The sequence below is a fragment of the Metasolibacillus sp. FSL H7-0170 genome (assembly GCF_038593115.1).
Classification (GTDB): Bacteria; Bacillota; Bacilli; order Bacillales_A; family Planococcaceae; genus Metasolibacillus; species Metasolibacillus fluoroglycofenilyticus.
Window position 1 is genome coordinate 1,787,817 of the sequence record NZ_CP151964.1, and the last position, 115,343, is coordinate 1,903,159.

90 protein-coding genes and 1 pseudogene (1 of these 91 only partly in view) are annotated in these 115,343 nt (G+C 37.8%); 6 read left to right on the plus strand and 85 right to left on the minus strand.

What is annotated here, in order from left to right:
* The 11 genes from MHH70_RS08415 to MHH70_RS08465 form a co-directional block, all read right to left on the minus strand.
* Positions 1–875, minus strand: partial view of an N-acetylmuramoyl-L-alanine amidase gene (locus MHH70_RS08415; protein WP_342473054.1) — the start only. Its footprint begins 1,144 nt before the window's first position; only the first 875 of its 2,019 coding nucleotides appear in the window; the start codon lies at positions 873–875; the stop codon falls past the left edge of the window.
* Positions 876–1,266: 391 nt separating this feature from the next.
* Positions 1,267–2,184, minus strand: a complete 918-nt coding sequence (locus MHH70_RS08420; protein ID WP_066168403.1) for a C40 family peptidase — start codon at positions 2,182–2,184, stop codon at positions 1,267–1,269.
* Between the two features lie 255 nt (positions 2,185–2,439).
* Complete coding sequence (locus MHH70_RS08425) at positions 2,440–3,489, minus strand: S-layer homology domain-containing protein (RefSeq protein WP_342473055.1); 1,050 nt, start codon at positions 3,487–3,489, stop codon at positions 2,440–2,442.
* A 382-nt stretch (positions 3,490–3,871) separates the two neighbouring features.
* Positions 3,872–7,915 (minus strand): hypothetical protein, encoded by a 4,044-nt coding sequence (locus MHH70_RS08430; protein WP_342473056.1) that lies wholly within the window; start codon positions 7,913–7,915, stop codon positions 3,872–3,874.
* A gap of 303 nt (positions 7,916–8,218) precedes the next feature.
* The gene (locus MHH70_RS08435; RefSeq protein ID WP_342473057.1) at positions 8,219–10,633 is read right to left on the minus strand and encodes an S-layer homology domain-containing protein; all 2,415 of its coding nucleotides are present in this window, start codon (positions 10,631–10,633) and stop codon (positions 8,219–8,221) included.
* 266 nt (positions 10,634–10,899) lie between these two features.
* On the minus strand, positions 10,900–13,701 hold the full coding sequence (locus tag MHH70_RS08440) for an S-layer homology domain-containing protein (protein ID WP_342473058.1): 2,802 nt from the start codon (positions 13,699–13,701) through the stop codon (positions 10,900–10,902).
* Positions 13,702–14,064: 363 nt separating this feature from the next.
* A complete protein-coding gene (locus tag MHH70_RS08445; RefSeq protein WP_342473060.1) occupies positions 14,065–14,973 on the minus strand; it encodes a nuclease-related domain-containing protein in 909 nt (302 codons plus the stop codon).
* A 128-nt stretch (positions 14,974–15,101) separates the two neighbouring features.
* Complete coding sequence (locus tag MHH70_RS08450) at positions 15,102–19,436, minus strand: S8 family serine peptidase (protein WP_342473061.1); 4,335 nt, start codon at positions 19,434–19,436, stop codon at positions 15,102–15,104.
* Positions 19,437–20,007: 571 nt separating this feature from the next.
* On the minus strand, positions 20,008–21,909 hold the full coding sequence (locus MHH70_RS08455; RefSeq protein WP_342473062.1) for a S8 family peptidase: 1,902 nt from the start codon (positions 21,907–21,909) through the stop codon (positions 20,008–20,010).
* Positions 21,910–22,152: 243 nt separating this feature from the next.
* Entirely contained in the window at positions 22,153–26,259 is a 4,107-nt protein-coding gene (locus tag MHH70_RS08460; protein WP_342473063.1) for a S8 family serine peptidase, read from the minus strand.
* Between the two features lie 255 nt (positions 26,260–26,514).
* Entirely contained in the window at positions 26,515–26,811 is a 297-nt protein-coding gene (locus MHH70_RS08465) for an HTH domain-containing protein (RefSeq protein WP_342473064.1), read from the minus strand.
* Between the two features lie 161 nt (positions 26,812–26,972).
* On the opposite strand from MHH70_RS08465, the gene MHH70_RS08470 reads away from it, so the two are divergent.
* Positions 26,973–27,437 carry a transposase family protein gene (locus MHH70_RS08470; RefSeq protein WP_342471477.1) on the plus strand — a complete coding sequence of 155 codons (465 nt, stop codon included), beginning with the start codon at positions 26,973–26,975 and terminating at the stop codon, positions 27,435–27,437.
* A 40-nt stretch (positions 27,438–27,477) separates the two neighbouring features.
* Positions 27,478–28,500 carry a transposase gene (locus MHH70_RS08475; RefSeq protein WP_342473145.1) on the plus strand — a complete coding sequence of 341 codons (1,023 nt, stop codon included), beginning with the start codon at positions 27,478–27,480 and terminating at the stop codon, positions 28,498–28,500.
* A 931-nt stretch (positions 28,501–29,431) separates the two neighbouring features.
* Here MHH70_RS08475 and MHH70_RS08480 read toward each other — a convergent pair.
* Positions 29,432–30,976: an LTA synthase family protein gene (locus MHH70_RS08480; RefSeq protein WP_342473066.1), complete on the minus strand. Its 1,545-nt coding sequence runs from the start codon at positions 30,974–30,976 to the stop codon at positions 29,432–29,434.
* A gap of 737 nt (positions 30,977–31,713) precedes the next feature.
* On the opposite strand from MHH70_RS08480, the gene MHH70_RS08485 reads away from it, so the two are divergent.
* Positions 31,714–32,913, plus strand: coding sequence for an ISL3 family transposase (locus MHH70_RS08485; RefSeq protein WP_342473067.1), 1,200 nt, complete (start codon positions 31,714–31,716; stop codon positions 32,911–32,913).
* Between the two features lie 632 nt (positions 32,914–33,545).
* Here MHH70_RS08485 and MHH70_RS08490 read toward each other — a convergent pair.
* The 32 genes and pseudogenes from MHH70_RS08490 to MHH70_RS08645 all read right to left on the minus strand — a co-directional run bounded on the left by MHH70_RS08490 (position 33,546) and on the right by MHH70_RS08645 (position 72,950).
* Positions 33,546–34,660, minus strand: a protein-coding gene (locus MHH70_RS08490; protein WP_342473068.1) for an IS3 family transposase whose coding sequence is annotated in 2 segments (ribosomal slippage) — positions 33,546–34,435 and positions 34,435–34,660 — 1,116 coding nt in all. Because the reading frame shifts where the segments join, the coding sequence is not laid out codon by codon here.
* 243 nt (positions 34,661–34,903) lie between these two features.
* Positions 34,904–36,598: a phospho-sugar mutase gene (locus MHH70_RS08495; protein ID WP_342473069.1), complete on the minus strand. Its 1,695-nt coding sequence runs from the start codon at positions 36,596–36,598 to the stop codon at positions 34,904–34,906.
* A 4-nt stretch (positions 36,599–36,602) separates the two neighbouring features.
* The gene (locus MHH70_RS08500) at positions 36,603–37,880 is read right to left on the minus strand and encodes a glucose-6-phosphate isomerase (RefSeq protein WP_342473070.1); all 1,278 of its coding nucleotides are present in this window, start codon (positions 37,878–37,880) and stop codon (positions 36,603–36,605) included.
* Between the two features lie 561 nt (positions 37,881–38,441).
* Positions 38,442–39,482 carry an Rpn family recombination-promoting nuclease/putative transposase gene (locus tag MHH70_RS08505; protein ID WP_342473071.1) on the minus strand — a complete coding sequence of 347 codons (1,041 nt, stop codon included), beginning with the start codon at positions 39,480–39,482 and terminating at the stop codon, positions 38,442–38,444.
* A 601-nt stretch (positions 39,483–40,083) separates the two neighbouring features.
* Positions 40,084–41,220, minus strand: a complete 1,137-nt coding sequence (locus MHH70_RS08510; RefSeq protein WP_342473072.1) for an aminotransferase class I/II-fold pyridoxal phosphate-dependent enzyme — start codon at positions 41,218–41,220, stop codon at positions 40,084–40,086.
* Positions 41,221–41,243: 23 nt separating this feature from the next.
* Entirely contained in the window at positions 41,244–41,888 is a 645-nt protein-coding gene (locus MHH70_RS08515; RefSeq protein ID WP_342473073.1) for an acetyltransferase, read from the minus strand.
* Positions 41,889–41,890: 2 nt separating this feature from the next.
* On the minus strand, positions 41,891–42,481 hold the full coding sequence (locus MHH70_RS08520; protein ID WP_342473177.1) for a sugar transferase: 591 nt from the start codon (positions 42,479–42,481) through the stop codon (positions 41,891–41,893).
* 272 nt (positions 42,482–42,753) lie between these two features.
* Positions 42,754–44,300 (minus strand): annotated as a pseudogene (locus MHH70_RS08525) (IS3 family transposase).
* A gap of 232 nt (positions 44,301–44,532) precedes the next feature.
* Positions 44,533–46,038 (minus strand): hypothetical protein, encoded by a 1,506-nt coding sequence (locus MHH70_RS08530; RefSeq protein ID WP_342473074.1) that lies wholly within the window; start codon positions 46,036–46,038, stop codon positions 44,533–44,535.
* Between the two features lie 6 nt (positions 46,039–46,044).
* Positions 46,045–47,307, minus strand: a complete 1,263-nt coding sequence (locus tag MHH70_RS08535) for a glycosyltransferase (protein ID WP_342473075.1) — start codon at positions 47,305–47,307, stop codon at positions 46,045–46,047.
* A gap of 441 nt (positions 47,308–47,748) precedes the next feature.
* Entirely contained in the window at positions 47,749–48,615 is an 867-nt protein-coding gene (locus MHH70_RS08540; protein ID WP_342473076.1) for a glycosyltransferase family 2 protein, read from the minus strand.
* A gap of 30 nt (positions 48,616–48,645) precedes the next feature.
* Positions 48,646–49,719, minus strand: coding sequence for an EpsG family protein (locus tag MHH70_RS08545; RefSeq protein ID WP_342473077.1), 1,074 nt, complete (start codon positions 49,717–49,719; stop codon positions 48,646–48,648).
* A gap of 55 nt (positions 49,720–49,774) precedes the next feature.
* Positions 49,775–50,743, minus strand: coding sequence for a dTDP-glucose 4,6-dehydratase (gene rfbB / locus MHH70_RS08550; RefSeq protein WP_342473079.1), 969 nt, complete (start codon positions 50,741–50,743; stop codon positions 49,775–49,777).
* A gap of 1 nt (position 50,744) precedes the next feature.
* A complete protein-coding gene (gene rfbD, locus MHH70_RS08555) occupies positions 50,745–51,584 on the minus strand; it encodes a dTDP-4-dehydrorhamnose reductase (RefSeq protein ID WP_342473080.1) in 840 nt (279 codons plus the stop codon).
* On the minus strand, positions 51,581–52,147 hold the full coding sequence (gene rfbC / locus MHH70_RS08560; RefSeq protein WP_342473082.1) for a dTDP-4-dehydrorhamnose 3,5-epimerase: 567 nt from the start codon (positions 52,145–52,147) through the stop codon (positions 51,581–51,583). The genes rfbD and rfbC overlap by 4 nt, the downstream gene beginning before the upstream one ends.
* An 11-nt stretch (positions 52,148–52,158) precedes the next feature.
* Positions 52,159–53,049, minus strand: a complete 891-nt coding sequence (gene rfbA / locus MHH70_RS08565; protein ID WP_342473178.1) for a glucose-1-phosphate thymidylyltransferase RfbA — start codon at positions 53,047–53,049, stop codon at positions 52,159–52,161.
* 16 nt (positions 53,050–53,065) lie between these two features.
* Positions 53,066–54,037, minus strand: coding sequence for a hypothetical protein (locus tag MHH70_RS08570; RefSeq protein WP_342473083.1), 972 nt, complete (start codon positions 54,035–54,037; stop codon positions 53,066–53,068).
* Positions 54,038–54,161: 124 nt separating this feature from the next.
* Positions 54,162–54,986 (minus strand): hypothetical protein, encoded by an 825-nt coding sequence (locus MHH70_RS08575; RefSeq protein ID WP_342473084.1) that lies wholly within the window; start codon positions 54,984–54,986, stop codon positions 54,162–54,164.
* Positions 54,979–56,109 (minus strand): UDP-N-acetylglucosamine 2-epimerase (non-hydrolyzing), encoded by a 1,131-nt coding sequence (gene wecB / locus MHH70_RS08580; protein ID WP_342473085.1) that lies wholly within the window; start codon positions 56,107–56,109, stop codon positions 54,979–54,981. Before wecB (MHH70_RS08580) ends, MHH70_RS08575 begins: the two co-directional genes overlap by 8 nt.
* A 1-nt stretch (position 56,110) precedes the next feature.
* The gene (locus MHH70_RS08585) at positions 56,111–57,220 is read right to left on the minus strand and encodes a capsular polysaccharide biosynthesis protein CapF (protein WP_342473086.1); all 1,110 of its coding nucleotides are present in this window, start codon (positions 57,218–57,220) and stop codon (positions 56,111–56,113) included.
* The gene (locus MHH70_RS08590) at positions 57,217–58,239 is read right to left on the minus strand and encodes a nucleoside-diphosphate sugar epimerase/dehydratase (RefSeq protein WP_342473087.1); all 1,023 of its coding nucleotides are present in this window, start codon (positions 58,237–58,239) and stop codon (positions 57,217–57,219) included. The genes MHH70_RS08585 and MHH70_RS08590 overlap by 4 nt, the downstream gene beginning before the upstream one ends.
* Positions 58,240–58,257: 18 nt before the next feature.
* A complete protein-coding gene (locus MHH70_RS08595) occupies positions 58,258–59,460 on the minus strand; it encodes a glycosyltransferase family 4 protein (RefSeq protein ID WP_342473088.1) in 1,203 nt (400 codons plus the stop codon).
* Between the two features lie 185 nt (positions 59,461–59,645).
* Complete coding sequence (locus MHH70_RS08600) at positions 59,646–61,472, minus strand: nucleoside-diphosphate sugar epimerase/dehydratase (RefSeq protein WP_342473089.1); 1,827 nt, start codon at positions 61,470–61,472, stop codon at positions 59,646–59,648.
* Between the two features lie 20 nt (positions 61,473–61,492).
* Positions 61,493–62,407: a Wzz/FepE/Etk N-terminal domain-containing protein gene (locus MHH70_RS08605; RefSeq protein WP_342473090.1), complete on the minus strand. Its 915-nt coding sequence runs from the start codon at positions 62,405–62,407 to the stop codon at positions 61,493–61,495.
* The gene (locus MHH70_RS08610; protein ID WP_342473091.1) at positions 62,391–63,962 is read right to left on the minus strand and encodes an O-antigen ligase family protein; all 1,572 of its coding nucleotides are present in this window, start codon (positions 63,960–63,962) and stop codon (positions 62,391–62,393) included. Before MHH70_RS08610 ends, MHH70_RS08605 begins: the two co-directional genes overlap by 17 nt.
* Positions 63,963–63,977: 15 nt before the next feature.
* Positions 63,978–64,475, minus strand: a complete 498-nt coding sequence (locus MHH70_RS08615) for a tetratricopeptide repeat protein (RefSeq protein WP_342473092.1) — start codon at positions 64,473–64,475, stop codon at positions 63,978–63,980.
* Positions 64,476–64,670: 195 nt separating this feature from the next.
* A complete protein-coding gene (locus MHH70_RS08620; protein ID WP_342473093.1) occupies positions 64,671–67,199 on the minus strand; it encodes an S-layer homology domain-containing protein in 2,529 nt (842 codons plus the stop codon).
* A 762-nt stretch (positions 67,200–67,961) separates the two neighbouring features.
* Positions 67,962–68,681, minus strand: coding sequence for a WecB/TagA/CpsF family glycosyltransferase (locus tag MHH70_RS08625; RefSeq protein ID WP_342473094.1), 720 nt, complete (start codon positions 68,679–68,681; stop codon positions 67,962–67,964).
* A gap of 66 nt (positions 68,682–68,747) precedes the next feature.
* A complete protein-coding gene (locus MHH70_RS08630) occupies positions 68,748–70,016 on the minus strand; it encodes a nucleotide sugar dehydrogenase (RefSeq protein WP_342473096.1) in 1,269 nt (422 codons plus the stop codon).
* A 170-nt stretch (positions 70,017–70,186) separates the two neighbouring features.
* Complete coding sequence (locus MHH70_RS08635) at positions 70,187–71,020, minus strand: flagellin (RefSeq protein ID WP_342473097.1); 834 nt, start codon at positions 71,018–71,020, stop codon at positions 70,187–70,189.
* A gap of 381 nt (positions 71,021–71,401) precedes the next feature.
* The gene (locus MHH70_RS08640) at positions 71,402–71,863 is read right to left on the minus strand and encodes a transcriptional regulator (protein ID WP_066168331.1); all 462 of its coding nucleotides are present in this window, start codon (positions 71,861–71,863) and stop codon (positions 71,402–71,404) included.
* Positions 71,864–71,966: 103 nt separating this feature from the next.
* The gene (locus tag MHH70_RS08645; protein WP_342473098.1) at positions 71,967–72,950 is read right to left on the minus strand and encodes an Rpn family recombination-promoting nuclease/putative transposase; all 984 of its coding nucleotides are present in this window, start codon (positions 72,948–72,950) and stop codon (positions 71,967–71,969) included.
* 111 nt (positions 72,951–73,061) lie between these two features.
* Here MHH70_RS08645 and MHH70_RS08650 point away from each other — a divergent pair, with 111 nt between their 5' ends.
* Entirely contained in the window at positions 73,062–74,627 is a 1,566-nt protein-coding gene (locus MHH70_RS08650) for a hypothetical protein (protein WP_342473099.1), read from the plus strand.
* 11 nt (positions 74,628–74,638) lie between these two features.
* The gene (locus MHH70_RS08655) at positions 74,639–77,380 is read left to right on the plus strand and encodes a DEAD/DEAH box helicase (RefSeq protein WP_342473100.1); all 2,742 of its coding nucleotides are present in this window, start codon (positions 74,639–74,641) and stop codon (positions 77,378–77,380) included.
* Positions 77,381–77,563: 183 nt separating this feature from the next.
* Here MHH70_RS08655 and ssb read toward each other — a convergent pair whose 3' ends face one another.
* Positions 77,564–77,983, minus strand: a complete 420-nt coding sequence (gene ssb, locus MHH70_RS08660; protein ID WP_107942049.1) for a single-stranded DNA-binding protein — start codon at positions 77,981–77,983, stop codon at positions 77,564–77,566.
* Positions 77,984–78,290: 307 nt separating this feature from the next.
* Here ssb and MHH70_RS08665 point away from each other — a divergent pair, with 307 nt between their 5' ends.
* A complete protein-coding gene (locus MHH70_RS08665) occupies positions 78,291–78,719 on the plus strand; it encodes a YwpF family protein (protein ID WP_066168323.1) in 429 nt (142 codons plus the stop codon).
* A gap of 436 nt (positions 78,720–79,155) precedes the next feature.
* Here the strand turns inward: MHH70_RS08665 and MHH70_RS08670 are convergent, their stop codons facing one another.
* The 40 genes from MHH70_RS08670 to MHH70_RS08865 all read right to left on the minus strand — a co-directional run bounded on the left by MHH70_RS08670 (position 79,156) and on the right by MHH70_RS08865 (position 115,231).
* Positions 79,156–79,515: a hypothetical protein gene (locus tag MHH70_RS08670; protein WP_066168321.1), complete on the minus strand. Its 360-nt coding sequence runs from the start codon at positions 79,513–79,515 to the stop codon at positions 79,156–79,158.
* A gap of 97 nt (positions 79,516–79,612) precedes the next feature.
* Positions 79,613–79,996: a hypothetical protein gene (locus tag MHH70_RS08675; RefSeq protein ID WP_066168318.1), complete on the minus strand. Its 384-nt coding sequence runs from the start codon at positions 79,994–79,996 to the stop codon at positions 79,613–79,615.
* A 337-nt stretch (positions 79,997–80,333) separates the two neighbouring features.
* Entirely contained in the window at positions 80,334–80,771 is a 438-nt protein-coding gene (fabZ, locus tag MHH70_RS08680) for a 3-hydroxyacyl-ACP dehydratase FabZ (protein WP_066168316.1), read from the minus strand.
* 257 nt (positions 80,772–81,028) lie between these two features.
* On the minus strand, positions 81,029–81,307 hold the full coding sequence (locus tag MHH70_RS08685; protein WP_342473101.1) for a DNA-directed RNA polymerase subunit beta: 279 nt from the start codon (positions 81,305–81,307) through the stop codon (positions 81,029–81,031).
* 19 nt (positions 81,308–81,326) lie between these two features.
* Positions 81,327–82,163 (minus strand): flagellar hook-basal body protein, encoded by an 837-nt coding sequence (locus MHH70_RS08690; protein WP_107942047.1) that lies wholly within the window; start codon positions 82,161–82,163, stop codon positions 81,327–81,329.
* 15 nt (positions 82,164–82,178) lie between these two features.
* Positions 82,179–83,018, minus strand: a complete 840-nt coding sequence (locus MHH70_RS08695) for a flagellar hook-basal body protein (RefSeq protein ID WP_342473104.1) — start codon at positions 83,016–83,018, stop codon at positions 82,179–82,181.
* 146 nt (positions 83,019–83,164) lie between these two features.
* Complete coding sequence (locus MHH70_RS08700; RefSeq protein ID WP_066168307.1) at positions 83,165–84,166, minus strand: rod shape-determining protein; 1,002 nt, start codon at positions 84,164–84,166, stop codon at positions 83,165–83,167.
* A 496-nt stretch (positions 84,167–84,662) separates the two neighbouring features.
* On the minus strand, positions 84,663–84,929 hold the full coding sequence (locus MHH70_RS08705) for a sporulation transcriptional regulator SpoIIID (protein WP_066168305.1): 267 nt from the start codon (positions 84,927–84,929) through the stop codon (positions 84,663–84,665).
* A gap of 91 nt (positions 84,930–85,020) precedes the next feature.
* Entirely contained in the window at positions 85,021–85,686 is a 666-nt protein-coding gene (locus MHH70_RS08710; protein ID WP_066168303.1) for a M23 family metallopeptidase, read from the minus strand.
* Between the two features lie 56 nt (positions 85,687–85,742).
* On the minus strand, positions 85,743–86,630 hold the full coding sequence (gene spoIID, locus MHH70_RS08715) for a stage II sporulation protein D (RefSeq protein WP_107942045.1): 888 nt from the start codon (positions 86,628–86,630) through the stop codon (positions 85,743–85,745).
* Positions 86,631–86,729: 99 nt separating this feature from the next.
* Entirely contained in the window at positions 86,730–88,040 is a 1,311-nt protein-coding gene (murA, locus tag MHH70_RS08720; protein ID WP_107942044.1) for a UDP-N-acetylglucosamine 1-carboxyvinyltransferase, read from the minus strand.
* Between the two features lie 497 nt (positions 88,041–88,537).
* Positions 88,538–88,780 carry a DUF1146 family protein gene (locus MHH70_RS08725; RefSeq protein ID WP_066168297.1) on the minus strand — a complete coding sequence of 81 codons (243 nt, stop codon included), beginning with the start codon at positions 88,778–88,780 and terminating at the stop codon, positions 88,538–88,540.
* A gap of 301 nt (positions 88,781–89,081) precedes the next feature.
* On the minus strand, positions 89,082–89,489 hold the full coding sequence (locus tag MHH70_RS08730; protein ID WP_066168295.1) for a F0F1 ATP synthase subunit epsilon: 408 nt from the start codon (positions 89,487–89,489) through the stop codon (positions 89,082–89,084).
* Positions 89,490–89,514: 25 nt separating this feature from the next.
* Entirely contained in the window at positions 89,515–90,930 is a 1,416-nt protein-coding gene (gene atpD / locus MHH70_RS08735; RefSeq protein WP_066168293.1) for a F0F1 ATP synthase subunit beta, read from the minus strand.
* Positions 90,931–90,981: 51 nt separating this feature from the next.
* Complete coding sequence (gene atpG, locus MHH70_RS08740) at positions 90,982–91,839, minus strand: ATP synthase F1 subunit gamma (protein ID WP_066168291.1); 858 nt, start codon at positions 91,837–91,839, stop codon at positions 90,982–90,984.
* A 100-nt stretch (positions 91,840–91,939) separates the two neighbouring features.
* Entirely contained in the window at positions 91,940–93,448 is a 1,509-nt protein-coding gene (gene atpA / locus MHH70_RS08745; RefSeq protein ID WP_066168288.1) for a F0F1 ATP synthase subunit alpha, read from the minus strand.
* A gap of 28 nt (positions 93,449–93,476) precedes the next feature.
* Entirely contained in the window at positions 93,477–94,007 is a 531-nt protein-coding gene (locus MHH70_RS08750; RefSeq protein ID WP_066168284.1) for a F0F1 ATP synthase subunit delta, read from the minus strand.
* A complete protein-coding gene (gene atpF, locus MHH70_RS08755; protein WP_066168282.1) occupies positions 94,004–94,522 on the minus strand; it encodes a F0F1 ATP synthase subunit B in 519 nt (172 codons plus the stop codon). Before atpF ends, MHH70_RS08750 begins: the two co-directional genes overlap by 4 nt.
* Positions 94,523–94,883: 361 nt before the next feature.
* The gene (gene atpE, locus MHH70_RS08760; RefSeq protein WP_042470896.1) at positions 94,884–95,108 is read right to left on the minus strand and encodes a F0F1 ATP synthase subunit C; all 225 of its coding nucleotides are present in this window, start codon (positions 95,106–95,108) and stop codon (positions 94,884–94,886) included.
* A gap of 74 nt (positions 95,109–95,182) precedes the next feature.
* The gene (gene atpB / locus MHH70_RS08765) at positions 95,183–95,911 is read right to left on the minus strand and encodes a F0F1 ATP synthase subunit A (RefSeq protein WP_066168280.1); all 729 of its coding nucleotides are present in this window, start codon (positions 95,909–95,911) and stop codon (positions 95,183–95,185) included.
* Positions 95,912–95,944: 33 nt separating this feature from the next.
* Complete coding sequence (locus MHH70_RS08770) at positions 95,945–96,316, minus strand: ATP synthase subunit I (RefSeq protein ID WP_066168278.1); 372 nt, start codon at positions 96,314–96,316, stop codon at positions 95,945–95,947.
* Positions 96,317–97,065: 749 nt separating this feature from the next.
* On the minus strand, positions 97,066–98,181 hold the full coding sequence (gene wecB, locus MHH70_RS08775; protein WP_066168276.1) for a UDP-N-acetylglucosamine 2-epimerase (non-hydrolyzing): 1,116 nt from the start codon (positions 98,179–98,181) through the stop codon (positions 97,066–97,068).
* A 107-nt stretch (positions 98,182–98,288) separates the two neighbouring features.
* Positions 98,289–98,918: a uracil phosphoribosyltransferase gene (gene upp, locus MHH70_RS08780; protein ID WP_066168274.1), complete on the minus strand. Its 630-nt coding sequence runs from the start codon at positions 98,916–98,918 to the stop codon at positions 98,289–98,291.
* Positions 98,919–99,299: 381 nt separating this feature from the next.
* Positions 99,300–100,541, minus strand: coding sequence for a serine hydroxymethyltransferase (glyA, locus tag MHH70_RS08785; RefSeq protein ID WP_066168272.1), 1,242 nt, complete (start codon positions 100,539–100,541; stop codon positions 99,300–99,302).
* Positions 100,542–100,564: 23 nt separating this feature from the next.
* Entirely contained in the window at positions 100,565–101,110 is a 546-nt protein-coding gene (locus MHH70_RS08790; RefSeq protein ID WP_066168271.1) for a TIGR01440 family protein, read from the minus strand.
* A gap of 3 nt (positions 101,111–101,113) precedes the next feature.
* Positions 101,114–101,551, minus strand: a complete 438-nt coding sequence (gene rpiB / locus MHH70_RS08795; protein WP_066168270.1) for a ribose 5-phosphate isomerase B — start codon at positions 101,549–101,551, stop codon at positions 101,114–101,116.
* 290 nt (positions 101,552–101,841) lie between these two features.
* A complete protein-coding gene (locus tag MHH70_RS08800; RefSeq protein ID WP_107942039.1) occupies positions 101,842–103,134 on the minus strand; it encodes a HAMP domain-containing methyl-accepting chemotaxis protein in 1,293 nt (430 codons plus the stop codon).
* Positions 103,127–103,576, minus strand: a complete 450-nt coding sequence (locus MHH70_RS08805) for a low molecular weight protein arginine phosphatase (protein WP_342473106.1) — start codon at positions 103,574–103,576, stop codon at positions 103,127–103,129. Before MHH70_RS08805 ends, MHH70_RS08800 begins: the two co-directional genes overlap by 8 nt.
* Positions 103,577–103,603: 27 nt before the next feature.
* The gene (locus tag MHH70_RS08810) at positions 103,604–104,104 is read right to left on the minus strand and encodes a manganese efflux pump (RefSeq protein WP_235615994.1); all 501 of its coding nucleotides are present in this window, start codon (positions 104,102–104,104) and stop codon (positions 103,604–103,606) included.
* A gap of 156 nt (positions 104,105–104,260) precedes the next feature.
* Entirely contained in the window at positions 104,261–105,295 is a 1,035-nt protein-coding gene (locus tag MHH70_RS08815) for an L-threonylcarbamoyladenylate synthase (RefSeq protein WP_342473107.1), read from the minus strand.
* Between the two features lie 101 nt (positions 105,296–105,396).
* Positions 105,397–105,945 carry a stage II sporulation protein R gene (locus MHH70_RS08820; protein WP_342473108.1) on the minus strand — a complete coding sequence of 183 codons (549 nt, stop codon included), beginning with the start codon at positions 105,943–105,945 and terminating at the stop codon, positions 105,397–105,399.
* A gap of 44 nt (positions 105,946–105,989) precedes the next feature.
* Positions 105,990–106,853, minus strand: a complete 864-nt coding sequence (gene prmC, locus MHH70_RS08825) for a peptide chain release factor N(5)-glutamine methyltransferase (RefSeq protein WP_342473109.1) — start codon at positions 106,851–106,853, stop codon at positions 105,990–105,992.
* Entirely contained in the window at positions 106,840–107,916 is a 1,077-nt protein-coding gene (gene prfA / locus MHH70_RS08830; RefSeq protein WP_066168255.1) for a peptide chain release factor 1, read from the minus strand. The genes prmC and prfA overlap by 14 nt, the downstream gene beginning before the upstream one ends.
* A 387-nt stretch (positions 107,917–108,303) precedes the next feature.
* Entirely contained in the window at positions 108,304–108,876 is a 573-nt protein-coding gene (locus MHH70_RS08835; RefSeq protein ID WP_066168253.1) for a thymidine kinase, read from the minus strand.
* 66 nt (positions 108,877–108,942) lie between these two features.
* Positions 108,943–109,146, minus strand: a complete 204-nt coding sequence (gene rpmE, locus MHH70_RS08840; protein WP_066168250.1) for a 50S ribosomal protein L31 — start codon at positions 109,144–109,146, stop codon at positions 108,943–108,945.
* A 148-nt stretch (positions 109,147–109,294) separates the two neighbouring features.
* Positions 109,295–110,341 carry an NAD(P)/FAD-dependent oxidoreductase gene (locus MHH70_RS08845; RefSeq protein ID WP_066168248.1) on the minus strand — a complete coding sequence of 349 codons (1,047 nt, stop codon included), beginning with the start codon at positions 110,339–110,341 and terminating at the stop codon, positions 109,295–109,297.
* Between the two features lie 53 nt (positions 110,342–110,394).
* Positions 110,395–111,429: an iron ABC transporter permease gene (locus tag MHH70_RS08850; RefSeq protein ID WP_342473111.1), complete on the minus strand. Its 1,035-nt coding sequence runs from the start codon at positions 111,427–111,429 to the stop codon at positions 110,395–110,397.
* On the minus strand, positions 111,426–112,481 hold the full coding sequence (locus MHH70_RS08855) for an iron ABC transporter permease (RefSeq protein WP_342473113.1): 1,056 nt from the start codon (positions 112,479–112,481) through the stop codon (positions 111,426–111,428). The genes MHH70_RS08850 and MHH70_RS08855 overlap by 4 nt, the downstream gene beginning before the upstream one ends.
* A gap of 167 nt (positions 112,482–112,648) precedes the next feature.
* Positions 112,649–113,443, minus strand: coding sequence for an ABC transporter ATP-binding protein (locus tag MHH70_RS08860; RefSeq protein WP_107942032.1), 795 nt, complete (start codon positions 113,441–113,443; stop codon positions 112,649–112,651).
* Between the two features lie 63 nt (positions 113,444–113,506).
* Positions 113,507–115,231, minus strand: a complete 1,725-nt coding sequence (locus MHH70_RS08865; RefSeq protein WP_066168239.1) for an ABC transporter ATP-binding protein — start codon at positions 115,229–115,231, stop codon at positions 113,507–113,509.
* Positions 115,232–115,343 lie beyond the last annotated feature (112 nt).

Sequence of the window (115,343 nt, forward strand, 5' to 3'; positions counted from 1 at the left end):
ACAAGCTGTGCGTAATCTTTCGAAATATAAGCATAGCGCCCTTCATAAGCAATTTTTAACCACCCATCTGCGCCAATTTCATATAAATGGAATGTCGCTCCTGTGTTTACTTTGCCTAATATATTTGATGCGTTCGCTGAGTTGGCTGAAGAACGTATATTTAAATTATCAGTAGTCGCACGCACTTGCCCAATTGCATCGGTAACATTTGGTATCGTTACACCCTTAACAGGTAAATCCAAACGATATTTTTCATTTTTAGCACGAGCAATAAATGAGGCAAACTGTGAACGCTTCACAACCTCTGTCGCATTATACTTCGTACCTGTTGTATCACCTTTTGTAATTCCACTATAATAAATAGCTGCAATATATTTATAATAAGCATCTGTTGGCTTAATATCTGTAAATGGTACTGTCAGCTTACCATATTCCTCCGCATCCAAGTTGAAGGCACTTACAAGCACTCTACTCATTTCATCGCGCGTTAGTGGCACATTGGGACCAAATTTCCCTTGAGAGTAAGCTGAGAAATAACCTAATTCTACGGCACGCTCAACATAGCCTGATAATTCTGTTCCAACTTGAACATCAGAAAAAGATGATTTTTGAACAACTAACGGTTTGCTCCCCGTAGCTTCCACAACCATTTTTGCAACTTGTCCACGTGTAACAGGCGCATTCGGTTTAAATATTGTTTTTCCATTCTCCGTGTATCCTTTAATTACTCCTAAATCTACTAAGTAATTAACCTCTCCATACGCTCCATGTGAAGTAGGAACATCGGCGAATCGCGCATTTGCATATACATTATGTATATTAAACATTGACATTATGACGACAATTAACATCAGGCTGACTTTTTTGAAAGACAATGCCTCTTTTCCTCCCTTCTACTTTACCAATTTAATTGTAACAAAAATTTTCCTTCTGCGAAATCCAGATTTCGACTTTATTCCACCTTTTTTGTGAAAATCTTATTTCGACATACGATTTGACGGTAGTCTATCGCAAAAAGTTACAATTTAAGCAAAAAAAGCCTACCCTTCTAAAGCTTTTCATTGTAAATTCAAAGGAAAGCGACTAGATTTAGTGTTTATAACCTTTTTAAACAAATTTCTTCCTTATAATGAAACGCCCTAATAGGTAGACATTTTTCAAGCAGCCATAGCATCTTTATTAAATATCTGCTAAAAACATGTGCTCCTGCGGTTTCTCGTTGCAAAGGGTGCGTCTTAAATGACTTTTCAGACGCACCCTTTCCTCTTATTGTTGCATTGCTCGGTTAATAAACGCCTCAAGATGTGTCAATGTGACATTGTCATTTGCCGCAAATGTGCCGTCGCCTTTACCAACAGTAATGCCTGTAGATGCTAGAATAGCAACATAGTCACTTGACCAATGTGATGCAGGTACATCCGAAAATGTTGGTGCCTCACCTTGCTGCTGTAAATCAAATGCGACAACTAAAATTTTTGCTAGTTGCGCGCGTGTTACAGGAGACGCAGGATTGAATTTGCCATTTTCATCGCCTGAAAAAACACCAATTTTACTTAAAGCTGTTGCAGCACCTGCATATTTTGCTGATGGCTTTATATCTGAAAATGGAGAATTTGTATCTGATGTATCAAGATTTAATGCCTCCGCTAATTGAATTGCCACTTCCCCACGTGAAGCATAGACGGAGAAATCAATTTGTGCATTTTTAACTTCTGCTTTTGCTACTTCATTTGTTGAAAAATTTGTTACGCGCTTAGCGCCAATATAACGCTTCGCCCAATAGGATTCATTAATATTTGTTACACTTACACCTTTACCTGTTTGTGAGTGGATAAATTTTTGATCACCTATGTATATTCCTACATGTGAGATGCCTGCTCCTGATGTATTAAAAAATATTAAATCGCCTGCTTGCAAATTACTTTTGGCAACTGCTTGCCCCTGCCCATACTGAGAACCTGATGTGCGTGACAATGAAATACCTAAATCGTTAAAAACTTGACGGGTAAATCCTGAGCAATCAAAACCACTCGATGTCGTTCCCCCATATACGTATGGTGTTCCAATATATTTATAAGCCGATGACGTTAACTGGTCTACTGATGCTGCTTCTGCCTCATATGAATTTGCACCTGCAAAAATCATAAATGCTGCAAAAACAGGTAATAAAACTCGCTTTTTCAAAATAAAATATTACTCCTTTCAAATTCCCATTGGCTTTATGCCCACTTAAAAGACTATCATAGAAAACTGCGCTATAACTTTTCACTTGTGTGACAGATGACAAAATGGAAAAAAGCGCGAAATAACAGCATTTTAGCTGCCATTTCACGCTTTTTGTATTTTTCGCTCGTAATATAGATGTCGACTCCGTAAACACATTGTAATATTACACGCTATTTTTTTACATACCCGCTATTTTCAAGGGCTAAACATTTTTTATTTACTTGAAAAGAGCTGTACCCAATAATATTGACCATTAGTAGCCTGCTTAATGCCGATGCCAATATGTGTATAGCTTGATTTTAAAATATTTTCACGATGTGTAGGTGACACCATCCAAGCATCCGTAACGGCTTGCGCGCTATTATAATTGCGCGCAATATTTTCCCCAAAGCTCGTATAAGAATAATCAAATAACTCCGCCATATCCCAAGGTGCACCATAATGAGGCGATTTGTGTTCAAAATAATTACGCTCTACCATATCCTGCGCCTTAATTACCGCTAATTGTGATAAAAGCAAGTCATGCTTCACAGGGTCGAGACCATGCTCCTGCCTCAGCTTATTGACAATGGCAACGACCTCCTGAGCATCTTTCTTTTTTTCAGCTATTGTCGGTATATAGTCCCTCACAAGATAATCATAGGCAACCTCATAATTTTTAACCTTGTCTTGAAATTCCATTCCCCTTGCTGTAAAAGCAGCTAAATGAGCACGAGTTACAGGAGCTGTTGGCTCAAATTTATCCGCTGTTTTTCCCGTAATAATTTCAATATCCGCCAATGATTCAATATAATCTTTAGCCCAATAATTTTCCGGCAAATCTTTGAAAGCTGCTTTATTATAGGCATCTGTTGTAATATGAAAGGCCAGTGCAATTATTTTGGCTAGATGTGCACGCTGTAGCGGCTCATCTGGTTGGAAATATTCATTGTTTTGAATAATTTCTAGCTCAGCTAATAGACAAATTTCCATGTAATATGGGTTTGCCGATGTTACATCAACAGCTTGCAAAGAAAAATTTGTTGAAGTGTCACCACCTATTGCCCGCGCAATAATCGCTGCCGCCTCCGCCCTCGTCACTACTTCATTCGGTCTAAATGTGCCGTCTGGAAAGCCTTCCATATAGCCTAAGTTCACGAGCTTCGTAATAGCCGGTGTCGCCCAATATGTACTTGATAAATCTTTATAATAAACCTCCGCCTTCACAGGGGATTGCAAGATAATAAACAATGCCAGTAGCATAATCAGAAGCTTTTTCCTCATCCTCCCACCCCTTGAATGTAAAATTTAGGGCTATCCAAAAAGGCAGCCCTGTTTCGCAAGTTCAATGAAAATTTGAAAAGGAAAAAGTCAATTGGTATCACCATTTTTGTGACAAATCAACTCTTTCATTGCCTTCCTCCTGTGTTACCCATGTTAAGAGCCACCCATAAAAGACAAGGCTCGTCTCAATGTAGTGAAGGCAATCTTATTTTGGCAGCACATTAAAAGAAAATTTGCATTCCTTCTATCTTGTACTTAGAAAATGCCGCTAAATTCTATGTTTTTCTCGTTTTCAAAAAAGCTCGCGCCATTTTATTAAGCTAAAACACCATCACTAGCGACCAAAAAGCCGGCAACTGCACGGCTTCTTGGTCGCCCTTAGTTATAATCCTAATTCTAATTCATAACGAGTTAAGAATGTATAGTTTATTACTAATATTTTTTCTTCTGCTGTTAATCTATCATATGCCTTACGTGCCGCCTTTACTTTTGATTCAAAAGTACGCACTGTCGGGTCAATTTGGTCAATTGTTGTAATGACTTTTTGCGCATTTTTAATGCTCTTTTCAGCATTTTTCAAAATATCGTAGTTATGCACTTGTTTTTTCAATGCAGATGGCAATGCTTTGTATAAATCGCTTGCTTTTGCCACATCATCAAAATATGTGCTAGAGCTTGATGATAGGCTAGCAATCGTGCTAATGACGTTTTCTACGCCCTCAACATTTGTAATCGCCTCTTGTAGCTTATAGTAATTCGTTACGCGCATCTTTTCCTCTGGCGATAACTTCTCATATGCCGTTCGGGCTGCTTGTAAATTACCAATATAATATTTATCTGATGGCTTTAATTTTTCAATTAAATCATAAACATGCACAACACTCGCTAAATCTGTGTAATCTGCCATATTCGTCACGAACGACTGCTGCTCATTGTTTAATTTTGCTAAAGCTTTTTGAATTTTTGTTACTTGCTTAGCCATATCATTGCGCGGATTAAATAAGCCATCAATTAAATCAATCACTGTTTCAACAGGCTTAATATAGCTTTCCTCCGCTTTTAATTCATTCAGCAATGTCACACCTTTTTTATTGGCAGAGCTTAGTGAATTGTATGCCGCACGCGCCGCCTTCACATTTGCCACATAATCTTTCGGATTACTGCTCTTAATGGAGCGAATCATCTCGTCAACACGAGCGCCCCCTTGTACATTCAACTCTTGCTCTAATAAACGAGCATAGTTAGAAATTTGCGCTTTGTCGCCTGCAGATAATGCATTATAAGCCGAACGTGCCTTCGTCACATCTTCAACAAATGTTTTGCTCGATTCTTTAATAAGAGAAATTTGCTCCATCACTTTGAATATTGGCGCTAGCTCCGTTATTAAACGCTGCTCATTCGCCACAAGCGCCCGATCAGCAAAGCTTAATTTTTCGTGTGCCTTTATCGCTGATTTATACTGCGAAATAAATTTCGTGGCATTCGACGGATCCAGTGCCGCAATATTTTCTGTCAATGTCAAGACAGGCTTCACCGCTTTTTCACGCGTTGTCAAATCCTTGTAATTGCTTACAAGGCGCTGCTCATTTTTCGCTAGAGAATCATACCCCTGACGCGCTTCAATCAACTTATTAATATAATCGCTTGCGGATGGAATCGCTGCCGCAATGAGCGCCTCTACACTTTCTACAGTGCCTCTCATCGCATCGCCTTCATCTAATAAATGGGCATTAACAACCTTGCTCTGATCCCCAGTAGATAGCGCCGCATAAGCTTCCTTCGCCGCCGCTAAATCCGTCAAATAATCCTTGCTCGTCACCTTTAAATCCGCAATCATGCCGATTACTTTTGCTGATTGGACTACAGATGATAAATCCAGATAATTGAAAACATAAACGTTTTGGGCAGTTGTCAATTTATCATACGCTTTTTTAGCAGCCTCTACCTTTTTTGCGTAATCTTTAGCTGTCGCTCTCGAAGCTATCGGCAAATCAGCAATCAATTTTATGACTTTATTGGCAGCCTTATAGTTTTTCTCAATCGCTTGGAATTCAGCATAGTTTGTCACAAGATTTTTTTGCTTTACTTTTTTATATTCTGCTTTAATATCCGCGATGTCATCGCCAACTGTCTGACCCGTTTTGCCTTGTAAAGCAGTGATTTTCCCTATCACTGCTGCGGCAGTATCGATATTTCCAATCGCTGTCTCTAATTTCGATACGTATTTGTCCTCTAGCATGTCAGTCAAATCTTTATCTGCTGCAAAATTCGCTTTTAGCGCTGGATAATCTGTATTTAATAATCGCTTCACGTTCGCTTCGTAATTAGCATCTTTCGGCTTTAACGCATTGACATCTTGCATAAACGCTGCAACAGGTGCCAGCGCATCTAAGTCCGCTTTATTATGAACAAAACCTTGCATAGTAGCACCTAGACCGTCATATGCCTTTTGCGCAGATTGAATACGGCTAAGCAACGATGTTTTTGCATAATAGCTCGGCAATGCCGCAATGCTATTTGTTACTTTCAAAACAGTCGTATATTGCTTTTCCAAAGCGCTTAGCTCGCTGTAATTATAAACAAGCTTTTTCGCATTGCTGGATGTACCTGTAAATGTTGTTTCTGTCGTAGCATATTTTTCGTCGTAAAGTGAACGCGCAATGCTTATTTTATTTAGTAACTCATTTGAAGTACTCGTTTTCAAATCCTCAATCGCCGTCCCAATGCTTTTAGCTCGTGCAATATCGTACTCAGCTATTGTCAGCCTCTCGTTAGCTGCTTTTAATAAAGCTTCAAGTGCTTCTTTGTGTATGTCATCCGCCGCAATCGGAATCGCTAAAGCTGTCTCATATGCTGTCCGAGCCTCTTGCACGTTAGTTTCGTATGCTTCAACTTCCGCTTGCACCGACTTAGGTAGCTTCAAGCTGACGACTTTATCGATAACAGGCTCAAATTGCAATAAATTTACCAATACTGGATAATTCAATACATGCTGTATCGCTTCGTTCGGCTCAGCTGAATCGCCTTGTAACTTCTTATAAGAAACATCCGCCGCGCGTAGCCTCGATAAATAGCTTGTACTAAGTGTCGGCTTCAGCTCGTCAATCATTTTCACAACAGCTGCTGCGCTTTTATTATCTTGCTGGAATGCTTGCAACACTTCTAATTTTTCCACAAGCTTTTTCTGTGTTGTCGTTAGTTTATTATAGGCCTGCGTTGCTGCCTGCAATGTTGCTGGCTCCTCAATAAGGAGTGCATCGATTAACGCATCGACAGCATCCGCTGCTTCAACATCCGCTATTGCCGTTTGCAACTTATCCCCATTAAACACGCGGTATTGATGCTGCGGGTCGATTTCATTGAAGGCTGCCACAACTTTCTCTAATGCCGTCTCATCATTCCCTTCTTCTGTCGAACGATATTGCTCCACTTTTAAGCCATCAATCGCCTCAACAACAGTTAATACTTTACGTAGCTCTGCTAAATGGGGCAGTTCCAAATAGAGATCATAATCCTCACCAACTGCTACAATAGCAGCCTCTAGGTCTTTCATTTTTGATTTTAATGTGCCGACAGACGTATAATTTGTCGTCAAAATCGTTTTATAAAGCTGATCCGCCTCATCCACTGCCTTTAAAAAATTTTCGGCATTTTTCAGCAACTGATAAGCTGTTACACCATCTTCAACAAGATAGGCCGCAATGATTTTTTTCTCATTCGCATTTAAGGCGTCATAAGCGTCCTTCGCCTTCGCGATAACTTCTTTATAAGTAGCCTTATCAAGGTTTTGTAAATCGGCAACATAACCAACAATAAACGCTTGTGGCTTAACAATCTCCTTCTCGCGGTCTTCTAGCAATTTAGCATTCGTCACTGTTTTTTGCAGCAACACAATATTATCAGATGCTAAATTCCCCGCATAAACTAAGGAGCTTTTTAGCACGCTAGCTGGCGCTGTATTAAAAGCATTATTAACAGCTAACTGTGCTGCAGCTAAATCCGCTAATGCTTCATCGTAATCCTCTCTAGCTTGAGACACATCAGCTATTAATGTCGGCGATGTCAAAACAAGCTTATCAATATCCGCTTTGAGCTTTTTTAAATCCTCAATAATAGCAACATGCTTCTCGATATATTCTAGCTTCGCTTCAAGTAAATCATATTCGTCCGCTTCTAAAAGAGCTTCCTGTTCAGGAGTTAGGTTATTAAATGCAGTTCTCGCATACACAATATTCTGAGAAGTGGAATTTTCTTGTAATGTTATAAATTGCTGGAGCAATATTTCTCTTTCCGATAAATTCGCTAGTACATTAAACGGTTGCTGCTCACTTTGCTGAACGATTGGTGCTTGTTCATTTGCACTCGCTAATGTTGCAGGGGCTACTAGCAAGCTAGCAAGTACTCCAACGCGTACTTTGTTGTTCATGTCTTTATTCATCCTCTCATGCGTAAGTCGACTTAGGTTATTTATCGGTAAAAAGCATATTTTTTCAAGTGGATGATAGGAATTTGTATGCAGTTTTGCGAAACGCATGGGGATTATTCTACGTTTTTTAATGTTTATTCCACGTTTTCAGAGGTTTATTCCACATCCCTAGGTTTACCTAAGCTCTGCAAGATTTTCGTTTCTTCCCTTTGATCGCCAAGCGCTCTCTAACTTCATCAGCCTCAAACATCAACGAAAGCGTCCAAAATGTCGGCAACTGCACGGCATTTTGGACGCTCTTTTTTATAATGCGTCTGTATATAGTGGGCCTTCTGGTAAATAGTGAAGCATGTCGATTGCTTCGAGGCCGTTTTTAATTTTCATTGTGTAGCCGAATTGATTTGTTGATAAATAGCCTGCTTTTGAGGCAATCATTTCCTCTAATACGTATAAATAGGTTGGGTCAATATCCTTCCATAAACGATAGGATTGAATTAAATCCTCTAATGTTAGATGTTGGTAGTCTGTACCTGCGAATTGACCTTCCTTGTTCACACGATACCAGATATCTCCATTTGAACGAATCCATTTATCCTTTTCAATTGATAGTGCTGTTACAATGGCTGTTGCTGTTTCGAGATATTTTGCATCACCAAATTCATTATAAGCCATTAATAATATGTTCATGCCACCAAGTAAATGATTCATTGAAGTGTGAGTTGTGACATTTTGCTTAATTGGGAAATAATCTGGAATATAATAGCTATCTCTGCTAACACGGATAACATTGTTATTTGTTCTCTGAGAAACAATTAAATCTGCATAATTTCGTAGTGGCTCCTTGTAATTCGGAATTTCAAATTCAGCCCCAGAATTATAGTAGAATAATGCGATTTGCTCATTAAAACGCGTGTCAATAAATGGTGCGTGAATGTCGTACAAGCCTTGTAAATATGTGCTTGTCACTTCTGTTTCCCAATATGTTTTATCACCCTTAAATTTCTGAAGGCTAATAAAGGAATTTTTCACTAAGTTTGCAAAGTAACGATCCCCTTGCTCCTTATATAAAACAAGTGCACGATCCTCTTTTACTAACAATAAATTACGTCCGAAGCCTTGATAAGATTTTGGCATCGGCTCCGTCGTTGTAGCCATTTTATTGTAAGGTCCTTCAGCGGTATACCAATTATTGCGCTTTTTATAATTCGCTGCGGTTTCAATCATCCATTTATTCATCGCATCGTCCGTTTTAAAAAGTCGCTCATTTGAATCCATATACCACGTATCTACAATGTCCTGCCCTTGTGAATTTAGCGTATAATACGAAATTAAGTCTGTTCCTAGCCAAATGTATGACAAGGCCTCATACTCCGCTTGTAAATCACGCATATAGCTAGCGCCACCATTATCATATGTTTTCACAAGTTGCTTTGAACGATAAGCCTGTCCAACCATGCGGTCACCAGCAAGCTGGTCGTTCGTCATAAAGCGCATCATTCCTGTTGGGTAACTAGATGAATCATAGCCGAACACATCATTTGAGTTTTTAGAAATCGGGAAACGGTCATAGCGATAAAGACGGAAATTCGTTACGCCCAATTGCTTTTGAAATAAATCAACACTCACCTTAGCATTGTCAGTATTCGTTAATGTTGAAAAAACAAATTCATCCCCGTTTGTCAGCTTGCGCACCGTCACTTTTAATGTAGCATGTGAGCCAATTTTATATGAGTAAATCGTATCTGTTGCAACACCAAAATTTTCAGTTTTCGTATTTGTTAATTTAATTGGTTGCTCTGCACGCACGTATAACGGGCTTTCTCCCTTCGTCACTTGGACAAAGTTTGCTTCTTTACGGAACAATGTAAAATTCGACTGTTGTGTCGTTTCAATTGTATAGTCCTTTGCGACAATATCATTGTTCATAACGAGTGCACGATGAATCATAACAGCAAATGTCACACGATTAACGACAGCTTTCGGGTCATATGTTCCATCTTCACGCCCTGTTGTAATGCCGTGCTGCGCTAGAATTTTGACATTTTCACGATGCGCCTCGCTAATTTTATCCCAATCCTTGAATGTAATAGCCTCGCCTGTATCCTTTAAATGAAAGGCATTCACTAGTGCCGATGCCATCATTTCACGTGTTAATGGTTCGGCTACACCGAAAGTTCCATCTTTCTTGCCTTTAAAAATTCCTGCTTTATATGTAGAAAATACCCCTGCTGCAAAGCTTGATTTTTCACTTACATCTTTGAAAATCGGCTGATATGGCGCCTCTGGTAACTGTAAAGCACCCTTTAACAGATTCGTTGACTGTCCTACTGAAATCGTTAATGCCGGGCGGAACTCTCCATCTGGATAACCATTAATTGCGCCTATTTCAACAAGCTGCATCACTTCATTTTTAGCCCAAAAGCTATTTGGAATATCTGCTAGCTTTTGAGGAACAGTTACATATTGTGCCTCAACTGTAGACTGTTCTTCTAGACTTGGCGTCGTTTCTTCAGTTAGCTGCTCTTCCTCGGCGAGCTTGCCCTCTGCCTCTACTTTCTCCTCTTGCCCCTCGACTTGTTCAGGTGCCGCTGTTTCCTCTTCCACTGTGCCAATAAGTGGTTCATTATCGTTCTGCTCCTCCGCTGCATAAATAGCTGCTGGCGTCATTGCAGAGCTAACAAGCAAGAGCACAAGTAATGTAGATAGTAATTTCTTCATCTCGCTATAACTCCTTCTTTCATATGCTTCAACTTATTTTTTGCTTTAACTTTTTTATTATACATGACGAACATCCATCACGCCTCGACTAGCTTTATTCTAGATTTCCCCATCAAACCACGCATCGATAAAGCCTCCACCTCACCGCCTATAAAGGCAGAAGAAATTTAAAAGATGGTGTAGCAAGCTACACCATCTTACATTTTATATTAAAATGCATCGAACTTTTATTACAGTTTCGTTACTTTATAGTAATAATAGCTTTTTTATTGTTGTCCGTACGTATATCGCTGCGTGTTTCCATCAAATGAGAAGACAGTTTTTCTAAAATCAAGTACGTTATCTGCTGCATCTGTAATTGTTACATTTGGATTTAATTCAACTGTTACTACTTCACCTTGTTGAATCGTACGTGATAGAACAATATTTAATACTCTATTATCACTACTATAATTAACACCTGTTGCTATGTCTGTATTACCAATTTTCACAGAGAATGGGAGAGTAGATGTAGTACGCACAGGCTCTGAGAATGTGAGGCTGATTCTTTCCCCAACTTTTTGTGGATTGATGGATACATTAATTCCATCTGTTACATATGGTTTAATATTTTCACGCAACACTAATGGCACATTATAATAAGGATCTACTAATACATTACGACCAGTTGCATAAACATTATTAATTGTTACATTTGTTAAGAATTGATCTAATTGTGCTGTATCGTTTACTGTGACACGTAAATCAATTTGACGGTTAGCCAGTCCACCTTGTGTCGGTAAAGCACTCACTACCTGTGCCCCTTCTACAAAATAATTTGTAAAATCTGCTGCTGAAGCGAAATCAACAGCATGTGAGTATGTTACACGAATGTTTTGGTATCTGCTACCTTCAGTTGTAGGAACCGATTCTACTCTTTCAACAATTACTCTACCTGTAACACTACCTAAATCACCTAAACGGTCAAAATTAATTTGCTGTGGTGCAGTTGCGACAGCGTACCCATATTCGCTAATTACACCTGTTAAATGCAATTGCCCAACATATTTTGCACCTGCAAAGTCTGTACCAACGCCTAATAAGTCACGTAGCTTAACACGTAGCGCTTTATCGTTCGCTGCTACTTTTTGTGGGATTGCTGAAACATTCAGTTGTCCTTGTTGACCATTTGATTGTGAGTACCACCCTGTAAAGGCTATATTTGGGTTAGGCGCCAAGTTAATATTGCGGTCAAATAAAACTTCTAAATATTCTTCATTATTTTCTTTGACAACCTTTGTTGATACATAGTTCGGCACCGTTGTATCTCTGACGAAATTAAAGTACATATAAAATGTATTTACTTCACCTGATAGGTCTGTGATGTAGCGACCTGATGCGTTCGCTACTGTTGCATACCCATTTAATTCCTGTGCTGTTTCAATGACATACGCCTTCGGTTCATTTTTATCTTTTTCTACATTAATAACACCTAAAGTTTGTGAGTTTTGTGTTACCGTAATGTCTGAACGCGTCAAATCACGAATTTCCTCTGAGAAAATCAGCTTAAATTTACGTGCTCCAACTTGCTCAATATTTAATAATGTTGGGGCAACACCATCACGGACACCGATTGTAGCTGACGTTTTAATGGTATTTGCAGGTGCAACATTATTTGAAATATCCACTAATGCACCGAACGTAATATTGACAGTAGTTCCTGGCGATAAAGCTACTCCATTCACTGATGCATTTGTAAAGTCATATGTTACCTCTGTTGCATTTCTTTCTAATACCCCCGTTACATTCGAAATAATCGAACCGTTCGGTAATGTAAATTGCGTTGTTCCAGAAGTGTTTACTACAGGCTCTGTAAACTTTACCTTTATTCGTGTGGCACTTGCATTTTCAACAGAAGCAATATCCGGCGCTGCTTTGTCTGCGACGAATGTTGGCACTTCATCATATTTAATCAACGTTAAGCCTTTTTCCGTTTTTACACCTTCTACAACAACATTATAGCGCCCTTCTGCTAAAGGCTTTAATCCTTTAATCGTTACTGTTAAAGATTTTTTATCAGCGCTTAGCTCACCTTTTAGTAAATCTACTTTACCTGGTGTTGCGATTCCCGCTACTTTAACAATTTTATTTACATCTGCTTCATTTAATACGTTAGCAAGTGCCACTGGTTGGTTAAAGTCAATTTTAATTTGCGCACTATTCGGATTTGAAACCGCAGTTACCTTTAAGTCTGGCACTTCATATTTTACTTTTGCAGAATACTCTACTTCATCAATTGTGAATGTTACATCTGTTTCCACATTTTCAACTAACGGCTTTGACAGCGTTACTGTATATGCTTTGTCATCTGACAACGTCACTGAAAGCTTGTCCGCTGCTTGCACTTCTATTTTTTTAACTGTTAAAACAGGCTTCGTTTCAACATTTAACATATGGTATAGGAAATAAGCAAACTGCCCACGCTTCGTCATATCTTTCGGGTTAAATGAAGCACCTTTTACCATGTCATAATAATCGAGTACCGCAATATTTGTTTGGTGTTCAACTGTTGTTCGATTTAAGTCAGAAATTGTGCTTGTAAAGCCCTGTTCCTTCACATGCGCTACATAATCAAAGTCATTGATAACATTAAATGCGCGCACAAGCACCGTTGCCATTTGGTCACGACGCATTTCATCGCGGTGCATTAACTGACCAGCGCTACCTTGGAACACCCCTACATCTTTAACAAGTGCCGCATATTGTAAGAGCTCGTCCTGAGATTGAGCTGTTAAATCTGTAAAACGCATTTTCGTTTTGTAATCACTTGGAACCTCATGCCCTAATGACACTAAATATTTTCCTAATAGCTTTACAACATCTGAACGCGTTAATGAATTGTTTGGAAGAAACGTTCCATCTGGATAGCCATTAATAATCCCCGCATCTACTAATGCTAAAATTTCATTCTCATACATATGACCATTCAAATCTTTAAAAGATGCCGCACTTGCAACTGGCGCTACCGCCGAAGCTACTAACGCTATTGCTGCCGTAGAAGCTAGCATTTTTTTATATGATTTTTTCATTTATTCTTCCTCCTTTAATAGAAATGCTAAAATTACAACCTATTTGTTATTTTAACATTTTTTTTGCTCTTTTGGTGTCTAGCATAATTTTTTACATAAAATTAGACGCATATTTTTGGAGGAAGTTACATTAGAAATGATTTATTTGAATATTTGCGATTTGCCACGAGTTATTTGCGGCTTCTCTAATATATTTGCGACTTGCCCCGGGTTATTTGCGGCTTCTCGAATATATTTGCGACTTGCCCCGGGTTATTTGCGGCTCCTCAAATATATTTGCGACTTCCCCCCGATTTATTTGCGACTTGCCCCGGGTTATTTGCGGCTCCTCGAATATATTTGCCCCTTGCCTCGGTTCTCGCTCTATTTTTTTACAGAAATCAAGTATTTTCTTCCTTTTTTATCTCCTTCGTGTGGAAAGTTTAGCTTTTTTAATAGACGGCTTGCAGCATAGACTGAAGTGACTCCAGTAAAATTACGAAATTCCCTATTTGTAATCCAATTATCAATTAGCAACTTGTAATCTTCCATTGCTTGCAGTAATAGCGCACCTCCATCCTTTGTTTTACATTTAAGGCAGATGAATTGCCCGTATTGAAATAACATTTTGTAATTATTATTACAATTTTCACATAGAACGCCTGAGTGTATTTTTGTTTTATCAATATTTAATTTTGGTGTGGAAATCGTATGCATTTGAAGTAACTCATATTTAAGTTGTTGGAGTTGTTCTTTTGATAATTGTGGTTTGTACATCGTTAGAAGCTTTCGAACATAGAATTCCAAACCGCTACAATGAAGGATTGGTTCATTTGGGGGTATTTGACCAATAATTGTTTTCGGGTGGGCTAGCACAATTACATAGATGACAGGCAAAATGGGGAATAGCTGTCGTAGGAAGCGTTGATGACGGCGTACTTGATCAAGTGGATTTCTAAAGCCCTGGAGAGTTCCGTTTTCAAGAGTTCGAGTAAACTGATGGCACTTTTCATCAAAATCAATACGCCCCGCAATATTTTTAATTTCAACGATAAGAATAAATTTTTCGCAAAGAAATAGCGTATCCATTTGATGCGAAGCTGTGCTGAAATTATGAAGTAAAAAAAATTTCTCATCTAATTGCATATCATGCCAGCTACGGTCGACATAGCGCTCTCCGGCTAGCCCTTGTTGCACTCGAATTAATTCATCTTTTAATTCCGGGAACCCTCGACGAATGGCAGCTTGCAACAAATATGCTTTTCCGGATTCCTCTCGAGGTAAAATAACCATTTAAACCCTCCCTTTTACAGTCATTTTACTGTATCGTCCCGCTTGTCGGCAATCATTAAAAGTCAAAGTTTCATAATATTAACTAAAACAAAAGACTGCTCGAAAATCTGAGCAGCCTCTTTGTTTTACTATAAACCGTCAATCACTTCCAAGAAATTAATAACCATTTTTGCCGTGTGCGCACGTGTTGCTGGTGCTGTTGGCTTGAACTTCCCTTGGTCACCTGATGCAATACCTAGTTCTTCAAGCATTGCAATCGCTGTAATTGTTTCTTCATTGTACTTGCCTAAGTCAGTAAATGATGGCTGACCTTTTGGCACATACTTCTCACCAGTTACATATTCATAAGCACGATATAGCATTAATGCAAGCTGTGCACGCGTCACGTCACCTGATGGATTGTATTTACCATCTGTTCCTTTTGCAATACCTGCTTCAAAAATTGCGGCAATTTCAGCCTGTGTTGCCTCTGCATATTTGCCAATATCGCTGAATGGTGCATTCCCACTCGCCTTTAAATCTAATGCTCGTGCTAAAATGGATGCGAATTGTGCTCGTGTTACGTTGGCATCTGGCTTCACTTCACCGTTTTCATTTCCTTTTAAAAGACCTTTGTTAATCATTTGTTGGATATAGCTTGCTGCCCAGTGGTTTGCTGGTAAGTCTGTTGGCACAAACGATGGAGCTGGTTTTTCTTGCTCCTCTGGCTGTGTTATTTCAGGCTTTTCAGCTTCTGGTTTCGCTTCTGGTGTTGTTGAACCGCCACCACCAGTGCTACCTCCTCCACCAGAGCCTCCACCACCAGTCCCACCACCTGGATTTGGATTTGGCTCAGGGTTTGTTTTACCTGGATTTACCGTGACAGGAATCACCACTGTATTTGTGCCGTAATTCACTGTAATTGTTGTTGTGCCGGATTTCTTCGCTGTTACTAAGCCTTCCGTTACTTCCACAATACTATTATCAGCAACCATATATGTCGCCAACTTCGTTACATCTACAACTGTGTTTGACTCAAATGTTGTTGGTCTAGGTGGACCATCAGCTTTTGCAGTTGCATTTATTGGTGCAGATGACTGTTTAACAGGCACAGATGAAACAAATGCTAGCTTATTTGAGGCTGCCTTTGTGAAATCTTCTTCATCCACATTATTTGAAATATCCAATCCATCCGATAATGTCGCAGCATCAAGTTTATTGATTATATTTTGTGATGTAATAATTGAAACTTCTTCTCCGAAAATCGTGTGCTCGCTTATATTGCCAGCAGCATCTAAAATAATAATCGTTATAGAATCTGTTGCTTCATTTAATTGCTCTCCTACATTAAATGCAAATGTTCCATCCTGCTGTAAAGTAATGAAGTCGTCTTCAATAATTTCATCATCACGTGTGACAGCATACAATACAATTAATTTACTATTAATATCGTAGCTTAAACCGTAAGATGCTAATAATGCTTTATAATCAACATATTTGTCATCTACTTGGGCATCTACTGCAATATTTACAGTATCACTTGATGTAACCGTCGCCGTATCACCCGATGTTACTGAATCAGATGTAATATTTATACTCTTCAATGCAGCGGCTGTCGATTTGACAAAGACAGGTCCCACATAATCTCCGATTACCCCCGTTGGCGTTAGAGCAGTGAAATCAATTGTATAAACTCCATCTGGAATAAGCTCAGCGCCTGTGCTACTCCACGGTGTATAGTAACCATCTATCTCTAAGCGCCATGAGCCTGCTCCAAGTGAGGTACTTGCATGTAAATAGCCGATATACCCGTCATCATGCTCACCACCCTCAGGATCCTCTAAATCCCAAAGCTCAATATAGTTTGTGGCAACATCGCCTGTTAATGTAAAGGTCAACTCAGCGCTGTCATTAATACCATCATCATTAAACGATAAATCTGTTTCCGTAATCGCCATATTTTCAATAGTTGTTGGTGCTTCTCCACCAAAATCTGCAGCGAAAGGTAACGAAATCGTTGTATGCGTCACAGGCGTTGTTGTCGTTTTCTCAACAACATTTAACTGAATCGCCTCTTTCTCCGTCATGTTTAATTCAGCTCTATCTACGAAAATTTGAGTTTCTGTAGTTACCGTTTGAGATGGTGTGAGATGGATATAGCCAAAAATTTCATCCCCTAATTTTGCTGCCGTGTTGCGTGAGGCTGTTAATGTGACAGTCAAAAGCTCCTCACCGTTTAAAGTAAAGGAGGATTTATCAACCGTTACCGTAGCATCACCAAAGCCTTGTAGCATATCAACAGAAACGCTATAATTACCACCTATACCGCCAATGTCTTGCACGGTTATTTCTTTTGTTATTGAAATATTTTGTTCTTTAATCGGCTGCAGTCCAAATGTCACAGAACCTTTTTCATGCGCTACGATTGCACCACTTGCATCACGTTTCGCTGTGTCTTGCACGTAGGCAAGAGCACTTGGAAATGCTGCCTCGTAGGCATTAACGCGCCCCGCTCCTTGGTCAAATACATCATATTTCGATGTATCTAAAATAGCAGCAGTATTTGCTAACGCTACTTTGACATCAAATGGTGTCCAGCTCGGATTTGCCTGCTTTATTAATGCTGCAATTCCTGCAATATGCGGAGTAGCCATTGATGTACCTGTTTTACGGTCGTATGCTTGCGCTGGATTGATTGCCTCTCCAGCAGCAGTATTTGTTTTATAAGTAGGCACTGTTGACATAATATTTGTCCCAGGTGCTACTACATCCGGCTTAATATCAAAGTTTGGCGTAGACGGTCCGCGAGAGCTTGAATCGTTTATTTCATCTCCAATAGATGACATAGAGCCGTATTCATTAAAGCTAATTGTTCCTACTGTCGCAGAAGCTAACGCACTTCGTAAAGCTTCCCCATCCGTTACAGACATATCAAATGTTGGAATAAAATCAAAAGAATCTCCTAAAAATGTTTCAGAAGGTCCTGGCGCATTCGTACCACCTGCAAAGTTATGAATAATCGCCCCAACTGCTCCAGCATTTTTTGCATGCTCTATCTTCTCCACAAAGGGTATATCTCCTCGTGAAATAAGTGCAATTTTTCCATTCACATCAATACCCGTATAATTAGCAGCCGTCCCTATACCCGGTACAGCGACTAATTCAAACTCGCCGCTTAACTGCTGCGCTAAATCTTCCCCAAATGTTGTTGCCATTAAATTAAGCTGTTGCGACCATTCAAAACTTCCTGCTGATACAGTCACTACTGCATGATAGGCTGTTTCAGGATTCGTTGAGTTTCCGACAGCAATCCCTAGTGGTGATGTTGCTGGTGTTCCCATAGTACCTCGCCCAGGTCCATCATTCCCCGTTGCGATTACCGCAATTACTCCAGCCAATGCCGCGTTATTAATAGCAAATGAGCTTGCATCATTTTCTGAATTCGAGCCACCGCCTAAAGATAGATTAATAACATCTATCTCCTGTTCAACAGCATATTCAATCGCTGCCACTATGCCTGATGTTGCCCCGCTTCCATAGGCTCCTAGCACACGATAAGAATATAAATCGACTTTGGGAGCAATCCCTTTAATCCCATATTGATTGGCACCTATTGCCGCGATTGTTCCCGCTACATGCGTACCATGTGACGTCGCATATGAGCTTCCGCGCGCATTGACAAGCGGTTGATGGTCAGGTCGTTCAAATGGTTTCGTTTCAGAGCCATCATTGTCATCACGTGGTAGTTTATACATATTCGGGTCATGCAGGATAAAGTTTTTACCACCTTTATAAATGCCCGCAAACTCTGGGTGTGTTGTATCAATGCCTGTATCTAAAACAGCCACTTTAACACCTTGTCCCTCTATACCTCTTGCCCAAAGTTGCTCAATGCCTAAAAACGAATTACTCGTATTCATATATGCCTCTACTTGACCAGCAGCCGAAGCTTCTTCATAAGCATATACTTCAGCATCTGGTTCAATCAGCGTAACTCCTTCGATTTCTAGCAATTTTTCTAAATCACTAGCTTTTATTTGTGCTGCAAAGCCATTTAATACTGTATTAAATGTATAGCCTTGCTCAAAGGAAACGTTTTCCTTCTTCATTTCTTGAAGCACTTCTGCTTGTTGCATTTGTACAGTTTGTTCCACTTTTTGTGCTTCTGCTGCACTAAAGCTTCTTCCTTCTAAATCTCGAATTCCTTTTTCTAGTGCGACAGGTTTCTCAGATAAATGCACAATGACTGCAACTGGACTATTCCCAGATAAATCCTGCAAATCAGGATGCAGTACTGCTGGTCCATTAGAAATATTTAGTTGTTCGACTATTGCTGCTTTTGTTAGTAATGTGGCTTCATCATTTGACGATTTTAGTTTGCTAAAATCATCATTCGCCGATACTTGCATTGGCGAAAGCATACTGAGGATCATGATAAATGCTACGAAAATAGCAAATAATTTTTTGGTCCCTTTGTTCCTCAACAACAATTCCTCCCTCAAATAATTTAATTTGAACCCCATACTACAAAAAGCGAGTTAATAAAGTGAATGCCCAATCTGCATAGACTCCTACCTTTACAGATTATGAATCTTCACTAATCGTGCAAAGCTTGCTACCTATGAATGCGCAAATCAATTATTAACTCTAATCCCGCCAACAAACAGCCACTCTGTCACAATGATGCTTGTCTATTCAAACAGGATACTATGACAATATATGCTCAAAAATATTATTCTATGTGAAAAATATTTCAAAATACTTCATAGATTCCTACCATAATTCCGGAAAATTAGTTAGAGGAAATAAATGTTGTAAGAGGTTACCCAAAAAATATGAAAGGATAAGAAGCATCATAATTATTCGCAATTTATCTAAAGAATGTTCCCCCAAATAAAAACGCATGAAATCAAATCATTTTTTCGATTTCATGCGCCTTATTTAATTTAAAACGAACTCGTTTGTTACTCATACTGTCGGCATTGATTGTTCTTCTTCAACTAATTCTCAAGGAAAACTATGGTTTCTAACGAAATATTTAGCCGCTGCCTCAAACTATTTCAACCTGCGTAATAAGGCATTTTTAGTTTCATTATTTGGCAACTCCTGTACTATTTTCATTGCTAAATCTCGATTGCTCTTTGTCTTTTTCTTTTCGTAATTGGTTACACGGATTTTAGCCTTTTCTAGCTGATTATTTAAAATAACTTGTAGGCGTTTAGATAATTGTACGCTTCGCGTCTCATCATATACCTCTCCAATAGCCTTCAATGCAGCATTGTAATTTTTCAGTGTTGATGTCTTTGCATATGCCGAGACATTTGTTTCAGCTAATTGATTAAGCGTTTGCACTTTACTATTTAGCTTATTAAGCAAGTCAGTTTTGACAGTTGATACAGGTACCATATTAATAGCAGCTTGCGCATCCTTAAAATTTTGTTTTGTAGGGTTTTTCAAAAAACGTTCTAATTGTGCAACAGCAGGTGTCGCAAACTGTTGCAATGCCTTCTCTAGACGCTCCTCCAGCTGCTCGCTACCAGCAATTCCCTGTATATTTTTTAAAGCTTTGCTCGCCCTACTATAGGTATGCGCTGTTTGATTATAAATAAATTTATCTACTTCTTTTGTTGCATTTTCTAGATGTTGAGCTAAAGCCTCATCAAATTTCTTTTGCAGAAAAGCTTTTTTATCTCCCGACTTCATTTCACCGACGAGCTTGTTCAACTGAACGTAAGTACCCTCTGTTGGCTTAATGATGAAATCAGCTAATAATGGCTCAATCTGCTCAATAAGTAATCGCTCAGTTTTATTCTGCTCATTTTGTAGTGCAAGAGCTTCCAAGCTTCGATACTTTGGGAAGCCATGACCATACCATTCATCATGACCCGGTGAACCCAAATCCTCTGCCATTAGATGTAGTCCTTCACGCAGTTCTTTTGCCGTTAATTCTGGATACTGCTCAATTAATAAAGCTAACAAACCCGTAATATGCGGTGCTGCCAATGAGGTTCCTTCATATGTGGCGTATTGATTATTCAAAAAGGTGCTATAAATATCCTCTCCCGGTGCTGCAAAATCATTCTCAATGCCTGTCCCGCTATATGGGGAACGAATTAATTGGCGATTTACTGACGCAACAGCTATTACTTCATCATGACGCGCAGGGTAATTGATTGTGGCGCCAGTGCCATTAGCAGTCCCCTCATTCCCACTAGCAGCTACAATAAGCACCCCACTCTCTGCCGCACTTTTCACAGCCTCATACAGCACCTCACTGTACTCCAAGCCTCCAAAGCTCAAATTAATGATATGGATGTTGTTGTCAATCGCCCAGTCTATTCCCTTTATAACGGTTAGTGCACGACCCATCCCATCGTTTTCAATCACCTTCACGGCATATAACTCTACATTGGGCGCAATCCCAGCAATCCCGAATCCATTATGCTGTGCTGCAATAATACCAGCTACATGTGTACCATGTCCGTGCACATCATCATATGTATCTCCAATAAAAGAAATAGCACCTGCGATTTTTAAATCAGGGTGGCTTGCAATTCCCGAATCGAGTACAGCCACCTTAACGCCTTTACCTGTATAGCCATTTATCCATGCATCATGAACATTCATTGCATCTAAATTCCAATGCTCAACCTCAGCTAATGAAGCTCCTGTCATAAGCTGCGCTTGTTCGTTCAGCTGTATAGACTGATTATCTTCAAATAAACGAATTTGCGAATGGCTTGCAAGTTTAGCATAAGTTTCTGCTTCTAATCGAACGACAATAAAAGGTAAGTTTTTAAACTCCTCTATAACTTCACTTGCATGCTGTATAGCAATTTTCCTACCTTCCTCCGATTTATATTGCACAATTACCTCTTTTTGCAAATTCGCAAAAGCATGTGGCTGCATGATTATGCACAAAACAAATACAAAACTTAAAGACAACAGCCTTCTCATAAAGCTTTCCACCTTTACATTATTTTTCATAACAGAGTTTTGTCCTTGTTGATATAATTAATAAGCATATTGCCAATGATTCTATCAACTTCTCACTGCTAATTTCTTAGTGTTTTATAGTGAAATTATACTATAAAATTAATGCAGGTCAAATTTACTATCTTTAAACAAATTTATGATAAAAATAAGACGCATGAAATCAAAGCAATCGCCTCGATTTCACGCGTCTTAATTAATTTTAAACTAACGATTTTCAACAATTTCTAAGAAATGAATAACCATTTTTGCTGCATGTGCACGTGTTGCTGGTGCTGTCGGCATGAATTTCCCTTTGTCACCTGCCGCAATGTTTAGCTCTTGTAGCATCGCAATCGCCGCCATTGTTTCTTCATTATATTTACCTAAATCCGCAAATGTTGCTTGACCTTTAGGTACATATTTTTCGCCTGTCGCATGCTCATAGGCACGATAAAGCATTAGTGCTAGCTGCGCACGTGTTATTTCACCTGAAGGCATATATTTACCATCTGTGCCCCTTGCAATACCTGCCTCAAATATCGCGGTGATTTCCTCCTGCGTTTCGGCTGCATAGTTACCTATATCGCTAAATGGCGCTTTCCCATCTGCAGTTAAACCTAGCGCACGCGCTATAATTGATGCAAATTGGGCACGTGTTACATTGGCATTCGGCTTCACTTCGCCGCTTTCATTACCTCTTAGTAAACCGCGCTCAATCATTTGCTGGATATAGCCTGCAGCCCAATGATTCGCTGATAAATCTACTGGGATGAACGGTGATTTGTTTTCTTGCTCCTCTGGCTGTGGTATTTCTATTTGAGGCTTTTCGGATTCAGACTTTCCTTCCTCAGGTTGAGCTTCTGGTGCTCCACCTCCGCCTCCTGGATACCAACCACCTGCGCTATTATTAGGTATTACTGTTACAGGAATCTCGACAGTTTGCCCATTATAGCTGACAGTAATTGTTGTTGTTCCTAGCGATTTGCCATATACTAGACCATTTTTCACCTCTACCATATTGCTATTTGCTACAGAGTAAGTAGCTTCTTTCGTTACATCAGTAACGCGGTCATTTGTAGAAGCTTTTGCAATATATGGTGTCAAGCTTGCTTGAATATACTTTGCATGAGCTCGCGACACAATCTGTTCTGCAGCATTTAATTCAGGCTCTCTTGCAGAGATTTCGAACGTATTCACCTTCTGAGCTACAACCTCACCTTTATTATTCACAGCATCTGTTACAATTACTTTTACCGTATCGGCTGTTGTGCTTACACCTTGGATTCCTAAAGAAAATGAACCATCTTCATTCAATATAAATGCAACAGGTGTATTATCGTTCACTGCATATTCCGCTTTTAATTTACTATTTAATTTATAGTCAAGACCATAATCTTTCAACGTCTTATTATAATCAATATATTTATCAGTAACCTGACCACTTAACACAACACCACCTGTATCACTACTCGTAACTGTAGCATTTACGGTTGGAGCTGTCCGTTTGACAATAACAGCATCGCCTGTCCACGAGCGAATTTCACCACCAGATGCTGGCCATCCAATAAAGTCGACAGAATATACCCCTTCCGGCACAATACCTATATTGTTTTCCCAATCAGCATATTCTGGTCCGATATTTCTCGAATGTCGTCCGGCTTGTAAGTTTTCTAAATACGCTACATAACCAATTGCCCCTGTTGCAATCGGAGCAGATACATTCAACTTTTCAAGATTACGTAAATAAACCAATGCCTCGTCTACAGGTCGTGTAATTTCAAAGGACACTGTAGCCGTATCGTCCGATGTCGCAAATGATAAATCATTAGCAGAAATACTAAAATCCTTAATATCTGTTATAACGCTAAAGTCCGCAGCAAATGGCAAAGAAATTTCTGTATAATAGCCATGTGTTTGCGTTGTTTTTTCAAAGACATTTAGCTGTGCCTGTTCCCCTTGTCTCACAGTAAGTGTAGCTTGATTCACTAATAACGATGAAGTCGTTAGCGCAGGCTCTGTTGGTGTAATATAAATATAGCCGAACATTTCATCACCAAACTGGGCATTATCGTTTTTAGAAGCCTGTAATGTCACCGTTATTGTTTCTTGACCATTCGGTGCTAATACAATCGACGGCTTATCCACAGACACAACAGCATCGCCAAAGCCCTTTAAAGTATTAATCGTCACTTGATAACGGCCGCCTAACCCCTTCATATCCTTTACAACAATTTGCCTTTGCACTAAAATATTTTGCTCTTTAATAGGCTGTGGACCAAATGTAACTGTTCCTTTAATATTCGGAACGATTTCATTTGTTTGGTCACGTAAAGCCTCATCCTGCACGTATGCTAGCGCACTTGGGAAAGCCGCATCGTAGGCATTGACGCGTCCAGCCCCTTGCTCAAACACATCATAGCCATCTAAAACCTTTGCTGTATTTGAAAGTGCGACTTTAATATCAAATGGCGACCAAGTTGGATTGGCCTGTTTCATTAATGCAGCAATTCCAGCAATATGAGGTGTTGCCATGGACGTACCCGTTTTCTGTCCGAATATTTGATTGGCAGCTAACGGCTCACCTGTTAGTAAATCATAGGTTGGAACTGTCGATAAAATATTAGTACCCGGCGCTACTACATCTGGCTTAATATCAAAGTTAGGTACAGATGGACCACGCGAGCTAGAATCATTAATTTGGTCATAAGAAATATACGTGTGAATATTAAAACTCACTTTTCCAGCTCCGGTTACTAACGCTTGCTTAATTGCCTGCCCTTTCTCTAATGACATCCCAAATGCTGGGATAAAAATTGGTGATTCCCCTTGAAAGGCATTTGTTAAAGGCCCCGTTGCATTATTATAAATAATTGCCCCAATTGCCCCTTCCGCCTTAGCATTTGCTACTTTGTCAATAAAGCTAATCTCACCTCGTGAAATAAGTGCTATCTTTCCTTCAACATCAATGCCTGCGAAGTTTTCAGGCTTCCCTAGTCCAGGAATATTAACTAAATCATATTCACCGCTCAACAGCTCAGCTACATTAGCCCCTTGCGGCAATGTAATTAATGTTAAATCCTCTGAAAATGTTTGATTCCCTACAGTAACAATTGTAGATACCTCTGTTTGTAATTCTGGCTTTGTTGAGTTCCCTACCGCAATGCCAAGTGGTGCTGTCGCTGGCGTTCCCATTGTGCCGCGCTCTGGACCATCATTCCCAGTCGCAATGACTGATATAACACCTGCTAACATGGCATTATTAATAGCAAATGACCCTGCATCAATTTCTGTATTGGAGCCGCCACCTAATGAAAGGTTAATAACATCCATTCTTTCATTAACTGCGTACTCAATTGCCGCAATAATACCAGACGTTGCGCCACTCCCGTATGCCCCTAACACACGGTAAGAGTAAAGGTCGACTTGCGGAGCGATACCCTTAACACCTAGCTCATTCACACCGATTGCAGCAATTGTACCCGCTACATGCGTGCCATGTGATGTAGCAAATGTACTCCCTCTATCATTTACCTCTCGCGCACTTGGATGACGCTCACTAGGCTTTGTTTCAGAGCCATCATTTTGATTCCTTGGTACTTTGTAAAGAGTTGGATTATCTTGAATAAAGTTTTTACCACCCTTATAAATCGGCTTCAAATCGGGATGGTCAACATCAATTCCTGTATCTAGTACCGCAACTTTAATTCCTTGCCCTTCATAGCCCTTCTCCCATAAACGACCAATACCTAAGAAATCATTTGTGACATTCATCTGCGCATCAATTTGCCCATCTGCCTGAGTCGTTTGCACCTCAGCCGTATATACTTCGACATCCGGCTCAACTAATGTAATCCCTTCTATGCTTAACAGCTTCGACAAATCGCTTGCTCGCACCTCTGCTGCAAAGCCGTTCAACACCGTATCATACGTAGAACCTTGCGTGAAAGAAATATTTTCGCCTACCATTTCCTGCACAACAGCTTCTTGCTGTGTCAAAACGATCTCCTTTGCTACAGACGCATCGGAATTCGAGAAAGTCTTCCCTTGCAACTCTGCAATCCCTTGCTCTAGCGCCACCGGATTTTCTGATAAATGAACGATAACCCCTACCTTTTGACTACCACTCAATCCCTTTAACTCATCATGTAATCTTGGTTTCCCCTGTCGTAGCAGCAATTGCTCTAAAATTGCCTGATTCGCTAATAAAGCACTTTCATCCGAGTTGCTCGAGTCCAACTCATCCGCCGCCACATTCATTGGCGAAAGTAAACTTAAAAACAAAATAAATACAACAAAAATAGCAAAAAAACGATAAACCCCTTTGTTCCCCAAAATCATTCCTCCCATACAAATGAATAGTGCTTCATATTGTAAACAACAAATTAATAGGTTCCCTTCCACCAAAAGGAACCTCATAAACTAGATTTCATCTTATAATTATCTATCAAATTAAGATGAAACGTTTTTTACAATATATTCATAAAGATATAATTCTATGTAATAATCGTCAATCATTTTTCTGATAAAACGAACAATTTGGTTAATTCAAACTATTCCCATTTGTATACTTTATACCTAAATACCTATTTATAAGGAATGAGAGGATGGGAAAACGCTTCCATTTTGAATGATTAAACCTTTTAAGGTAATCGTATTAGTTAAGACAACCTTTTTACCATTTCGTTTTTTATATGCCGGAGGCGTTATATAATTGTCCGTTACCGGTAAATTCCTTGTATCTTGTTGTCTTGCTTCTAAATCCTGCTCAATATATTTTCTTACTGTATTGCGTGACATGTTAAGCTTAGCCGCAATTTGACGTTGGCTTGTATTGTGCTGGTGGTACTCAATCAGCACTAATTGCTTTTTCTCCAAACTGATCACCTCTATATCCTCCTAACTTTTAACAGTTAGGATTATTTTGATAGAAAGTGGCTCTCATTTCAATTGCGTTGATGGCTCAGTTTTAGGGTTCTTACGCAAAATTGGTGATGGATTGCTCAAAGTGCTATTCGGGTATAGTAACTTAAAAGGACGTGGCTTTCATGTATGAAATGATTACTCCATTTGGAGCGAATTTTGAGTTAGTACACCAAGAAGCATCGGATATTGAAATGCGATTTTTTCTAATTAGTCGTACAAAATCGGCTATTTGTCCAAAGTGCCAACAAGTAAGCACACGTAGACATAGTCGCACAAAACGCCAAATTAAAGATTTACCCATTGTTCAAAAAGAGGTCATTTATCATATTCAATTAACAAAATGGTTTTGCGAAACAAGTTCATGCACTTCCAAAATTTTCACTGAACAGTTAACAGAATGTCCAGCGTATCAACGTTTTACGATACGAGCAATGGACTTTTTGCGACAGTTGGCATTTAAAATGAATTGTGTACAGGCTTCGAATTTAAGTCGTAATTTGAAATTGCCTGTCAGTCACGATACACTTCTTCGTCTCATCTATAAAACACCAACACCTCAAATGACATCTCCCTTTCCTTGCGATTGATGATTTTGCCTTTCGTAAAGGAATTCATTATGGGACGATTATTTGTGATTTACGCACAAATAAACCTATTTGTCTACTGAAGGGGCGAGATATGAATACGGTGACCAATTGGTTACAAGCACAGCCACCTATTCATCTTGTGGCAAGAGATGGCTCACGTAGTTATCAAGCCGCCATTAGCAATACTTCATCTTCTATCTTGCAAATCAGTGACCGTTTTCATCTTGTTCAAAATCTCTATAAAGTTATGAAAGAAATGATACAGCGATTATTACCATCCCATTGGGAAAAGCCAGACTCCTCCAATAATCGATTATCTATCCCTATCACTAGTTTAAATGAAAAAGAAGAAGCAAAATGGCAATTAATCCAGGTGATTCAAAAAGAAAAGCAATTAGGTTTATCCATGAGGGGTCTTGCAAAAAAATATAAGATAAGTCGTAATACCGTTAAAAAATACTTAGAAACAAATCAGCCACTCACTTATAGCCCAAGAATAAAGCGGTCAATTAATACTACAGAATTTCAAACATCCATTGTAGAAGGACTTGAAAAGAAACAATCGATTACAGCGATTTTTCAACAACTTCAACAACAAGGATTTACTGGCAGCTACACCGCTGTTCGAAATGCCATAAACCAAATGAAACGTACGCCTGTTCAAACACAACTGTTCAGTAGACGACGGATTATCTCATTATTTTGGCGTAATCACGCTCACTTAACAGTGAAGGAACAACAACAGCTTCATCAAACATTGACGATTTATCCAGTAACGCAAGAAATATATGCGTTTGTTCAATTATTTCGCGAAGCGTATCAAACCTTAGATTTTCCTTATTTTCTTCGTCTTAAAGCGAAGTTTCAATCAAGCAAATTAAAAGAAATAACACGATATCTTTCCATGATACGTGAAGATTTAGAAGCCATTAAAGCTGCTTTTTTCTATACGTATAATACAAGCATTGTGGAAGGCCAAATTAATCGATTGAAAATGATCAAACGGCTCATGTATGGAAGAGCCAGTTTAGAGTTGTTAGAAAAGAGAGTGCTACTAAGTTGATATTGTTATTTTAAGATAATTTTAGGGATTGCAAATACATGGTTAATGCTTTTTTCACTAACTATGCGTAAGAACCAGTTTTAGCTTAACAAATATAATCATCTATCAAATCTTTAATTTCGTCTTTAAAAATAGCTAAATTACTCAATGTATTGCCCCCATTTTAAAAGAAATTTTGCGTATTAATTACATTATGTTCATACATGTACTCTATATATGAATCTCTAATACTACGCTACCATCTACCTATTATTCTGTATAAAATGTCCACAATACTTGACACTAAATCCAAAGCAAATATAACGGCATAGGGCCTTCTGAAAAAGACATTTTTAAAGGTTTCTTTGCGATAAATTTATTATGAATTACTGCATATTAGGTAAGTGAAGGCTATAAAATATGTTAGCTTTTAGTGACTTCAAAGAAAATGCCCCTTTTCTCATTATTAATTTTCTCTACATGGAAGTGTAGCCTCTCTAAAAGCTCAATACATTACTTTTGTTTATTTTTCATATTGAAATATCCTAAATACTCTATAATTTTTTCTAACTCATGAGTAGAATGGTCTTTATTTGTACATGCACAAATAACCTCATAGAAAAATTTTCTCATGGTCTGGTAATACATATCATTCTGTAAAGGTTCGTATCATTGAATATATTGTCAGTTTCTATAACTACAGGCGTATTCATTCATTTACAAATTATATGTCACCCATTGCATACGAAAAGCAATATTTCAAAATTTCACATAAAACGAAGGTCATATAATCAAGCCCGTTTAACCTCACAAATAATTTAAGGGTTACGCCCCGTAAATTATTTGTGAGGCGAGTAAGCGATAGCGCGCTTAGATTTAGAGCAAAATCTCAATTTTCTCTGTCCATTTTCTTGACATAGTATCAGACACTATCATATCGACTTCTTTTTGATTACTCAATACTCAAACTTTTTTGCAATATAATAAAGTCATCTCCCAAAAATTCTCTATTATAAAATAAAGAGTTTTTTTGAAGTTCCAAATTAGTATATTCAACTCCATATTGCTCAAAAAGAGTGGGAGAATTAGAGAATAAGTCCACTCCTAGTCCCAATTTATTCCCTATAATATCTACCCCTATACTACTTAAAATAGTTGGATACATATCAATAGTGGAAAACAGACGATTTTTCTCATTTATTGGTTCTTTTACTGCATTTATAAATGTATTAAACGTTACTCTTGTAAAGTCGTCAGAAATCCTTTCAGTATAATAGGTTTCTTCCTGCATACTGTTATGGTCTCCTAACAATACTATAGTTGTATCTTTATAAAATTCCTGTTCCTCTAACCATTCTAAAAATAATGCTACTTCACTAGAAGATTGCGCAAATACATTTTCATATTGGGTTGGAAAAGATTTAGGTGTGTCTTTTTCTAAATATCCATCTGGAAAATGAGTGTCTACAGTTAATAAATTAAAATTAAAGGGCTTACCATCCCTGGATAATCTTACAATTTCTTCTTTTGCCCATTCAAATAACTTTTTATCTTCAAATCCCCAAAATACAGTCTCTGACTCATCCATTTTTCCACTATTTATTGCTGAATGTAAATCAAAAATATCGTAATCCCCATGAACTTTAAAATAAGCCTCCCTTCCACCGAATTTTGCATCTGACCCAAACATAATTTTTGTTTTATAACCTTCTTCTTTTAATATATCCCCTAAAGTGATTGCACCATTTAAAAAGGAATTTTCCGTAGTATATGAATTTGCGAGTGCAGGTGGGATTTTCAAAGGAATTCCTGCAGTTGATGCAACCAATCCCGCTATTGTCCATTTGGTCCCATTTGTAGGTATAGCTCCTCCCAATATGCTTGTATTAGAAAAGTTTAGATTTTCAATACCTAATTGTTCTAATTCTGGAGTTACGGACACTTTCCAAGCCCCTCCATTCTCTTGACTCATCATAGTAGTCTCAAAAGACTCTAAATAGATTATTATTAAATTTCTCTTTTCTTCTGGAAATCGTATCTCTATATTAGATGGATTCACATAATTTTCTTCAATAAATAATGAATACTCTTGTTGCGCTAGTATGTACTCATTTATTTTAAAGGCTTTTATTGCATAGAAACTTGTTCCTAATATTAAAATAAAAATATAGATAAATTTGATTTTATAACCGAAGGGATATAATTGAATTTGTTGTTTAAAATTTTTATATCTATATTCCAAATAGAAATGATAACCGTTAGTACTGAATAAAGGAATGGAGAGTATAAACAGCAATAAAAGTAAGTCAACAATATTGTCAATAATTCCCTGGTAAATTGCATCAAAAGAAGCTCCATCTAAACCATTACTTAAATAAAAAAGCATCTCATCAACATTTATATTAGAATATTGCTTTTTAAAATACATAGAGGAAACTAATACGAATGTTATAATTAATATCAATATATACAAAGTTGAATCACTTATTTTTCTCATTTTTTCTAATCACTCTCACTCTTACTTCTATATATTTCTCAATAAAAGATACAATAACCACTACTATTATTGTTATCATAATATTTAGGATACTATATTTAAAAATAAATATATTTCCATCCATAACAAAATTAAAATTTGGTTCTTTGAATATGTATATTGTTATAAAATAACAAATATTATTTGAAAACAAAAATACAATCGGTATCACATACAATAATTTCATATAACCTTTTTTATTAATAGTATTGTATAACACCAAACCCATACACAACGGTGCAATTATTGTTAATAAATAATTTATAATTATCACTTATCAGTTTCTCCATTCTTTATTTTGTTATTTAGACCCACTAATATCATATAAATAAGCTATAGGCTTTCTGTTCTCTCAAAAAAGTAAAAAAACAAAAAAGCCAAAGTGAAGATAGTAAGAATACGTTTTCCCCACAGTCTTTAACGAGGACAACTTAAAGTTTTAAACTTACGAGATGCGATTTTCTTGAATTTCTAGCGACCAAATCCTATGAGGTTTTTCATAAGACTACACTTAAATACAGACTGATTTGTAAATATGTTCCCTTACTTTTCATGCTTAACTACATGAATATATTCGGAGTCATAATCGTACCTCTACTAAACTTGTGTATTGCAAAATAAAAGTGGTTCTTACGCGATTTTGGTGCAAGGTTAAACACAATATTTTAGGGTATAGCATATAAAAAGGATTGATTGCTATGTTTATACCTTGGAAAATTCCTGACCCATTCATTCATCTTGTATCCATCACAGAACAACCAACTGGTTATCAATTAACTCTAGCTAGTAGAAATACTGTCGCTATTTGTCCGAAGTGCAATTGTAAAACGATGAAAAGACACAGTACCTATACACGACATCTACAGGATTTACCATGTGTAGGTTTAGCTGTTACCATTCGTTTAATCGCGACAAAATGGCGTTGCCATACCACAACTTGTCCACAGCGTATTTTTACAGAACGCTTTTCGTGGCTTACGCCTTATGCAAGGAAAACCGTTCGCACCACAAACCTATTACGACACTTTGCCTTTTCTACGAGCTGCCTGGTTGCGGCGAAGCTAGCCAAAGTGGCAGGTTTATCAGTCAGCCACGATACATTATTACGTATTGTTTATCAAACAAATGTCACGCCACGAGCAATTTCAACCGTGATAGGGATTGATGAGTTTGCTTGGTGTAAAGGACATACTTACGGGACGATTATTTGTGATTTTGTCACAAGTAGAATTATCGCTGTCTTACAGCATCGTCAGCAAGAAACTGTTTCAGCATGGTTGAAACAACATCCGCATATTCAAATTGTTAGTCGGGACGGCTTGCCTGCTTTTAAAGAAGCAATTGATGCAGCCAATCCGAATATAGCGCAGATATCCGATCGTTGGCATTTTATTAAAAACTGCAAAAAACGTTTAGATGACTTACTTTTATCGACTATTTCTTCTTCTGTCGAAAGAAAACACACGCACATTGAAAAAGTAGCCCTACCTCTCGCCAAATATGAGGAACGTGCGATGGAAAGGAAAGAAAGCAAAAAACAATTAATCGCTCGCGTACAAACAGCTTATAAAGATGGACATTCAATGCGTCAATTAGCTAAACAGTTTCAGTTAAATCCACGGACAATTAAAAAATATGTCACCGCAGGTGATGCTTGGTTAGAAACACCTCGAGCGAAAAAGGTTCATCCTTTTCACGAGCGTATACTTCAATTAGAAGTAGCACGAATGACCGTCAAAAAAATTCATGCCACGCTTGTAAAAGAAGGATTTTTAGGTGCTTATGGTGCTACTCGTATGGCAGTGGAAGCGATTCGGAAAGCAAGACGTATCCAATTTGATTGTGAACAACCAGATTTAATCAAACGCCCGCAAATCAGTGCGCTGCTTTGGAAATAGTCACAACAACTTACACCTGAGCAAGCACAATGGTTAGCCTATTTATTTGACCAATACCCGATTCTTAAAGACTTTTATGACATTGTCCAAACATTTCGAAAAGCCGTTGAAGCACGTGACTATTCACGTTTTTTAAATTGGTTAACACAACAATTATCCGCTCAATCCCAGCCTTTTTATGCCTATGCTTCACGGCTACGACAAGATTTGAAGGCAGTTAAAAATGCTTTTGATTACCCATATAATAATGGTTTTGTCGAAGGACATGTCAATCGACTCAAAACAGAAAAGCGCCGATTATATGGTCGTGCCAGCGTAGTATTATTAGAGAAAAGAATGCTTTTTCGACATTAATATTTTTTTGAAATAACGATTATTTTAATTATACATAGACCTGTGCATCCAACACCAAAAGTGCGTAAGAACCATTTCTTTGGATCCAAGTCAAGATTTTGGACACAAAAAGATTAAGTTTTTTTGCTGCACAACAACCATTCATGGAGTGTTCCACATCCCAAGTAGGTTGTCAAAGTGAAAAGAGCCTTTGACAACCTACTTGGGACGTGGAGAAATAAACCCATGGATGTTGTGCCACAAAAATGTGGTGGAGAGATTGGCTCTTCCCCCATGTCTTACGCTGCTGCACGACACATTTGTTCATACGCATCAGGTGTCATATAGCCGATACGCCCATGCATACGCTGGCGATGAAACAGGGCAATTCTCGCAGTCTCAAAGCTATCATATTTCGTTTGATACACTTCTTCTTTTTTCAGTGTGGCATGAAAAGACTCGATACACGCATTGTCATAAGGGCATCCCTTGCGACTGAATGATGGTAGCATGCCATAATTTTTTAGTTGTTTTTGATAAGCGTCACTCGTATATTGTGTACCTAAATCGGTATGCATAATCAGCCCTGGTCCTGGCTTTTGAGCGTTGACGGCGTTCTTTAATGCATCTAGCACAATGTCCGTTGTCATTGTACGGGCAAGTTTGTAGCCAACAATTTTTCTCGTGTGCAAATCCATGATGGATGCCAGGTAGCACCATCCATCTCGCAGTGTATGAATATACGTAATATCCGCTACCCATTTTTCATTGATTGTTGTCGTCGTAAAATCATGCTCTAGTACGTTTTCGCGCTCCTCCACTGGTCCATCTGTTGATGTAGGGCGGTATTTCTTCGTAATCGTAGATTGAATGCCTGCTTCTTTGATGAGACGTTGTACGCGTTTGATACTGCATGAATAACCTTCTTGTTGTAATCGAGCTTGGATTTTAGGCGCACCATATCGGCCCTTGCTTTTTTGATGATGGGCTTTGATGCGCTCCAACAGGTCTTCGTTAGCAGCGTGATAGCTATTTGGCTTCTTGTGAAATACTTGATAATACGTACTTTTAGGCATCTTTAATACACGACACATCACTTGAACAGGGGAATGCTCGCTCTCTTGGGTAATCAGGTCAATCCGTTCTTGTTCGTCTATTTTCTCGCGAATATGGTCATAGCCTTTTTTAGGGTTTCTAGTTCCTGCTTTAGTCGAAGATTTTCTTTTTGGATGGCTTCAACATCCGACACAGTTAATTCCTGGGTACCTACGATGGGAGAATGTTGCTTAATCCATTTATAAATGGTTACTTCTGACACACAATATTCGCTAGCGAGTTGACTGACTGACGTTCTAGAGCGATAAAGCTCCACCACTGTTTGTTTAAATTCTTGGTTATAACGTTTTTGATTCATTTTCGGACACGACCTTTCGTTAATTCAATTGTATTGACTTAACCAAATTGTGTCCATACATCTATACTACATCTACTTACCTAAGTTTGATTTGTTGTCTAAATTAAATCAATCAAGACCCCATTTAAATTTAGTATATGACAAATCACTTTTATTACCAGTTGCTTTTTTGTGACAAATATTTCAAATTATTATCCAAACCAGCATTTTGCAGAATTTATATGTGGTTCAATAGATTATTCATTATTTAACAATCGCAGCTATTAATGATTCTATAGCTTGGTTTGATTCATCTTTAGAATCTTTCACAACCCCAAAATAAAACTTACATTTTGGTTCAGTACCTGAAGGGCGAATGGCAATCCAAGAACCATCTTGTAAAATAAACTTAAGTACGTTTTCTTTTGGCAATATTATTTGCTCTGTACTACCATTTTGAAGTGTTGCAATTCCCGTTAAATAATCTTCTACGCGCACTACCTCAATTCCAGCAACTGAATGAGGTGTATTTTCACGGAAGCTGTTTAAAATTGCCTTCATTTGATCTTGGCCATCTTTACCTTCAAATGTTTTTGAAATTAATGCTTCTTTGTAATAACCAAATTGTTTATACAAATCTTCCAATGCATCAAGCAATGTTTGCCCCTCTGTCGCATAATATGAAGCCATTTCTGCAACCTTTAAAGCGACTTGTACAGCATCTTTATCACGTACAAACGTTTCAATTAAGTAACCGTAGCTTTCCTCATAGCCAAACAAATAGCTATGCGAATTTTCAGTTTCAAATTGTGCAATTTTTTCTGCAATGTATTTAAAACCTGTTAGCGTGTTTATTGTTTCTACCCCAAAATGAGTCGCAATTGCTGTACCAAGTTTTGATGTAACAATTGTCTTCAATATAGCTCCGTTATTAGGTAATGTACCGTTTTGCTGCTTCATTGATAAAATATAATGCAATAATAGTGCACCCAATTGATTACCTGTTAAAAGCTCATATTGATTACCATTACGCACAGCTACGCCTAAACGGTCTGCATCAGGATCTGTTGCCAACAATAAGTCAGCCCCGACTTGCTTTCCTAATTCGATTGCCATTGCAAATGCCGCAACCTCCTCTGGGTTTGGATAAGAAAGAGTTGGAAAAGCACCATCTTGTACCGACTGTTCCTCTACAAGATGCACTTCTTTAAATCCAAATTGTTTTAAACCTTCTACAACTGGAACTAACCCCGTACCGTGTAAAGGTGTATACACAAGCTTCATATTATAATCAATTGCATCATTCTCTTTTAAAGTTAATAAATTACGCATGAATTTTTCATCAAAATCTTCCAAAATCCAATGAAGTAATCCATTTTGGTCAATTGCTTTTACATCCTGAACATCAATTGCAAAAATATCATCAATTTGATTCATATGTTCGATAATGGCATTGGCAGCTGCTGGTACAAGCTGCGCCCCGTCTTCCCCATACACTTTAAAGCCATTGTATTGCTTAGGATTATGGCTAGCGGTGATGACAACACCCGCAAAAGCATTTAATTCACGCACAGTAAACGACAATTGCGGTGTTGGACGAGATTCTTTATATATATATGATTTAATACCATGTGATGCTAGAACACGCGCTGTTTCTACTGCAAACTCATAAGAGAAGTGGCGTGTATCATAGGCAATAGCAACTCCACGTTCTTTAGCCATCTTTCCATTTGAGGCCACATAACGAGCTAAACCTTCAGCAACACGACGAATTGTATAAATGTTCATACGGTTCGTACCTGCACCAAGTAAACCACGCATACCGCCCGTACCAAATGCTACGTATTGATAAAAACGATCTTCGATTGCCTTTTGGTCACTAACAATTGCCGAAAGTTCGTCTGCTAAATACTCTGGTAAGTTTTGTTGCTGCCATTTATTAAATAATTCTAAACTCATCTCGTTATTCATTCTCCTTCAAAAGCTCCAGCATTTTACGTTTATAGGCTTCTACACCTGGTTGATCAAATGGATTTACTTCTAATAAACATGCACTCATCGCACAAGCTTTCATAAAGAAATAAATTAAATAACCTAAATGGTATTCGTCAAGTTTTGGCAATTCTAATTGAATAACCGGAACGCCACCTTCGGCATGGGCAAGTGCTGTACCTTGTTTAGAAATTGCATTAATTTCGTTGAATGTACGCTTCGACAAATAGTTCAAGCCATCTTCATCACGCGCATCAAACGGTACATGCAGGTCACCTTCTATTTCGTGGAAATGAAGTAACGTTTCAAACATAATCGGACTACCATCTTGAATAAATTGCCCGATTGAATGTAAGTCCGTTGAAAAATTAACGGTTGAAGGGTATAAACCTTTCTTGTCCTTCCCTTCACTTTCACCAAATAGTTGCTTCCACCATTCATGGAATTTGTTTAATCCTGGCTCAAATGAAGCAAGCAGTTCAATTGAATAGCCTTGCTCATATAGCATATGACGCATTACTGCATATTTGTATGCATCATTATTTGCCAAATCGGATACTGAAAGTTCTTCAGTTGCACGTTTTGCACCCGCCATTAAAGCACGAATATCTACACCTGCAACCGCAACAGGCAATAACCCTACTGGCGTTAGCACCGAATAACGACCACCAATCGTTGATGGAATAACAAATTGACGATAACCCTCTTTATCTGCAATTCCTTTTAAAATGCCCTTTTCTGCATCTGTTGTTACAATAATGCGCTCTGCAGCTTTTGCTCCATAACGCCCTTCCATATAAAGGCGCATTACACGAAAAGCAAGCGCTGGTTCCATCGTGCCACCTGATTTTGAAATGACGTTCACATACACTTGCTTTTTGTCTAAATGAGTAAGCAGTTCTTTAATATAAGCCCCACTCATGTTAAGTCCAACATAAACTACTTCAATACCATGTTCAGCTAAGCCAAAGTATGGTTTCAATGCTTCTTGAATCGCACGCGCACCTAAAAACGAGCCCCCTACACCAACTACAACGAGAACATCTGCACAGGCACGAATTTCGGTTGCAACACGTTCGACGGATGTAAGCAACGCATTATTATCTTGTACAGGCAAATCAAGCCAACCTGTCAGTTCGAATTGAGGCAGGCTATTGTGAATAGCTTGTACTTGATTTTTATATTTTAAAATGTCACTTTCTTCAAGAGAACAATTTAGTAATGTCGTTTTGACAATTTCTTTAATCATTATATAGTCTCCAATTTTAGTAGATTTAGATAGGTCTATTATGACATAAGAAAAAAAGAAAACCAACTTGTAACATTGTACAGGTTGGTTTTCAATAATAGTTTATGCATCTGGTGCGTGACAATCTTGCACCTCTTTAAAGAAATAATAAAAATACCCGCTAAAATGACAGGTGCTAGCACAGTAAACTTAAGCGAAGTAAAACCCCGCTATTGCAAACCGGACGAACCGATTTTTCCCTTAAAAAACATGATACATTAATTAACTATTGTTTGTGCACCCGGTGCGTGAGATGGTTATTGATCTGATTTTAGTGCATTGATTTCTTCCATTGTTAACTGTGTAGACTGTCTAATAACTTCGTCAGATATACTTTGTGCAATTCATATTTTTGCGGTTTCAATTGCTTGCGCCTTTTTACCTTCTTCTCTTCCTTTTTCAATCCCTTTATATTCCGCGTAATCCAGCTTTGCTTCTTCATCGATTATTCGCCGCCCAGTTCTTGGTTGACGAACATCACTTCTTTGATTGTATTGCGTACAGTCCGTGAGATTCGCAGTATTAATTAATATACCGTCTCACTTCGTCTAATTTATCGAATTTATAACTGTTCATCACTAATATCTTCAAACTATCGATATCAGCTTGATAAATAGCTTCTTTCATCTCTTTTGGTAATGCACCAAATTTATCCGTTAACTGCAATATTGCCACTTCGGATAAAGCCTTCGCTCCACCTATTTCCATGCCTTTTTCCATGCCTTTTTTCATGCCCTTTTCCATGCCTTTTTCTAAACCAATTTCCATACCTTCTTGTCGTAAAATATCTGCTAATGTCATAACCACTTCACTCCCTTTAGGTTGCGTTGTTTCGATTTCACGGATTATTTGTGCCATTTCCTTTTTCGTAAAGTCCTTGGCGACGGTAAAAATATAGCGCAGCACGGTTTCTAAATAACCGACCGCTGTTTGCTGATTTTCTAGTTCATTCAAATAGTAAATCGATCGGAAAATGGCATCATTTCGCTTCCCAGCGTCTTCCGATTTTAAGTCACGGAACAACGTCAATACAATTTTAAGTTGCGCTGTGCCCTTTATTTCTTCATCCGAAAAGCCAGAAACGTCAAATAGTAAAAATTCAAAATTTGGCACATAGATTTTTAACGGTTCGGGTAACTGATCGTACCCATTTAAAAGTTCTCCTAAATTCGACGGAATGCCCCAACTTTGTTGCCCATGATAAATAACGAGCGGAATAATAATCGGCAGCTCTTTTGCCTGCTCCTTATCCCGCTTTGCTTCCCAAATTTCCACCATATAACGCAGCAGCTGAAAAGCAATCCCTTTAGCTGGATAACTTTTGTGCTCAAATAGCAAATAAAGATAGCCTTCTTGTTGGCAAATATCCACCTTAAATAATAAATCCGAAAAATTTTCTTCTAACTCTTTGTTAATGAAGCTGTCTTTTTGTGGCTCCAATGTGTTAACATCCATTATATTTAGAAGCTGCTCCGGTAAGTAATTCGTAATAAAGTCCTTAGCCGTTTCAACGTTTCCCAATGTTTCTTTGAAAAATTTGTCATGCGGATTTTGGATTTCCATTCATCGCTCATCACCTCTCGCATCTAAATTGTTTCTTCTATTATACATCGCCGCTTTGCTTGATGCCAATGTGGACTATAAATAAAGCCCTGTGCAAGATTGCTGGTACACAGGGCTTTTCGGATTTTATGTTTAGGAATGCATTTCCACAAATTGTAATTAATTGCCATAATTGTTTGTTCACCCAGTGCGTGAAATTCCACCGAGTGCGTGAGATTAGACGTTCAGATTGTTTCATAAAAAACCTCCAATTTCATTTATTTTCATGATTGTCTCATGTCTAATAAATTCGTTGAAGGTGTGTTATATTTGGCGCTTACTTTTATGCCAACAACTTTTAAATCGTGAATTCAGCTATTCACGAAAATTGAGATACAACTTAATTTAAACTAAGTGCCAAATGAGGAAGAAAGACCTAAAATTGCATTTATTAATAAATAAGTAGTATATCCATTTTGACGAATCACATTTTTTGAGTTAGAAAAAGTAAGGTAGCTTCATAGAGCAATTAAAAATCATTCACGTTATTTAATAAATGACCCTCTTCCATAATCAAATAAAATGTGTACATAGATATTATATAAGTACCTGGTGCATAGAACTATAAAGTTTTTACGATCAAATCGATTACCTTTTGCTGCTCTTCTACCGTCATTTTCGAATCAGAGGGCAAACAAACGCCCGTAGCGAATAAACGTTCACTTACGACACCATCTGCTGCATGAGGATAAAACGTGCAGTCTTCAAATAGCGGCTGCATATGTAATGGCTTCCACACCGGGCGAGATTCGATATTTGCCTCATTTAGCAGATCCATCAATGCATACGGTGAGATACTAATTTTTTTAGGGTCCATTGTCATTGTAGATAACCAGCGATTTGAAAACGTCCCTTCTAATTCTGGCATCATGTCGATTCCATCTATTTCATTAAAAGCAGCCGCATAACGCTCAAAAATCGCACGTTTTTGGGCAACACGCTCATCTAACACCTCTAGCTGACCACGACCAATCCCAGCAACAATATTACTCATACGATAATTATAGCCAACGACACTATGCTGATAGTGCTTCGCCGCATCACGCGCCTGCGTTGCTAGGAATCGAGAGCGAGCAATCAGTGTCTCATCATCCGACACAAGCATCCCGCCGCCAGAAGTTGTGATGATTTTATTACCATTAAATGAATAAATACCAAAATGACCGAATGTACCGCTTTTCCTTCCTTTATATGATGAACCTAGTGATTCGGCTGCATCCTCGATAACAGGTACATCATATTGATTGCAAAGCTGCATAATTTCATCCATACGAGCACTTTGCCCATATAAATTAACAACAATGACCGCTTTCGGAAGTTTACCAGCTGTAGCCGCTTCCTGTAATGCCGTTGCCAATGCCTGTGGAGACATATTCCATGTAGTCGGCTCTGAATCAATAAACACTGGCTTTGCGCCTAAATAAAGAATCGGGTTAGCGCTGGCGATAAATGTCAACGTCGAGCAAAAAACCGTATCGCCCGCTTTAACACCTACTAAATCTAACGCTAAATGAATAGCCCCTGTACCTGAGCTCGTTGCAGATGCAGCCTTCACACCCACATACTCAGCAAGTTCACGTTCAAAACCATCGACATTCGCCCCAAGTGGTGCAATCCAGTTTGTATAGAACGCTTCTTGTATATATTTTTGCTCTGTCCCGCTCATATGTGGAGAAGACAATAAAATTCGTTTTGACATACAAAACCTTCTCTCTTTAAAAATTATTCATGAAACTTAATCGGTTTTGCTGGTGAACCAACAGCTGTACATTTTGCTGGTAAATCTTTTACCACAACAGCCCCTGCACCTACAATTGTCCATTCACCTACTGTAACACCTTGAATAATAGTAGCGTTTGTACCAAAATCCACACCTTCTTCAAATACTACATTCCCTGAAACAGATGAATTCGGTAAAATGGTTGAATAATTTTTAATAGTTACATCATGACCAATTGTACAATTCAAATTAATAATCGTAAAATTTTCAATATCAATATTAACTGTTAAAATATTTCCTTCACAAATAATATTTCCTTGTCCAAGTGTATTAAATCTTGAAATAGTCACTGTTGGGTGAATTAAGTTTGGGAATATCACATTTTCATATTTAGCTAATTTTATCACAATCGCCTTTTTCGCTTTTGGTGATCCAATTCCTAATGCAACATGAATTTCACCTTTTCCTTCTAACCACTCAGCACCACCTAATACAGGTAGTTCATTAACTGTAAGCCCATGATTCTCCTCATTGTCATCTAAAAAACCAAGAACTTCCCATTCATTTGATGCTTTATTAATGTCTTCGATCAAATGAACTACCTCACGTGCAAAACCGCCTGAACCGTAAATTACAATATTCTTCATAGTTACTGACTCCCTCTAAATTTCTCCATGGTTGCTTGCCCTTCTTGACTAATTCCCTCACTGACAAAAACTTTTTTCACTGTCAGTAACAAAATTTTGAAATCCAACCACAATGACCTATTCTCTATATACCACACATCATACTCGAACTTCTGCTCCCATGAAATAGCATTACGACCATTCACCTGTGCCCATCCCGTAATCCCCGGACGTACATCATGACGACGCGCTTGTCTATCATTATATAGCGGCAAATACTCCACAAGCAACGGCCTTGGACCTACAAAACTCATATCGCCCTTTAGGACATTCCATAACTGCGGCAGCTCATCCAAACTCAACTTCCGCATCAATTTCCCAAACGACGTCAAACGCACTTCATCCGGTAACAATTCACCTTGTGCATCGCGTGCGTCCGTCATGGTACGGAACTTATAGACATGAAACACCTCACCACGTAAACCCGGGCGAGATTGCTTAAACAGCACAGGTGAGCCAATTTTCAACCGAATTAGCAATGCCACAATACCAATCACGGGAGACAACACTACTAACACTACAATACTTATCACAACATCTAATAGTCTTTTCATCATTTCGCTCTCAATTCCCCAAATTTTTACAAACGATTTTCCACTTGTTCATTTGTCTAATATTTCCAATACCGAAAATAATAAAACGATGAACGGTGTTTGTCAATATAGTTGTCGCATCAAGCTATTTTATTTCTCTACTAAATTCATATTTAATTCATTCAAATCCCCAATTCAATAGAAGCTAGCGCGCTGTGCTTGCTGTCCTGTTGATGTTCAATGGAAAGAAAATCGCTTTCCATTGAACATCAACAGGGAAAAGGGGGATTTTTTTATTCCTGAGCGACTTCTTTTATCGGATTCAGTGCTACTTGTTGTTGCGCTGACCAATTGCGTGTTTGCACAGCCCAACGCTCTGGATGCTTCTGTTTAGCTTCTTCATACACTTCTTTTCTTTTCTCTAAAATTTCCATATGTTTACCAGTATGGCACTGCACTGGCGTCACAAATTTCAAGGCGCTATGTAAATGCACTTCGTTGTACCAGCGGATAAATTTTAATGCCCAAGCACGTGCTTCCTCTACGGACTTAAACCCTTTTCGTGGGAAATCAGGACGGTATTTCAACGTCCGAAACATCGCTTCTGAATAGGGATTATCGTTACTGACACGTGGTCTTGAATACGAGCTTTGAATGCCCATTTTCTCCAGAAACCCTTGAAAAGTGGAGGCTTTCATCGGGCTGCCATTGTCCGAATGAAGGACGAGTGGCGCACCTTGAATTTTTTCATTCAGTACCGCTTTTTGTACCAGTTGCTCCGCATATTTTGCTTCTTCGGTTTCCCAAACCTCCCAGCCGACAACCTTGCGACTAAATAAATCAATGATTAAATAAAGACGATAAAACATGCCTTTCACAGGTCCTGCTAGCCACGTAATGTCCCATGTCCATACTTGATTCGGTGCCACAGCGAGATGACTTTCTGGTATCCGTTTCGTCGGTTTTTGACTAAAGCCTCGGTGATTTTGCATCTTTTCTTCGCGTAATACACGGTAAAATGTTGATTCTGAAGCGATGTACGTCCCTTGATCGGCTAACTTTGGGACAATTTGTGTTGGTGGTAAATCGGCATATTCATCTTGCTTCACTACGGTTAAAATCTCTGTTCGTTCTTCTTCAGATAGCTTATTTTTCGGTATGGGACGCTTGGCGGTAGGACGTCTATCCAACTGGATTTCACCGTCTTTTACCCAACGTTCATACGTGCGAACACTAATATGCAATTCTTCACATGCCTTTGCCAATCGCGCCCCATTTCGATTCGCTTCTTGAATTAATTCTACTGCGAGTTTGCGATTTGACGGGTCAATCATTCGTCCTCTTCGTCCCCCCAAATCGCTTGGGCCTTTTTTCGAAGGAGTAATAAGGCTGCTGCTTCTGCCAATGCCTTTTCTTTCTTCTGTAAATCTTTCTCCAGCGCCTTTGCCCGTTGCTTTTCTTCCTTTAATTGTCCATTCAACTGCTTCGCTTGATCAAATGCCTGACCATTTGCCTGAAGACAAACTTCTTTCCACGTCTAGATCTGTTCACGATATAAGCCTTTTCGACGACAATATTCCGCTAACTCAGCTTCATTCATCGAGAAGGTTTCCATTACCACTAAAAATTTATCATGGCTGCTCCATTTGTCGCTTGTTTGACCATTGCCAGGTGTTGCACTACCTGTTGCACGTGCTTCCTTGCGCCATTTATATAGGGTGGCTTCTGTAATGCCTGTTTCCTCATTTATTTTCGCTACCGCTTCGTTTTGTGGTGGCATCATGCGTGCAACAACAGCTTGTTTTTGTTCAGCCGTGTAGCGGATACGTTCTCTTTTCATTGTCATTCGTCTCGACCTCCGTGTTTTTACTTTACTATACCACGTAAGCTCGGTACGACATCTATCCTAACAGAGGGGGAGTGCCAGAGCGATAAAGCTCCACCACGGTTTGTTTGAACTCTTGATTGTACTTTTTTTGACTCATGTCGGACACGTCCTCTCGTATAGGTTATTTTACTAACTTAGCGTGAGTATGTCCATGACTCTATATTATATCCAAACTTAGTGTAGCCTATCCACGTATCAATTTCACACTCACAGCAAAAATTTGCTTCATATATCCCTTAAAAAATAAATAATTTAAACCGAGAAAATACACCGAGACTATTACTAGCACAATAAAACCTTTTAATATAAACTCAACAAATCCGTTTATCATCATATATTCCCAAAGTATAAACAATACAACCACCGATGCTATTACATTCAAAATACACATTCGAATTATGGATTTCATACTTGTATATAGTATATTTCTATACGTATATCGAATTTCTAAGTATGCTAACACCAAATTTCCAAGAATCATCGCCATTAAAATACCATATAGCTGATATTGAAACGAGAGTATTAACATAGAAATTAATAAAACAACAGTCGTGATATACTGCATTTTTTTATTTTCTTTAAATGCCCCAACAACTTGCATTAATATTCCACTTGGAATATGGATAATTTCTAGGAATGCTATAATACACAACAAAATAGCAATCTTCATATCCAAATAATTTATATCTGTAACACCATTCGTATATAATTTTACAAAAGGTAAGATTAACAATAAACATACTGTTAATAAAATACTGGATAGGATTACAGTTAACAATTGATACATTAAAAATTTTTCTCTAGCATTATCAAGATTCTTTTTATCTGCTAATAATTGCCCAAATGCATTAAATGGTGCATTAACAAATGCATAAATAAATGTCTTGATTAATGTATAGATCATATGATATACGTTATAAACACTTGTCACCATAGTGCCTAATGAAAATGAAATATACAAGATAGGGGCCGTACCATAGATTAAACTAGTAATCTTAATACTAATGACAGACGGCATTTCTTTTAAAAATTCATAATTTTTTAGTTTGTAGTTAAAATCATATTCAACATATCTCTTTTTAGATATTCTCCAAATCCAAATACTTCTAACTACAAGGAAAAACATAATCCAAAAGCGAACAATCGTAATGTCACTATGCAAATAAATACTTATAATAGCAGCAATTTGCCCTAAAACATTTGTTACTATATTTACCAGAGAAAGTACGTATTCACTTTGAGACACATCGTATAAAGGTTTGTATCTCATTGTAAAGAAAATATACACAACTGTTGGTATGATGGCCATCAAGAATAAAATTAAAATAATATCAGTAGCAACTGTTGTCTTTAAATATTGAGGTAGAAATAGCGAAATTAAAAAAGCAATAACAGCGAGTATGACTGCAATATATCTAAACACATTTTTAGAAGCAGATAGCAATGCGTTTATTGCGCTTTTCTCACCCTCTACGTACGGCTTATACAATTTCGAGTTAATTGCTACACCTAATCCAGCTTCCAATAGTAGCATAACGGTAATTATCTGAGTAATAACGACATTTAATCCATTTATATCTGACCCGTATTCAGTAATCGTGAGTTGTGTTAACCACAGTCCTAATAAAGCCGTAATGGGAAGAGACGCTGCATTTACAATAAAGTTTATTGCCGTTTTTTTTGACCTCATTATTTACTACCTCATCTTTTCCGTCATCTTCCTAGCCACATATTCAGGGGTATATTCAATATAATTTTCTTTCACTACTTCAAAAGGCAATTGTTTCTCTGCATGAGATACAATGAAGTCACATAATGAATTAACCTCATCTTCTGTTAATGTTTGCTCAGTTTCTTTTATTGAATAAGAGTACTCATACGCCCCTAGTATACGCTCGCATAAGTCTCCTTCAAGCGAATAGAAATTCAATATAGGCTTGCCCGTCGCAATATACTCAATAATTTTACTTGGTGCTTGTGTTAAAGTTTTATTACTCAAGTTCAATAACACTTGTGAAGCGGTAGTCATTTTAATAACTTTTTCTTTCCCTTGTCTACCATGTAAAATTATATTTCGGGGATTTCTCTGTTTATACTGATTTACTAAATCCTCACATCCAAACCCCATTATATGTAACTTTACATTTGGTAACTTACTAAATACACATTCAAATATTTCGAGCATCTGTTTAGGATTGCGAATATCCTCATAAAACATACCAGCGTACAAAATATTTATGTCATCTAGTTTCGAAAAATCCAATTCTTTTACTAAATCATTCTTTATAAGATTTGGCATACGAATAGGCGTAATTTTATTGATAAAAACATTTAATTCTGACGAGACAACGGTTGGATACATTTCTTCAGTCACAAAGACATGTTCAGCTTTTTCATACCAATTCATCTCTTTCAATAAATGTTGCTTTTTCAATTCAGTATTTGTCAAATCGTGCGTTGGATTATACGTAAATAAATCCAATTGTAAAATGTAAAAAGGAATATTTTTGGCACTAGAAACTTCCAATGCAGCGTCTAGATTGTCAAAAGGCGCGCCCATCGCCAAAACAAAATCATATGTTTCATTTTCATTGATAATGGCTTTACTTGCATTATTAGCCCAAGCAGTACTGTATAAAAAACCATTTCTCTTTGATAATATGTACATTGGAAATAACATAATTTTTGATAATAAATTTGCTGCTTTACTAAATCTATGTCTCTCTATTTTTCTTGCCCATTCATGTCTAGCAATTAGAGCATTATCTGCCCAATAACTTAATCTTGTTATGCGATAATCATCTTTAACTTCATGTTCAAGAGAATCATTGTCACTTTTCATGCACACTACATGAAGTTCGACTTGCTCTTTCCATTTATCGATTAAATTCCCTAAGCACGCTATACTTCCATTTGATAAAGGGTAATATTCTTTTGATATAATCAATCCTTTTTTCATATTTACTCCTATTTCTTTAATAAATAATGATTAGCTCTCCTTACCTCAAACCACTCGATTTACGTAATCTGTGTACGATAGTTAATTCGCAACACTTTATCACACACATTTGGCATACTATACTCAGATACGTTTCTTCACTTAATTTCGCTACTGATTCATTCTGTGGTGGCATCATACGTGCAACAATCGCCTGCTTTTATTCAGCTGTGTGCCGTACGCGTCCTCTTTATAATTACATTTGTCTGATCTCCGTGTTTTTATTTAAAAAATATCATGTTAGCCCCGTACGACATCTATTCTAACAGAGGGGGCATTCTAAAAATTAAGTCTATATTTACAATGCAAGTCTTTTAGCGCTTTTGACAAATCATTAAAATTTTTATGTAACATTAATGAGTGAACATAGTTTAACCTATACTGATAGAATAACTACACCATTCATCCTTTAAATGGACCATACCTCCCTAGAAATCCGTCTATAGTTCCTTTAATTGAAAATTTAGTCACACTTATTTTTTTATCATGAAATAGGATATTTTTTAGACTATGAATGATGAGAAATATAGTTTTTTTGAAACAAAAATAGAAATTACTAGTAAAATATTGCTTGCAAATAAAAATGTGATTTCTAAAAATATAATAATTTCTCAAAGGAGAATGCAATGATATATCCATCAGATTTTTACCAAGAATCTTCAAAGAATATTTCTCTCCTAAACTATGAAATAATAAAGCGCTATTTACCTGATAAATCTTCAAACCTGCATTTGAAACCCTTAAAGAAAAGTCAAAATCTACACTATCAATAAAAAGCTTTTCCTCATACCCCCCTATTTCAGTAAAAACAGTGGCTCTAACTAAGTTTCCAGATGTAATTGGTACTTTGACTAGAGTAACTGATTTTTCGATTATAGGTACCTGGGTTGACAAACAAATTTTAGGACAAACTATTCCTATTTCACCATTCGTATCTTTAGCATATATATCCATCATATTTTTTATCATATTTTCGCTAGCCTGAGAGTCTTGATCTAATGTTAAAATGAACTTAAATTCTTCTTCAAGAGCTAAATTAACACCAATATTAAGTGCTTTTGCAATACCTAGATTATCTTCTAATTCAATAAAAATTAAATTTTTTCTAGACTTTAATTCCTTTATTTCTTGATAACTATAATTAGAATAATTATCAATCACATATACTTTAGCTACTTGATCATAAATATGATTAATGGTATTTTTTAAACTTATATAATCTTTATAAGACACTATTACACAACAGACTTTATTATCAATTTTCATCATATATCATAATACCTTTCTACTTCGAACTTGTTAATATCCAGAAATTCTAAAATTAGAAATTATAAAATATAGTAATATGATAATTAAAACAAACAAATACTTTAAGGTATATTTTTTATAATTCAAATAAAGCCCCGGTAAAACAAAGACGAATGCCATAAAAATTTCTGAGATTCTCCCTACTACAGCTAAATTTATAAATAAACAATTTATTGTTAACCCTAGGAAATAACTTGTTAAAATAAAACTATACTTTAAACTTCCAGTATAACCTTTTATTAAAATTAATCCCAAAACAAAAAATATAGCAATTCTGAGACTAGAACCGATACCATTAACTATATTCTCCTCGCCAATATAAGGGAAAAATCTCTCATATATTATCGGAATACCTTTAACAATGGTGAATATAAATTCTATAAAAATATTAGTAATTCCTAAAAAATAAAATAATGGTATATACATTAACCAAACGTAATATATAACCTTTTTTAGTTTTATGTTCAAAATTAAAAAGGGCATAATTATCAATATTATTATAATTGCATCATGACAATTTAAAGCAATTAAAAATAATAATATAGATTTTTTATAATTAACTTTATAATATGCTAGTGCCAAAAATAAAAAGGAGAATGCCAACCCAGCCCTCAAAGTTATAAAATTAAAAACATATCCAAATGTAAATACGTATAAAACTAATGGAACAACATATTTTATAGATCTTTGAATATATAGAGTTCCATTTACTTCATACTTATAAAATATTCTAATACCTTTATATATTAAAGTTAAATTTAAAAGAGTGATTATAAAAAAGAATACTTGGTGATTATTACCTCCTATTAATTTTATAATAGTTGCTAGCGTAACAAAACCTGGTTCAAAATAAGTAAGGTTCATATTTTGGATTAAATTATTTCCTAAAGCATTATAAAACTCTTTATACGCTATAGTATCAGGTATATCTTCACTTCTATAAGTTGCAAGTAATGCAACAGCAAAAATATATATATATGCTATTATCTTATTATTTATTTTTACTTTTAATGAAATTAAAAATAAAAATAGGCTAAAACATACTAATATAAAAAAAATTATCATTTCTCCACCGTCTACTCTTAATTTTAGTAGTTAAAATATCACTTTTTTTAATCCCCTATATTTTACTCCACCACTCACGATTCGCCAAATACCACTCAATCGTCTCAACAATTCCTGTATCAAACGTATACTGTGGCTTCCAACCCAATTCCGTCTCTAGCTTCGTTGGATCAATTGCATAACGACGGTCATGACCTAATCGATCATCTACATGTTTAATTAAATCCTTCGACACCTTTAAATAGTCGACGATTAAATGAACGATTTCATTATTTGTACGCTCATTATGACCACCTACATTGTACACCTCGCCTGACTTACCTTTGTGAATCACTAAGTCAATGGCTGCACAATGATCTTTTACATGTAACCAGTCACGCACGTTTTTGCCATCACCATAAATCGGTAACTCTTTGCCTTCAAGTGCATTCGTTACCATTAAAGGAATTAGCTTTTCTGGGAAATGATATGGACCATAGTTATTTGAACAGCGTGTAATATTCACATTCATACCAAACGTTTCTGCATACGCAAGCACTAACATATCTGCGCCAGCCTTACTTGCTGAATATGGGCTATTTGGTGCTAACGGCGTTGTCTCTGTGAAATAGCCTGTTTCACCTAAGCTTCCATATACTTCGTCAGTCGATACTTGTACATATTTTTCAATATTATTCGCTTTCGCTACGTCCAGTAAGTTCTGTGTGCCTAACACATTCGTTTTCACGAATACACCTGGATCTGTAATACTACGGTCTACATGTGATTCTGCCGCAAAGTTTACAATCACATCGATTTTATGTGTTTTAACTAAATAGTCTACTAGCTCATAGTTGCCAATATCGCCACGTACAAATGTATAACGTTCATTATTTTCTACGTCTTTTAAATTATCAAGATTACCAGCATATGTTAATAAGTCTAAATTAATAATTTGATAATCTTGATGCTGCTCAAGCATATAATGTACGAAATTACTGCCGATGAAACCAGCACCACCGGTAATTAAAATATTTTTAGTCATGTTATTGTAGCTCCTTTAAATATCGTGATAATGCATCCTGCCATGTTGGTAATGCTGAAAACACTTCAGCTAATTTTGATTTATCCATTTTTGAATTAGCTGGTCGTTTAGCCTTTGTCGGATACTCTGCTGTTGTAATTGCTTTTACAGCAGTCGCTTTACCTGCCTCATTAAATATAGCTTCCGCAAACTGTGCCCAACTGCAAAAGCCTTCATTTGAAGCATGATAAATTCCGTACCTTTCTGTCTGTACCATGTCAAGTAGCACTTTAGCTAAGTCAACCGTATACGTTGGGGAGCCTAACTGATCTCCTACCACTGACACCGTTTCATAGCTCTCTGCTAAACGTAGCATCGTCTTCACAAAATTATGCCCATTCTTCCCGAAAACCCATGAAATACGCACGATAAAATACTTTTCAAGCAGTTGTTGCACTACTTTTTCACCTTGTAGCTTCGTTTCACCGTAATAGCCAATCGGATTTGTCTTATCTGTTTCCTTGAAAGGCTGATTACCTTGTCCATCAAATACATAATCTGTGCTAATATAAACGAACTTCGCATGATGCTTAGCTGCTGCCTCAGCTAAATATTTCGTCCCGTTCACATTAACGTTGTAGCAAGTATCACGGTCTTCCTCTGCTTTATCCACAGCTGTATACGCTGCACAATGAATAATGACATTAGGCTTCACTGAGGCTATGCAATTCTTAACCGCCTGCTCATCTGTAATGTCTAATTCCTTAGAAGAGGTACCAACAATATCGATACCTCGTTTCTTAGCTTCTTTTAAAACATCATATCCTAACTGCCCACTAATCCCCGTTACAAAGATTTTCATTTTGTCTCACCGTATACAAAATTATTATCCATTTCAGCAAATGAAACAGCCTTTTCATCCTTTGCAGATAGTATGGGTGACGTCGAAATTTGCCAATCAATGGCTAATGTTTCATCGTTCCACTTTACACTTCGATCGCAGTCAGCAGCATAATATTCATCTACTTTGTACTGTACTTCACAATTTTCTGTCAGTGTATAAAAACCATGTAAAAAGCCTTTTGGGACAAGTAATTGTTTTTTATTTTCAGCAGTAAGCTCAAAGGCTTCCCATTTGCCATATGTAGGTGAACCTTTTCGTACATCGACAATTACATCTAAAATGGCGCCGCGTGTACAACGTACTAACTTTGTTTGTGCTTTTGGCTCTAACTGGTAATGTAGACCACGTAACGTACCCTTTGTTTCCGATAATGAATGATTATCCTGTACAAACTCGATATCGATACCGATTTTTTGGAATGATTCCTTATTGTATGATTCCATAAAGAAGCCTCGGTGATCTCCGAAAACAGCTGCTTCGATAATGTAAGCATCCTGTAATGTTGTTTCAATTTTTTTCATTACGCTCGCTCCTACAGTTTATAAATTGGCTGGTTGCCATTTGCTAATCTGATTAAATATTGACCATATTGATTTTTTTTCAATGGCTCTGCTAATTCTAATAATTGCTCTTTTGTAATATAGCCCTTTACATAAGCAATTTCCTCTAAACAGGCAATTTTTAAGCTTTGACGTTTTTCTACCGTTTCTATAAACTGCGACGCCTCTAATAATGATTCATGCGTCCCTGAATCAAACCATGAAAAACCGCGTCCTAAAATTTCAACGTGTAAGTCACCTTGTTCTAGGTAGACTTTATTTACATCTGTAATTTCAAGCTCACCACGATCAGAAGGTTGAATATTTTTTGCAATTTCAACGACACGGTTATCATAAAAATATAACCCGGTTACAGCATAGTTTGATTTTGGCTGTGCCGGCTTTTCCTCAATTGATTTTGCAACACCATTTTCATTGAACTCTACTACACCAAATCGTTCCGGGTCATTAACATAATAACCAAATACCGTTGCGCCTTCTTCACGTGAGACAGCATTTTGTAATAACTTCGTTAAACCGTGTCCATAATATAAATTATCGCCTAAAATTAAAGCGACCGAGTCATCACCAATGAATTGTTCACCGATAATAAACGCTTGCGCTAAACCATCTGGAGAAGGTTGTACTGCATACTCTAATTTGATACCTAGGTTCGACCCATCTCCTAGTAACTGCTCATAACGTGGTAAATCCTCTGGTGTTGAAATAATTAAAATCTCTTTAATCCCAGCTAACATTAAAACTGATAGTGGATAATAGATCATCGGTTTATCGTAAATTGGTAGTAATTGTTTTGATACTACTTTTGTTAATGGGTAAAGGCGTGTGCCGCTACCACCTGCTAGGATAATACCTTTTGTCATCATTTCACCTCTAACTTTAAGAAAATAGTTTTTCTTCCTTCATAATCAATTCATCCCATAAAAATTCTTCTTTTATATTATTAACCTCTTTTTTCATCAATAATATTTGTTTTTTATTCAAACTTAAAATTACTTCATCCCATTTGTTAAAATCTTCAAATATCGCTGTTTCTCTATTCTTAAAATAAATCATTGTTTCATCCAATTTAGTAGATATAAACGGTATACCAGACGTTATATAAGTAGAGGCCTTAGTAGGATAACATAAATTATAGTATAATCTATCTTCTGCATAAGGTATTACTCCCATATCACATAAAGACATTATTTTCATTGCCTCTTGTTCCTCATAAGCACCTAAATAAAATACATTTTGAATAGACATTGTATTATTATTTATCCATTCTCCACCTGATCCTAATAAATATAACTCTACCTCCAAAACCCTAGAAAAAAGCTCTAATAACTCTTCAATCTGCCTTCCTTTATTTAAAGTACCAGCATAAACAAACTTCAATTTTTCATTTTTATTAATTGGAGAAGTGAATTCATTTGGAATTTTCCTGACTATGTCTCCCCCATTAATAATCGTAAAACAAAGATTTTTATCAATATTATATTTCCTGATGGCATACTGTCTCATCTTTTTAGAAGCAAAAATATATTGGACATCATTTAAATTGAATAAAACCTCTCGTTCCAGTAAATCGTATTTTTCAGTAATTGAATTTAATTCTAAATCAATGGATTGTTCATAGTTCAAATCATTAATTTCTATTATAAGTTGATTTTGTTTTGCTGCCCTATTTAAGATCAAATTTAAGATTTTAGCATAAAAGTGATACTGTACTAAATGTAATTTATATATACCTTGAGTAAGTGTATTTCCATTTATCACCACTTTATTGTTCTTAGAAAACAAAAATAGCCATGAGACTCTCACTAAAGAACACAATCTGTTTAAAATCCCTCTAGGGAAAACATTCAAAATTTTATACTCTTTATTTTTCAAAAACTTATAAAAGGCTTTATTTCTCGAATTTCCACCTTCATACGTATTTGAAGAAAGTAATGTTATCAATATTTTAATAGCTATATCATTCCTTTAACTGTTACCTATAAAATTCATTTACTATATACTGTAAGGACTCTTTAATATATTTTGCTCTTTTCTCCACACCTAATAATCCAGTTACAGAGTTCTCAAAATGTATTAATTTTAAACAATTATCATAAAAACATTTTTTGTTATGCTTTCTAATACTTTCAGCAATAAATGCTTCTTCACTATATAAAAAAGCTCCGTACTTTTCTGTACTCAACGATTTCATAAATTTAGGATTTAAAATAAAAAAGCAACCATGAGCCGAATAAACGAATTGGCTTTCCTTTTCTAAAGTATTTTTATTTCTTGCTTTAAACGTGGCTAACTTAGCATATACATATGCAAAATATTTATTGCTATGGATTTTTATTATGCGATTCAACTTTTCTAAACTATGTCTTTCAAGATATTGTGGATTTTGAAAAGTTTGAGTGGTAGGTGAATAAATAGAAGGAGCTATACACCAAATATCTTCACTATATTTATTAACATATAGTTTCTCAAAAAATTTCTCATCTTCAATTAAAATATCGGTATTACTAACAACGCTCCATTTTATATCACTTTTTATTTCACATTCTAAAAATTTTTCGTATCCATAAAAACATCCATTTAGGTACCCCAGATTCTCATCTGGTATATACACTTTTATGTTTAAATTAATTTTTGAGAGCTCATCTTCTAAATTAAATTCAACATTTTCAGTTGATTTATTATTAACCACCACTAACCTTAAATTTTCCGCTATAGTTTGTTTGGTTAGCATTTTTGCGTACTCTATAACTTCCTGTTCATTTGCATAATTAATAACCGTTATTACTATACTACTCATTTTTACTCCACACCACTCGCTTAACATAATCCGTATAACTCAAAATAATTCTCAAAACCTTGTCACTAACATTCGGCATCGAGTAATCGGCTACTAAACGCAAAATATTCAACTGCTGTGTTTCTAATACCGTTAAGCCCTGCATAACCCGCTCTACACCAAGACCAACCATCATAACAGCTGCCTCTTCCATCGCCTCTGGACGCTCGTGAGCTTCACGAATATTGAGTGCACGGAACCCTAAAATTGAAGACTCTTCACTAATAGTTCCACTATCACTTAAAACCGCCTTCGCTTTTACTTGCAACTTATTATAATCATTAAATCCTAATGGCTTTAATGTTCGTACTAATGGATTAAAAACAATGCCTTTTTCCTCAATCATCTTACGCGTACGCGGGTGTGCGCTAACAATAACTGGAAAACCATATTTCTCTGCAATCGTATTTAACGATTCCACTAGATTAAAGAAATTGCGTTCCGAGCTAATGTTTTCCTCACGGTGCGCTGATACGAGGAAATATTTGCCTTCCGCTAAATCTAGTCTTTCCAACACATCTGATTTTGCAATATCCTCTTTACGTGAATTTAATACCTCAAACATCGGACTACCTGTTTTAATAATACGGTCTGCTGGCAAGCCTTCGCGTAATAAATATTCACGTGCAATATCACTATACGTCAGATTAATATCTGCTGTATGATCTACAATTTTTCGATTTGTTTCCTCTGGTACGCGTTGGTCAAAGCATCGGTTTCCGGCCTCCATATGAAAAATTGGAATTTGACGACGTTTGGCTGCAATGGCACATAAACAGCTATTCGTATCGCCTAATACTAAAAAGGCATCTGGTTGTACTTCTGCTAAAATGGGATCAATTTTAATTAAAATATTGCCGACAGTTTCAATAGCTGTACCTGTTGCAGCATTTAAAAAATAGTCTGGTTTTCTCAAATTAAAATCATTGAAAAAGACTTCATTTAATTCATAATCATAGTTTTGCCCTGTGTGTACTAAAATATGTTCAATCGCTTCTGATTGCTCTAATTTATGGATAACTGCTGACAGACGAATAATTTCTGGTCTTGTCCCTACAACCGTCATCACCTTTAGTTTTTTCATGTTATACCTCCAAAAACATCGTATCTGGACGCTCTGGGTCGTACAGCTCGTTCACCCACATCACAGTTACCATATCTGTTTCACCTAAATTTTCGATATTATGTGTGTAGCCAACTGGAATGTCAACTACCTCAAGTTTTTCACCACTTACAAAATATTCGATTACTTCTTGTGAGCCAATTTTACGAAAACGAATGACACCTTGACCGCTTACAACTAAAAATTTCTCGTTTTTTGTATGATGCCAGTGATTGCCCTTCGTAATCCCAGGCTTCGATACATTAATAGAAACCTGACCACGATCTGCCGTGCGAATGAATTCTGTAAACGAACCACGCTGATCGACATTCATCTTTAATGGATAGCTAAATTGGTCCTCTGGTAAATAGCTTAAATACGTACTATATAATGCCTTCGTAAATGAATCCGTCATCGTTGGAATCGCTCGTTCCTCGCGGCTACGTTTAAATGAATGCAGTAGCTCTACAATGTCACCCAGTTGCTTAGTATGCACCGCTGGAATTTCACAAAAAGCGTCTACACGATTTACTTTACCATTTAGTACATTCACAAATTCCTCAATAACATCATCAATATACACTAAGTTCATCGAAACAGATGAATCATTTACCGTAATGTCTAACTCACGACTAATGTTATAACAAAACGTTGCAATAGCACTATTGTAATTCGGCTTGCACCATTTCCCAAAAACATTGGGTAGTCTGTAAATATAGACATTTGCACCTGTATTAGCTGCATAATCACGAACAGCCTCTTCCCCTGCTCGCTTACTCGCACCGTACGCATTGTCACGCTCCGCTTGTGTAGAAGATGTTACTAATACCGGACAAGTAGGATTATATTGCTTTAAAATCCCAACTATCTTACCAGTAAAATCGCGATTACCTACCATAAACTCCCCTTCATTTAGCGGGCGATTAATGCCTGCTAAGTGATAGACGAATGTCGCTTGCTGTAACGCATTTTCCAATTGTTCTTCTGTCGTTTCACGGGTAATTTGAACAATTTGGTTATAACCCTTTGCCTGTAAATCAGCCACTAAGTTTTTGCCAATAAAGCCATTTGCACCTGTAATTACAATTGTCATTTTGCTCTCCAAGCCTCCAGCTCACTGCGAACATAATCTAACTCTAATAATTTTTCCTTCACTTCTTCAATCGTTAGGCGGTACGTGTTATGTGAGTTATATTCTTCTGCAGCCGATAAATTTTTATCGCCCTGTTCGAAAAACTTACCATAGTTTAAATCACGCGTGTCAGCTGGTACACGGTAAAATCCAGTCATATCTTCAGCAACCACATATTCTTCTCGTGTTAATAATGTCTCGTACAACTTTTCACCGTGACGTGTTCCAATCACACGGACCTTATTGTCCACTTCAAATAGCTCAAGTAACGCTTTTGCCAAATCTTCTATCGTCGAAGCAGGTGATTTTTGTACCATAATATCACCTGCTTTTGCGTTTTCAAATGCAAATATTACTAGTTCTACAGCTTCTTCCAAGCTCATTAAATAGCGTGTCATTTCTGGATCTGTCACCGTAAGTGGCTCACCGTTTTTAATTTGTTCAATGAATAGTGGGATAACGGATCCCCGTGATGCCATAACATTCCCGTAGCGTGTTCCACAAATAAGTGTCTTGTCAGGATTCACCGTACGGGCTTTCGCCACGAAAACCTTTTCCATCATTGCTTTAGAAATACCCATAGCGTTAATTGGATAAGCCGCTTTATCAGTTGATAGGCAAATTACCTTTTTTACACCTGCTTCGATTGAGGCATTTACTACGTTTTCAGTTCCAATAACGTTCGTCTTTACTGCTTCCATCGGGAAAAATTCACAAGAAGGTACTTGTTTGAGTGCTGCTGCATGGAACACATAATCTACGTCATGTAATGCATTTTTAACACTATTAATGTCGCGTACGTCACCAATATAAAACTTAAGCTTATCGTTTTGATATTTTTTACGCATATCATCCTGCTTTTTCTCATCACGAGAAAAAATGCGAATTTCCTTTATATCTGTATGTAAAAAACGTGTCATAACAGCATTTCCGAAAGAACCTGTTCCACCTGTAATGAGTAATGTTTTATTTTTGAACATATGATTACCTCTTATAATTTATTTAAAATGCTTCATAATAATGTCATATGAATGCTGAACCGTATAATTCTCTTCTAAATATTGTCTCGCATTCTCCCCTATTTGCTTACGAAGTTGTCGATTTTTGAACATATGTAACCCCTTATTAAAGTCCCCTACTTGTCGACTTTCACACCAATAACCAAATTGTCCTTCTTCAATTATTCTTCCAATATCCGTATTGACATCTGTTGCAGCTAATACTGGCATAGATGCTTGCATATATGAAAGTAATCTTGATGGGAAATTCGGTATTGTAAACCGATTATCTAAAAAAATTAAACCAACATCACAAGAGTTTGCTAATAACTCATAATCATTTTTAGGTAGCTGTGAGAATAATTGCGCATTTTTAGGTTTTTCTGTTTCAAAAAACGAGGATAACTTTTTATACTCCGTACCAGAGCCTGCAATAACGAAATAAATATCCAGATCTGTTACATTTGCTTTTAAACAATCGATTAAGAAATCGATTCCCTGTGGTTTCCCAAGATTTCCACCATAAATAAAAACAATCTTATCTACTGGAATATTGTATTTTTCTCTAATTGCTTTTTTCGTAGAATCCTCTATTTGTATTGACATAGGTTCTATACTATTTGGACAAACTTCTACGATATTAGCATCAATTTCAGGATTATGTTGTACCACAAAATCTACATTTGCAGGTGACATACAACCGATATAATCAGAGTTTGAATATAACTTCTTTTCCTTGTAAGTAAAGTATTTATTAAAAACACTTTTTTCGCTGAACATTCCTAAATCAACTGCATTTTGCGGGAAGATATCCTTTAATAATAAATAGGATTTTGCTTGATCACGTTTTTTTATGTACGTAATTACCTTTTCAAACGTAATAGGGGGCGTAGAGTAAAGTACTAAATCAAATTTAATGTCAGAAAAATATTTTTGTATAGCTTTTAAAAACTGTCCCTCTATTCTTAATGTTGCAACCCCCTTTTCAATAAGGTTTGTTTTCGTCAAATTACCAATCTTTACCCTTAAGAAAGTAACACCTTTTTCTTTTATAAGCTCTGTTTCCTGATTTAGCCTTTTTTCTCTAGGATTAGCTACAAATACACTATGGCCTTCATCTCTAAATTTTCTTATTAAATCTGTATACAGTCCTCTCTCCTCTACATCGTTTAATGTCCCGATTGTTAAGAATAATATATTCATGTGTACCTTCCTATTCTCCTAAAACTTCATCAATACTACAAAGCATACACTATAAATTTCGAATATTTTTTTTGAATCAAATAAATGCTTCTTGAATGTATTTTTGTTCAGTTACTCACACATGAAGTGTTGATATTGCTAGTAAATTTACCACGAAATTTATTATTATTTCCATCGATTTCTCTTCAACAATCAACACTCGCCTGTATTTTATAATATTTATTATTCGCAACATCAACTACTATTGATTTCACTAAATTAGAATCTAGTTCCGATATCGTTTTCAAAAGTAAGCACAATTCTTCATTTCCAAGTGTATTCGCCTTGCCAACATGAATTTTAGGATACACATTCTCCTCCTGAATCTCCTCAGGGTTTAAAAGTTCCTCATACATCTTCTCACCAGGACGAATACCTGTAAACTCAATCTGAATCTCATCTTCCGTAAACCCAGAAAGTCGAATCACATTCTTCGCTAAATCCACAATTTTTACTGGCTCGCCCATATCTAACACAAACACTTCGCCACCTTTAGCTAATGCACCCGCCTGCAAAACGAGTCGACTTGCTTCTGGAATTGTCATGAAGTAACGCGTCATATCTGGATGAGTTACCGTTACTGGACCACCCGCTGCGATTTGGGCTGTAAAACGTGGAACTACTGAACCACGCGAGCCGAGTACATTACCAAATCTAACTGCCGCAAAGTTCGTTTTGCTTCGTGACGCTAAATCTTGCACAACCATTTCCGCGATTCGTTTTGTAGCACCCATTACATTCGGTGGGTTAACCGCTTTGTCTGTCGAAATCATAACAAAACGTTTCACACCATACGTATGAGCTGCCTCTGCAATATTTTTAGTACCAAAAATATTATTTTTTACTGCTTCACGGGGATTATACTCCATTAGCGGGACATGCTTGTGGGCCGCGGCATGATAAATAACATGCGGCTTATACTGCTCGACTATCTCAAAAATGCGTTCTCGATCTTGAATATCTGCAATTATTGGAATGATAACCGAATCGCTTTCAATTTTTTCTTGAAGTTCCATACTAATATTGTAAATTGAGTTTTCACCATGTCCTAATAGGAGTAGTTTTTTCGGTTGGAACTTCATCACTTGACGACAAATCTCAGAACCAATTGAGCCACCTGCACCTGTTACTAAAATGACTTTATCGGTCAATTTTTCCGAAATGGCAATTATATCTAGCTTTACTTCTTCACGACCGAGCAAATCATTAATATCGACATCTCTCAGCTCATTAACAGAAACTTTACCCGTCATGACATCTTCAATTTTTGGCATGATTTTAATTTTTACATTTGCTGTTGCGCATTTATCATAAATCGTTTTGATGCCTGCTTTTGAAAGCGAAGGGATGGCAATAATAATTTCATCAATTTGCTTTTTTTCTACGATTTTCGCAATATCGTCTATTGTTCCCCAAACAGGTAAGCCCATTATATTTAAATGCTTTTTATTAACATCGTCATCGACAAAGCCAACTGCCTGTATGTCTTTTTCACTTGTATTTTGAAGATTCTTTGCAAGCATTGAGCCACCTTGTCCTGCTCCGACAATTAATACACGCTTAATATTAGTAGGATTTTTAAAAGATTCCTTATCGTGTAACAACCTTAATAAAAACCTTGAACCTCCAATCATAATAATATGCAACAGCCATGTTACTGCCATCACTCGAAAGTAAATATCATTATTAATAAGTTGCTGTAAAATACTTGCTGAAATTACAGAAATCGTTACCGCATATGCAATAGTTAATAACTCACGAACAGACGCAACACTCCACACTCTCGTATAAAGCTTATAAAAATACGCGGCGATGTGATGACTTATTAACAAAGTAATCGCACTCAGTACAATTACTTTATCTGAATAAACATTTAATGTAGGGTGTAGTAGCCAATAACTCATAAAAATTGCAGAGAGAACAATACATGAGTCCATTATAAAAAATATGATATATCTTAACTTATAACTCATTTTTTGTTACCTCTTTCATTTTACTTTGTAGCAGATGCTTTCCAGTAAGAACGGAAAAATACTAAACCGATACCAACCATTAACCCTAACACTAATCCAACCGCCAAGTTTAATACTTTATTTGGAGAAGTTGGAGATTCCGCTAAAGTCGGATCAATAATTACACGAATAAATGGATCCGCTTTAAAACTATCTAAACCTGTTTTTACAGATTGATATTTTGCTAATACGGAATGATACTCTCCTGATTTAATATCAATTTGTGCTTTTAGCTGTAATAATTCATTTTGGATTGATCCCGTTACATTTGATAACGCACTTGATTGTTCAGTTGTTAAATTCAATACAAATTGTAATGAAGAAATTGTTTGTAAAATAAGCACTTCTGGTAGTTTATTTTTTGTGATGACATCGTTGTAGCTTGACATTAACTGTTCAATTTCACTAGATAAGCTGTTCGATTCTATTAAATATGTTTCTTCTAATTGATTTAGCGTTTCTTTCATTGAAGAGGTTACTTCACTTTTTGTTTTTTCCATTACGAGCTGTAAATATTTTTGTGCATCCTCTGGGGTATTCGCTGTATATTTCATTTCTACTAAATCTGTATTCGGCTGATTTGATACTGTTAAATTTTCTTTTATAAAATCATCTATACCATTTGCTTTAAAATACTTTTTATTTTGCTCGACATTTTGCATACGTTGCATATACACTGTTGGCGTAAATTCTGTTGCGACGTAATTCGACATGATTCCTGCATCTTGTACACCACTTAAAATTTGTACAACGGCCTTTGATTCATATTGTTCTTCTAATACAAACCAGCTAACAATTCCTGCAAAGAGCAAAGCAATGATTGTACAAATTGCAATTAACCACTTACCCTTTAATAATATATCAATTATTTCTCGCAATTCAATTGTTTCTTCCATTAGTAATCTCCTTGTTGGTAAATGTAAATGTCATCATGATACCCGCTAAAATCCACATAGGTGCCGAAATACTAGGGAGACTGTCATTAAAGAATCCTTGTATTAAATAGGCCGCCCAAGCGATACCCATAATCCATAAAATAGAATTATTATTTTTGTAAACCTCTTTCAATGGTTTCGCTACGGTGAAAAATATTATTCCTATCATGCTCAAAAAGCCAATTACCCCTGTTCCGTATAACCAACCGACATAAAGACTATGTGGTTTGTCTGTTATAATATTGTCATACCAAAAATTGGCGCGTGTTTCGATATTCGTATGAGGAAAATTATACATTAAAGTGTCCATTCCATAACCAAGAAGAGGTCGATTTTTTACAAGTTCAATAGACTTATTCCAAATATAAATTCGTCCCGAAGCAGCACCCGCTTGTCTTGTTGGAAGTTCAGGTAACTCAAACTTTTCTGCCGCATACGCCTTAGACATTAGTTCAACATTATACTTTCCTCTATAAACAGAAACCTCTTCTTTTTTATCTTCATATGGATTTGATTTTATTACAAACCCAATAGACTCCGTCCAAACACGAGTCTCTTTGCTTGCTAGCATATGAAAAATTGGTACACTAGCTAAAATGAAAATTGCTATTATAATAAGGTGTCTTGCCTTACTCTCATTTCTTAATGCTGCAAATATTATAATTGGTAGCAATATAATCAATGTTAAAAATCCCGACGTAGATATCGACATAAGAAGTATCGCAAATGACATTAAAGAAAATGCTAAATAGCTAAATGAATTCCTCTTAGCTTTTTCTAAAACTGCTGCCATCAAATACATCACCGTCATAATAGCAAACATTCCACTCATATAGTTCCATTGGTTTAATGTACCTACTAATTGAGAGCCTTCACCAACTGCTCCTCCTTCAGGCAAGGTCATTGAAATCAGTCCCTTAATCCAGCCGTATTGCAATAAATCTCTCCCATAAAAGTTCATTGTAATAATAAATAGGTTAATTACAACAAAAGGCATCATTGTGTATAAAATGTATTTCATCGCATTTTTAGGGTATTCGATGTTCATTGCGATAAACATTAAAACAACATAGCATAGCCAGCTAATCGCCCCATCAGATCGATTATAAAGTCCATCTAACGCAATTGATATACTGGGTGAAGCGATTGTTGATATAACAATCATAATAGCGAAGATGCCTAAAGCATAGTTTAAGAATGTTTTACGTATTGTTCCTCCCATAAAAAACACCTTAGCTAATAACAGTGCTCCTGCAATTAATGTAACTACTAAAATAAATAGTGCTTTAAAGTGAGTGAATAGTTCGCCCTTAGTACCTGAAATTAAAGTTTCCTGATTAGAAATTAACGGACTTACTACTTGTTCAACATGCGCCAGCACAATAAGTGGTGCTAACCCTAACAATAATAATAATAATCTAAAAATCCACTTATCCACACTTGCTCGTGACTGTGCATTTTCTTTTTCATCGTTCATCCCATCTGACTGATGAAGTTCTTTATAAAAAGAAGTCATGTATAACTACCTTCCTTATTTCATATTTTCAATCTGCGTTAACATTCCCTGTACTTGTTCCTGATACTCTGGGTAATCTTCGGGCTGCCAGTTCCATTCTTTACATCGCTCTAACACAATTTTAGCATCATCATATCGTTCAGCCGAAAATAGAATTTCTCCGAATTGTAGCATGAACATTGGTGCTTCTACATTATGCGGGTTAATATCAAGTGCTTTTTGCATATAGATAGCAGCAGCAGAATATTCTCCTAAACTGGCAGCGTTCAATCCCGCCAAATAATTAACCATTTCAGAATTAGCTTTTTCTGCAACTAAATCTGCTATTAATTTCTGTGCTTCATCATAATTGCCGGCTTGATAAAACTGAATTGCCTGCTGATACAAAAAGTCTTCTGTTTGAAACGTCTCGTTTTGTTTACTTGCAAGCACGTTAGCAATGAGCAAACCGCCTAATATAAACACCACTAAGCCAAGTAATATGTATTTTCTAGTTTTTTCACTTATATTCATATCTCAAACCTCTAAATTCTAAATTTTACGTAATTAAATAACATATCTATTATACACTATTTGCTCTTTGTTTTCCTTACTTTGCTAGGATAATTTCTAGTGACATTCATGTTTCAAAAACATTACAAAAAATCTTTACAATAGTAAAAAACCATGGAAAACAAAATACATTTTCCATGGTCTTCTTATATACTACTATTGAAGGTTAATAGCACCTGTTGTTGTATTATATACAAAGTTATAAGTTTTACCTTTGTATGAAATTGAGAATGTGTTGTTTGGTGCAGCTGATAACTTAGTAGTATTAAAGTATACATTTAATACTTTGTTATCTGATGTAGCACCAACAGTAGTACCGCCTGCTGGGAAACCAACAATAACTTCGCTTGAAGTTACAGCTTCAGTGAATGTTAAAGTAACTGAATCTACAGTTGCTGTTACACCGTTAGCAACATTAGCACTTACAGTAAATGCTGGTGTACTTGCACCAGAAACAAATTTAATTGTTTTAGTAATTGTTGCTAGGCTAGATAAACCTTCAGCCGTTGCTGTTGCAGTAACGGCTACATCAGACACACCTGCTGATGTAACTTTAATTGCAGTTGAATGATCTGCGTAATTACCTAATAATTCAGCTTTAACTTCATCATATCCATAGGCTGGAATGTTTTTCACATTGCCAAGTGCATCAGTAACTGTTACAGCCGAAGCACCAGCACGAACTGTAAAAGTAACAAATGTTTTCTTATCATATGCACGTGGTTTACCGTTTTGATCTGATAACTGATAAGTAAATACCGCTTCTTGACCTTGACCAATACGTTCCACAGCATCTTGACCATCTGTAACTTTTAACTCACTAGTATACTCATGCAATTCAACTTCGTGGAAGTATACAATTTCAGATTCTTTTTTAATACGGTTATCAGTTAAAGAGTTACCGATAAATGCGATTGGTGTTGCATAGTCATTATCTAAACCAGTTACTGTAACTTTCGCTTTACCATCTTTATCCGTTTTCACTACAACATAAGTAGTATCGCCTGATGTAACTTTAGCTAATGGACCATCAGTTAATTTTTTACTTGCATTATAAACTTTGATGTTATTAGGTTCGCTAGTACCAGTAGCTTTGCTGAATCCAACTTTAACTTCAGCATTTGCTAATGCTTTACCATCTTTACCTTTTAACGTAACTTCATAGTCACGACCACCAGTTTGTTGATCGCTAATCCATTTAGCTGCAGATTGTTTACCAATAGCTTCAATTGTTAAATCATAAATTGCTTCAGCAGTGAACTTTACAGTAGAAGCTTTCGCTTGTAATGCACGGCTGCTATATGCAGTGCGTTTCGTTGTATCACCTGCATAAACAACAGGAGTAAATGTCGCATCTTCACCTGTTACAACTAAGTTAGCTTCACCATTGCGGTCAGTTGTAACGATAGCAACAACGTGTCCGCCAGTTGTGTATTCATATAAGTTATCTACAGTTTCTTTTTTATCTGTACCATCAGCATTTTTAGCACCTTTATAACCCATTAAGCCTAAAACTTTTGCTTTACGAACAGCTTTATCTGGAGCAACATTAATATTTTCTTCAAATGTTACAAAATAAGATGTTTCTTTAGCACCTTTAATTTTGTAAACTTTTTGTTCACCGTTAGCTAACTCTTTTTTCTCAGTAACGTCAGTAACCGTTAAAGATTGACCCCAATAAACAGTACCAGCTGTTGTTTTTTTAGGTTCAGTTGTGGCATACGCAACAACTGTATCCTTAATCGGAGCAGCGTAGTTATCGTAACGAGTATAAGTATAAGTAGCTTCACCGTTAGCATCAGTTAAAATCTCTTCTTTAATTTGGTTAGCTAATAACTCATCACCTGTAGGGTTAATAGCAAATGTCACAGGAATATTAGCTGCTGATTCACCTTGTTTAACAGTTACTTTAACTTTTAAAGTGACGTTTTCACCAAATTTACCTTGGATTGACTTTTCAACTAAATCAACTTTCTCAGGTACTACATCAGAAGCTTCGTTTGATGGAGCTTTGCTGAAGTCAGTGTTTGCTGTTTTGTATAAGAAAGTAGCAAATTGACCACGAGTAGTGTTACCTTTTGGGTTGAAGTTAGATACTGCTGGGTTTGTGATATCAAAGAAGTCTAATACAGAAATCGCTGAACGAGCTTCTGCTTTAGCTTGGTTTAAGTCTTTAACGTCACCGTTGAAGTCTTGACCAGCTACGAATTCTTCTAAGCTAACACCTTCTAAAGTGTTTACCATGCGCACTAAAGTTAATGCCATGTTTTCACGAGTGATTAGGTCAGATGGTAATAAGTTGCCGTGAGAACCTACGAATACGCCTGCTTCTTTAACTACAGAAGCGTATTTTAATAATTCTTCGTTAGAAGTAGTTTTTAAATCTGCGAAAGCTGGGCTAGTTTTCCAGTTTGAAGCTGGCTCATAGCCTTCAGTTTCTAAGTATTTACCTAATAATTTAACTACGTCAGAACGAGTTAAAGCTTTGTTAGGCTTGAAAGTACCGTCTGGGTATCCAGAGATAACTTTAGCATCAACTAATGCGTTGATTGCTTCTTCGTGTGTGTTACCAGCGATGTCGCTTAAGTTTGCTGCAGACGCAACTGGTACGATTGCAGATGCTACTAATGTAGCTGTCGCAGCTGTTGCTACGAATTTTTTGTATTTCTTTGGTTGGTTAGCCATTGAAAAATTTCCTCCTCATATTTCAAATAATCTCTTAGTCTCTCACTACAAAAATAGTGTAGATAAACTAACTACACATAAATTCTAGTAGTATACAATTACAATGTCAATCCTTTTTTAAAACAAAAACAGAATTGCCATCATTTGTTACAATTAAAATATGCAACAAGCTGTATTGCAGAGCGACTTCGAATTTCTTATATTATGACATAAAACTACTTAGTAAAACAACATTTTATTCACAAATATATAAAGTTAACTATTATCGTCTATTAGAAAGTTTTTGTTTTTGTTATTTTTACGACTTATAATTGTTTTATTACGAATTAATATCAATTAAACACCAAAATTGAATAGTGTAGGTATTTTGACTTTTTATATTTTATTCTATTTTTATTAGGTTTTTAGCGTACAATGGCATTATATTTTCATTGTTCATATTTTATGCATTCATTTTTTATTCATTTATTGGGCATTTATTTGTTTTTTAGTAATTTCAATCAAAAACTCCTTATATTCGAATTTTGATGCTTCTTTTGTGAGCGATTGGGTGATTTTCATTTTTCCACACAAAAAGAAGAAGGTTTAAGCATTTGCTGCTTAAACCTTCTTCTTGGGCTACCAACCGTTTTTTTCCTTGCAGGGAAAATTTTAAACTCTTTATCATAAGAGGAAATCTTACTATGGATACAGTGTAACACTAACATTACAATTTAACAATCAATTATTACAAAGATTACACAATATTTTTTTCGATGGTGCTTATTTCTTCTTTTTATCCCTTGCTACTTCTAGCAAAAACAGTGGTAGCGAAATTTGTCGTTTTATGCGATGAGGCTCTTTCATCAGGCGATAAAACCACTCCATCCCCACTTTTTGGAATGCTTCTGGTGCACGCTTGACATTGCCTGCTAGCACATCAAATGAGCCACCTACCCCTTGATATATCGTTGGGTGGAGCTGATTGCGATTGGCATTAATCCAATTTTCCTGCTTTGGTGAACCCATTGCTACGAACAGTAAATCAGGCTTCGCTTCATTAATTTTAGCTAACACTTTGTCGTTATCTTTTTCGTAGCCGTCCTGAGTTCCTACTATATTAATGTTTGGATAGATTTCTCGAAGTTTATCCGCTGCCTTCTCTGCAACTCCTGGCTTGCCACCATACAAGAAGATTGGCTTGCGACGCTTCGCTGCCTCTTCACATAGGCGCATCATCATATCAACACCTGTTACGCGCGATGTAATTTGTCCTTTTTGAATTTTTGATGCAAGAATAACTCCAATCCCGTCCGGAATTTGAAATTCTGCATTATTGAGTAGCTCCTTTAAGGCAGGGTCTTCCTTCGCCTTAATAATTTTCTCTGGGTTAATCGCTACGATTAAAGACTTTTTCTTTAATTCAATTTGCTCAAACACGATGGGTAATAGCTCATCGTAGCCTTCTGTATTGACCTTTATGCCCAATACGGTTTCTTTCATTCCTTTTCGTCCTTTCATGAAGGCGTAAAAAAGCAGTGCTATGCACTGCTTTTCGGACACCATCTGTTAATTTTTAGCATCCCCAAGTAAGTGGAATTGATAGCCCGCTTGCTCCCATTTTGCACGATTTAAGCAGTTTTTCGTATCGAATACAATTTTATTGTGCGATGCCAATGTTTCTGGATTTAATACTTTAAATTCATTATGATCAGTTAAACATAGTAAAATATCCGCAACCCCTACTACTTCCTCAAAGCTTTGCGTTTGTGTTGCGTGCTTGTTTTCTTTTATATGTGGGTCAAATGACACGACCTTTAAGCCTAAGTTTTGTAATTCATTAATAACGGCTGTCGACGGACTTTCACGCATATCGTCTACATTTCCTTTAAACGCTAGACCTAGCACACCAACAGTCGCACCTGCAATGTTGTTTTGATTTAAAATCGCCTGCGTTTTTTGTGCTGTATAGCTTGGCATACCATCATTCGTATTGCGTGATAAATGAATGATTTCCGCTTGTCCACCACCGATTTCAACTAAAAACCATGGGTCCACTGCGATACAGTGGCCGCCGACACCAGGCCCCGGAAAATGGACATTAACACGCGGGTGATAATTGGCAAATTTAATTGCTTCCCAAATGTTCACATCTAACTTTTCAGCCATTTTTGCTAGCTCATTAGCAAATGCAATATTGACATCGCGATATGTGTTTTCCATTACTTTTACAAGCTCAGCTGTCGTTGCATCTGTTAAATGGATTGTGCCTTCAACGAAATTTTCATATAGCTCCTTCGTTAGTTGAGCCGATTTTTCATTAATTCCACCTACAATACGGTCATTTTTCACAAGCTCCTCAAAAATACGCCCTGGAATTACCCGCTCTGGTGAGTGTGCAACATAAATTTGTGTACCGATTTCTAAGCCTGATTTTACCAATTCCGGCAGCATAATATGCTCCACAGTTTTTGGAGGTACTGTCGATTCTAAAATAACTAAGTTTCCTTCTTTAATATACGGTACAATCGAAGCTGTCGCTTGACGCACATATTCTAAATTAGCCGTATTATCAGGATTAATTGGTGATGGTACCGCAACGATAAAGACATCCGCCTCCTGTGGCGACGTCGACGCAGTTAACAGCCCTTCATCTACTGCTTTATTTAAGCGCTCCTGTAGACCTTCCTCTTCAATATGTAGCCGTTTTTCCTGAATACTTTTTACTGCGGCGGGATTTAAGTCTACCCCATGTACTTTTACGCCATAGTTTGCAAACATTACGGCTGTTGGCAGGCCAATATATCCTAAACCAATAACACAAATTGATTTTGTCATGCTCGTTACTTCCTTTCATCTTCAAAGAGCGAATGTATATACTTACAGACGCATTTTCTGGCAAAATGGTTCGAAAACCTACTGCTTTACAGTATACAACTTTTTGATGCTTGTTGTGAAATAATTTTATCATATATAAAACGACTGTAGGGAATCCCTACAGTCGCTCCTTATTTTCTACGTCCCGTATCCAACAGTATTAATACAGATTGAGCCTGCTGCATATGCAAACGCAGTACGTATTGACTTGCCTGCAATAAAATATTGGCACGTACATAATTCATCATTTCCTTCGCAATATCCGCATCACGAATGCGTGATTCAGCAGCTGTTAAATTTTCTGCTGTGTTCATAACATTATTATAGGCATGCTCCATTCGGTTTTGATAAGCTCCCATACGCGAACGCTCCATTGATACTTTATGTAGCGCATCGTCAAGCTCTCCGATTGCTTTATCTGCATTTTCCTGTGTTAAAATATCAGAATCATCAAGACCGAGCTTCGTAGAGTCCATACCTCCAATATATAAATCAATTGTCTGTCCTGAATTCGCACCTGCTTGAATTTTTAACGGATTATTCTCATAATCACCATTCAATAACTTCCTCGTATTGAACTCCGTTTGCTGAGCTGAACGAGTAATTTCCTCCTTCAACTGCTGATACTCCTGATTAATTAACTCGCGATCCTTATCCGTTAGCGTATCGTTCGCCGCCTGTACAGCCAACTCACGCATTCGCTGAATCATCGCATGTGTCTCATTCAATGCTCCCTCTGCCGTTTGCACAAGGGAAATTCCATCTTGAATATTTTTACCCGCCATATTTAAACCGCGAATTTGGGCACGCATTTTCTCTGAAATCGCTAGCCCTGCAGCATCATCTGCCGCACTATTAATCCGATAACCTGACGAAATACGTAATAACGCTTTATTCGCCGACGCATAATGACGATTCATATTATTCAATATGGAGTAGCCAAGCGAATTCCATTGACCTAACATCCGTCGCCCTCCTTCATTGTTTTTGTTTATATCGGCTCGAATTGAGAAGAGTTTATAATTGAATGTCACTTGAGTGAGAAACTGACCTCGAACATCTACGTGGTTTTTGTGGTTCTATTGGCGGTATTCTTGATTCTATTGACGAAGGTGTTCGAAAAATCCAATTTATTTTGATGCGGCGGTTTTTATCACTCCACTTTTATTAAAGGGGTAGCCAATGTTCATCACATTTTTTAAAAAAGCCTTCTCTAGTTAGTTGAATCAACATTTTGTCGAACATCATTGCTATTGTCCTAGTGATTTTGATGTATCAACAAGTATTGTCAAATGGCTGGCACTTAATTTACAACCAAAAAACACCTCCTCAGATTTTGGAAGGTGTTATAGCATGCCGCGCTGCTCTAAATGCCAGACTAAATTGTAGAACATCGTTTCATTGCGCTCAGTTAAGGCATAATCAATTAGCCGCTCTGCATTTTTCCCCTCTAATTCACGGATAATAGAAGAAGCTTCATGTTCTGATTCCGTTAAATCCTCTGTCACTGTATTCGCTACTTTCTCCTCGATAATTGGTAGTAAATAATCGTAAATATTCGATATAAGCAATAATTGGTAAAGAGGGATTCGTATAAAACGACTACCATTTTGGAATACAAAAACATCTGACACATTTTCTATTTTATACGTTTTCAGATTAACAACCATTTCTTTTCCATCTAAAGGAATAAAATGAAATAACTCTTCCTCCTTCATAATCGAAAGATGCTGATAAGCAAAAACTAAACATAACTTTGCTCCAGCCATCCTTGTATACAATGGCTTCATAAACTGGATGCGAATCACTTTCACCCTCCTTAAATATTTCCGGTTCTATTACAGTTTATTTTCTCCATCAGTGCGTACTTTCAAACATCTTTCCCCTTAATTTCATAAGAGATTTTTATAATTACATTCGTTCATCAACACGACTACGCAATTGCTGAATTTTCTCTAAAGGGAAGCCCGTCATTTTTGCAATTAGATGGGGTGGCATTCCTTCAGTCAACATTGTTATTGCCGTCTGCTCTCTGCCCAGCTCAATTCCTTGCTCAATTCCTTGCTCAATCCCATGCTCTATCCCTTCCCTATACCCTGCAGCATGGGCATCTTGCTTGCCGGCTTCTTCGTCTAGGATGTATTTGAGACGGGATTCATAGGCTATTCGGGATTCTGGCGTTTGGCTTAGTTCTTCCCAAGCGGTAAAGGCTTGTTGTAGGTTTTTGTCTTCCATCGCTAATTCCTCCAGTTCTTTATAGATTTGGCTGTATACATGGGGCTTGCGGGCATCTACCGCTCCGAGAAGCATTAGCCATTTGGCGAGGATATCGTCGAGTGGGCTGACTTGTTCCGCAAACCATGCATTTAAAAATTTATTCATTTCAATGAAATGGATTTCTAATACATCACCAGCTTGTAATAATCGTTGCCGGGTGCTGTCCTCATATAGATGATAGGTACTGTGATAGTGCGGGTTGTCGGTAATGAGTGTGTAATTACAAATATTAATCGTAATCGTTGGATTTAGTTTATTGTAGCCTTGCCCCTTTTTTAGTGGGGCTCTGTAAAGACCCGCCCAATAATAGAGCGTACGTTTGAACATACTTTCTTTTTGCGTTAGTTGCATTTCAATATTAATGAGTTCGCCTAGTTGTGTTTTTACTACAATATCAAGTCGGGACTGCTTATCGTCCTCAAATTCCCCAGAAAATTCATTATTTTGAAAGTAAATTTCTTGCACATTGTTACGTCCAGTTTTTTGCAAAATGGCATTTAGGAAGACGACTGTTATATGCTTATTCTGTTCATTGCCAAAAAGTTGCTTGAAAGCAAAATCTATTTTTAAGTCGAGTAGCTTTTCCAATGGGATGCGACGTAATGCTTTTTTATTCATTCGCTCCCCCTTTCTATTATTTTAGCATATTTATATTGAGGGATTCAGCTTACGTTTACTCATTTTTCGAGGTATAATGGAAGGAACGACTTTTTTAGGAGAGAAACGATTATGGCTTTATCAATATCCGATGTTGCGCATCGTCATTCGGCGTTTATTCGTCAGCAGTTGGAGGTAATGGAACGTTTATTGCAGCCTTCGTCAATCGAAGATGAAGAGCTAGTACGACGTGCCGTCTTTTCTGTGCGAAATAAATCTGTGCTATTTGAGCGTTTTGTTGCACAAAAGGATGTACTATTTACAGTTGTACAAGATGTGCGACCTGCTGAAGTGACTGTTGACTTCAGTCAACAGCTCATAGCATGTACATGCCCCCAGCAAAATTGCTGTCGCCATAAGCTTGGTGTGATTCTTGGGCTTTATCAATATTTAGGCTCTGTGCAAGAATGGACAAGCAATTGGCGAGCGCAAAAAAACGTTCATTTGAAATCTTTAGCTACTGAGCGTAGCCCTGAAAGCTGGCAACGTATGGTGGATGAAGTAATGCAACATTTGCTGTATGGCTCTAAAGCAATTGAAAGCTACTCTATTTCGGCATTGCTAACGACTGTACATTCAAAGCTACAGCGCTATACACCACTTGAACGTGAATGGCAGCCTCTCTTCAAATTGTTTATGGAGCTAGCTGTTTTAAATAAGCTATGGGCTCACTTGAATCAGACAAACTCATCAGTTCACAACTATTATTTTGAGGCTGCGATGAACATTAGACTTGAAACTATACAAGCAATAACATCTGAGTTAAGTACGAAATCACGTCTCTTTGCAACAGACCCATTCTTTGATGCCATACAGGATAGTGTGCGTGAGCTTCTTTTTGAAAAGGATGGTCAGCCACAAATACGTTTTCAATTTTATTTAACAATTTGGACAGATGTTTTTAATGAAAAAAATCGCTATGAGAAAGAGCTATTTTTATTAGAAAAACTACACGTCAATAGTGATTTTCCTATAGCTACTGGCCATACACTTTTTTACGTTCTTCTAAGGGACAGCGCAAAACTTAATGAACAGCTATCCTATATTGATACGTCGGACCTTCATTTTTATTTGCTTATTGCAAAATTAGCATCGAAACATTATATGGAAGGTTTGCAAATATTATTAAGAGCGATGCTACTACATTTGGAAAATTTTATTCATAATACACTCGCACCTCAGCAACGTCCACCATTTATTAAAGAAGTAAATGCACTTTATGCCAATATAGAACTTTCCGAGCAGGAGGCAGTTGTACTTTATCAAGCGTTTGGTCGTTATGGTATACAGCCTTATGCAGATTTTTTGCTGCGACAGGCTCGCTATGATGAATGGGTAGCCCTGCAGCAGCTTTACCCTTCTTCCATCAGTTATCTAGAGGCAAGGGGCTTGAAAACGGTGGTCAATGAGGCACCTGCTGCTGCATTACCTCTTTATCATTATTATGCATTAGAGGAGCTACGCCAAAAATCACGTCTGAATTATAAACAGGCAATTCGTATTTGGAAATCGATGAAAAGTGTTGCTAAAAAAGCTGGCAAAATGACGTATTGGACAAATTACATGCAAACTGTACAAAAACAATTCAAGCGCCTGCGTGCATTGCAGGAAGAATTGGATAAGAGCAATCTCATTTAAGGAGTTTTTATATGACCGACACATTCACATCACCCTTTGTAAAGTTGCTGCGTTTAAAAATTACGCAGCTTCAAAATGGCTATTATGCAATCATGGCTTTACACGAAGATGGTTTAATCTCACCTCCTGAAAGCTGGATATCACAGCTTTTTTATAAATATGAAGCGAATTTTTACGGACTTATTGTACCATTAGATGAGCGCGATATTACATTGTCAGCGGCCGAGCTATTAGATGTGCTCTCACCTTCTTTTAAGCATCCTTTACTTAACATTGTCGGAGCGGATGCTACATCTGAGGCATTACTTGGAACTTTCCACGAGCTTGTTCCGCAATGGAGAAGTAGCACGCTTTGGCGAACTGCCTACTTTAATGAACAAACGCTATATTTCGAACACGATAAAGAAAATGTTTTGGCTACTGCTGCTATGCAAAAGCTTTCGAGCAATGGACTACAGTTTGAACAATGGAAGGAGCTTGTGCCATTTTTTGCGGATGGCGGCTGGCCACTGCAAAGTGAGCAAAATATCGCTGATTTAAAGTTTGCCTTACGTTTGAGCGAGCCCAATGAGATAAGTACTGAGTGGCTGTTAGAATCTGTTTTAATTACAGCAACAGAAAAACATTGGACACCTGCTGTACGAAAGCGTAGGTTAGCAATTGAGGAGGCTTTGCCCGATAAATGGAAAGCTCTTTCAGCAGATATCACAGCAATTCAACAGCAAATGCTGTCATTACTAAACCTAGAATCTGAAGGCTTTTTATATCACAACCTTTCAGACGCACAAGTAAAGCTTTTTTTGCGTGATGATATTGCCGTTTTACAGGCACTTGGCTATGAGGTTATTTTGCCAGCTTGGTTGAAAGAATTAAAGCAATCAAAAATACGTGTCCAAGTAAGTGCAGGTCAAGCATCTACACGTTCTGTCGCAAGTCTCGATGATGTTTTAACATTCAAATGGCAATTTTCAATGAACGGCGAACATATTTCTGCGGAGCAGTTTCGAAAACTTGTGGAAGAAAAGCGTGAATTTATGCGTGTCGGTACAGAATGGTTCCGCATTGATGCAGTGTGGATGCAAGAAATGCGTGAGCTAATGGATAAAGCGACCAATGAACAGTGGACAGTAAAAGAGCTACTGTTTAGAGAGTTACCAGAAACTTTAACAGCACCAGTAGAAGAGCTTGATGAAGAGGATGCTGAACGTGACAACCCTATATTAGCATTTGAAATGCAAAAATCTCTCCAGCAATATTTACAGCAATTACAGGAAAAACAGGGTCTTCCAAGCGTTCCTGTACCGTCACAGTTGGAAGCAGATTTACGTCCCTATCAGCAACAAGGCTTTGAGTGGCTTGTCTTTATGCGAAAGCAAAAATTCGGTGCTTGTCTAGCCGATGATATGGGGCTTGGTAAAACAATTCAAACAATTAGCTATCTTTTATATACGATTAATACACTTGATGTAACAGAACCTGCAATTATTATTTGCCCAACCTCGGTTCTAGGAAATTGGCAAAAGGAACTGGAGCGCTTCGCACCCTCTTTAACAATTTATACGCATTACGGAGCTAATCGCTTAAAGGATGCTTTGCTCCGTGATGAAATGAAACGAGCAATGCCTCAAATTGTGCTATCGACATACGGAACTATTTCACAGGATGCAGAGTTTTTACAACATTTTAGCTGGTCGAGCATTATTTTAGATGAGGCACAAAATATTAAAAATATGCAAACAATGCAATCCCGTGCTATTCGTAAATTGCGTGGTGAGCATCATATTGCATTGACAGGCACACCTGTCGAAAATCGTTTGTCGGAGCTTTGGGCTATTTTTGATTTTATTCATAAAGGCTATCTTGGTAGCTTTACGAAATTCCAAGAGCAATTTATTTTGCCGATTGAGCGCGATGACTCTGAGCAACATAAGGAGCTACTACGAGCAAAAATTCAACCATTTTTACTTCGTCGTATAAAGCGCGATTCAAAATTAATGTTGAATTTACCTGATAAGCAGGAAATTCAGGAATTTTGCCCATTAACAGCGGAGCAAGCTGCCCTTTATGAAAGCTATATTGAAGATACTGCAGCACAGCTTGAGCAGCTAACGGGCTTTGAAAAAAGAGGGCGCATTTTAAAAATGCTAAATAAATTAAAGCAGCTATGTAATCATCCTGCACTTTATTTAAAGGAGCCTTTTGATGATGCGAAGACGATGCTAAGCCGTTCTGTAAAACTAAAACGTATTGTAGATTTAACGGCTGAAATCGTTCATAACGGAGAGCAATGTTTAATTTTCACGCAATATATTGGCATGGGCAATATTTTACAGCATTGCTTTGCTGAGCTGTATGATATTGACGTCCCATTTTTAACAGGCAGTATGCCAAAAAAGCAGCGCGATCACTTAGTTGAAGCATTTCAAGCGGGGGAATTTCCAATTTTTATTTTATCGTTAAAAGCTGGAGGAACAGGATTAAACTTAACTGCTGCTAGCCATGTCTTGCATGCTGACCGCTGGTGGAATCCCGCAGTGGAAAATCAGGCTACAGATCGGGCCTACCGAATTGGTCAAACTCAATTTGTGCAAGTTCATAAATTTATGACACTTGGCACAATTGAAGAAAAAATCGATAAAATGTTAACTTTAAAATCAGCTTTATCAGAAGAGCTAATTCAATCAAGCAAATGGCTTACGGAGCTTCAAGATGATGAGCTACGCGAACTTTTTTCACTTGATTTAGTTAGATAAAACCCCAAAATTTGTACTCATTTAATAGCGTCCTATCTTTGCGCCAAAAGATAGGACGCTTTTTTTGTTCTCTACATTTTATTCAGTTGTGAATTTTAGAATTTGCTATGCGGTTAAGGGGTACTTTTTTCACTCCTTTACATTTTTAGTTTAAGATAGAAGTTAGTTTTGTAGCAGTTGTTTCTAAAGGTTGATTGGCAGTGTATCTTCTGGTAAAGTGAAATGCTCCGATACGTGCCGCATTTCATCGTTGGACTCCTCAGTCACATTGCTTGTCGGCACACTTTGTTTCAAAGCATAAAATCGGACGCCTTCAGCAACGACATCCATCGCAAAGATACGGTTATTTTCTTTATTAATGTAAGAGCGTGTATGTAAGCGCCCATTAATACCAATTAAAGAACCTTTACCGCAATATTTCACAATATGCTCTGCTAGTCTTCCCCATGCGACACACAAAACATAATCTGCATCTACACTGCCTTCGTTATTACGATAATTGCGATTGATTGCTAATACGAAGCTTGTTTGTACTTTCGTATCAGATAATTGTCGTAACTGTGGATTTTTTGTTAAACGTCCAACAAGTCCGATTTGATTCATTGATTCACCTCCTTCGTTAGCAATACTATACCTCACAGCAATAAAATTTGGCAAAATCTGAAAAGTGACATTTGCTATAGTTTTGACTAGCCAAACTTAAATTTTTGACCCTTTTTAAAATTTATTTTGTCATATTTTAGTGCTCTAACCCATGTCAGTAAAAGCTTTATTGGGAATATGCGCAAATATTAAGTTTCGCATTTTTTGTATGTTATACTTAAACAAAGACTATTTTGTTAATGACTTGAAAGAAAAGTCTTTTTCAATTAATGAGTGAACGAAATTTACTTTGAAGGAGGCTATGTGTTTGAAGACTTTTAAATTGATGGCATTTGATTTACTAACTGACGATACTATACAACCAATACGCATTATTGATGGATTGACGATTAATTTAGAGGATAGTCATCAATCATGGGTACTTGAGCTGTTTATTCCAAATGAGTACCATTCTATATTTAAAACACTACAGGAAAATAATAGCGTGTTTGACGCACATGCCGTTATCTCCTTTCCTGATAATGAGCCTGCGCCATTTTCTTTAATCGTTAGCACAATTACTGAAATCGGTGACCGCTTGTCAGTGTTATTAAAAGGTTCAATTAAAGCGCGTCGCCAAAAATATGCGGAGCTCTTATTACAACAGCTATTAGAAGAAGGTTTATCAAGTGACGAGCTCTTACAGCGCTTCCAGCATGATATGAAAGAGCGACCTAAATTAAATAGACAGCAATGATTGATATGGGCGTCCAAAAACCCTGCTTTGCTTAGAGGATATTTCGATAGCGTTTCATCAAAATAACAACTGTTTAAAATAGTGAGGCTTTCTTTGAGAATGGAGTAAATATTGGATTTAGTAACTCGCCTTGAGTTATTGGCGATTTCTTGAATATATTTGCGACTTGACCCGGTTTATTTGCGACTTCTCGAATATATTTGCGACTTGCCTTGGTTTATTTGCGACTTTTCGTATATATTTGCGACTTGCCTCGATTTATTTGCGATTTCTCGAATATATTTGAAACTTTCCCTGATTTATTAATGGCTTTTTGAATAAATTGACGACTTTTCAAAGAAACGCTCTTTTATTTTATTTCGTTATTCCTTTGATAAAATATCATTAAAAACGTCCCCCAAGCAGGCAATACGCTGCTTGGGGGACGTCTTTTTCTTTAGCGGTTGTCTAAATTATTGCGATCGCGCATGTCTGCTGGATCTTCGATAATGTCCTCTTCATTTACACGACGTTCAATAACTTGACCATCGTTGCCAACACCATCATTTGGCGCGACGCGGTCAACTTCTGCGCCATTACGATTGCCCCCAGTAGCAGGATTCACTGTGCCATTAGGTGCTGTGTTATTTATTTCGTTATTGTAGCGTGGTGTATAGTTATTATCAATAACATCATCCACCCCACGACGAATTTCGTTTGCTGGTGTATTATCGTTCATCGCATTACGATCTCCTGTATTACACCCAGCTAATAATGACGTAGCAAGTAATGTTGCTGCAAACAAACCTTTCCACATAAGAAATTCCCTCCTTTCCATGGACTCATCTGATCAATACTTGATCGTTTATTAGAGTGCCCGGGAATGAAGGGAACTATCCGAAAATTTTATAGTTCTATTTTAATTTTTCTTTCAACACTTGCTCAACATAAGCCGCCTCTGCTTTGCAGCCGAATGTGTAATTTGTGCCTAATTTTTTTTGCATTTTAGCAATGGAGTCGATTTGCTTTTTCGTTGGCTCTTCTCCTAAAATTTTTGCAATTACTTCGTCTACCTTTTTGGCAATTTCATTATGAAACTCTTCGCTTACTAATACTTCGTGAGGTACTTTATCAAACCAAGCCGCATTTTCTGTAAAATATTGCTGCCAACTTGTCATGAAATCTTCCATTGAAAATTTATCTTCATCCCACTCAATGCTTGCTAAATAAAGCTCAAATGATGTGGAAATTGATCGTGTAATACTTATTTTTACACCTGAAGACAGTTCTTTATACATAAAAATTTAAACCTCCTACGTTTAAAAGCCAACCCTTTCAATCAATTGCACTTTAGCTAATTTTAATCCAAATTTTTTGAGTTCGTGAGGGAAATCTCATCAAAATCTGTAATATTCGCCAAAGCCTTTAAATCAAACTCAGTCATTTCAACAACAATGCCGTACTCTTTGACTAAGTAATCTGCCCATTCACTAATGGGAACGCTATATATTTACCGCTTTACTTTTGCAACATGAAAAATATGTTGAATTAAAATAAGTCAACCTATACATCTTATAGTTTTTTCTTTGTAAATGCAAATAGTACTAGGTTATCTGAAAAAATTGGTTTTTTCAATTACTTCGGCTGAACTGGTCCTATTGCAAATAAAATATCCGTTTCACAAACCAGCTCACCATCAACTGTTGCTACGGCATGTCCTTTACCCATTTGACCACGCAGCTTGACAAATTCTACTTCCATTTTTAATTGATCGCCTGGTACAACTTGGCGTTTAAAGCGACAATTATCTATACCTGTTAAAAAGACAATACGTCCTTTAAATTCATCTGAGCTTAATAAGGCAACGCCACCTACTTGTGCTAGTGCCTCTACAATAAGAACACCTGGCATTACTGGGTAGCCAGGGAAATGACCATTAAAAAATTCTTCATTTACCGTAACATTTTTAATACCTACCGCGCTCTTACCAACTTCAATTTCTAAAATGCGATCAACTAATAAAAATGGGTAGCGGTGCGGTAAAATTGCTTGAATTTGTTCTGCATTTAACATAAAAAAGCCTCCACTCCTATTTAATCTTATGTATGGTAATTATTATACAGGAATTTATTAATTACGCCTTAACTAACTCTAGGCTGGATTTTGCTGAAATTCCAATCTAATTTGGTAATTCATGCATGACATTTGGCTGTTAGGTAAATAGGTTGGCACCTACATTATCTAACAGCCGTTTGCAGCTAGTTTTGCTTACATTTCCCTTAACTTAAATAAAACAAAAGGAAATGGCTTTCTTAGCAAATCAATGCACTTTATTCTTTTCCTTCGATGATATCAAATATATGTTGCCACGTGCTCCATTTTAACGCATCGTTTGCTTCTCCGCCTCCGAGAAAGCCGTAACCAAACATGACACCACCAATTGCTGCACCAACTAATAGGGCTAGTACAAGTACAATTCGCAGCCAAATTGGAATTAGGCGTATTTGTACCCAACGTATTCGTTTCGTCGTTTCTTTTGCCTCAATTTCCTCACTACGTCTTCTTCTTTTTTTGGGGGCTACATCTTGTTCATTGAATTCGTTCGTCATTTATTATACTCCCTTATGCTTATCGAATACCGTTAATGAGCCCTAGCATTTGGTCTGCAAGTGTGACTGCGCGTGAATTAAATTGATATGAGCGCTGCGTAGCAATCAAGTCTGTCATTTCCTTCGAAATATCCACATTCGACATTTCCAATGTTTGGATACTCAAACCAATTTCCGCACGACCCGCTCCTTGTAAATCCGTTAAAATATCTGCTTGCGTGTAGCCAAGAGCTGCTAAATTAGTCGGCAAGCCAATATATGTACCACTAATTTGCTCCATTGCTTGAGGCTTTTGTAATTCCGATACGGCTAAATCCACTGCTATTACATCACCATCTGGGTAATTCACATTTAAGCGACCATCTTGAGATAATGTAAAGCCTGTTGCAAAATCAGGGAAGTAAATAGCATTTCCATCGCTATCTGCTACTGGATATCCATCGGCATTTACAAGCATCATTTGTCCGTTTTCCATTGGCGATACATAAAAATCACCTTGACGTGTATACGCTGTGCGCTGACCATCACCATCTGGCATTAAAATATTGAAATATTGATTTTCCTTCGTAAATGCAAAGTCAAGGTCGCGTCCTGTACTCTGTAATGAGCCTTGCTTTTGATTTGATTGGACTAGCGATACATGTGCTCCAACACCATAACGAATCCCTACAGGTGATTGGCGCAAAGTTTTATCCAATTTATCGTTATTGTATTGCTGGTAAAGCAGCTCTGAAAATTGTGCGTCCTTCGCTTTATAGCCATGTGTACTACTATTTGCAAGGTTATTGCTAATTGTATCTAATTTTGTTTGTAGCTGTGTTAATGTATTTGTTGCCGTTACCATTGTGCGTAGCATGCAATCATCCCTCCATTACACTTTCCCAATTTCATTTACTGCCTTTTCCATGCTGCGGTCATATGCTTGAAGAACTTTTTGATTTGCTTCAAATGCACGGTATGCCGTTAATAAATCTGTCATCGAGCGCGCAGAATCTACGTTAGAGCCCTCTAAGTAGCTTTGACGTGTTGCAAACGTTACACCTGCTTGTCCATATGCTGATGGTAGTACACCTTCGTCAAGCATACGATATAAACCATTATCCTGCTTCATTAAGACATCTGGGTTTGCTGAGAACGCTACACCAAGCGTTGCCACTTGTGTGCCGTTTTCATCTAAAATCGCACCTGTATCCGTAATTGTAATATTATCATTTGCTAGCTGAATACGCTCGCCTATGTCAGACAGCACAAAAAGTCCTTGTCCGTTCACTAAATTGCCTTGTCCATCTAATGTAAAGTTACCATTGCGAGTATAAGCTTCTCCACCTGCTGGATGCTGCAGACGGAAGTAAATAGCACCCTGGTTACCGGATTCCTCATCAATTGGTAGCGTACTATCTACTAGTGCTACATCTGTTGGCAAATCTGTTAATAGTAATGAGCCTTGTGTATTGTTAGCAATTGTTTCTTGTAAGTATACCCCTGTTGTCAATGCACCGATTGGATTTAACTGCTGTAGAGTTAAACCTTTTTCTGTCGGTATATTTGTTGTTCCCTTTGCTGAGAGAAGCATGTCTGGGAATGAACGAATTGTTGATTGGTCTGCTTTAAAGCCGGGCGTATTTGCGTTTGCCATATTATTTGTCAATATTTCAGTACGACGTTGCTGTGCTAGCATACCTGAAGCTACTGTATAAAATCCTTTGAACATAAAACACACCTCATTTACTAGTTGTTATGATTCAACAAAAAATTCTCACTTCAAGCGAGTGGTAAGCTGAATTGAATACTAATTAGCGTTTACTCACTGATTGAGTAACCAACATCGGGTTATTCGATTTAAACGAAAATAATCGATTACTCTGCTGTGGCACCTGCTGAACGGTCAATATTATTCAACATAATACCTGTGCCAATTGCTACACAATCCATTGGCTTCTCTGCAATAAATACAGGTACTTTTAGCTCTTCAATCAATAATTGATCCATACCGTGTAATAATGCGCCGCCACCTGTTAAAATAACACCTCTATCAATAATATCTGCCGATAGCTCGGGTGGCGTTTTTTCTAATACATTTTTAGCCGATTGTACAATCATCGATACCGATTCATGCAATGCTCTCTCGATTTCCGTAGAATGAATTGTAATCGTTTGTGGCAAGCCTGTCACCATATCACGCCCACGTATTTCCATTGATTCATTACGGTTACCTGGGAATACTGTACCAATTGTCATTTTTACCGCCTCTGCTGTGCGCTCTCCAATTAATAGCTTGTATTCTTTTTTTATGTATTGCAAAATGTCGTTGTCAAATACATCGCCTGCTACTTTAATTGATTCACTTGTTACGATGTCTCCCATTGATAATACAGCCACGTCTGTCGTACCCCCACCAATGTCAACTACCATATTGCCACTCGGCTGGAAAATATCCATTCCTGCACCGATTGCCGCCACTTTCGGCTCCTCTTCTAAATAGACCTTTTTACCGCCAGATTTCTCAGCAGCCTCACGAATTGCTTTTTGCTCTACACTTGTAATATTTGTAGGACAGCAAATTAAAATACGTGGCTTTGATAAAAATCCTCGCACATTTAATTTATTTATGAAATGTCGTAGCATTGCCTCTGTTACATCAAAATCCGCAATTACCCCATCTTTTAAAGGACGAATAGCTACGATATTACCTGGCGTACGCCCAACCATTTGTCTCGCCTCTTCACCAACTGCTAACACTTTTCCTGTCTTTTTATCCATCGCCACTACAGATGGCTCATTTAGTACAATGCCTTTCCCTTTCACATGGATCAGAACATTCGCCGTCCCTAAATCAATTCCAATATCTTTCGAAAACATTCCCTTAGTTTCTCCTTCCGCCAATTCAAGTCTTTACGTACATCATTCTATTTTCAAGAGCTGTTAAGTCAATCTTATCGGCTCAAAAAGCAACAAACTTACTTTAACTACTTCTTCTTTAACCTATTCCCCTTATTATAATGCTTTAATAGTTCACTAGCGGGAGAATGGGCGGCTGTTAGATTGAATATATGCTTACCTGATATTCCTTATTTGTCCCGCATTAACGGGCATTAAGACTCCTACTTCAAGACTTAAGTGAAAATCAGCTTAAGGATAAGTGAGAGTTCAACTGCCCGTAAAAGCCCGATTGGTTCAACTAACTATCAGTGGAGTTGAGGAAAACCTCCACTGATTGAAGTTTCACTTTATATATTTAGTTATCTAGACTATTTTATCACATTGAGGAAGTAATTACATCCTCTTTTATGGCAAACTATTCCCTAAAATTGTCACTGAAATAGAGAAAAAGCACTTAGATGAACGTAAGTATCATCTAGGTGCTTTGTTCGTGTTGCTTCGATTGCCATTTTTTCTTCGTTGCTTCTCCACCGCGCAAATGACGGACGGATTTATGATAGGCTAAAATTTTTTTTACTTCCTGTGCTAAAGGCTCATTTATTAATACAAGCCTTTCAGTTAAATCCTTGTGCACAGTACTTTTAGAATAACCTGTCATTTTAGCTAAAGTGCGGACTGTTTCTTTGGTTTCGATTAGCAACTCACCTAGCTGAACACAGCGACGCCTAATATGTTCGTGCACGTTCCCTTCCTTTCTACTTAGGATGTAAGAATGTGCCGTAGCTTAGTAGTATGTTTCTTCACCTTATGAGTCGTCCGCCACTATTTAGAACTTAGAATGCAAGCAATTTTCGTGGATTAATTGCTTCACCATCTTCTAACACTTCAAAATGTAAATGAATACCTGCTGTCGGATTCCAATCATTATCCATTGTCGTTGCTAATGGCTGCCCTTGTACAACCTCGTCGCCTTCTTTCACAACAATATCTGTAATCGAACTATAGCGTGTTTCCATGCCATTTGCATGTTGAATTGTAATGCTATTTCCTGTGAAAGCATCCATCTTAATTTTTGTTACGACACCACTCATGGCAGCAAGCACTTCAAATGGCTCACTATTAATGGCAAGTGACATCCCCGATGATGTTGAAAAAGTTTGCTTAAATACAAGCAGGGCATTTTCACGAGTTTTTGCATCTGCCGATAAATCATAAAAATCCTGCAGCACTGTCAGTTGATCTAATAATGCTTCATCAAACGGGAATTTCAAATTTTCTTGCGCTGTGTTTGTTTCAATTATCGGCTGTTGCTGTTGTGGAATTTCTTCTCGAGCAACCGTTTCTGTTAATAGGCGCTCTTCCTTTTCTGTAACAAGCGCATTATAGCTAAACATAAGTGCTAGTACGGCGAGTGCAATACCCGCATAAATAGCTGGCCAAAACCATGGCTTTTGTTTTAAATTTTTTGGAGAAGGTTTTAAATTTTTTTCCTCTCGCATGTTCATCACCTCTGAAGCTAGTGTGAACAAACTATACAATTTTTAAACACGTCAGCTTATTTTTTTGTACAAACATTGCCAATTGTCGTGTGCGGATAATAATGACCAATTATTTGCTCAGCTGTAGCGTTATTTTGTGCTAACTCATTTGCCCCATACTGGCTCATTCCTACGCCATGGCCATAGCCTTTTGTTGTAATGGCAATATCGCTGCCATCCTTTATTAGCGTAAAGTCCGTTGAGCGCAATTGCAAAAGCTCTCTAAAATCACGACCGCTAAATTGTTTTTTTCCTATTACTGTTTGAACACGTCCCGAGCTATTACGCTCAAGCTTTAATGCTAAAAAATCATCTTGTGTCCAGTTTGTTTGTAGCTTGTCATTTAGCTCTGCCACAGTCATTTTAATTGTTTGACTATTTTTCTCGGGCGATGTTACGGATTGTAAATAAGGTAGGTCATGTCCACTATAATTTTCCGCTGACTCTGTAACTCCATTTGATGAAGCATGAAACATCGCAGAAATTGGTTCTTCATTATACAGTATAATTTGACCCGCTGTAGCCTGCACCGCGTCTGAAATTTTTCGTTCATACTGTGCAAAGGCTGTTAACCATTTTTGCTGTCGTGCCTTCTCGTTAATAAAAACTTGATGCGTCGTTGTCGGCTTAATCGGTTTTTGTCCGTAATTTGTATTACGTATGACATAAGTGCGCGCAGCGATGGTCTGAGCCTGCAATGCAATAGGATGAAAGCTAGCTGGCATTTCTGCAGCAACAACACCGATTAAATACTGCTCTAATGGGATGCTCTGTGCTTCGCCTTCAACTGTTATAAAAATTTCACAGGGCTCTGGTAGTGCTGGCTTTTGCTTCTTGTAATAAAGTAGCGGCACAGTAAAAAGAAAGCAGATGGCAATGATGATAATAATGATGTTTTTTTTCATACGCCATTGTATGTAGCTTTTTAAAAATTTATTTATCTAATTACAAAAGGCCATCGAGAATGGAATTGATACCCTACTTTCCCGACAGCCGCTTTTTCATTATGCTATTACTTGTTCTGTATTGTCCTGTTGTACAACGCTTGCTTCGCCTTCTGTTACTCGTTCGATATTTGCCCCTAACGCTGCCAGCTTTTCATGGAATTTCACATAGCCGCGATCTAAATGATGTAAAGCAGTTACACGCGTTACGCCTTCTGATACCAAGCCGGCTAAAATAAGTGATGCTGCAGCACGTAAATCAGTTGCTGCCACTTCGGCTCCTTGTAATGCGCTATTGCCTTCGACAAAGACAGAGCGTCCTTCAATTTTAGCCATAGCATTCATTCGACGGAATTCTTCGACATGCATAAAACGATTTTCAAATACGGTTTCTGTAATAATGCTTGTGCCCTCAGCCGATAACATTAATGCCATCATTTGTGATTGCATATCTGTTGGGAAGCCTGGATGTGGCATTGTTTTAATATCCACTGCCTTTAATTCACCCGTTGCTCGCACACGTAATCCATTTTCTTGCTCTGTAATGTCTACGCCCATTTCGCGCATTTTAGCGATTAAAGCCGTCATATGCTCTGGTATCGCGTTTTCGATAATTACATCACCACGTGTAATAGCTGCCGCTACCATAAATGTACCCGCCTCGATACGATCAGGAATAACATAATGCGTAATACCTTGGAGCTTTTCGACACCTTCAATACGGATTGTAGCTGTTCCTGCACCAGTCACGCGGCCACCCATTGCATTAATAAAATTCGCTAAATCGACAATTTCAGGCTCTTTTGCAGCATTTTCGATAATTGTCGTGCCTTCCGCTAAAGCTGCTGCTGTCATAATATTTTCTGTAGCCCCAACGCTCGGGAAATCTAAATAAATTTCAGCTCCCTTTAATTTCTCAGCACGTGCCTCCACATAGCCATGTCCAAAAGAAATCTCAGCTCCCATCGCTTCAAAGCCTTTTAAATGCAGCTCAATTGGACGAGAGCCAATTGCACAGCCACCTGGTAGAGCAACACGTGCAAAGCGATTACGCGCAAGTAGTGAACCCATAACTAAAATAGATGCGCGCATTTTACTAACAAATTCAAACTGTGCCTCACTCGACAAATCACGAGCCGCATCAATTACAATCTCATTGTTATTTACATTATATTGTACATCTGCATTTAAGCTTTTTAATACTTCACCAATTGTATATACATCAGCTAAAGCTGGAACGTCTTTAATAATGTTTTTTCCTTCAGAAGCTAATAAAGATGCTGCTAAAATAGGTAATACAGCGTTTTTTGCGCCTTCAACTTTTACGCTACCTTGTAAAGTCTGACCACCCATAACGATAATTTTCTCCACAATTCGTCCCTCCGAATCCCATTCTCGTAAACTTGCTATTTTATTTAAAAGTTCATTAATCTTTTTTATCCAAACACTGCTAATAATACAGCTATAACCCAACTTTATCAAGCATCTTATTCACTATTTTGTGTCGAATTTTGACTTTATTGTTCATACTACATATTACGCACTGTATGTATAGTTGGTGAATCGAAAGCGGGATACTTTCCAGACGCCTTTTCCCTATATTTTTCTGCTACTGCGTCTGTTTTCTCGAATTAACTCGAAAAGTGCTATTTCAAAATTTGCCATCTTCATTTGTAAAGTCAGCTTGAGGGTAAGTGCAAAAGAGGCATTTATTTCTTACTTGCCATGTGAAATCAGTATTAATCTTTCACGCTGTTAGTTTTATACACCAAAATTCGATATGTTAAACATTTTTGATTGCCCAGGAAATATATACTTTGTAGCGAAAAGCAATTAATTGCTTTCCCCTACAAGCTATATAATGCATTTTATTGGAAAATATAGACTAAACTTCTTGACCATTGAGAGAAAGTAATGAAGAAATTGGAAACGGCTGAGCCAATGACGATGCTGAATAAAATATAGATGAGTTGAATTTGGAATGTTCTACCTTTTTTGAACAGTTGGTCAAAACGAAATGCTTGTAATGCATAGAATGCCACAGCAATGAAAAAAATATGCGAGGCTAGACCGAAAAGTGCCTGTTGTCCTATTTCCGTATAAAAGTCCATCTTCTTTTACACTCCCTTGTGAAAAAAGTTGCTTTAAATATAAATTGAAGCACTAGATATTTATTAATTTTCTCTTGATTTAGCATTTATTTTCATTTTATCGAGATTCTAATCAATTTTTGGAGTTTTTTCTGATTCTCTTGCTGCTTTATTGTTCTATTGGCACTTTTTCCAATTCTATTGGCGAATTCCCTTACTCTATTGGCGTCTCATGGCATATTTTAGTGTTTCCTTCAACTTACTGTCATTTATTTAAAAAGACTGTTTGGAAAGCGTGCTTTCCAAACAGTCTTTATTAAAATTAGATGTTACCCTCATGAACGTTGATACGATTCAACGCACGTTTTAGCGCTAATTCAGCACGTTTGAAATCAATGTCATCTTTTTTGCCTTCTAAACGACCTTCTGCTCGGTTTAAGGCTTCCTTTGCACGAGCTAAATCAATTGAAGCTGCTGCCTCTGCGGAAGGAGCTAAAATTGATACTTTTTCAGGACGAATTTCGATGAAGCCGCCACTTACAGCTACAAAATCAGTTGAACCATCTTGTTTTTTAAGCTTTACAGCACTAATTGCAAGAGGCGCAACCATAGGAATATGGCCTGGAAGTACACCAATTTCCCCTGAAACTGTTTTAGCAACTACCATTGTTACTTCAGAATCGTATGCTGGACCGTCGGGAGTGACAATACTGACTGTTACTGTCTTCATATTATTTTCCTCCTCGCCGTTAGAATTAAACCTCTACGCCCATGCCTTTTGCTTTTTCTACTACTTCTTCAATGCTACCAACTAAACGGAAAGCATCCTCTGGTAAGTGATCCCATTTGCCATCAAGTATTTCTTTAAATGAGCGAACAGTTTCTTTAACAGGCACGTAAGAACCTGCTTGACCAGTAAATTGCTCCGCAACGTGGAAGTTTTGAGATAAGAAGAATTGAATGCGACGCGCGCGCTCTACTGTTTGCTTATCTTCATCAGATAACTCGTCCATACCTAAGATAGCGATGATATCTTGTAACTCACGGTAACGTTGAATTGTACGTTGAACACCAGTAGCAATTGCATAGTGCTCTTCACCAACGATTTCTGGTGATAATGCACGAGAAGTTGATGCTAATGGGTCAACCGCTGGATAAATACCCATCTCAGATAATTTACGCTCTAAGTTTGTTGTTGCATCTAAGTGAGCGAAAGTTGTTGCTGGAGCTGGGTCAGTATAGTCATCGGCTGGTACGTAAATCGCTTGAATCGAAGTTACAGAACCTTTTGTTGTCGATGTAATACGCTCTTGTAATTTACCCATTTCTGTAGCAAGTGTTGGTTGGTAACCTACCGCAGAAGGCATACGACCTAATAGGGCAGAAACCTCAGAACCTGCTTGTGTGAAACGGAAAATGTTGTCGATGAATAAAAGTACGTCTTGACCTTGTTCATCACGGAAATACTCAGCCATTGTTAAGCCTGTTAATGCTACACGCATACGTGCACCAGGTGGCTCGTTCATTTGACCAAATACCATCGCAGTTTGCTTAATAACACCAGAGTCAGTCATCTCGTGGAATAAGTCGTTACCTTCACGTGTACGCTCACCTACACCCGCGAATACAGAAATACCGCTGTGCTCTTGTGCGATGTTGTTGATTAATTCTTGGATTAATACAGTTTTACCTACGCCGGCACCACCGAATAGACCGATTTTACCGCCTTTAATATACGGTGCTAATAAGTCTACTACTTTGATACCTGTTTCTAGGATTTCAACTGTTGTAGATAATTCATCAAATTTTGGCGCTTCGCGGTGGATTGAGTCACGGCGAGCTGATTCTGGAATTTCTTCACCTAAGTCGATTACTTCACCAAGTACGTTGAATACACGTCCCAGTGTCACTTCACCAACTGGTACTGAAATAGCTTTCCCTGAGTCTGTTACTTCTGCTCCACGTTGTAAACCATCTGTAGATGACATCGCAATTGTACGAACAACATCGTCACCTAAGTGGATTGCAACTTCAAGAGCTAAAGTAGTAGGCTCTTCATTTGGACGTTCAATCTTAACAGTTAGGTTGTTATAGATTGCTGGTAAATGGCCGTTTTCGAATTTAACGTCTACTACCGGACCCATTACTTGTAGAACTTGTCCTTTGTTCATGTTGTGTACCCTCCTATCGTATTCTTATACGAAGTTAGCGTGAGTTGCAGCTTATTCTAAAGCCGCAGCTCCACCAACGATTTCTGTAATTTCTTGTGTAATAGCTGCTTGACGCGCACGGTTGTATTGCAATGATAGACCATCGATTAAATCAGATGCGTTATCTGTTGCACTACGCATTGCCGTCATACGTGAAGCATGTTCACTTGCTTTTCCGTCTAATAAAGCACCGTAAATTAAGCTTTCTGCATATTGTGGAAGTAAAACTTCTAGAATTGCTTCACCAGATGGCTCGAATTCATACGCAGCGCTTGATGTTGAAGTGGCAATATCAGTCAACGGAAGAACCTTTTTCTCCGTCACTACTTGAGAAATAGCACTTTCGAAGTGGTTATAGTACATATAAAGTTCATCATATGCACCATCAATGAACATACCAACAGCATTACGAGCGATTTCTTTAATATCAGCAAATGTTGGTTGGTCAGGAAGAGCAACAACACTACTAATAACATTATGATCACGTTTAACAAAGTAATCACGCGCTACACGACCTAATGCAAAGACAACGTATTCGTCTTTGGATTTATGACGCTCGTTAATTGTACGTTGAACTTGACGCAGAATGCTTGAGTTGTAAGCACCTGCTAAACCACGGTCAGAACCAATTACTAAGTAAGCTGTTTTCTTAACAGGGCGAGCAGTTAACATTGGGTGTCCACTGTCTTTCGTACCTGCAGCGATAGCGCCTACTACGTCTTGAATTTTTTCCATGTAAGGAACGTATGCTTTTGCATTTTGCTCTGCACGGCGTAGTTTCGATGATGAAACCATCTGCATTGCTTTTGTGATTTTTTGCGTGCTCTTTGTAGAGTTAATACGACCTTTAATTTCGCGTAAGTTTACCACTGGTATTTCACCACCTTCTGTTATTTAGTCACAATCCTATCTTCTCATATCATCCGCAAGCTACTGCCTGCGGAGGTAAGAGAAGTTATCTAACTAAAGATTATTCTGATTTAGCAAAAGTCTTTTTGAATGCATTGATTGCTTCAGTAAGGTCTGCATCAGCTGGAATATCTTTTGTTGTACGGATATGATCTAATACAGCTGTGTGGTTTGTATCTAACCAGCTTAAGAATTCAGCCTCAAAACGAGTGATGTCCCCTACTGGAATATCGTCTAAGAAACCACGAGTTAATGCATATAAAATAACAACTTGTTTTTCAACTTTTAATGGTTTGTTTAAGTCTTGTTTTAAAACTTCAACTGTACGTTTACCACGCTCTAATTTAGCTAAAGTTGCTTTATCTAGGTCAGAACCAAACTGAGCGAATGATTCTAATTCACGGAAAGCAGCTAAATCAAGACGTAATGTACCGGCAACTTTTTTCATCGCTTTGATTTGTGCTGAACCACCTACACGTGATACAGATAAACCTGCGTTAATTGCTGGTCGTACACCTGAGTTGAATAAGTCAGATTGTAAGAAAATTTGACCATCTGTAATCGAAATTACGTTTGTTGGAATGTAAGCTGAAATGTCTCCAGCTTGTGTTTCTACGAATGGTAATGCCGTAATCGAACCGTTTTGGTAAGTTTCGTTTAACTTCGCAGCACGTTCAAGTAGACGGCTGTGTAAGTAGAATACGTCACCAGGGTAAGCTTCACGACCTGGAGGACGACGTAATAATAATGACAGCTCACGGTAAGCAGACGCTTGCTTCGATAAGTCATCATATACTACTAATACGTGTTTACCTTGTAACATAAATTCTTCTGCCATTGCTACACCAGCGAATGGTGCTAAGAACAATAATGGTGATGGTTGAGAAGAAGAAGCTGTTACTACGATTGTATAATCTAAAGCACCGTTTTTACGTAATGTTTCAACTACGCTACGCACTGTAGATTCTTTTTGACCGATTGCAACATAGATACAAATCATGTTTTCACCAGTTTGGTTTAAGATTGTATCAATCGCTACAGATGTTTTACCTGTTTGACGGTCACCGATAATTAACTCACGTTGACCACGACCAATTGGAACTAATGCGTCAATCGCTTTAATACCTGTTTGTAATGGCTCATGTACAGATTTACGTGCCATTACACCGAAAGCTGGGCTTTCAATTGGACGAGTTTTTGTTGTGTTGATTGGACCTAGACCATCCACTGGTTGACCTAATGGGTTTACAACACGACCAATTAGTTCTTCACCAACTGGAACGCTCATAATACGACCTGTACGACGAACTTCATCGCCTTCTTTAATGCCAAGGTACTCACCTAAAATAATAATACCTACATTACCTTCTTCTAGGTTTTGTGCCATACCCATAACACCGTTAGAGAACTCTAAAAGCTCTCCAGCCATGACGTTGTCGAGGCCATGAGCAAGAGCGATACCGTCACCAACGCGGATAACTGTACCTACTTCGCTTACTTGTAATTCAGATTGGTAGTTTTCAATCTGTTGTTTAATCAGACTGCTGATTTCTTCAGCTTTGATGCCCATGTATGTTCACCTCTCACATTTCTTAAAATTAAACAACTAATGTACGCTTTAAACCTTCTAGCTTAGAAGCGATTGTGCTGTCATAAATATAGTTGCCGATTTGTACACGAATACCACCAAGAATAGATGGTTCAATAATGTTTTTAATGTCTAGCTTACTTTTACCTACTAGCGTTGCAAATGCAGCAGAAATCTCTGCATTTTCAGCTTCGGTTAAAGCACGTGTTGAATAAACTGTCGCCTCAACTGCACCTTGTGCTGCAGTTGCAAGATTTTGAAACTCTTTTGCAATCGTCACGATATCATTGATGCGTTGTTTATCCACTAATAATTGAACTGTGTTTAATACTGATGAATTAGCGTTCGCTAAAATTTCAGATAGCATTGCTTTTTTCTTTGCAGAAGAAATTTTAGGTGCTTTTAATAGCTCTAATAAAGCTGGTGTTGCTTCGATTGCCGCTGTGAATTCCTTTAAATCTGCACTTACTTCTGCAATACTTTGCTCTTTGCTTGCTAATTGAAACAATGCTTCAGCGTAACGTTTCGCTACTTGACTCATTTCGCTTCGCCTGCCTTCGCAATCGTCTCTTTAATTAATGCGCTGTTGTCCTCTTCAGAAATCTCTTTGCCAAGCACTTTAGATGCTGCAAGAACTGATAGTGATACAACTTCTTCACGCACTGCTGCGATCGCTTTTTCTTTTTCGTTTTCGATTTCACGCACTGCTGCATCTTTTAAACGAGCTGCTTCTGCACGCGCTGCTGAAATAATTTCCTCACGCTGTACATCGCCTTGTTTTTTTGCACCTTCTACGATCGCTTGTGCTTCTGTACGAGCTTCTTTAAGAAGGCTTTTTTGTTCTTCTAATAATTGGTGCGTTTCTTTGCGCGCTTTTTCTGCTGCATCGATTTCGCTTGCAACAAGCTCCTCACGTTGTTGCATAATGCCCATTAATGGACCCCACGCAAATTTTTTCAAAAGAAGCATTAAAATTACAAATGTTGCTAATGTTGCAAGGATGTCACCGCCGTTAAAACCGCCAGCTGCACCTAATACAAGATCATTTAATAACACGATTGGTTCACTCCCTTCAAGAGCTTGTTCAAAATCTATAAGTATCAATGACACCTCGACATCATTGTGCCCAGATTTTGCCGAGTGAGCTCGAAAAGCTCCTTTTCAAAATCTGTGACATCTGCCGAAGGCTTCATCTTGATTCAGCAAGTGTTTAAATACCCTTTGTCAATAAAACATTTATCTCACCGCTTATATAGACTTAGAGTTTTCCGAATCAAGATAAATCTTTAATTTCAAATTCATTGTTGCTTCTTTCGCATTAAACAATGCGAACTTCATAGTACGATACATAAAAGGAATGGCGAAGTAGTAAGTCTGGTGAACTTTTCTCCGCCATTGACGTCAGTCATAGTAGTAATTATTGGTTCATTACGATGAATGCTACTACTACACCGATGATTGGAAGGGCCTCAACTAATGCAACCCCGATAAACATTGTTGTTTGAAGAGCACCACGTAATTCTGGTTGACGAGCGATACCTTCTACTGTTTTTGATACGATAAGACCGTTACCGATACCTGCACCTAGTGCACCTAAACCGATTGCGATTGCTGCTGCTAATAAACCGATTGAACCTGTCATTGTTAAATTTCCTCCTTGGAATATATGTTTTTTTATTGTGGTTCAAATTACCGCAAATTTTGCGGAATTTATAATTAATGGTCGTGACTCACTTTGTGCGCCAAATAAACCATCGTTAACATAGTGAAAATGAAAGCTTGGATAAACCCGATGAAAATCGAGAACCCTTGCCATGCGAGTGCCGGAACAACCATTCCGAACCAGCCCCAAATACTTGCACCGGCAATACCTGCGATTAAACCGATTAAAATTTCCCCTGCGTAAATATTACCGTATAGACGTAAACCAAGCGTTAATGTATTGGCAAACTCTTCAATAATTTTTAGCGGGAACATCCACCACATTGGCTTCAAATAAGTTGTCTTCGCATAACCACCAGTTCCTTGCATTTTAATACCGTAATAGTGAGCTAAAAGCGTAACCATAACAGCTAATGTTAAAGTTACAGTTGGATCGGCTGTTGGTGATTTCCACCATAGGTAATCATCATAAATGATTGCGAATGGTAAACCTAATAAGTTCGCTACAGCGATAAACATTATTAGCGTAAGCCCTAATACGTGGAAGCGACCACCTGTTTTCCAGTCCATATTACTCTTGATAATACCTTTCACGAAGTCCATAATCCACTCCATGAAGTTTTGCATACCTGTTGGCTTCAGTTTTAAACTACGTGTGGAAATAAACGCGATTAAAAACACGACTGCCGCAGTGACAATTAGCATTAAAACAGTTGATTTGTTAAATGTTAAGACATAGTCACCGAATAATGGTAGATCAAATTCTGGATTTTTATGACCCATTTTTGCATTCACCTCTCTTTCAATGAGTACACTTTAGTGCTGTTTAACAAGATGTACAATTCGCTCGATTACGAGGAAAATGTACGGAAGCATTAGCCCAATAACTGTGCTAATTAGATGAAAATGTTCTGGCAACGACATGGCGATTGCGACTGCCGCAACACCCGAGCCAAAGCGTAAGGCTGTGCCTAAAGATGATGCCTTTCTTCCTTCACTAACAGAACGGTCAAACTTGTCCATCCGTCGAACTAAAATCCAAAAGTTATATGTACCGAAGAATGCACCTAAACCAAGTCCCGCGAAGATGCTAGCATATGGCGTAAAAGCCCATCCTAGTACACAGAGTGCGAGCAAAAAAAATAACACTTTCTTTTGCTTTGCGAAAATGTAATGCAAATCTTCCATTAGCAGTAAGTCTCCTGAATTTTTTTCGAGTAAAGAATCGATGTTGACCAGCAAGTGAATTCAAAGCGTAGTAAATGTACTACAGTTATGAGGTTAAATTATAAGATGTAGCAAAATTTGACTTGGAGTAAATTTCTACATACAAAAGCTTTAACCTTTATGGACATGTATCCAGACGCATCAAACCGTTGCAAAATTTTCTTCTGCGATGAGTAATCACAGGAGCAAAATCGACAATTGGAATTCAACTGTCCACTCAGTAGAAACTTGATATAATAAGCACTTCAAAGTTTTTACACACAATGAAACCCTTATCATTCTTACCCTTTGTTAGCATACAATAGGCGATATTTGATGTCAATTAGTAATGGTGAAAAACTTCACAATCCCCTCAATGTTGTCAAATTGTCGACAAATTTGTGAAAGGATTTTTTCAACAAGAAGTTTGTCAAAAATATTCATCTAAAAACCTTTTCCCCTATACTATTTTACAAAATTATTCGTAGTTATTGATAAAGTGAACCTTCAGTCAGTGGGGGGTTCCTCGTCCCCACTGATTGGTAGTTTCACCAATCGGGTTTTTACAGGCTGTTGGATCCCCCACTTAAACTTCTTGATTTTATCTGCTGGTTTGAATTGGGGGTCTGTGCTCCTGCGGTTACTCGTCGCAAAAGTACAGCCTGCTCCTGCGGTTACTCGTCGCAAACAAATTTGTTAATACGGGATAAACGCTTTAAAGCTCCCAACCTCTAAGCATGCTTTACTAAAAATTCGACAAGCGCTTTGACGATTCTCTCTGAGGCATGGCCATCACCATATGGGTTTGATGCTTGTGCCATCGCATCGTACGCTGTCTGATCGACTAGCAGCTCATTCGCTAACTGATAAATTGTATCCTCGTCTGTGCCAGCAAGCTTTAATGTACCTGCTGCAATTCCCTCAGGACGCTCTGTTGTATCACGCAATACAAGCACTGGTTTTCCTAATGAAGGAGCTTCCTCCTGCACCCCACCAGAATCCGTTAAAATCATGTATGAACGCGCCGCAATATTGTGGAAATCAAATACCTCTAACGGCTCAATTAAGTGAATGCGCTCGTCATTGCCTAACACGTCATTGGCAATTTCACGTACAACAGGATTCATATGCACAGGGTAAACAACTTGAATATCGTTATGCTCTGCTAATAAACGCTTGATTGCACGGAACATATTGCGCATTGGTTCACCAAGATTTTCACGGCGATGGGCAGTTAATAAAATCATCCGATCTGCACCTATTTTCTCTAGAACTGGATGGCTATACGTCTCACTTACAGTCGTCGCAAGTGCATCAATCGCTGTATTTCCAGTTACAAAAATAGCTTCAGCTGGCTTATTTTCACGCAATAAATTCTCCTCAGACTGCTGTGTCGGTGCGAAATGTAAATCCGCCATTACACCTGTAAGCTGTCGGTTCATTTCCTCTGGATATGGTGAATATTTTTGACCTGTACGAAGCCCTGCCTCCACATGCCCAATTGCAATTTGATTATAAAAAGCAGCTAAGCTACCAATGAATGTAGTTGCTGTATCGCCATGTACAAGCACGATATCTGGCTTTGCTTCTTTCATAACTGCATCTAACCCTTGCAATGCATTTGTCGCAACGTCCACAAGCGTTTGGCGATCCTTCATAATATTCAAGTCATAATTCGGCTTAATTTTGAATGTTTCTAGCACTTGATCAAGCATTTGACGATGCTGAGCTGTCACTGTCACAATCGATTCGATTTGTGGGTGCTTTTCCAACTCCAATACGAGCGGAGCCATTTTAATTGCCTCTGGACGCGTACCGAAAATCGTCATTACTTTAAACTTCGTCATTCCAAACTCTCCAGTCTATAAATGTAATTGCGTGAAGGTATCCAAAAAGCGTGCTAACGCACTGCTTTTCGGACGTTTTGTTTGTGTTTCATTAGTTTTCCGCTATACTATTTTGTACCAAATAAACGATCGCCTGCATCTCCTAAACCTGGGATGATATAGCCGTGTTCATTTAATCTTTCGTCCAGCGCCGCGATAAAAATATCTACATCGTTATGTTCTTTTTGAATTGCCTCTACACCTTCTGGCGCAGCAATTAAGCACATAAATTTAATGTTTTTTGCACCGCGCTTTTTCAAAGAGTTGATTGCCTCAACAGCAGAGCCTCCTGTTGCTAGCATTGGGTCTACAATAATGAAATCACGTTCTTCTACATCCGCTGGTAGCTTGGCATAGTATTCAACAGGTTTTAATGTTTCTGGATCGCGATATAAACCAATATGTCCAACTTTCGCTGCTGGAATTAAATTTAAAACGCCATCTACCATACCAATTCCTGCTCGTAAAATTGGAACGATAGCCAGCTTTTTACCAGATAACACTTTTGATTTTGCTGTTGTTACAGGTGTTTCAACTTCGATTTCTTCAAGCGGCATTTCCCTTGTAATTTCAAATGCCATTAACGTCGCAACTTCATCTACAAGTTCACGAAATTCTTTTGTTCCAGTGTTTTTGTCACGAATATACGTTAACTTGTGCTGAATTAATGGGTGATCGAATACATATACTTTGCTCATACGGCTCTCTCCTAACTGTTGTTTATCCGCATTAACAGGCAAGTTAATAACCCTTCAATTTAAGCAAGGTATTTACTGCCTGCAAAAGCCCGATTGGTGAAATTCAGTAATCCGTGAAAGGGTGAGGAAACCCCACAACGTAAAATTTCACTTTATCTGAATAAGTATAACAAAAAAACGTCGGGCTGTGTTGTACAACATTGTTGCAATTTATAGATTAGCTGATATAATTGCAAAGTTACAATAGAATGAGCATTTACGAGCGAATTCTCACTTTAAGACAAATACTCTAAGTCATTTTTAAACAAATAATTATTTTAATAAAACACAAACAAAACGTCCGAAAAGTAGTGCTTCGCACGCTTTTCGGACGCCTTTTATTTACGCATATAATGGAAATTTATCTGTTAAAGCTTTTACGCGAGCGATTGCTTGTTCTTTTACTGCTTCGTCATCAATATTCTTTAATACCAATGCAATAATAGAGCCCACTTCTTTTATGTCATCTTCTTTAAAGCCTCGAGATGTTACGGCTGGTGTACCAATACGAACACCTGAAGTGACGAATGGTGACTCAGTATCATATGGAATTGTGTTTTTGTTTGTTGTAATACCAACAGCATCTAGTGCATGCTCTGCTACTTTCCCTGTTAGGCCAAGAGATTTCACATTCAATAATACGATATGGTTATCTGTACCGCCAGATACAATTTCCACACCTTCAGCGATTAAAGTTTCTGCTAGTACTTTTGCATTTGCTTTTACTTGCTTCGCATAGTCTTTAAATTCTGGTCTTAATGCTTCACCAAATGCTACAGCTTTAGCAGCAATAACGTGCATTAATGGACCACCTTGAATACCAGGGAATACTGATTTATTTAATTTTTGCTCCCATTCTTTAGAAGCTAAAATTAATCCTCCACGTGGACCACGTAAAGTTTTATGTGTTGTAGACGTTACAAAATCAGCATATGGTACAGGTGATTGGTGTTCACCTGCAGCTACTAAACCAGCAATATGCGCCATATCTACCATAAAGTAAGCGCCGATTTCGTCTGCAATTTCACGGAACTTTTTGAAGTCAATTTCGCGTGGATATGCTGATGCACCTGCAACAATTAATTTTGGCTTATGCGCTAATGCTTTTTGACGAACATCTTCATAGTCGATGACATGTGTATCTTCTGTTACACCGTACTCTACGAAATTATATAAAATACCAGAGAAGTTAACTGGTGAACCATGTGTTAAGTGACCACCATGAGAAAGATTCATACCAAGTACTGTATCGCCTGGCTCTAGAATTGTATGATATACAGCCATATTTGCTTGCGCACCAGAGTGTGGCTGTACGTTTGCATATTCAGCACCGAAAAGTTCTTTGATGCGATCGCGCGCGATATCTTCCACTACATCGACATGCTCACAGCCACCATAGTAGCGTTTACCTGGGTAACCCTCTGCATATTTATTTGTTAGCACGGAGCCTTGTGCTTCCATTACCGCTTCAGATACAAAGTTTTCAGATGCGATTAGCTCAATATTCGCTTGCTGACGCTTTTTCTCTGCTAAAATACCATCTAATACTGCCTTATCTTGTGCTGCTAATTTTTCAAATGCCATGTAAAATTCCTCCCAAAAGTAAATTATTCATATTGTGCACGCACGCCACCAATTAGTTTCGGGCGTGTCGTCGCTACTGTTACTACTGCTTCACCTAGTGTTTTCACAGATGTACGGATTGGAACTGCTACTGCTTTTAAATGCATGCCAATTAATGTTTGACCAATATCAATCCCTGCATGGGCTTGTATATTTTCCACTACAACTGGCTTTTGCATTTGCTTATAGGCATGTGCCGACATAGAACCACCAGCTGTTTTTACTGGCACGACATGCACAGGCTCTAGCTGATATTTTTCCGCTGCTGCATATTCAAGTGTTAACGCACGATTAATATGCTCACAGCCCTGAAAAGCTAAGTATAATTGATGGCGTTCAGCAAATGCTTGTAGCTCTTCATAAATAGCCGTTGCTACATCCATTGCTCCCGCTGTTCCTATGCGCTCACCCATCACCTCTGATGTCGAGCATCCTACCACAAATAGTTGCTGCGGTTGGAAAACCACTTGCTGTTCTAATTCACTTAACAATGTTGCTAGCGATTTATGCATATCAGTTAAATTTGTCATGTATTACACTTCCAGCTCTGAAATTTTTTCTACACGGCGCGTATGGCGTCCGCCTTCAAATTCAGTGCTTAGCCAAGTTGCAACGATTTCACGTGCCAGCCCTGGTCCAATAACGCGTTCGCCCATTGCTATTACGTTGGAATCATTATGACAGCGCGTTGCTTTTGCTGAAAATACATCATGCACTAAGGCGCAACGAATTCCTTTTACTTTGTTTGCCGCAATCGACATGCCAATTCCCGTACCACATATCAAAATGCCTCGATCAAACTTTCCAGAGGCAACACCATCCGATACAGGCTTTGCATAGTCTGGATAATCAACCGATTCATCAGATTGTGGGCCGAAGTCTTCATAGCTAATGCCTAAGTCACCTAACAGAGACATAATCTCACGGCGTAAATTATTTCCACCATGGTCAGAAGAAATTGCAATTTTCAACGAAGCTCCCTCTTTTCACGATATATTCATAAAATAGTGTACCATTTATTGAATGAGAAAAACATTCCTCTCAAGCATAACAAAAAATACTTTAAATGAAAACACGAATATTAAAGTTTAATTCAGAAATAAAGTTCACATCTACCTCTATTTTACAAGTAATTCAGTTTACAATCATTCGCCTTTTGGCTAATTCACAGAATTTTCTTGATTATAACTAGTTAACTCTACTTACACTCACACAGCAAAAACACAGTTAAATAAATTTCCTTTCGCTCCTATAGTATGTACTATTTTGAGCGATCAAATTGGGATATAACATTATATAGCTCATTTGATTGTTGCTGAAGATTTTCACATAGATTTTGTGTTTGCTCAATTTCAAATGCCTGTTCCTCTGTAATCACACGAACTTCCTGTGCACCAGCAGACGTTTCTTCTGCGATTGCAGCTACCTCCTGAGATTGCTGTGCCGTTAGCTCTATTCCGCTAAGCTGTTGCTTCGTTAATGAGGAAATGTCTACAACTGCGTGCGCAACTTCCTCTACATTGCTTACCATACCATCAACAGTCGCTGTTGTTTCAGATACGCGCGTCGATTCTTGCACCGCAAACGCAACTTGACCGTTCATTTGTTTCACAACAAGTTCAACATTTTGCTGCATCGCTTGAATGATTGTAGTGATACCTTGCACAGCCTTTGCACTTTCATCTGCTAAAATACGAACTTCCTCCGCTACAACGGCAAACCCTTTTCCATGCTCTCCTGCTCTCGCTGCTTCAATTGAGGCATTTAATGCTAGCAAGTTTGTTTGTGCAGCAATATCTCCAACTAATCCGATTATTTGCTCAATTTGCTCCGCATTTTTTTCTAACTCATGAATATTAGCTAAAGCTTCCTCATTCCCTTGCGCAATTTGCTGTATGCTCGTTACAAGACTTTGAATAGCTGTTTTTGTTGTTTCTAAATTATTAAGCATTTGCTTTGACCCGTCAGCCGAGTTTGTTGCGTGTCCATTGACATCTAATGCCAACTGACGAACATCGACCAAGGCCTCAGCCATTTCTTGCACAGAAACGGCTGAAGTTTGAGCCCCTTCAGAAATCTGCCCTACCGTTTTAGCTACATCGTTTGCTTTGTGCGATGAAGCTTTTGTTAAATCGGATAATTCATTAATTGTTGAATTCGTAATGCGGTAATTATTTTCAATACTATCCACCATGCCACGTAAATTGACTAACATATGCTGAAATGCCTCTGCAACAGAACGAATTTCATCGTTAGTTTTCGGCATGGTCACATCTTGTCCAATTTTCCCTTCCGCCACACGTGAAGCAGCCTGCTCCAAAGCTTGTAGTGGGCGGACTAAAATAATACTAAAAACCGCTGCTAAAATACAGGACCAAGTAATCCCCGCTATGTATGTACTTATTTGAAAAATCTTTACATTTATCGATTCAAAAAACATCGGATGTATAAATTCAATAAATACAAAGCTAGTTGAATACGTAACAATCGCTAAAACCCCTACAAATAATATTAGCTTTTTGCGTAAATTAAATCGTTTTTGTTTGCTATTCACTATTTGCTCCTCCTTGTTTTTGCACTAATTCTTCTATTAAATGTCGTAATTCAAAAAATGTTTGCTTATACGTATGCAAATCGCCGCCATATGGATCTGATACGTCTGGTGCTGTGTACGGAGTTACATATTCTTTCAATGTGTAGGTCTTTTGCATGGCAACTTCATAACTACGAACGAGCAGCTCCTTGTGCACTGTCGTCATTGTTAAAATTAAGTCTGCCCACTCAATATCCTCAACTGTTACTTGGCGAGAAATATGTTCATGAGGGATATTTTCACTGTTTAAAACTCGTTGTGCATTTTCCGACATTTCCCCTCCTTCAAGAGCGTAAATACCTGCTGAACGAACCTCGATATTCGGAAGCCGCTTTGCCTTAAAAATCGCCTCAGCCATCGGACTTCTGCAAGTATTTCCAGTACAAACAAAATAAATATTCATCTTTTCTCCCACTCTTCCAAAAAATACTTAATTAAAAAGTATTACCATGCTAATAGCTAATAGTAATACACCCGCTATTATTTTAAAAATTTGACTATTAAAAATGGGCGTTTTAGCTACGATGAGCGCTATGTATGATAGTGCAAAAGTAGCTATTCCAGCGCTAAGAATAAATAAATACTTTTGTAGATTTAGCATACCAAAAGAAACGCTTGCTGAAAAGCTATCAATGCTCGCCATAATTGCTAAAATTGGTAAAGCTTTTTGAGGGACATGTTGATTTCTGGATGATAAAAGCAGTTGAAGTGCAATACAAAATAATAAGATAGCGGAGAGGTACGCTGCCCAGTCCTCCATAAATGTACTAACCCAGCTTCCTAATTTAAACCCAAGAAGCGGAAAAAGCATATGCCATAAAGCTGTCCAAATCGAGAGCAAAAAGCGCTGTGAAACGCTTGGTAAAAGTATATATAGGGCAACGACATCCAGCGCTAAAATAATTCCAACTATCACTTCCTGCAATGACATACCTCCTAAGCATTGCTTTTATTTTATGTCAATGAATAGGCAGAGAGAACTGAAAGAAAAAAATGAACAAAGATGGCTCATTTCTAATCAGCTTGCTAGCATGCTTCCCAATTTATCGAAAATAAAAAAAGCCGTCGGGAAATCCCTGACAGCTACTTATTTTTTATACCATTGTCCACCCGCCGCTTTTTCTAGACGATTCATAATTGCGACGCCTACACCGAGACGAGCGGTCGTTGTCGCTAAAATAATCGTTGCGTCGGTTTTGTCACATGCACGAAGCGCATCATAAAGTGCGCCACTCATTGCTTCAATATCCCCGTCCTTACCGTATGTAAAGAAATAATTAGCTTTGCTATTAGCAAAGCTTTCTGCTGCTAACAGTGCAACACGCTGTCCCGTAGCTTGAAGTTGTTCGACTGCTTGCTGCACACTTTCTAATTTTGGCTCAATTAATAGGACAGGAGCCTCCGGTGCATAATGTGTATATTTCATGCCAGGTGCTTTCGGTGTGCCCGGGCTTTCCTGTTCCTTCTCAGTTGGCTGAATAACTGTCCCGATTACTTCCTCTAGCATTTCCTTTGTGACACCGCCTGGACGTAGTATCACTGGTGGATTTACCGTCACATCGAGCACCGTCGATTCCAAGCCAACACCTGTTGCTCCACCATCTAAAATACACGAAATTATATTCGTCATATCTTCCGCGACATGCTCCGCCCTCGTCGGTGATGGCTTGCCACTTTTGTTAGCACTTGGTGCCGCTAGGGGCTTATTGATTTCTTGTAATAAACGTAGCGCTACCGGATGGTCTGGCATTCGTAAACCAACTGTAGTTAGACCCGCTGTGACACTCGCTGCAAAGACATTCGGCTTTGTTTCTAAAATAAGTGTTAAAGGACCTGGCCAAAATGCATCCATACATTTTTGTGCTATTTCAGATAAATGCACAACATAATCTTGCGCTTGTTCCTTGCTACTAATATGGACAATTAAAGGATTATCAGACGGACGCCCTTTGGCAGCAAATATTTTTTGGACTGCCACCTCATCTGTTGCTACAGCACCAAGTCCATATACCGTTTCAGTCGGAAATGCGACTATTTCGCTATTATTTAAAAAATCCACAGCTTGTGTATAACTATCATTATTATTCACAACATTATCCACAATTAAATATTTTGTTTCCATATCATCACCGCCTTTAATTTCGCTATTTATCAAAAGTTATTCACATATTGTTGATAACTCATCACTTAATGTGCATAAGTTGTTTAAATCTGTGGGTAAAACTATGAAAATTTTCTTTTTAACCACTCATAAATAACAAATTTACGCTTTTCTCCCTTCTCTTCCTGAGGTTTTTCACATGTTTTTGGAAAAACAGAGCAAAACCAGTTGTCGCCTCTTGCTTGCCCGATTGTTAAGACGACAGATTGATAGAGGTTTTGTGGATAAAAAGTATTGTATTCATATTTAGGTGGAATTAAGTTATCCCCAACAACGATATGAACATCATATTGTGAATAATTTTTTTCAAGTAACTGTTGTAAATCAATTAATGCTAATTCTGTTTCTTGTGTACTAGCAATTTGCTCAAACATCGGTAGCGCCGCTTGAACGATTTCTTCCTTTACTGTCTGGTCCTGCTGCAAATTACTGTTCGCTACAACTCTAAATAATAACGGACTTGCTTCCTTTTGCTCATGCCAGCCTTCACCATAATCCACAAAATGAGGCACGGCTAATAACAACATATAACTAATTAATGCATAACAAACATAACGAAAAATAATAAGAATAGGCAATGGCTTTCTAGCAATATTGTAATCTTCTAACATGAAAATCCCTCCTTGCCTATCATGATGGACAAAGAAGAATTTTTTTATTCATCAATTACACAAAAAACAATTCTATCTTTTCCGTTAATATCTTTTACAAGTTCAATTGTAGCTTGTGGGAAGTGCTGTTGGAAAAAAGCCGCTACTGCTCGACCCTGCATATAGCCAATTTCCACACCAATTAATGCTGGTTGTCTCATCAAAGCCGGCAACTGCTCAGCTAGCTTGCGATATAAAAATAATCCATCCTCGTCCGCAAAAAGTGCTGTGTGCGGCTCATGTTCTAGTACAATATCAGACATTTCCTTCGCCTCATGATAAGCGATGTAAGGAGGATTACTTAAAATAACATCCCATTTTTGCTGTGCAATTGGTTCTGTTAAATCACCTAAGCGAAAATCAATTGCTGCTTGCAGTTGCATAGCATTTTGCTCGGCTGTTGCAAGCGCATCTTGCGAAATATCCGTTGCCGTAACAGCTACATTCGGGCATTCAAGCTTCATTGTTATAGCAATTGCCCCGCTGCCTGTACCAATATCCGCCAATTGAATCGCTACATCTTTGCCAAATAATTTTTCTATACGCGTTATTGCGCCGACGATTAATTCTTCTGTTTCAGGACGGGGGATTAGAACGGATTCATCTACTTGAAATGGGCGTCCATAAAATTCCTCGACACCTGTAATATATTGTACGGGTACTCCTTCCGCATGCCTTTGCAGCATGTCTTCAAGAGTAGCTATTTGCTCATTAGACATTTGTTCCTGCATTCGTAACATTAAATCCGAATAATTTATTTGCAGCACGTGCTGCATTAGCAATCGTGCTGCTGTTTCCTCTCGACCATTGACACTTAAAAAAGAAGAAGCCCGTTGCAGGACTTCAAATACTGAGTTATGCATCTTCATTTAATCTTGCTAATTTAGATGCTTGTTCTTCTAAAATAAGTGCGTCAATCACTTCATCTAACTTGCCTTCAATGATTTGGTCGAGTTTTTGAATTGTTAAGCCAATTCGATGGTCTGTGACACGATTTTGTGGATAGTTATACGTGCGAATTCGCTCCGAACGGTCACCTGTACCTACCGCCGATTTACGTGTTGCATCCACTTCAGCTTGAGCTTCTTGCATATACATATCTGCCACACGCGCACGTAAAATTTTCATTGCCTTTTCGCGGTTTTTGATTTGTGAACGCTCATCCTGCATCGATACAACGACACCTGTTGGAATATGCGTCATACGAACAGCAGACATCGTCGTGTTAACTGATTGCCCCCCTGCACCAGATGATGCAAATGTATCCACACGAATATCCTTTTCATGAATGTCTACATCTACCTCTTCTACTTCTGGCAAACAAGCAACTGTTGCTGTCGATGTATGAATACGCCCTTGCGACTCTGTAGCAGGTACGCGCTGAACTCGGTGTGCACCATTTTCATATTTGAATTTAGAGTATGCGCCTTGACCGTTAATCATAAAGATAACCTCTTTATAACCGCCCATTGCATTCGGTGTCGCCTCCATAATTTCAATTTTCCAACCCTGCGTCTCTGCATAACGCGAATACATGCGGAATAAATCCCCCGCAAAAATATTCGCCTCATCTCCACCCGCAGCTCCACGAATTTCCATAATAACGTTTTTCGAATCGTTCGGGTCTTTTGGAATTAGCAAAATGCGTAGACGCTCTTCTAATGAAGGAATTTGGTCGTTTAACTCATGAAATTCTTCCTTCACCATTTCTAGCATATCTTGGTCTTTTTCAAGTTCTAGCATTTCACGCGTATCTGCAAGCTGTTCCTTCACAGCTTTATATTCACGATACACTTCAACCATTTCTTGAATATCTGATTGTTCCTTTGAATATTCACGTAGCTTTTTACTATCACTCACTACATCTGGATCACTTAATAATTCATTTAATCTTTCATAACGATCTTCAACAGCTTGTAGACGATCAAACATAATACTTTTCACCTCTGTATATAATTTTAACTATAATTTCCGGATGTGTTGATCATCCTTTACTTTATAGAAAATACCTAATAATTCGTTGATTTCCGTTGCGGAGGACGCTTTCCTCGGGGTGCGGCTTCAACTAATTTATTTCAGCTCGAGGCCAACAGGATGTTGGTCATGGAGGCGTTGCCGCAGGACGCAGCGGTTTTAGCCTCCCTATACTTTCTCCCGATGGAGTCGCCCCCTCCACTTCAATCAACGAGTGCATGCCTAATAATAAAATGCTTCTCTCTATAAAACATATTAATCAATAGACAATTTTCACATAATCAACACGCTTGTATAATTTACTTAAATTGAGTATAAAGAAATTTTTAAATGCTTGCTACATTTTTAAAGCGGCGGGTTGCTATGGCATTTTCTGCATACAGGATAATATGAGTCATTGCCACCAATTGAAATTTGGTCACCTGTGTACACTGGCTTGCCATTCTCGTCAACACGCAGGTTCATCGTTGCCTTTTTGTGACAGAACCAGCAAATTGTTTTCATTTCCTCAATTTTATCTGCATAAATGAGCATATAACGGCTGCCTTCAAACAGCTCGTTTTGGAAGTCATTTTTTAAGCCAAAGCCCATTACTGGTATGTTTAATTCGTCGACTATTTGCGTTAATTGGAGTACATGCTCCTTCGAGAAAAACTGTACTTCGTCAATTAATATACAATATGGCTTTTCTTCATGATTTTTTACATATTCAAAAATATTTGTATCATCGAACACAGCAATTGCAGGACGACGAAGACCAATACGGCTTGATACCACACCTACTTCATCCCTCGTGTCGATACCTGAAGTAAAAATAAGAACGGGCTTGTTTTGCTCTTCATAATTATGGGCTACTTTTAAAATTTCAATCGACTTACCACTGTTCATCGCACCATGCTTAAAAAATAATTGCGCCATTTTTGCCTCCATTTATTCCTCAAAAAATGCCTGCCAGTCGGAAACCTGGCAGGCATTTTAAAATTATTATTTGTTAAGACCGTATTTTTTGTTGAAACGATCCACACGTCCGTCAGCAGACGCGAATTTTTGACGACCTGTATAGAATGGGTGACATTCGTTACAGAACTCGACAACGATTGATTCTTTTACAGAACCAGTTTGGAATGTGTTACCGCAAGAGCAAGTTACTGTTGCAGTTTTGTAATCTGGATGGATTCCTTGTTTCATATTCGTTTTCTCCTCTCGCCCTGAACCATCTGGAACAGAGTATAATCGAACTGCACCTTACAAAGCCCGAATATGTCAGCTTCATATGTGCACGTTGCATACTTTGAAAGTATAACATAACCTCTTTATTTTTTTCAAGAAAAAAATTTTAGCCGCGTACCTCACGATAATCATTGTCCACTAAACCGATATTTTTATTGCGCTCCTTGAAACGAATATTATGAGAAGATACATACGCCATCTTTGGTGCATCTGGCTCCATATACAATTTTGCGCTATTTAACGCTAAAATCGCATCAGCAAATGCACCTGCTATATAATGCACTTTGCTAGGATGGCTGACAAAATCTCCCGCTCCAAACACCCCATCAATATTTGTTTCACGCTTTTCATTAACAATGGCATTGCTGTCCTCAATATGTAGCCCCCATTTTTCAAGTGCTCCATAATCGCATTTTAAGCCATGACTAACAATTACCGCATCTACTTCAAGTCGTTCAATCTCTCCTGTTTCTTTATGTGCTATTGAGACAGCCTGAATTAAATCATCATTTCCATGTAATTGTGCCACTTCATATGGTGTTTTTACATTTACCGATTCTCGCATTAAAGCAACATTTCTTTCGTGCCCACCAAACTCGTCTCGTCGATGCACGACCGTTACACTCGATGCGATTTGGGCTAATTCATTTGCCCAATCGACAGCCGAATTGCCACCGCCAGAAATCACTACACGTTTATTACGGAATCCTTCTAATTCCTGTACCGTGTAATATAAATTTGTTACTTCATATTTGTCTGCCCCTTCTATGTCAAGCTTTTGCAAGGAAAGTACGCCGTAGCCAACAGCTAAAATGACCGTTTTCGAATAATGCTTTTCGCCTGATGCAGATGTTAATATAAAAGTACCATCTGCTTGTCTTTCTAAATTTTCAATCTTTTGATTGAGCACAATTGTTGGGTCAAATGTTTTAGCCTGCTCAATTAATTGTTCAATTAATTGCCCGCCTAAAATTGGAGGCAAGCCACCAATATCCCAAATCATTTTTTCTGGGAAAATTAACAGACGACCACCAAGCTGGTCACTACATTCAATAATCTTCGTCTTTAAATCTCGCATCCCGCTATAAAATGCTGTAAATAACCCTGCTGGTCCTCCGCCTACAATCGTTACATCATACATTTCCTCTGTCATACGCTTAATTCCCCATTTCTTTTTTATTCATAATTGACCTACGTATACTCTCTTTATTCCTTTAAACGTGCTAGTAAGTATAGGAAATACGGTGCACCTAGAACAGCAACAACAATCCCTGCTGGAATTTCGGATGGCTCGAAAATAGAACGACCAATCGTATCTGCCATTAACACTAACAGCCCTCCCAATAACGCTGCGGCTGGAAGTAAAAACTGATGCTTAGCCCCTACAAGCTGGCGTGCTAAATGTGGTGCAACGAGTCCTACGAATCCAATACCACCGCTGACTGAAACACTCGCCCCAGCTAATCCAACAGAAGCGGCTAATAATAAGCGTCGCTCTTTTTCAATTGACGCACCTAGACCAACAGCTGTTAATTCGCCTAAATTCAGAACATTTAATACGCGAGATTTTGAATAAACAAATGGTAATAGGATGATGAGCCAAGGCAATAAGGACAACACAAACTTCCAATTGGAGCCCCAAATACTTCCTGCTAGCCATGTCGCAATAAATTGGTAATTTTCTGGTGTTAATCGCAGTGTCAGTACAATCATCATAGAGCTGATACCCGCAGCTACAGCAATACCCGTTAAAATTAAGCGCATTGGTGTAATTCCCTCATGCCGTTTATAGGACAGTGTATAAATTACAATGGCGGTCAAGCCCGAACCTATGAAGGCTAGCACTGGTAGTAAATAGACAGGGGCAGCTTTTGTTGTAGAAAAAAAGGAAACAAACAGCATAACGGCAAGCCCTGCCCCAGCATTAATACCTAAAATACCCGGGTCTGCCAAAGCATTTCTTGAAATCCCTTGTAAAATAGCCCCAGAAACAGCTAAGCTTATTCCAACTAATACAGCGAGAACAATGCGCGGGAGTCTAAATTCAAATAAAATAAGTTGCTGTTGGGCATCCCCTTGTCCAAATAATGTTCGGAAAACCTCTAGCGGTGTTAGCTTAATTACTCCTGTATTCATACTAATTACAAACGTAATGATAATAAGTACAACTAATGTAATTAAAATAGCCAAGTTTTTCTTTCTAATTTTTTTTTGATTTGGTGTTAAGAAGCGACTGCTCATAGCTCTTTTCCTCCTTTACGAGCTAAATAGAGGAAGAATGGAACGCCAATAAATGCAATAAGAGCCCCAATTGGCGCCTCATAAGGAGGATTGATATTTCGTGCAATAAAGTCCGCTAATACAACAAGCAATGCACCATATACTAAAGAGCAGGAAATAATCCAGCGATAATCATGCCCAACTATGTATCTCGTTAAATGTGGAACGATTAATCCTACAAACCCTACTGCTCCTACAACAGAAACAGCAGCACCTGCCAAAATTAAAACAATTATCATTCCCCATACTTTTATAACATTCGTGCGTTGTCCAAGCCCAATCGCAATTTCTTCACCTAAGCTCAGTAGTGTAATAGAACGTGATAAGATGAGTGCGCCTATCATCGCAACAAGTATCCAAGGAGATAAAATTTGCAGATGGCTCCATTTTGTACCCGAAACACCGCCTGCATACCAAAAGGCTAAATCTTGTCCTATTCGATAATGCAGTGCAATCCCCTCTCCTAGTGCGCCTAAAAGGGCACTAACCGCAGCTCCTGCTAAAACTAAGCGCATCGGCGTTAGACCCCCTTTGGACAGAGAGCCAATACCATAAACGATTGCAACGCCAAGCCCTGCTCCCACAAAAGACCACATAATTAAATACATATAAGGTAAGCCCGGGAAAAAGGCAAAACATAATGCTAGCATAAATGCTGCACCAGCGTTTAAACCTAGCAAACCTGAGTCCGCCAAAGGGTTTCGAGTCATTCCTTGCATCATTGCCCCTGCTACAGCAAAGCATGCACCTACTAATGCTGCACCTAATACACGTGGCAATCGAATCTCACGAATAATTTGATGTTCTGTTAAATCAGGTAAAAATTTAAAAACAGCCTGCCAAACCATGCTTAATGAAATATCTGCCGCTCCAAATGAAATGGACAAACCAATAGCAAATACTAGGCTCACAAGCCCTATAATTAGTGCCACTAAAGCACACACTGGATGGGTCCGTCTTTGTAGCTCCTGTAATTTTTCGAGCCCTTCGACTCCTTCAGCTCGCGTCGCCATGTGCTTCCTCCTTAAATCTGTTCCGCCTTCTTCTCTCTCATCTTTAAAACGAGATTTCATTGCTAATATTATCTACAGGAGCTATTTAGAATATATTTTCCTGTAGTTACTTATCACAAAAAACTTTTTGTTAAAAGCTTAAAAAACAGCATTCCTCTTCTCAATAATCATTCTTCTTTTCCAAATAGTTGATAGGACAAGCAAATAGGGTTATTACTATAAGGGCACATAGCCATTTCTGCATCAATATTGAAAACCTTTTGTAAATTCCCTTTAGTCATAACTTCTTCTGGATTGCCGTTGACAATTAATTGACCGCTTTTCATAGCAATCATAAAATGGGAAAAGCGCGATGCATGGTTTAAATCATGCAATACCATAACAATTGTCCGCCCCTCTTCCTTGTTTAGCTTTTGCAATAACAACAGGATGTCTAGCTGATGTGCTAAATCTAAGTAGGTTGTTGGTTCATCGAGTACGAGAATATCCGTTCCTTGTGCTAACGCCATCGCTATCCAGACTCGTTGACGTTGCCCACCTGATAAAGCTTCAATCGGGCGGTCGCAAAATTCACGTAAACCAGTTACATCAATTGCCCAATGAATATATTCATAATCTTCCTTTTGCAATGTTCCAAAGCCGGTTTGGTGCGGAAAACGTCCATAGGAGACTAATTCAAAAACAGTTAATCCCCCCGGTGCTGTTGCCGTTTGTGGCAAAATAGCCATTCTTTTAGCAACTTCTTTCGTTTTCAATTGATGTATAGCTTTCCCATCTAAATATACCGCGCCATTTTGCGTTCGAAGCACGCGGGCTACAGCCTTTAATAATGTAGATTTTCCACAGCCATTTGGACCAATAATTGTTGAAATTTGCCCTTTTGGAATTTCAACACTCAAATCATTTACGATTAGTGTAGAAGAATAACCAATTGCAACATGTTCTATTTCAATGACGGTCATCTTATCTTTACTCCTTTTATTCAGTATTAATAGGCAAGGAAACAGCCTAGCCTCACTTTATCTTTATAATTGCAGACCAAATTGCGCTGTGTATAAGCCGTAGTAAACTTTCTGATTATCCATTAATTCCTCATGCGTGCCTTCCTCGACAATGCCTTTTTTAGAAACAACGACAATACGGTCAGCATCCTTAATTGTTGCAAGACGATGTGCTATGACTAATGTTGTACGTCCCACTGATAGCTCATTCAATGCTTCTTGAATTGCCTTCTCCGTTTCAGTATCTAGCGCGGATGTAGCCTCATCTAAAATAAGTATTTTAGGATTTTTCAAGAATATACGTGCAATAGACAAACGCTGCTTCTGACCACCAGACAATTTAACACCACGCTCTCCGATAAGCGTCTCCATTCCTTCTGGTAAAGCATGAATAACCTCTTCAAGCTGCGCACGTTTTGCTGCATACCATATTTCCTCATCACTTGCATTCAAGTTCCCATAAGCGATATTATCTCGTATCGTGCCATCAAATAAAAAGACATCCTGCTGTACAATCCCTATATGTGAACGCAAGGAATGAAGTTTGAAATCTCTTATATCAATCCCATCAATTTTAATCGCACCCTCATTCACCTCATAAAAACGTGGTAATAGGCTACAAATTGTAGATTTTCCTGCACCAGATGGTCCAACAAGTGCGATTGTTTCACCCGGTTTAATTTTTAAGTTGATATTATTTAAAGCTCGTTTATCATCTGTGTAACCGAACGATACATTATCAAAGACTACTTCGCCTTCAACAGCAATAACCTCTTTTGCGTTAGCGCGGTCTGCAATTTCTGGCTCTGTCTCAATAAAATCAATGTAGCGCTTAAAGCCTGCCATTCCTTTTGGGTAGCTTTCAATAAACATATTAATTTTATTAATTGGATTTAATAGAATACCTGATAGCAAGATGAATGCGACAAACTCACCGCTTGTTAAATGCCCACCCAATACAAAATAAGCTCCTAAAAATAATGTGAATAATGATAGTACCTTTGTTAAAATACCTGAAATCGCTTCATTCCATGCCATCACTTTATAAGAAAAAAGCTTGGTCATACGAAATCGCTCATTATTTACCTTAAAGCGTTGAATCTCATGTGCCTCATTTGTAAAGGCCTGTACGACACGAATACCACTCACATTATTTTCAACACGTGCATTAAAGTCTGCAATATCCCCAAACATCCGTGTAAATGCTTTAGACATAAGCTTTCCAAAAATAATTGTCAGCACTAAAATAATTGGTACGAGTACAAATATAAGAATCGTAAAGGTAGGATCAATGTAGAACATGACACTAAACGCCCCAATAATCGTCATGACAGCAATGAAAAGATCTTCTGGTCCATGATGTGCAAGCTCACCTATATCCATTAAGTCATTTGTTAAACGTGAGACAAGATGCCCTGTTTTATTATTATCAAAATAGCGGAATGATAGTTTTTGCACATGGCTAAAGGCTTCTTTACGCATATCTGTTTCAATATTAATCCCAAGCATATGCCCCCAGTACGAAACGATAAAATGGAAAATCGAATTTACAATATATAAGCCAAACAACAATAAACTCACCATTATAATCCATTTCAGTTCACCATCAGGTAAAATATCATCAATCACCTTATTTAAAACAAGTGGAAAAGCTAATTCAATTAATGCAACTAAAATTGCACATGAAAAATCGAGTATAAATAACCCTTTATAGGGCTTGTAGTAAGAAAAAAAACGTTTTAATAGCACGGATATAGCCTCCTCTTTGTACAGCTAATATTTATTTTATAGTTCAAATTGATAATGATTATCATTTTCATTTAAACTATACTACATTTTATTATTTTTAAGCAACCAATTA

What these genes read in the sequence shown, in the direction of transcription:
- MHH70_RS08425 (WP_342473055.1), bottom strand. Translation starts at nt 3,489, where the DNA reads ATGAGGAAAAAGCTTCTGATTATGCTACTGGCATTGTTTATTATCTTG.
- MHH70_RS08430 (WP_342473056.1), bottom strand. Translation starts at nt 7,915, where the DNA reads ATGAACAACAAAGTACGCGTTGGAGTACTTGCTAGCTTGCTAGTAGCC.
- MHH70_RS08435 (WP_342473057.1), bottom strand. Translation starts at nt 10,633, where the DNA reads ATGAAGAAATTACTATCTACATTACTTGTGCTCTTGCTTGTTAGCTCT.
- MHH70_RS08440 (WP_342473058.1), bottom strand. Translation starts at nt 13,701, where the DNA reads ATGAAAAAATCATATAAAAAAATGCTAGCTTCTACGGCAGCAATAGCG.
- MHH70_RS08445 (WP_342473060.1), bottom strand. Translation starts at nt 14,973, where the DNA reads ATGGTTATTTTACCTCGAGAGGAATCCGGAAAAGCATATTTGTTGCAA.
- MHH70_RS08455 (WP_342473062.1), bottom strand. Translation starts at nt 21,909, where the DNA reads ATGAGAAGGCTGTTGTCTTTAAGTTTTGTATTTGTTTTGTGCATAATC.
- MHH70_RS08470 (WP_342471477.1), top strand. Translation starts at nt 26,973, where the DNA reads ATGTATGAAATGATTACTCCATTTGGAGCGAATTTTGAGTTAGTACAC.
- MHH70_RS08480 (WP_342473066.1), bottom strand. Translation starts at nt 30,976, where the DNA reads ATGAGAAAAATAAGTGATTCAACTTTGTATATATTGATATTAATTATA.
- MHH70_RS08485 (WP_342473067.1), top strand. Translation starts at nt 31,714, where the DNA reads ATGTTTATACCTTGGAAAATTCCTGACCCATTCATTCATCTTGTATCC.
- MHH70_RS08495 (WP_342473069.1), bottom strand. Translation starts at nt 36,598, where the DNA reads ATGAGTTTAGAATTATTTAATAAATGGCAGCAACAAAACTTACCAGAG.
- MHH70_RS08500 (WP_342473070.1), bottom strand. Translation starts at nt 37,880, where the DNA reads ATGATTAAAGAAATTGTCAAAACGACATTACTAAATTGTTCTCTTGAA.
- MHH70_RS08505 (WP_342473071.1), bottom strand. Translation starts at nt 39,482, where the DNA reads ATGGAAATCCAAAATCCGCATGACAAATTTTTCAAAGAAACATTGGGA.
- MHH70_RS08510 (WP_342473072.1), bottom strand. Translation starts at nt 41,220, where the DNA reads ATGTCAAAACGAATTTTATTGTCTTCTCCACATATGAGCGGGACAGAG.
- MHH70_RS08515 (WP_342473073.1), bottom strand. Translation starts at nt 41,888, where the DNA reads ATGAAGAATATTGTAATTTACGGTTCAGGCGGTTTTGCACGTGAGGTA.
- MHH70_RS08520 (WP_342473177.1), bottom strand. Translation starts at nt 42,481, where the DNA reads ATGAAAAGACTATTAGATGTTGTGATAAGTATTGTAGTGTTAGTAGTG.
- MHH70_RS08530 (WP_342473074.1), bottom strand. Translation starts at nt 46,038, where the DNA reads ATGAGGTCAAAAAAAACGGCAATAAACTTTATTGTAAATGCAGCGTCT.
- MHH70_RS08535 (WP_342473075.1), bottom strand. Translation starts at nt 47,307, where the DNA reads ATGAAAAAAGGATTGATTATATCAAAAGAATATTACCCTTTATCAAAT.
- MHH70_RS08540 (WP_342473076.1), bottom strand. Translation starts at nt 48,615, where the DNA reads ATGATGAAAATTGATAATAAAGTCTGTTGTGTAATAGTGTCTTATAAA.
- MHH70_RS08545 (WP_342473077.1), bottom strand. Translation starts at nt 49,719, where the DNA reads ATGATAATTTTTTTTATATTAGTATGTTTTAGCCTATTTTTATTTTTA.
- rfbB (WP_342473079.1), bottom strand. Translation starts at nt 50,743, where the DNA reads ATGACTAAAAATATTTTAATTACCGGTGGTGCTGGTTTCATCGGCAGT.
- rfbD (WP_342473080.1), bottom strand. Translation starts at nt 51,584, where the DNA reads ATGAAAATCTTTGTAACGGGGATTAGTGGGCAGTTAGGATATGATGTT.
- rfbC (WP_342473082.1), bottom strand. Translation starts at nt 52,147, where the DNA reads ATGAAAAAAATTGAAACAACATTACAGGATGCTTACATTATCGAAGCA.
- rfbA (WP_342473178.1), bottom strand. Translation starts at nt 53,049, where the DNA reads ATGACAAAAGGTATTATCCTAGCAGGTGGTAGCGGCACACGCCTTTAC.
- MHH70_RS08575 (WP_342473084.1), bottom strand. Translation starts at nt 54,986, where the DNA reads ATGAGTAGTATAGTAATAACGGTTATTAATTATGCAAATGAACAGGAA.
- wecB (WP_342473085.1), bottom strand. Translation starts at nt 56,109, where the DNA reads ATGAAAAAACTAAAGGTGATGACGGTTGTAGGGACAAGACCAGAAATT.
- MHH70_RS08585 (WP_342473086.1), bottom strand. Translation starts at nt 57,220, where the DNA reads ATGACAATTGTAATTACAGGTGCAAATGGCTTTATTGGCAAAAACTTA.
- MHH70_RS08590 (WP_342473087.1), bottom strand. Translation starts at nt 58,239, where the DNA reads ATGTTCAAAAATAAAACATTACTCATTACAGGTGGAACAGGTTCTTTC.
- MHH70_RS08595 (WP_342473088.1), bottom strand. Translation starts at nt 59,460, where the DNA reads ATGAATATATTATTCTTAACAATCGGGACATTAAACGATGTAGAGGAG.
- MHH70_RS08600 (WP_342473089.1), bottom strand. Translation starts at nt 61,472, where the DNA reads ATGAGTTATAAGTTAAGATATATCATATTTTTTATAATGGACTCATGT.
- MHH70_RS08605 (WP_342473090.1), bottom strand. Translation starts at nt 62,407, where the DNA reads ATGGAAGAAACAATTGAATTGCGAGAAATAATTGATATATTATTAAAG.
- MHH70_RS08610 (WP_342473091.1), bottom strand. Translation starts at nt 63,962, where the DNA reads ATGACTTCTTTTTATAAAGAACTTCATCAGTCAGATGGGATGAACGAT.
- MHH70_RS08615 (WP_342473092.1), bottom strand. Translation starts at nt 64,475, where the DNA reads ATGAATATAAGTGAAAAAACTAGAAAATACATATTACTTGGCTTAGTG.
- MHH70_RS08620 (WP_342473093.1), bottom strand. Translation starts at nt 67,199, where the DNA reads ATGGCTAACCAACCAAAGAAATACAAAAAATTCGTAGCAACAGCTGCG.
- MHH70_RS08625 (WP_342473094.1), bottom strand. Translation starts at nt 68,681, where the DNA reads ATGAAAGAAACCGTATTGGGCATAAAGGTCAATACAGAAGGCTACGAT.
- MHH70_RS08630 (WP_342473096.1), bottom strand. Translation starts at nt 70,016, where the DNA reads ATGACAAAATCAATTTGTGTTATTGGTTTAGGATATATTGGCCTGCCA.
- MHH70_RS08635 (WP_342473097.1), bottom strand. Translation starts at nt 71,020, where the DNA reads ATGTTAGGTCAATGGAATTCGCTTGGCTACTCCATATTGAATAATATG.
- MHH70_RS08645 (WP_342473098.1), bottom strand. Translation starts at nt 72,950, where the DNA reads ATGAATAAAAAAGCATTACGTCGCATCCCATTGGAAAAGCTACTCGAC.
- MHH70_RS08650 (WP_342473099.1), top strand. Translation starts at nt 73,062, where the DNA reads ATGGCTTTATCAATATCCGATGTTGCGCATCGTCATTCGGCGTTTATT.
- MHH70_RS08655 (WP_342473100.1), top strand. Translation starts at nt 74,639, where the DNA reads ATGACCGACACATTCACATCACCCTTTGTAAAGTTGCTGCGTTTAAAA.
- ssb (WP_107942049.1), bottom strand. Translation starts at nt 77,983, where the DNA reads ATGAATCAAATCGGACTTGTTGGACGTTTAACAAAAAATCCACAGTTA.
- MHH70_RS08670 (WP_066168321.1), bottom strand. Translation starts at nt 79,515, where the DNA reads ATGTGGAAAGGTTTGTTTGCAGCAACATTACTTGCTACGTCATTATTA.
- MHH70_RS08675 (WP_066168318.1), bottom strand. Translation starts at nt 79,996, where the DNA reads ATGTATAAAGAACTGTCTTCAGGTGTAAAAATAAGTATTACACGATCA.
- fabZ (WP_066168316.1), bottom strand. Translation starts at nt 80,771, where the DNA reads ATGTTAAATGCAGAACAAATTCAAGCAATTTTACCGCACCGCTACCCA.
- MHH70_RS08685 (WP_342473101.1), bottom strand. Translation starts at nt 81,307, where the DNA reads ATGACGAACGAATTCAATGAACAAGATGTAGCCCCCAAAAAAAGAAGA.
- MHH70_RS08690 (WP_107942047.1), bottom strand. Translation starts at nt 82,163, where the DNA reads ATGCTACGCACAATGGTAACGGCAACAAATACATTAACACAGCTACAA.
- MHH70_RS08695 (WP_342473104.1), bottom strand. Translation starts at nt 83,018, where the DNA reads ATGTTCAAAGGATTTTATACAGTAGCTTCAGGTATGCTAGCACAGCAA.
- MHH70_RS08700 (WP_066168307.1), bottom strand. Translation starts at nt 84,166, where the DNA reads ATGTTTTCGAAAGATATTGGAATTGATTTAGGGACGGCGAATGTTCTG.
- MHH70_RS08710 (WP_066168303.1), bottom strand. Translation starts at nt 85,686, where the DNA reads ATGCGAGAGGAAAAAAATTTAAAACCTTCTCCAAAAAATTTAAAACAA.
- spoIID (WP_107942045.1), bottom strand. Translation starts at nt 86,630, where the DNA reads ATGAAAAAAAACATCATTATTATCATCATTGCCATCTGCTTTCTTTTT.
- MHH70_RS08725 (WP_066168297.1), bottom strand. Translation starts at nt 88,780, where the DNA reads ATGGACTTTTATACGGAAATAGGACAACAGGCACTTTTCGGTCTAGCC.
- MHH70_RS08730 (WP_066168295.1), bottom strand. Translation starts at nt 89,489, where the DNA reads ATGAAGACAGTAACAGTCAGTATTGTCACTCCCGACGGTCCAGCATAC.
- atpD (WP_066168293.1), bottom strand. Translation starts at nt 90,930, where the DNA reads ATGAACAAAGGACAAGTTCTACAAGTAATGGGTCCGGTAGTAGACGTT.
- atpA (WP_066168288.1), bottom strand. Translation starts at nt 93,448, where the DNA reads ATGGGCATCAAAGCTGAAGAAATCAGCAGTCTGATTAAACAACAGATT.
- MHH70_RS08750 (WP_066168284.1), bottom strand. Translation starts at nt 94,007, where the DNA reads ATGAGTCAAGTAGCGAAACGTTACGCTGAAGCATTGTTTCAATTAGCA.
- atpE (WP_042470896.1), bottom strand. Translation starts at nt 95,108, where the DNA reads ATGACAGGTTCAATCGGTTTATTAGCAGCAGCAATCGCAATCGGTTTA.
- atpB (WP_066168280.1), bottom strand. Translation starts at nt 95,911, where the DNA reads ATGGGTCATAAAAATCCAGAATTTGATCTACCATTATTCGGTGACTAT.
- MHH70_RS08770 (WP_066168278.1), bottom strand. Translation starts at nt 96,316, where the DNA reads ATGGAAGATTTGCATTACATTTTCGCAAAGCAAAAGAAAGTGTTATTT.
- wecB (WP_066168276.1), bottom strand. Translation starts at nt 98,181, where the DNA reads ATGACGAAGTTTAAAGTAATGACGATTTTCGGTACGCGTCCAGAGGCA.
- upp (WP_066168274.1), bottom strand. Translation starts at nt 98,918, where the DNA reads ATGAGCAAAGTATATGTATTCGATCACCCATTAATTCAGCACAAGTTA.
- glyA (WP_066168272.1), bottom strand. Translation starts at nt 100,541, where the DNA reads ATGGCATTTGAAAAATTAGCAGCACAAGATAAGGCAGTATTAGATGGT.
- MHH70_RS08790 (WP_066168271.1), bottom strand. Translation starts at nt 101,110, where the DNA reads ATGACAAATTTAACTGATATGCATAAATCGCTAGCAACATTGTTAAGT.
- MHH70_RS08805 (WP_342473106.1), bottom strand. Translation starts at nt 103,576, where the DNA reads ATGAATATTTATTTTGTTTGTACTGGAAATACTTGCAGAAGTCCGATG.
- MHH70_RS08810 (WP_235615994.1), bottom strand. Translation starts at nt 104,104, where the DNA reads ATGTCATTGCAGGAAGTGATAGTTGGAATTATTTTAGCGCTGGATGTC.
- MHH70_RS08815 (WP_342473107.1), bottom strand. Translation starts at nt 105,295, where the DNA reads ATGGAAACAAAATATTTAATTGTGGATAATGTTGTGAATAATAATGAT.
- MHH70_RS08820 (WP_342473108.1), bottom strand. Translation starts at nt 105,945, where the DNA reads ATGTTAGAAGATTACAATATTGCTAGAAAGCCATTGCCTATTCTTATT.
- prmC (WP_342473109.1), bottom strand. Translation starts at nt 106,853, where the DNA reads ATGAAGATGCATAACTCAGTATTTGAAGTCCTGCAACGGGCTTCTTCT.
- prfA (WP_066168255.1), bottom strand. Translation starts at nt 107,916, where the DNA reads ATGTTTGATCGTCTACAAGCTGTTGAAGATCGTTATGAAAGATTAAAT.
- MHH70_RS08835 (WP_066168253.1), bottom strand. Translation starts at nt 108,876, where the DNA reads ATGGCGCAATTATTTTTTAAGCATGGTGCGATGAACAGTGGTAAGTCG.
- rpmE (WP_066168250.1), bottom strand. Translation starts at nt 109,146, where the DNA reads ATGAAACAAGGAATCCATCCAGATTACAAAACTGCAACAGTAACTTGC.
- MHH70_RS08845 (WP_066168248.1), bottom strand. Translation starts at nt 110,341, where the DNA reads ATGACAGAGGAAATGTATGATGTAACGATTGTAGGCGGAGGACCAGCA.
- MHH70_RS08850 (WP_342473111.1), bottom strand. Translation starts at nt 111,429, where the DNA reads ATGAGCAGTCGCTTCTTAACACCAAATCAAAAAAAAATTAGAAAGAAA.
- MHH70_RS08855 (WP_342473113.1), bottom strand. Translation starts at nt 112,481, where the DNA reads ATGGCGACGCGAGCTGAAGGAGTCGAAGGGCTCGAAAAATTACAGGAG.
- MHH70_RS08860 (WP_107942032.1), bottom strand. Translation starts at nt 113,443, where the DNA reads ATGACCGTCATTGAAATAGAACATGTTGCAATTGGTTATTCTTCTACA.